Origin of the sequence: Microbacterium sp. SORGH_AS_1204 (assembly GCF_030818935.1) — a bacterium.
Lineage (GTDB): Bacteria > Actinomycetota > Actinomycetes > Actinomycetales > Microbacteriaceae > Microbacterium.
The window spans coordinates 626,705-737,934 of the sequence record NZ_JAUTBD010000001.1; the positions used below are offsets into that span (position 1 = coordinate 626,705).

The window sequence follows — 111,230 nt, forward strand, 5'->3', positions numbered from 1 at the left end:
GCGCTGCGCCGCCCCAGAGGAGCATCGCGAGTCCGAGCGCCACCATCCCGGTTCCGAGGCCGATGGTGACGGCCTCGGAACCGGGGCGGACGATCGCGCCCGCACCCAGGGCTGCGGCGATCAGGCCGGCCCCCCATGCGGACACGGAGGGCCACGACCGCGTGAAGGTCGCGGCGGTCACCTCACACCGCCGCGGTGCGCGGGATGCTGCGCTCGGTGCCGAGGCCGACACCCAGCAGCACGACGGCGCTGGCGAGGTGCAGGAAGTGGTCGGGCACGTTCAGCGCGAGGATGTTGGCCGGGGTGTCGACGAGGAAGAAGCCGACGATGCCGAGCAGAAGGTAGACCGCACCGACGGTGGTGTTGACGCCCTTGGCGGCACGAGCGTTCGCGAGACCGGCGACCAGCAGCGCTCCGCCGATCAAAAGGTGCGCGATGTTGTGCAGCGGGTTGACCTCGAAGATGCCTAGCAGCAGACCGCCGTCGGTGGCGATGAAACCGACACCGCCGGTGACGGCGAAGCCGAGCAGTCCGACGAGCAGGTAGACAGCGCCGAAGACGGTGGCCACGAGGCGATTGGGTGATGAGCTCATGATGAACCTCCCAGTGTGTTGGCAGCGACCGTCCGGCCGCCTTTCCACATCTTCGGAGGAATGCCGGAGATCGGATTGGGCTTTGCGCCATACCGGACGCATCCGGTAGAACCCCGGCCCGAGCCGGGTGTCAGGGCATCCGCGATCGCGCACGTCGACGCGCGGGCCCGGAAACGACAGAAGGCCCCCGAGTACTCTCCGAGGCCCTCCGCAACGAGACCGACGCTAGAGCGAGCCCCCTGCCCCACGGTGGGGCTTGCGCTTCAGCCGGCGTTCACCTACCCGGTCGCCGCGGGCACGGCTCGTCGTCAGGCCGCGCGGCCCCGCTCGGCTCTGCGTCGCGCGGCCGCCGCGCTGCGCTGAGCGCGCACCGCGTGCTCGCGGATGAGGCGGGCCGCGTCGGGCGACGCGGCCGCCGCGCTGATCGCGCGCGCCTCCGCGTCGAGGTGGCGGCGGAACTCCTGGGGATCGGCCCCGCGGAAGAGAGCACGGGATGCCGCCATGTGTCCCTGCGGGCGCGCCGCGAGCCGGGTCGCCAGCGTCTGCACCGCGTCGTCGAAATGCGCCGACGGCACGATCTCGTGCACGAGCCCGATATCGCGGGCGGAGTCGGCATCCAATCGCAGACCGACCGCGCTCATCGCCCGAGCGCGGGAGGCGCCGATGACTCTCGGCAAGAGGTATGACGCACCGCTGTCGGGGCTCAGCCCGATCGCCTCGTACGCCGTGAGGAAGAGAGCCCGCTCGGACGCGACGACGACGTCCGCGCAGAGCGCCAGGCCGAGTCCCCCTCCCGCGGCGACGCCGTCGACCGCAGCGATGATGACGGCGTCGAGATCGGCCAGGTCGGCGAGCGCGCCGTGGAAGGTGGTGGCCAGCTCGTAGACGAACGCGCCGATGTCGTCGGCCGCTGCCATGTCGACGACATCACCGCCCGTGCTGAAGCTGCCGCCCGCCCCCGTGACGACGACCACGCGCGAGCCGGCCGCCGCGATCGTCCCGACGGTCTCGGCCAGCGCGCGAGCAAGATCGAGCGTGATCGCGTTGCCGTCGTCGGGACGGTTCAGCGTCACTCGGGCGACACCATCGGTCATCGAAAGCTGAACGGGTCCGGTCATCGTCCTCGCCACTCGTCGGTGCGAACCCCGCGGGCGGCCCCTGCCTCCGCATCGCCGCTGCATCTTCTTCGGAGCCTACGCGGCGGGGGATTGGGGTCCCGTGCTCTTGACGCGCGGGGGTCGGTGACCCGTTCGTGAGGCTCTGCCACAATGACGCACATGCGCTTCGACACGACTCTGTCGCAGATGGGCAACAACACCGGCATCGAAGTGCCGCCCGAGGTGATCGACCAGCTCGGCGGGGGCAAGCGCGCGGCCGTGGTGGTCGACGTCAACGGTTACGTCTACGCCAGTACCGTCGGGGTGATGGGCGGGCGTTTCCTCATCCCCTTCTCGTCCGACAAGCGCGCCGCCACGGGGCTGTCGGGAGGGGATGCCATCACCGTCACCCTCACGCTTGACACGGCGCCGCGCACGGTCGAGGTCCCCGACGACCTGGCGGCGGCGTTGGCCGAGGCGGGCGTCCGTGCGTCGTTCGACACGTTGTCGCCGAGCGCCCGCAAGGCGCACGTGACCAGCGTCGAATCCGCCAAGGCCGCCGACACCCGCGCGCGCCGGATCGCCGCGGTCGTGGACAAAGTGTCCTGAGGGTCGTGCGCCGCGGGCGATAGCCTGGGACGGGAGGTTCCGTGGGGCGCACGAATGAGGCCATCGCCGAAGGGCTGTCCATCGCGACAGCGGCGGCTCGGCTCGCCGTGCGCAATCGCATCCTCGTCCAGACCATCGCGCGGGGTGCACAGTTCGACGGTGAGGTGTTCGCCGAGTACGCGCGCAAGACGCTCCACGCCCTCGCCGCAGAGCAGGATCAGGCGGCCGCGAGGGTGACGCATCAGCGCAAGCGCGCGTGGGGGCGTTTCTCCGACTCCTCGGGCACGCACGACTACCGCGACCGCGACACCCGCAACCTCCGCCGCCGTGCCAAGCAGTCGCGCGGGGTGGCGAAAGAGCTGCGCGCGTTCGCCGACGATCCCGAACGCGTGGCGAACCTGGTCGCCGATGCGCGGGTCGCCGCGTGGGGCGACGTCGAGGCCAACCTCCGTCAGCGTCTCGACGTCGAGGGCATGACGGCCGACGCCGACCCGGAGTACGCGCAGATGCGCAAGGCCCGCATGGACGCCTTGCGCATGGTCGACCTAGCCCGTCTCGCCTCGCAGGCGAAAAGACGGGCGAAAGAGAGGGCCGCCGCCGACGAGGCGGCGCCCGACCAGGCGACCTCCGACGGCGACAAGGCCGGCAAGAAGAAGAAGTCGGCCGCGCGCTGATCCGCCGTCTCGCCCGAGGCGCGGTAACCTCGGCGGCGAACGGAAGGGGAACGCCATGGCGGAGCGTCGATTCGGGCGGAAGGCGCGGGTGCCGCGTCCCGGTTACGCGCTGGTGTCGGTGAGCGCGCGCGACGCCAACGGTTTCGTGCACCACTACGACGAGATCGAGGCGCCCCTGGGCTCGCTCCGCGAATCGCTGGCGATCCTGCACCTGCATTCGTCGGAGATGGATGCCGCGCACCACGGCGACGAGGCGGCTTCGCGCTGAGCCGGACCGCCGGGTCGCCGGATACGAAAAAGCCCCGGCCGGAGTTTCCTCACGGCCGGGGCTTGTCACTGTCTCAACACAGTGTGCGCCCGAAGGGACTCGAACCCCTAACCTTCTGATCCGTAGTCAGATGCTCTATCCATTGAGCTACGGGCGCAGGACCTCCGCGCGATACGGCGCGCAGGCCGTGGTCAAGCATAGCCGGGACCCCGGAAGACGTCTAATCGGCCCCCCACGCGATGCATCCCGGGCGTGGCGCGGAGGTGTCTGTCCGGTGTCGGAACGGCGACGTACGCTGGCGGGATGAGCGCATACACCTCCGCGTTCGAGCTGTTCTCCATCGGGATCGGACCCTCGAGCTCCCACACCGTCGGCCCCATGAAGGCCGCTGTCGATTTCGTCACGAGGCTGCGGGGCGACGGCGCGCTCGACCGGGTGTCGTCCATCTCGTGCGCCCTCTACGGCTCGCTGGGCGCCACCGGCATCGGTCACGGCACCCCCGATGCCGTCGTCGCGGGCCTGCAGGGCCTCGACCCCGAGACGGTGGACCCGGATGCCGTGCGCCGGGCGTGGTCGGACTGGCCCGAGGGGCGGATGCTCGCGCTCGCCGGCTCGCACGAGATCCCGTTCGCGAAGGCCGACATCTCGCTCGAGCCCCGAACGCGCCTGCCCGGCCACCCCAACGCCATGACGCTCGTCGCGCGCGACGCCGACGGCGCGGTGATCGCCGACGACACGTACTACTCGATCGGCGGGGGCTTCATCCGTCGCGACGGCGAACCGCCGCGCGTGGCGACCGCGCCGATGCCGCTCGCCTTCGACGATGCGGCCACCCTCATCGCCCTCTGCGACGAGCGCGGCATCACGATCGCCGAGGCGGCGCGGCTCAACGAGGCCGCATTGCGCTCCGACGAAGAGATCGCCGCGGGGCTCGACCGCATCTGGGATGCCATGGCGGCCTGCGTGAACGCCGGACTCGAGAACGACGGCGTGCTCCCCGGCATCCTGAAGGTGAAGCGTCGGGCCGCTGTCATCCGCGGACAGCTGGATGCCATCGCGGCCGAGGGCCATCGCGAGCTGCCGGGGGAGTGGCTCGGTGCCTTCGCGCTCGCGGTGAACGAAGAGAACGCGGCGGGCGGGCGCGTGGTGACGGCGCCGACGAACGGGGCGGCGGGGATCCTGCCCGCCGTGGCCATGTACTGGTGGCGCTTCCTCGCCGATTCCGGACTCGGGGTGGGCAACGCGGTGACGCCGCACGGCGAGCTGGTCGGCAGTGCCCTGCTCGGATACGACGGTCACGCCGTCACGCGTACCGAGGTGTCGCAGTGGGATGACGACGACGTCGCCGAGGCGAACCGCCGACGCGGCATCCGGCGATTCCTGCTCACGGCGACGGCGCTCGGGTCACTCTTCAAGGCCAACGCGTCGATCTCGGGCGCCGAGGGCGGATGCCAGGCCGAGGTGGGATCGGCGTGCGCGATGGCGGCCGGCGGACTCACCGCCGTCATGGGAGGCACGAACCGGCAGATCGAGAACGCCGCCGAGATCGCGATGGAACACCACCTCGGGCTCACCTGCGACCCGGTCGGAGGGCTCGTGCAGATCCCCTGCATCGAGCGCAACGCGATCGCCGCGTCGACGGCCGTGACGGCGGCCCGGCTCGCCCTGCGCGGCGACGGCAGTCACTACGTGTCGTTGGATGCCGTGGTCGAGACGATGCGCCAGACCGGCATCGACATGTCGACGAAGTACAAGGAGACGAGCGAGGGCGGTCTCGCGGTCAACGTCATCGAGTGCTGAGGATGCCGTCGGCACCCATCTGCGCAAAGAAGGTCGGAATCGTCAGAACCTGCGGGCCCGGCAGCGACCAGGCGCGACAGCCGAACGATCGCCCGCGTCGGTGCGCAGTGGGTTCAGGCGCCGTCTCGGAGCTTCGCGGTGAGAGCGTGCAGCTGGGCGAGCTCGTCGTTGTCGAGGCGAGACATGCGCTGGGCGATCGAGCGCCCGTGCGAGGCGGCGATGCGGCGGAACACGACCGCACCGTTCTCGGTGGCGGTGACGAGCGAGCCGCGGCCGTCTTCGGGGTCGGCGCACTTGGTCAGCAGTCCGCGTGTGACCATGCGTTCGACCAGGCGCGAGACGCTCGGCTGGCTGATCAGCATGTTCCCGGTGACGTCGCGTAGGCGAGCGGTCATCCGCGGCGCCCGGGTGACGGTCAGGAGCACGTCGTACTCCGCCTGCGTCAGCTCCGTGCCCTCGAAGTCGCTGCGGATGTCTTCGAACACCTCGTGCTGCGCGCGGAAGAGGCTCTCCCAGGCCTGCACGGCGAGGCGTCGATCGGTCATCTCCTCAGCGTAGGGCCGACGGCGCTGGTTGCGCCGCGCTGTTCCGCCGCGCGGGGCGGGTGAGATAAGGGGTGCTTCGCGCCGGACAGAGTAAGGGCCGGTCGGAGAGGCTTCCGACCGGCCCTTGTCCCTGCACCAAGAGTGTCCTGCAATCACATGTCGGCAGCTGCCACAGCAAAACAACTACCGTGCGAGCACTCTATAACGGTGGGGTAACGGAAGGGAAGAGTCCGTCGTTACATTCTCGTGATGAATTTTCGCTCGGTCCTCTGCGGGTTCCGGCCCGCCGTACGGGTCACCGACCCCGCACGTGGTTCCACTGCGTGATGACCTCGGTTCCATGCTCGAACCCGAGCTCGCTGACCGCCGATGTGCCGAGTACGAAGTAGCGGCCACCCGCGGCGGTGAGGCCGAGCCACGTCCCGGCGAGGGCGCGCAGGAGATGCCCATGCGAGAACAGCAGAACCTGCTGTCCGGCGCGCACCCGCGGGCGCAGTTCGTCGAGCAGGGACTCGGCCCGCGCGGTCACGGCGGTGACGCTCTCGCCCGGGGTGTCACCCGCGGGCGTGCCGTCCCACACTGTCCACGGGTGGCCGAGGCGTTCGATGATCTCGGGGGTCGTGAGGCCCTCGAAGGCGCCGTAGTCCCACTCGACCAGTCGAGGTTCGGGCCGCGCGTCGGGGTAGCCCGCGCGCGCCGCGGTCTCGACGGCTCGCTGCAGGGGGCTGGTGAGCACGAGGTCGTAACGCCGCGTCGCCAGCAGCGTGCCGGCGAGCTCGGCTTTGTAGGCGCCCGTCTCGGTCAGGGGGATGTCGGTCAGGCCCGTGTGTCGCCCGCTCCGGCTCCACTCCGTCTCTCCGTGGCGCACCAGCACGATGCGACCGTCGGGTGCGGTGAGTTCGGCGTCCTTCACCCGTCCATCCTCGCCCCGTCATCTCGGCCGCGCCAGGTGGCGCCCGTGTCGACGTCGTCGCGCCGAGGCTTCGCATCACGGGTCGGTCCGGGTGTGTTGCCCACCCGCGCTCTCGCGGTCTGCGCGTCGAACGGCGCCTCGCACGCGAAAAGACGGGCCGGTCGGAGATTCCGACCGGCCCGATCCTGCACCAGAGTGTCCTGCAATCACATGCCGGTAGCTGCCACAGCACAACAACTACCGTGCATGCACTCTATAACGGTGAGGTAACGGAGGGGAAGAGGTCTCCGTGATCTTTCCGTTATTCATATGTTTCCCAGGGTCGGGGGCTCCGGCGACGGCGACGAGAGATCACCCGCTCGTCTGACCCAGGCTGCGACGTGGAGGATGTCGTAGGGGAATCGGGCGACAACGGACGCCAGCTCCGGCGACACGTGATGCACGAGCACCTGACTGCGGAAGCGACCCTCGTCGTCCCAGCCGATACCGAATGCGTAGGGCTCCGGCGCAGTCTCGATGGCCGCGCTCTCCGCCTCGTTCACCTGGTCGAGGGTCCACGTGCTCGGAACGACGTGCAGGTACGGCCCCAGCAGAGGCTCCAGGGCGTCCCGCACGGCAGCGACATCGACGGCGGACGCGAGCCCGAACCACCCCCGCGGTCCCCGCGCCGCCAAAAAAGCGACGAGAGCGTCGCCGCGGAGTGCGTCGCATGCCTTGAGCACGTCGCCGCGCAAGATCTCCGACCGCGTCGAAACGCCGCTCACCTCGGGAAAACTCATCTTGTCGAGTCGGGCATAGCTCGCGACGCCCCGGCCGCCCTCGGCGACGACCGCGTCCACGACGGCCTCACCCGTCCACACGCCACGAACGGTGACCATTCCGCTGGGCTGCGGGCCGGTGAGACCGGAGACCGGGAGGGCGAAGGCATCGGTCTCACCGAGCAGCTCGGCGTACAGGCCCTCTCCCCGTAGGAGGAGCCTGTGCGACGCCCCGTCTTCGACGAGGAGCCCCGCGGCGACGACCCGGTCGCCCACCACTACCGCTTGCTGCCTCGCATCGTGCATCAGTGCTCCCTCGCCCGCCGGCATCCCCGTCATCGGAGCATCAGCCTCGCACGACCTTTCCCGAGGCGCACGGGATGATTTCGCACACGGTGGGCGCCGCCGCTCTCGCACCCGGTACCGACTCGTGCTCGAAGCGTCGCCGACGCCTGGGAGGATGGATGCCGTGACCCCCGACATCCGCCTGGTCGCCGTCGATATGGACGGCACACTCCTCGACGGTGACGGCAACGTCCCCGAGCCGCTGTGGGAGATGCTCCCGCGGCTCGCGGAACGGGGAGTGTCCTTCGTCCCGGCCTCCGGGCGCCAGCTCGCGACCCTGCGCGCCACATTCGGCGAGGCCGCTGATGCCATGACCTTCATCGCCGAGAACGGCGCCTACGTCGTGCGGGCCGGGGTGGAGGTGGCATCCGATGCTCTCGACCCCGCGATCCTCGGCCGCGCGGTGCGGCACCTGCGGTCGCTGGGGGCGCAAGGGTACGACCTGGGCGTGGTGGTGTGCGGCAAGCGCTCCGCCTACATCGAGCGCACCGACGAGGCGTTCCGGCGCGAGGCATCGACGTATTACGCCGCGCTGGAGGCGGTCGACGATGTGCTCGCGGTCGACGACGACGTGCTGAAGATCGCCGTGTACGACTTCGCCGTCGCCGAAGAGAGCGTCGGGCGCGCGCTCGACGACATCGCCCGCACGCACCGCGTCGTGGTGTCGGGGCGGCACTGGGTCGACATCATGAATCCGGGCGTCGACAAGGGTGTGGCGCTGCGCCGTCTGCAGGACGCGCTCGGGGTCACCCCCGCCCAGACCGCGGCGTTCGGCGATTATCTGAACGACCTCGAGATGCTCGACGCGGCGCACTGGTCGTACGCAATGGCCAATGCGCACCCCGAGGTCGCCGCCCGCGCCCGCCATCGCGCGCCGTCGAACACCGAGCACGGTGTGCTGACCACGATCGAGGCGCTGCTGGCCGAGGCGCCGGCGCCGACCGCTTGACGTCCCGCGCCGTCGAGGACCGCCGCGAGATCGGCGTGCAGGCGCATGAACGCGGACACGACGCCGGATGTCGCAGGCATCGATTACTCTGACCAGCGTCGCCCGGATGCCTCGACGGCTCCGGGCTCGATCGTGATTGCGAGAACCCCCATGACTCGACCCGCTGCCTCGTCCGTCGACGGAGTTCCCGCCCCACGCACTCTTCGACGGGCGATGGATGCCAGACACCTCGTCATGATCGCGCTCGGCGGTGTGATCGGGTCGGGTCTGTTCCTCAGCTCGGGCTACACCATCCACCAAGCCGGGCCCCTGGGCGCGGTGCTCGCCTACCTGCTCGGCGCGTTCGTCGTTTGGCTGGTCATGGTGTGCCTCGGCGAGCTCGCCGTCGTCTACCCCGTCTCGGGCTCGATCCACATCTACGCCGCCCGCACGATGGGGCCCGCGACCGGCTTCGCGACGGCCTGGCTGTACTGGCTGTGCTGGGTGGTGGCGCTCGGGTCGGAGTTCACGGCATCCGGAATCCTCATGCAGAGGTGGTTCCCGGACGTCGAGGTGTGGGTGTGGTGCATCGTCTTCGCGGGCGTGCTGTTCACCCTGAACGCGATCTCCGCTCGCGTGTTCGGCGAGACGGAGTTCTGGTTCGCCCTCATCAAGGTCGTCGCGATCGTCGCTCTCATCGTGCTGGGGACGATGGCGATCTTCGGCCTCACGCCGCTGTCGCCCGAGCCGCACCAGGCGGTGGGGCTGAGCAACTTCGCCACGCCGGAGGGGCTCCTCCCGGCCGGTCTCGGGGGCGTGCTCATCACGTCGCTGGCGGTGTTCTACGCCTTCAGCGGCGCCGAACTCGTGGGTGTCGCGGCGGGCGAGACGAAGGACCCGAGCCGGAACATCCCCCGTGCCCTGCGCTCGACGGTGCTGCGGTTGCTGATCCTGTTCGTCGGGTCGATCATCGTGATCGCCGCCCTCCTGCCGTACGAGCAGGCGGGGCTCAGCTCCAGCCCGTTCGTCGACGTCTTCGAGTACGTGGGCGTGCCGTACGCCGCCGACGTCATGAACTTCGTCGTCATCACCGCCCTTCTCTCGGTGGGCAACAGCGGCCTGTACTCGTGCGCGCGCATGCTCTTCTCGCTGGCCGAGGAGGGGTACGCGCCCCGCGCCTTCACGAAGCTGACCCGCCGCGGCATCCCGATGCTCGCCCTGCTGGTCAGCCTCGCCGTCGGCCTCGTCTCGCTCGTCACGAGCGTCGTCGCCGCTGAGACGGTCTACATCGTGCTCGTCTCGATCGCCGGGTTCGCGGCCGTCGCCGTCTGGATGGCCATCGTCGCGGCCCAGTTCTTCCACCGGCGGCAGTTCCTGCGCAACGGCGGCGACCTGTCCACCCTCGCCTTCCGCACGCCGTTCTACCCGCTCGTGCCGATTCTGGCGTTCGTGCTGCTGACCGCGTCGATCGTCGCCATCGCGTTCGACCCGAACCAGGCGCCGGCGCTGTATTTCGGCATCCCGTTCGTGGGTCTCTGCTATCTCGTGTTCTGGGTGCTCTACGGGCGCAAGGGCATCACCCCCGCACGCCGCGACGAGGAGGCGCCCGTCGGCTGACGTCAGCCTCACTGTGCTCATGCACTCCAGTGGACGCTGCGCGCAGACTGATGCGCCTGCAAACGCAATCGTCGCCTTCGCGCTGCGGTCGGGTCACCATGATCCGCCAGGATGACCGACGGGGGAGCGCCATCGGGGCGCACGCATACGTCGGCCACGAGGACGCGGCCGAAGTGGGGGGAAACTATGGGGCACGTCAATCTGCCCGCGGCCGGATGGTACGCGGCACCGCACGCTCATGGTGAGCAGCGGTACTGGGATGGTGCAGCGTGGATCGAGCCGCAACAGACGGCGCAGTCGGTCTCGTTCATGATGCGAGCCATGAAGCGCCGGACCGGCGCGATCATGGCCGGTTCGGCTCTCGCGCTCGGTCTCCTCGTGGGCGGCGCATCGGCAGGTGCGGGAACGCAGGCCGAGCTGAACGCGCTCAAGGCCCATACGTCAGTGCTGGAGGCAGATATCGCGGCCGCGCAGGACCAGGTCGATGTATCGGCAGCCGATCTCGCATCGGCGACCGCCTCGAACGACGCGATGCTGAAGGAGCGCGATTCCGCGACGGCGCGGGTCACGGAACTCGAGGCGGCGGCGACGGCGGCTCGTACTGAGCTCGACGCCCGGGCCGCGACGATCGCAGACCTGCAGGGTAAGGTCGCCGCGCAGAGCGGAACGACGCCTGCGGCTGAGGCCGAGGCGCCGAAGTCGCCGACATCGGTCTCCTACAAGAACTGCACGGCTGCCCGCGAGGCGGGGGCGGCTCCCGTCCGCCGAGGTGACCCGGGTTACGGCTCCCATCTCGACCGCGACGGCGACGGAGTCGGCTGCGAGTAAGCCGGCTGTACGCCTGGGCGAATCGCCGCCTCAGCACCGTCCGTGGCGGTGACTGCGGGCCGCGGCCGCGCCGCAGTACGGTCTCCACGGGCGACGCCGACCCATACCGGGTCGGATGATCGTCCCGCGTGAGAGGTCGCTATGGGAACGACAGACACCCTCGTCGTGGGCGCGGGCGTGTCGGGCCTCGCCGCCGCCCGCCTCCTCACTCGCGCGGGGCACCGTGTAGTGGTGCTGGAGGCGCGAAACCGCGTCGGCGGACGGGTCTTCACCGACCGCACCGGCGGGCACATCACCGACCGCGGCGCCTCGTGGATCCACGGGATCACCGACAGCCCGGTCGCGGCGGCGGCACGGGCGTTCGGCATGCCGATGGTCGAGTTCACCGTCGGCGGATACCAGCCCGACAGTCGGCCGCTGGCCTACTTCGACGCGGAGGGGCGCCGGCTCGACGCGGCCGCGGTGGGCCAGTACGCCGACGACGTCCGCACGCTGAACCGCGCGCTGGTGGGGATCATCGCGGGCGCGCCGGCCGGCGCCACTTACGCCGATGTCGTCGCCCGGGCCCTGTCGATGCAGGACTGGGATGCCGAGCGGAAGGAGCGCGTGCGCGAGTACAACGACCGCCGCGCCCAGGAGCAGTACGGCATCGGTATGGGCGGCCTCGGTGCCCACGGCCTCGACGACGACACGGTCGACGGCGACGAGGTGGTCTTCCCGCACGGCTACGACGAGTTGGCGCAGCACCTCGCCGAGGGGCTGGACGTGCGTCTGGAGCATGTCGTGTCGACGGTGCGGTGGTCGGCCTCCGGCGTCGCGATCGAGACCGACCGGGGCGTCTTCGCGGCGGGCGAGGCGGTCGTCACGGTCCCCGTCGGCGTGCTGCACGGTGACGACTTCGTGATCGAGCCCGAGCTGCCCGCGCCGCATCGACGTGCCCTCGGCCTCCTGCGCATGAATGCGTTCGAGAAGGTCGTTCTGCGCTTCGCGAAGCGGTTCTGGGATGCCGGGGTCTACGGCATCCGTCAGCTCGGCGACGAAGGGGAGTGGTGGCACTCCTGGTACGACCTCGGGCGCCTGCACGACGAGCCGGCGCTGCTGACCTTCGCGGCCGGGCCCGCCGCCGTGGCCACCCGCACGTGGAGCGATGCCGAGATCGTGGCATCCACTCTCGCGCAGCTTCGCCGGCTCTACGGCGATGCGGTGCCCGAGCCCACCAGCGCGATCGTGACCCGCTGGCAGGACGACCCGTTCTCGCGCGGGTCGTACGCCTATATGCTGCCCGGCTCGGTCGGCGCCGACCACGACGTGCTCGCCGAACCCGTAGGCGGCGTGCTGCACCTGGGAGGCGAGGCGACATGGGGCGACGACCCGGCGACGGTGCCCGGCGCGATGCTCTCGGGGCACCGCGCCGCGCAGAACGTCCTGGGTCGTGAGATCCCGGTGAGCGACCTCTGGGCCTAAGTCATCGGGGTCCGGGACCGTGTCAGCGAGGGGTTGACCGTTGACTTACGCCGTGTGTTCGCGGCGGCGCGCTCGAAGCGGGCAGTCGGCGCGAGTCATGACGAGCGAGCGCACCTCGGCGAAGACGGATGCCGGGAGGCGTCACCGCGGCTCGGGGCCCGTCGCCACGGGCAGGTCGGGGTGGTTCGACCACTGGCTCCACGACCCGGGGAACACCCGCGGCTCGAAGCCGGCGAGGGTGAGAGCCACCGCCTGATGAGCCGCGGTGACGCCCGAACCGCAGTACACGCCGACCTGTGCTCCGTCTTCGGCCCCGAGCATCCGGAACCGCGACCGCAGCTCGTCGGGCGCACGGAACCGTCCGGCGCTGTCGACGTTGTCGGTCGTCGGGGCGCTGACCGCGCCCGGAACGTGCCCCGCGCGCGGGTCGATGGGTTCGGCCTCGCCGCGATAGCGCTCGCCGGCGCGGGCGTCGAGCAGCAGCGCTGCGTCGGCGAACGCGCTCACGGCGTCGAGCTCGAGCACCGGCAGCGACCCATAGGCGAGGGTGACGTTCCCCGGCGCGGGAGTCTCGGCATCCCCCGTCTCGAGCTCGTACCCCCCGTCGGTCCAGGCCCGTAGTGATCCGTCGAGCAGGCGCACGTCGGCGATACCGGCGTGACGCAAAAGCCACCAGGCGCGTGCGCTCGACATGTTCTTCAGGTCGTCGTAGACCACCACGGTGTCGCCCGCGTCGACGCCCCAGCGCCGCGCGGCGGCCTGCAGCGTCTCGATGGAGGGGACCGGATGCCGCCCGTCGGTCGGTGCGCCGTGCGCGGCGAGGTCGTGGTCGAGGTCGACGTACTGCGCGCCGGGGATGTGACCGGCGAGGTACTCGGGCCGCCCGTCGGGGCGATCGAGGCGCCAGCGCACGTCGAGCACGCGCACCGGGCCTCCGTCGGGGAAGGCCCCCGCGTCGAGGGCGGCGTGCAGCGCGGGTGCGGTCGTGAGGATCGAGGCCATGTGCCCAGTCTGGCCCTCCGTCGCGGCTGGCGGCGTCGCGTGTCTCGCCGTCGGCCATGCGCGCTGGCGCCCGGTCGTGCCGCGACGCGATCGGCGCGGTCTCGGTGGCCTTGCGCAGCCCGTGGGCGCGGTCGTCACGGCACGGCTCTGGGGGAGTCGGTCAGCGGTCGGGGTTGCTCGCCGCCCCGTCGAGCCAGAGCGTGTCGCTCTGGTCGCCGTGCGCACCGGCCTTGCCGACGTGCGCGTCGCTGATCTTCGGCCCTTTCGTGATCACGTGCACGAGCGCCATGCCGTGACCACGACCGAGGTCGTAATCGGTCTTCAGCCACTCGAGGATGGGCGTGGCCTTCGTGCTCGGGCCGAAGCCGCGTTCCTCGGCGAGGGCGAGGAACTGGCGCGGGGTCAGCCCCGTCTTGATTTCGATGTTGTCGAGGTATGACTGGAAGGACATGACCGGAGGCTAGCGCGCCCCTCCGACATCGGTCGCTGTTCCCTGCTCGGCGCCGCTGGCACGATCGGTCCACAGCGGCGACGAGTGCACCGGGGCGGCGATGTCGGAGTGCCGGGATACGGTCGGACGATGGCCGTCACACTGCACCGGGCGCCCGTCGCCGAGATCGACCCTCTCACCCTCTATCGCATCCTCTGGCTGCGGGTCACGGTCTTCGTCGTCGAGCAGCAAGCCGCGTACCCCGAGATCGACGGCCGCGACATCGAGCCCGGCGCCGAGCTCCTGTGGGCGAGCGAGGGCGACACCGTGCTGGCCACCCTGCGCGTCCTGAGAGAGCCGGGCAACACGCGCATCGGCCGCGTCGCCACCGCCCCCGACGCGCGAGGCCGCGGCATCGCCGCCGATCTGATGCGCGAGGCGATCCAAGTGCTGGATGCCGAGGCCCCCGGCATCCCGATCCTGCTCGACGCCCAGGCGCACCTCGCGAGCTGGTACGGGCGATTCGGGTTCGTGGTGTCGGGCGAGCCCTTCGCCGAGGACGGTATCCCGCACCTGCCGATGCGTCGCACGCGCCTGAGCACCGCGCGCCTCGTGTTGCGGGAGTGGACCCGCGACGACCGAGACCGCGCGTTCCTCTTCGACATGTACCGCCGGCCTGAGGTGCGTCGTTGGCTGGGCGACGGGCGCGTGATGACGGACGAGGCCGAGGTCGATGCGCTGCTGGATCGCTGGACCGGTCTGGCGGACGGCATCCTGGGAGTGCGGGCCGTCGAAACGGCCGACGGTGCGCCCCTCGGTTCGGTGCTGCTCAAGCGCATCCCGTGGTCGGCGAGCGTGTGTGACGGGCACCCCGACGACATCGAAATCGGCTGGCACTTCCACCCCGATGCCTGGGGCTCAGGCTACGCCACCGAGGCCGCGGCGGCCGTGCTCGCGCTCGCCCGGAAGCACGGCATCCATCGCATCGTCGCCGTCACGAACCCGGCGAACGCCGTGTCGGGGGCGGTCGCCGAGCGCATCGGGCTGCGCGCCGTAGGCGAGACGGGTGCGTACTACGACACGACGTGCGCGCTGTACGTGTCAGCCGACGGGGGTGGAGTCCCGGCTGTGCACGGCTGACCGATCGGTCGATCCCGACCTCGCGGCGCGCATGCCTTCCGCGGAGCGTGCAGGCCCGATGCGTCAACCCTGGTCGGCCGGCTGACGCGAGTCCCAGTCGGCACGGCTCGCGGTGATCGTCGCCCTGTGCTCCTCGGCCCAGTCGGCGAGTGCGCGCAACGGCACCGTCAGTGACTGGCCTGTCGCTGTGAGTGCGTACTCGACGCGTGGCGGCCGCATGTCGATGACCGTTCGCGTGATGAGCCCGTCGCGCTCCAAGCGTTGGAGGGTGAGCGTGAGCATTCGCTGCGAGATGCCCTCGATGTCTCGTTGAAGGGCGCGGAATCGGTACGGCTGTCGAGCGAGGGCCGCCACGACCAGGATCGACCATTTGTCCCCGACCCGCTCCAGGATGTCCTTGAGTGAGCACCTTTCGGCGGCGAATCGCGGCGCCGCGGTTACGGCGGTGTACCCATCGGTCATGAGAGTGCCTTCTGTCGTCATGGACTCGTGGTTACTACTCTGACGCTGGTTATTTCTAGTAACCGCGAGAGGACGCAACATGAGAATCGGCATTCTGGGCACGGGGCGGATGGGGCAGGCGCTGGCCGAACTGCTCCGCGGTGCCGGTCACGACCTCGTGCTCGGATCGCGCACGCCGGGTGAGGCGTCGTTCCCCACCGTCACGCTGGGGGAGGCGCTCACCCACGGGGAGGTCGTCCTCATCGCCTTGCCGCACGCCGCGATCGAATCGAACATCGCCCTGCTTTCGACGATCGCGCCGGGGACCGTCGTGATCGATCTCGCGAACGCGGTGCTGGTCGAAAACGGTCGGATCCGCTCAGCCCTGGAGCAACCGCACGGACGGTGGCTGGCTGACCTCCTCGCGCATGCAAGAGTGGCCCGCGCCTTCACGCATATCCACGACGAATTGCTCGTCAGTCGAGCGATGCGCCAGCCCCACACGTGGGCGATCGCGGTGGCTGCCGACGATGTCGAGGTCCTGACCATCGCCGAGACGCTGGTCCGGGACGCAGGGTACGTGCCCGTGCCGATCGGCGATCTCAATCGCTCGTCGGTTCTCGACCCGGGAGGTCCGCTGTTTCCCAACATGTACCTGCCCGGGGACATGCGGGATCTGCTTCGCCGCCACGGCGCGTGAGGTGGGCGTCGCACGGCAAAGCCCGTGTGGAGCTTCGGCCGGAGTGGCCCGCGTGGTGATCGCAGGCCCTGACGGCCCTAGTGCGGCGCGTGATACTCCGCGGTGCCGCGCTTCCAATACCCCTTCACGACCGTGGCGGCGGGATCGCTCGTCCACCGGTCAAGCAGCAGGGCGCGCCCGGCTCGAACGATCGACTGCTCCGCGGCGACGAAGCCGAAGACGCACCCGTCCGGTCGTTCCTCCACGTCGAGCGCATCGAGCCAGTCGGCGAGCTCCTCGCCGGCGGGGCGCTCGCCGCGGTGCAGCTGCACCACCTCGACGCCCGGGGGAGCGGCGACGGGCAGGTCGTGCGCCGCATCCGGAACTTCGATCGCGATCCGCCCGATCGCGTCGTCGTCCATCGCCGCGGCGAACCGGCGGATGGCCGGAACCGCGGTCTCATCTCCCGCCAGGAGCCACGCGTCGGGGCGCCCGACCAGCACCATCGATCCACGCGGACCGCCGACGCCGACGGGTGCACCCAGGGGAGCGGATGCCGCCCACTGGCTGCCGACACCGGCCCCGTGCAACGCGATGTCGATGTCGAGCCAGCCCGCTTCGGCATCCCAGCTCACCGGCGTGTACTCGCGGTTCGGGGCCTCGCGAAGGTCGTGACCGGGCTCCTTCGGGAAGAACACGCGGATGTGGTCGTCGGCGCCGGGGGAGTCGAAGCCCCGCAGCTCGTGGCCCTCGACGCGAAGGCGCACGTACGACGGTGTGAGGAATGTCCGCGCGGCGAGGGTGGCCGAGCGGAAGACCAGGTCGTGGCGGCGGGGTTCGAGATATGCGCCGAGGCGCGGGTTCGACAATGTCACGCAGGTAAGGCTAACCTCACAAACCGAGCGCCGTCATCCCCTGCGGCGGCTCGACTCACACACAGCACTGGAGAGATTCGCATGAGAACCCGCCTGATTCGTCCCCTCGCCGCCGCCTCGCTGGTGGCCGCCCTCGCCCTCACCGGATGCGCCGGCACCGCCGCCGCCCCCGCCGAGGAGCCCACCGCGGCGACGACCGTCACCGTCGAAGACAACCACGGCTCGATCGAGGTGCCCGTCGCTCCCGAGCGTGTCGTCGCGCTCGACAACACGACCTTCGAGACGCTCAGCGAGTGGGGCGTGAAGCTCGTCGCGGCCCCCAAGCCGCTCATGTACGACCTCTGGCCCTCGCTCTCGGGCGGCGATGAGGTGCTCGACGCGGGCCTGCACCGCGAGCCGAACATCGAGAACATCCTGGCCGCCGAGCCCGACCTCATCGTGGGCGGTTACCGCTTCCGCGAGCTCTACGACCAGCTGAAGGAGATCCAGCCGGCGACGATCGAGACGAGCCCGCGCGACGGCGAGGAGCACACGTCCGAGCTCAAGCGTCAGACGACGATCCTCGGCCAGGTGTTCGCCAAGAACGACGAGGCGGCGAAGCTGAACGCCGATCTGGATGCCGCCATCGCCGACGCCAAGGCCGCCTACGACCCCTCGCAGACGGTGATGGGCCTGATCACCTCGGGTGGCAAGATCGCCTACGCCGCCCCCGGCGAGGGACGTGGCGTGGGTGTGCTGTTCCCGACGCTGGGCCTGACCCCCGCTCTCGAGCGCGCGGCGGAGAACGCCTCGCACGGCGACGACATCAGCGTCGAGGCGATCGCCGCGGCGAACCCCGAGTGGCTCTTCGTGCTCGACCGCGACGCCATGTTCGGCGAAGACGGCTACGTCTCGGCCAAAGAGCTCGTCGAGAACGCCGAGGCGCTGAAGAACGTCCCCGCCGTGCAGAAGAACCAGATCGTCTACCTCGACGGCAGCTTCTACCTCGACGAGGGCATCCAGGCCTACACGAAGCTGTACCGCTCGGCCGCCGAGGCCTTCGCCTCCTGACCCCCACCCCGCCGCGCGCGCGTGAGGGGTCAGAAGATGTCGCTTGGGCCCGCCCCAGGCGACAGAAAGTGACCCCTCACGCGCGAGCGAGGCGGGGAGGGAGGGATGCCATGAGACAGACCGTCATGCGACCCCGGGTCGCGCTGCCCGCCGCGGGTGTCGTCGTCGCAGCGCTCGTCATCCTGTCGCTGTTCGTCGGCGCCTACGACCTGACCGCCGACGACTTCGGCGGCGAGATGTTCTTCATCTCGCGCGTGCCCCGCACCCTGGCGCTCGTGCTCGCCGGCTGCGCGATGGCCGTCTCCGGCCTCATCATGCAGCTGCTCACGCAGAACCGCTTCGTCGAGCCCTCGACCACCGGTACCTCCGAGTGGGCCGCCCTCGGTCTGCTCGTCACGGTCCTGCTCGTGCCCACGGCACCCCTGCCGGTGCGCATGATCGTGGCATCCGTCGCCGCCTTCGCCGGCACGATGGTGTTCATCGCGATCCTGCAGCGCATCTCGCTGCGTTCGTCGCTCGTCGTGCCGCTGATCGGCATCATGCTCGGCGCCGTCGTCTCGGCGTTCACCACCTACCTGGCCGTGTCCACGAACTCGCTGCAGATGCTCGGCACGTGGTTCATGGGCAGCTTCACCTCCATCGTCCGCGGACGCTACGAGGTGCTGTGGATCGTCGCGATCGTCGTGCTGCTGGTGTTCCTCTACGCCGACCGCCTCACCGTCGCCGGACTCGGCCGTGACATCGCCACGTCGGTCGGGCTCGACCACACGCGCGTCCTGCTCATCGGCACGGGACTCGTCGCCGTCGCGACGGGGGTCACGACGGTGGTCGTGGGCTTCCTGCCGTTCCTCGGGCTGGTCGTGCCGAATCTGGTGTCGATGTGGCGGGGCGACAACGCCCGCGCGAACCTGCCGTGGGTGTGTCTCGGGGGCGTGGCGATCGTCGTCGTCTGCGACATCGTCGGGCGGGTGATCCGGATGCCGTTCGAGGTCCCCGTCTCGATGATCCTCGGGGTCGTGGGTTCCGCCGTGTTCATCACCCTGCTGCTGAGGATGCGTGCCCGTGGCTGACACTCTGACCCGCTCCGCGCCGACTCTCGCGACCCGTCGTCCACGGATCGCGGTGCGCTTCGGCATCCTGGCCCTCATCGTCGTGGTCGCGGCCGTGGGCGTGCTGACCTGGAACGTGCCCGGCGAGCCCGGCTCGCGCGCGTTCTGGCTCGCGGTGAATCTGCGTGTGGTCAGCGTCGCGACGATCGCGCTCGTCGCGTGCTGTCAGGCCGTGGCGACGGTGCTGTTCCACACCGCGACGGCGAACCGCATCCTGACCCCGTCGATCATGGGCTTCGACGCGCTGTACGTCGTCATGCAGACGGCGCTGGTGTTCTTCTTCGGCAGCGCCGCGCTCTCGGCGACCGACGGCCTGCTCAAGGTCGCGGTGCAGAGCGTGCTGATGGTGGGGTTCGCGACCCTGCTGTACGGCTGGCTGTTCGCGGGGCGTCGCGGCAACCTGCACGTGATGCTGCTCGTGGGGGTCGTGCTGGGTGTGGGGTTCGGCTCGCTCTCCACCGTCATGCAACGCCTGCTCACCCCCAGCGACTTCGACATCCTGTCGGCACGCCTGTTCGGCAACCTCTCGAACTCGGATGCCGAGTACCTCCCCTGGGCGGCGCTCGTCGTCGTGGCGGTGCTCGTTCTCGTCTGGCGGGCCCGGCACCGGCTCGACGTGCTCGCGCTCGGTCGGGAGGCGTCCCTCAATCTGGGCCTGTCGTACCGGCGCGAGGTCATCGGCATGCTCGTGCTGGTCGCCGTGCTCATCTCGGTGTCGACCACCATGGTCGGACCGATGACGTTCTTCGGGTTCATCGTCGCGACCCTGGCGTATCAGCTCGCCGGGTCATCACAACACCGGATCGTGCTGCCGTTCGCCGTGCTGCTGGGAATGGCGACCCTCCTCGGCGGGTACTTCGTGCTGCGGCACATCTTCTACGCCGCCGGGATGCTCTCGATCATCATCGAGTTCGTCGGCGGCCTGTTCTTCCTCGTGTATCTGCTTCGAAAGGGCAGCCTGTGATCTCGCTCACCGACGTGACCATGAGCTACGGCGACCTCACGGTGCTCGGCCCCGTGACCCTCGACATCCCGGCCGGCGGCGTCACCGCGCTCGTCGGACCCAACGGCGCCGGGAAGTCCACTCTTCTCACGATCGTCGGGCGCCTGACCAGCGCGACCGGAGGGCGTGTCACCGTCGGCGGTCACGACGTGACGTCGACCCCCGGCCGGGCGCTGGCGAAGATCGTGTCGATCCTGCGCCAGGAGAACCACTTCGTCACGCGGCTCACGGTGCGCGAGCTCGTCGGATTCGGGCGTTTCCCGCATTCGCGGGGGCGCCTCAGCGCCGACGACCACGTGAAGATCGACGAGGCCATCGCCTTCCTCGACCTCACCGAGCTGTCGGGCCGCTACCTCGACCAGCTCTCGGGTGGCCAACGCCAGCGCGCCTACGTCGCGATGGTGCTCGCGCAGGACACCGACTACATCCTGCTCGACGAGCCGTTGAACAACCTCGACATGAAGCATGCCGTGGCGATGATGGGTCAACTGCGCCGCGCGGCCGACGAACTCGGCAAGACGATCGTCATCGTGGTGCACGACATCAACTTCGCCGCCGCCTACGCCGATCGCATCGTGGCGCTCTCGGAGGGACGGGTGGTGCACGTCGGTACCCCGGGTGAACTCATGACTCCCACCACGCTCGAGGAGGTGTTCGGCACGCCGGTCGAGGTGCGCCGTGACGGGCCCTACCCGCTGGCGGTGTACTACCGGTGAGCCTGCCGGAGCGTCAGAGGTGGATGCCGTTGTCCTCGTCGTTCACGCCGACGTTGCGGCCGCGGCTGGACTCGTACGCGATGAGCCAGCCCACCGAGACCGCCGCGGCGATGACGATGCCCAGCCACACGTTCTGCCACACCAGCCCGAACAGGATGCCGAGGCCGAACAGCAGCACGCTGCCCAAGACCCAGTACGTGCGTCCGCGCGGCCAACCGGTTCCCGTCTGCGTCATGCGCCCAGCCTAGGTCGCGCGACACGGCGAACACCGGACGCCACGGACGACGACCCACGAGAGAAGGAGGGGCCGATGGCCCGCACCAACGCCGCGCAGACGCGCGTGAAGCCCGACAAGAGCGAGCTGCTCATGCTTCACGTCGTGCGCCGACGGCGCCTGTCACCGTCGTTCGCGCGCGTGACGGTGGGCGGGCCCGACCTGGCGCGCTTCACCGCGATGGGCGGGGACCAATGGTTCCGGCTCTTCCTCCCCGTCGCCGAGGGCACGCTCGCCCGCCTCCCGAACCGCCTCGACACTCTCGCCTACATGCGGTACCTCGCGATCGCGAAGACCGAGCGCCCCGTGCTGCGCAACTACACCGTGGCCGCCTTCCGTGCCGGCGGCGAGAACGGTCCCGAGCTCGACGTCGATTTCGTTCTGCACGGATCCGCCGCCGACGGTACGGCGGGGCCGGCGGCGACCTGGGCGGAGACCTGCGAGCCCGGCGACACCGTCGCCATCCTCGACGAAGGCGTGCTCTTCACCCCGCCTGTGGACCGGCCCGGTCCCCTCGCTCTCGTCGCCGACGAGACCGCGCTGCCCGCTCTCGCCGGCATCCTGGCATCCCTTCCCCCCGACGCGACGGGAAACGCCTTCGTCGAGGTTCCGGATGCCGCCGATGTCCGCGTTCTGGAGGCCCCGGCCGGTATCGAGGTGCAGTGGGTGGTCCGGCCCGACCCGTACGCCACCCCGGGCTATGCCGTGCTGACCGCCGCGATCGAGGCCAGCGCGGCGAGCGTCGTGCCGGTATCGGCCTGGGTGGCGGGGGAGCAGTCGCTGGCCGCCGCGATGCGTCGGCATTGGGTGCGCATCGGCGTCGACAAACGGGCGATCTCGTTCACCGGATATTGGCGCGCGCCGCGGTCGCGCTGAACCCCGGCGATTCCGCTCCTTCCGCCGAGTCGGCGGTGGTCAGCGGTCGCGGTGGTCTTCGGGATGCAGGCGCGGGCCACGACGCGGCTCGAGCGCCGAACCCGCGTAGATGAGACGGATCACCCGCTGTCGATGCCCCGCGAACGGCTCGAGCAGCTCGAGCATGCCATCGTCGTCGGTGCGGTGACCGGTGAGGGCGAAACCCACCTGGTGCGCGAGGTGGTAGTCGCCGGTGCTCACGGCATCCGGATCACCGAACGCGCGGATACGTGTCTCGGCGCTCGTCCAGATGCCGACGCCGCGCACACTGATGAACACGCGATCGCGCGCCTCGCCGTCGGCGGCAGCGGTCGCGGCACGGACGATGGAGTCGCCACGACGCGCTGTCTCGACGATCGTGCGCGACTGGGGCGGCTCGAGCCCGGCCCGGTGCCACGCCCACGACGGCACGCGCCGCCAGCCTTCGATGTCGGGAGGGGCGAACATGGGGAGCGGGGTCGGTCCGGGGGCGCGCTCGCCGTACCAGGTGACGATGCTCCGCCAGGCCGAGAAGGCCTGCATGCTCGTGACCTTCTGCTCCATGATGGCGCTGATCAGAGCGTCGAAGACGAGGTCGGTGCGCCCGATCCGCAGGTCGGGATGCCGCCGGTGCCACTCGGCGACCGACGGATGCCGCGACGCGTCGAATCCGTCGGGGTCATCGCTGGCGCCGCACAGCGCGGGCAGCTGTTCGAGCGCCCAGGGCGCGCCCGGACCCCACGCTGCCGCGCGCACGCCGCCTCCGACGCGCTGGCGCAAGGCCAGGGTGGCCACCCCGAGGGGGGTGCGGCTGACCCGCCACACCACACCACCCGAGCCCAAGGGGCTGGCCGAGAAATAGGTGGGGTCGTTGCGGCCGTGCCGCTGGGCGGCCACGGCCCGCCCGACGTCGACGGGGCGCGACGGCTCGTACTCGGTCTCGAGGGGGCGTTCGACCGGTGCGGCGAGATAGCGCCGCGCGTGGTGCGTGCGAACCCCGGTCGACCTCATGCCGACACCCTACGTCGCACCGCCGACATCGCGGCATCCGGATCGGTCTGCGGTGGGCGTCGTCCGCTCAGAACCGGTCGGGCGACGGGGTGCCGTGGCCGTAGCGGATCGAGACGTCGGCGTGCCGGTCGAAGCGGTAGCCCACGCCCCGAACGGTGCGCACGATGTCTTCGTAGGCGCCGAGCTTCGCTCGCAGGCGCCGCACGTGCACGTCGATCGTGCGCTCGCCGGGAGCGTCGTCGTCGGTGGAGCCCTCCCACAGGGATGCCACGAGCTCGGTGCGCTCGATCGTGCGCCCCTCGCGCAGCACGAGGTACTGCAGCAGCTCGAACTCCTTGAAGGTGAAGGCCGCCGATTCGCCGTCGATGAGCACGCGCTTGCGCGAGATGTCGACGACGACGCCGCCGGCGGAGCGGTCCTCTTCGGCCGGCTCCTCCTTCGTGCGGGCCACGGCCGACGGCTCGTGCAGAGCGAGGCGCACGACGTCGACGTCTCGACCGCCCGCGCCGGCGGGGGCCAGGGCGACCGTGGCGTACGTCTCTGCGGCGGGGGCCAGCTCGCCGAGCGTGCGGCGGAGGGCCTCGACGAGGGTGCCGAGGCTGACGCCCGCGGCGGCGGCCTTCGCCTCGTCGATGCCGACGTAGAGCGCGAAACCGCGCGGGGCGGTCGATGCGGCGGGACGTGCGGGTGCGGCGGTCGGGGCCGGAGTGCTCGCGGGCGGCGCGGTCTGCGCCGAGGCGGACGCCGGGCGCAGGACGGTGGTGGGGCGGGAGGTGGCAGCGGTCACGGGACGATCGAGAACGGCGGAAAGCGACATGAGGAGAAGTCCTTGGGGGTGTGAACCCGGGCGTCGTCATGAGCGGGGTTCGACGGGAGGTGTGGGCCGGAGGGCCGGAGTGCGGTGCGGGTGTGCGCGTGATCGACGCGGACAGCCCGCGACCGGGGGACGACGTCGGCGTTCAGAAGCACGAGGGTCGTCCGGGCGAGGGTCGCGGTTAGCGGCACATTCGACAACACATGACAGCGCGGCCGGGCATCATCATGCCGGCAGTCCTGTTCGCCTCCCGGGCGGACAGAGAACGCGCGAAGTCAGTCATGGCGGCATTATTGCCCACCGAGTCCAACAACGTCAAATCATGACGACCGACCCCCGGCTGCGCACTGCGCGTGACCCGGCCCGGCGAACCTGCGCCATCGCCGTGCATTCTGCGTCATCCCCGCGCCGGTGTCCGTCGGCGGCGTACCCTCACGGCATGTCCGATCTGCACTTCGCCGACGACAAGACGGCATCCCGATTCACCCTCCACCGGGGCGACGACCTCGTCTCCGTCCTCGACTATCGCGACGACGGGCGCACGATCGCCCTCACCCGCGCCTTCACCATTCCGACGTATCGGGGCCACGGGTACGCCGCGATCGTGACGGAGGGCGCCGTCGATGCGATCGAGGCGGCGGGTGGGCGCGAGATCATCCCCGTCTGCTGGTACGTGGGTGAGTGGTTCGACGCTCATCCCGAGCGCGCCGGCCTGCTGCACCGACGCCCGGCGACCTGATCTACGCACGGCCCGGGCGGTCGTCAACCCCTGCTTCGCGCCACCCGGGCGGCAGCAAGCTTGAGATCTCGAAAGGGGGAGTCATGAACGACGACCGTGATCTGCCCGAAGGCGTCATCGACGCCGATCCGCCGGGCGGCTGGGAGAGTGGTGCCGTGGCAGACGGTGAGACCGCCGAGCGCAACGACCACGCGAAGGGATCGCCGCGGCTGAACGATGCGGAACCCTCGGACCCCATCGAAGGCGATGCCGCCAGCCAGGGCATCGACCCCGACCTGAGCACGGAGGACTGACATGACCGACGCAACCCGGACACCCGAGCCGAGCACCGGACCCGACGGAGGCGCCGACGCGGCCGATTCGGTCGGCGGTGCCGTGCACCGTGATCACAAACCGTCTCGTCCCGACGAGCAGTCGGCTCCGGCGATGGACACCCACCCCACCGACGACGAGGCACGTATCCAGGGCGTCATCGTCCAGACGCGTGCCGACGTCGGCGACAAGAGCGAGGAGCGCATCGCCGACGTTCTCCGCCAGCGTTTCTCCGACATCGGTCTCGACCTCGGCGACGACCGCATCCGCGCGCTCGCGGCCGAAGTCGCCGGCGGCTGACGACACCTGCCGAACGCCCCGCCCGCCTCGTGCGCAGCGGGGCGTTCGCACGTCGTCGAATCGCGGCCGACCGTCGCCTCGGCGGTGACCTCATGGCCGTCCGCGCGTTTGCTGCGAGCCGATGTCGGAGGTGCGACGTACCGTGTCTGCATGCGCATCCTGCACACCTCCGACTGGCACATCGGGCGCTCCTTCCACGGGCACTCCACTCTCGACGCCCTCAGCGGCGTGCTCGACGTGCTCGTCGGTCAGGTGCGTGAGTACGCCGTCGACGCGGTCATCGTGGCCGGTGACGTCTTCGACTCCGCGGCACCGTCGGCGGCCTGCTATCCGGTGCTCTCCCGCACGTTGGCTGCGCTCGCCGACGCCGGCGCCCACGTCGTCGTCACCAGCGGCAACCACGACTCCGCTGCGCGACTCGGCTTCCAATCGGCCCTGCTGCGCGAGGGCATCACGGTCGTCACCGATCCTTCCGGAGTCGGAACCCCCGTCACGCTGACCGACGAACACGGTCCCGTGCACGTCTACGGCATCCCCTACCTGGAGCCCGCGATCGTCCGCCACCTGTGGCAGGGGCGTCGAGCTGCGAAACCAGGCGCAGACCATGGCTCACGCGCTCGACCTCGTGCGCGCCGATCTCGCCGAGCGCGGTGGCCGGTCCCTCGTGGCGGCGCACTGCTTCGCCGCCGGCGTCGATGCGACGCCGGGTGTCGAGCGCGAGATCCGGCAGGGTGGTCTCGACGTGGTCCCGCTCGCCGCGTTCGACGGGCCCGATTATGTAGCGCTCGGCCACATCCACGGCCGGCAGCAGCTCTCCGAGCGCGTGCGGTACGCCGGTGCCCCCCTGCACTACAGCTTCGGTGAGGCGGGCAAGCCGCGCGGATCGTGGCTGGTCGACCTCGGCGCCGAAGGATTGTCGTCGGTCCGGTGGCTCGATCTGCCCGTTCCGCGTGCGCTCGTCACCGTGAAGGGCCGTCTCGACGACCTCCTCACCGACGACCGCTACGACGCCGAGACAGAACACTGGGTACGCGCCGAGTACACCGATCCCACTCCGCAGCCCGACCCGATGCGCCGACTGCAGGCTCGGTTCCCGTTCTGCGCGACCGTGGTGCATCAGCCCGCCGAGACCCGGCCCGACGACGGCGACGGCTACGCCCGTCGGGTACGCGCCGCTCGCGACGACGCCGAGATCATCGACGCCTTCCTCGCGCACGTCCGCGAGGGCGAGGGCGCCACGGCCGCCGAGCGCGACCTCATCCGCGACGTCCTCGACGCCCGCACCGTGGCGGAGGCCCGCGCATGAAGCTGCACCGGCTGGAGCTGGAGGGGTTCGGACCTTTCCTCGCCGCACAGCACGTCGACTTCGACGCCTTCGCGGACGACGGCATCTTCCTCATCACCGGTCGCACCGGCGCGGGCAAGTCCAGCGTGCTCGATGGCGTCTGCTACGCGCTTTTCGGCGGCGTGCCGCGCTATGACGGGGCAGAGCGTCGTCTGCGCAGCGATCACTGCGAGCCCGACGACCCCACGCGAGTGACGCTGGAGTTCAGCGCCGAGGGCGACCGCTGGCGCGTCACGCGATCGCCCGAATTCGAGCGTCCCAAGCGCCGCGGCGGCGGCACGACGAAAGAGCCGCACCGGGCCCTTCTCGAGGTACTCGCCCCCGAGGGGTGGACGGGCGTCGCTGCGCGGCCGGTCGACGTCGCGGCGAGACTCGACGAGATCCTGGGCCTCACGCAGCAGCAGTTCCTGCAGGTCATCCTGCTGGCGCAGAACCGCTTCGCCCGTTTCCTGCTCGCGAAGAACGACGAGCGACTCAGTCTGCTGCGCACGCTGTTCGGCACGCGTACGTTCGAGCAGTACGCCGCCGACCTCGACGAGCGTCGCAAGCGCGCGCAGGAGCGCCTCGCCGCCGAGGGCGTCGAAGTCTCCACGCTGCTCGACGAGGCCGAGCGTCTCGTCGACGAGCTTCACGACGAGGGCGGTTCCGGGGGCGCCGACGCAGCAGACGGCGGTGCGCGCAGCGTCGCCGAGCGTCTCGCTCGCGTCGTCCGGGCGGTCGAGCGCGCCGAGTACCGCGTCGACACCCTGATACGCGAGAACGCCGCGGTCGACGCCCGGCTCGACGCCGCCCTGGCCGCCGAGCGCGAGGCTCGATCGCTCGCCGATCGTCACAGAGAACGAGAGACGGCGCGCGCCGCACTCGCCGATCTGGAGGGCCGCTCCGAGTCCATCGCGTCCGCCCGTCGAGAGGCCGCGGCCGCCGCGGAGGCCGAAGCGCTGCGCCCGGCGCTCGACGCCAGCGCTACGGGGCACAAGACCGTCGCCGCCGCCGACGAGCGGCACGCAGCGGCCCTCGCCCGCGTCCGTGCGTGCGGCGAGGTCGAGGCGGAGGGCGATCTCGAACCCCGCGCCGACACGCTCACCGCCCTCCTCGCCCGGGGCGAATCCGCGCTCGAGGCCGAGTCGTCGCTCGCAGCCGTCGACCGCGAGGTGAGCATGCTGCGGGCGCGCGCGGACGGCATCGAGATCGAACGGCAGACGCTCACCGACGGCCGCGCCGAGGTTCCCGACATGCTCGCGGCCTTCGGAGACCGGCTGGCGCAGTTGTCGGGAGCCGATGCCCGCTGCCAGTCGGCGCTCGCTCATCGCGACGAGACCGCACGTCGTCTCGAGGCCGCCCGTGAAGCCGCGCGATTGCTCGACCGGCGTGACCAGGCCGACCTGGCGTCACTGGTGCGTGCCGACGAACTTCAGCGGGCGGTCGAGGCGTGGACGACCCTGCTGCGCAGACGCCTCGCCGGTGCCGCGGTCGAGCTCGCCCACGAGCTCGTCGACGGTGAGCCGTGCGCGGTCTGCGGCGCCCGCGAACACCCCCGCCCCGCCCGAGGAACCGACACCCCGGTGAGCGATGCCGACCTCGCGGCAGCGGAAGAACGCAAGAACGCCGCGGCCGAGAGTGACCGGCTCGCTTCCGACGCGGCGCGAGTCGCCCGCGACGCGCACGCGATGGCGGCGGCCCTCGCGGGCGGCGAAGACGTCGAACAACTCGAAACGCGTCTCGCCGCGGCCGAGACCACGCTCGCGAGCGCGAAGGCCGACATCGACGAGGCCGAGCGCGTCCGCATCGATCGCGACCGTGCCGCCGACCTCGACGCAGGCATCGCGCGCCGTCTCGGCGTGCTGACCGACGAACTCGCCGCCGCCCGTCAGGAGTTCGCCCTCGCTCAGCAGCGCGCAGACGCACTCCGCGCCGAGGTCGACGCCGCCCGCGGCGACTTCGAGACGGTCGCCGCCCGTCAGCGCGACCTGCGCGCGCGCCGCGGCGCGGTGCGCGAGCTCATCGCAGCGCAGACGGCTCTCACGAACGCGCTCGAGACCCGCCGCGCGGCGGATGACGCCCTCCACACGCTCATCGCCGGCAGCTCCTTCGCCGATCCCGACGCGGTCACCGCAGCCCTGCGTTCGGCGGCGGAGCGTCGCCGGTTCGACACGACGATCGCGGAGTACGACGCCGCCCTCGCCGCGACCCGGCAACGGCTGCTGGAGCTCGAACTGACACTCGTCGACGCGGGTGACGACCCCGTCGACGTCGCGCCCTTCGCGGTCGAGGTGACGGCGGCCCGCGAGGCCGTGCAGTCCACCGCGGCCGCACACGCCGCGGCACGCGCTCTGGCCGAACGCCTCCGCTCGCTCGCCCAGCGTGCCGACGCCGGCCACGCCGCGACCGCGGCACTCGCCGACGAGCACGCGGTCGTCGCCCGTCTGGCCGACACGGTCGCCGGCCGAGCCCCGAACACGCGCCGCATGACGCTCGAGACCTTCGTCCTCGCCGCCGAGCTCGAAGAGATCGTCACGCGGGCCAACGTGCGTCTCGAGCACATGTCCGCCGGGCGATACCGTCTGCAGCACACCGACGCCCTCGCCGCGCGGGGCGCGGCCAGCGGCCTCGGGCTCGAGATCATGGACGCCTTCACCGGGCAATGCCGGCCGCCGCAGTCGCTCTCGGGCGGCGAGACCTTCCTGACCTCCCTGGCGCTCGCGCTCGGACTCGCCGAGGTGGTGACCGCCCGAGCCGGTGGTCTCCGCCTCGACACGCTGTTCATCGACGAGGGCTTCGGTTCGCTCGACGACGACACCCTCGACCTGGCCATGCGCACCCTCGACGAGCTGCGTCAGGGTGGACGGACGGTCGGCGTCATCAGCCACGTGGCGTCGATGCGCGACCAGCTTCCCGCCCAGCTGCACGTGACGGCCACCCCCCGCGGCCCGAGCGTCATCCGGCAAGACATCGTCACCGCCGCCGGTTGAGGGTCGGCGCGGCGAGCCCGCATCTAGGCTTCTCGTATGCGCAAGAGCACTCTGTGGACCATCGTCGGTGTCGTCGTCGCCGTGATCATCGCCTGGGTGCTGGTCAACGTGTTGTTCTCGCTGATCGCCTTCGCGTTCCGCCTCGTCGCCGTGGCGGTCGTGGCGCTGATCGTGTTCTTCGTCCTCCGCGCGGTATTCGCCCGCCGGGAGATCGACTGATTCGCGTCCGGGTGCTGCTGCTGTTCGCCGTCGAGCGCAAGCCCGGATGCGGTGTCGGAGGTCCCGAGTAACGTCCGAGGCGATGCCTGATCAGCGCCCCACCCCCGAGTCCGCCACGCCCATCACGCAAGACATCGCCCTGTCGTCGCGGCATCGGTGGCGGGCGTATTGGGTGGCTGTCTCGGTGGCCGCGCTGACGATCCTCGACCTGACGAAGGTGAATGTCGCGTTGCCCTCGATCGAGGCGGCGCTGAACGCGGGGCCCACGGAGCTGCAGCTCGTCGTCTCGGGCTACATCCTCACCTTCGGCCTCGTACTGGTCCCCGCGGGGCGGCTGGGCGACCTCCGCTCCCGACGCGTGCTCTTCCTCGTGGGGCTGTCGCTGTTCCTCGTCACGAGCCTGGCCTGTGCGCTCGCCCCGAACACCACGGTTCTGTTGGTCTCTCGCCTCTTGCAGGGCGTCGCTGCCGGCATCCAGATGCCGCAGGTGCTCGGACTCGTGCAACAGCTGTTCCAAGGCAAGGAACGCGGACGAGCCTTCGGCCTGTTCGGCGCGACCATCGGCATCGCCACGGCGTTCGGACCCACCCTGGGTGGGCTCCTCATCGCGATCGGGGGAAGCACCGACGGGTGGCGGCTGATCTTCTGGATCAACATCCCCCTCGTCGGCGTCGTCATCGCACTCGCCGCCTGGCTCCTGCCCGACACCCGCACGAAGTCGCACCGCCGCCTCGATCTCGATCCGGTGGGGGTTCTGCTCTTCGCGCTGACGATCCTCGCGCTGATGTGGCCGTTCCTGTTCACCACGGGCAGCCCCGACGACGATCCGAACCGCTGGTGGTTGCTGGTGGCATCCGTGGTCTTCGCCGCGGCGTTCGTCTACTGGGAGCGGCGGTACGCCGAGCGGGGCCGGATGCCGCTGATGCCGTTCTCGATCTTCTCGCTCGCGTCGTATCGCAACGGCGTGCTCATCTCGACCGCGTACTTCTCGGCGATCCCGGCGATGTTCCTCCTCGGGACGCTGTTCCTCCAGGGCGGATTGGGTCTCGAACCGGTGTTCGCGGGCATGGTCACGATCGGGTTCGCGGTCGCGTCGGCCTGGAGCTCGTGGATCGGCGGCAACCTGGTCACCCGCCTCGGTCGTCCGCTCGTGGTGTGGGGGATCCTCGGCATGGTGGCCACCGCCGGGAGCCTCGTGCTGGTCGCAGTGTTCACGCCCCCCGAGTGGACGGCGTGGGCGATGGCCGGGGTCATGGCGTTCGGGGGGTTCGCGGGCGGGCTCGTCATCTCCCCGAACCAGACCCTGACCCTCGCCGATATTCCCGTGCGCAGCGGTGGCGTCGCCGGCTCCGTCGGTCAGCTGGGCCAGCGCATCGGCACGGCCGTCGGCACGGCGATCGCCCTGGCGCTGTTCTACGCGACGGTCTATCGCGAACAGGACACGGTCAATGACCAGGTGGTGCTGTACCACGATGCCTACGCGTCGGGCATGATCACCGTCGGCGTATTCCTGGGTCTCGCGCTCGTCGTCGGCGTCGCGGATCTAGCGAAGCGCGCCAAGACGGGCTCGCAGACGCCGTAGTCAGCGGATGCCGCAGAAGTGACCCTGCGAGCGGCGCGGCCCGCTTCGCCCTCTGCTGCAGGGACGGGCGGGGGTTTGGACGGCTGCGACCGTCGAATGTCGGGAGGTCGTCAGACCCCGTAGCGCGAGCGGATCTCCGCGCGCAGCTGGTGACTGCACCGTTCGACGACGACGTCCCACAGCTCGGTGGCGCCGTCCTGCGCGCGGTCCGAGACGGCGCGCAGGATGCGGATGGGAACGTCGAACTGCTGCGCGACCCAGATCAGGGCGTATGACTCCATGTCGACCAGTCGCGCGCCGAGCCCCCGAATGAGGGCGACGGTCTCGGCGTCGTCGACGAAGTGATCACCCGTGGCGATGATGAGACCGTCGTGTCCCGTGTCGACGCGAGGCGGGAGCGACACATGCTCGCCGAAGGTGCCGTCCAGGCCCTTCACGTCGTGCTGGATCGCACCGGCGATGTCGTAGATGCCCCCCTCGACGGCGTCATCGATCGCGCCGGCTGTGCCGACGACGACGATCTCGTCGTAGCGTCCGCCGCAGAGCGCACGAGTCAGCGCCGACGCCGCCGGAATCTTGCCCACCCCGGTGAGCAGACGTTCGAAGCCGGGGATGTCCGCCTCGAAGGCGGTGAGTTCGGACGCGTGGGCGGCGACGAGGAGCTTCACCCCTCCATTCTGACGGGTACGCGAGAGGGGTCGCTCCCGCTGCGCGGTCCGGGCCCCGCGCAGGCCCGGACCGCGCGCGTCAGTCCTGAGCCGGTTCCGACGCCGCGGAGAGACGGGCGAGCTCCTCCGGAGACAGCTCGAGCGAGGCGCTGGCGAGGAGGTCGGCGACCTGCTCGACCTTGGAGGCGCTGGCGATGGGTGCGACCACGGTCGGCTGCGCCCGCAGCCATGCGAGTGCCGTCGTGGCGATCGACGCGTCGTGCGTACGCCCGATCTCCTCGAGCGCCTCGATGAGGGCGAGGCCGGCGGGGGTGGCGAGCTTCGCGGCTCCCTCCGCGCGCGGCGAGTCTCCCGTGGCATCCGATGAACGGTACTTGCCGGTGAGGAATCCGCTCGCGAGTGCGTAATAGGGGACGAGCGACATGCCGTACTGCTGGGCGACCGGCACGATGTCACGCTCGACCTCGGTGCGGTGCACGAGGTTGTAGTGCGGCTGGATGGCGACCGGCAGATCGGCGCCCGACGCCTCGGCGAGCGAGATCCACTCGCGCACGCGCTCGGCGGTGTAGTTGGAGACGGCGACGTAGCGCACGAGGCCATCGCGCACGAGGTCGGCGAAGGCCGTCACGGTCTCTTCGAGCGGCGTCTCGGCGTCGTCGAAGTGGGCGTAGTAGAGGTTGATGGCATCGACGCCCAGTCGCTTCAGCGAGGCCTCGGCCGCTGCGCGCACATTCGTCGCGCCGAGTCCGCGGAAGTCGGGGTGCTGGCTGACCTTCGTCGCGACCACGACGTTATCGGGTCGACGGGAGGCGAGCCATTCGCCGATCAACGTCTCGCTCTCGCCGCCCGAGTTTCCGGGCGCCCATGCGCTGTACACGTCGGCGGTGTCGATGAAGTCGCCGCCGCCGTCGCGGAAGGCGTCCAATACCGCGAACGAGGTGTCGCGGTCCGCCGTCCAGCCGAACACGTTCCCGCCGAGCGAGAGGGGGAAGACGTCGAGGTCGCTGCGTCCGATGCGCGTCATGATGCCCTTTCGGAAGGGGTCGAAGCCCCTGGGACAACCACCGGCGCCGGCGGACATTCCCGCGACGCGCCGGATCAGCTCCCGCCGGAGAGGATGCCGATCAGCCCGCTGATCAGCAGCCAGAGCCCGATGCCCGCGCCGGCGATCCAGATGACGACCGTGCCGGGCGGGAACTTCTTCTTGCCGCCGTCGTCGCCGGGCCCGCTCACGAGCGCACCATCATCACGATCGAGACGATCAACACGGCGAGACCTCCGACGACGGCGATGGCGGCGATGATGGGGCCCCCGCCGGCGAAGAACGCCGTCACACCGAGGGCGAGGAACAGCGCTGCCACCACGATGCCGATGATCTGGTACACCCGGTACCGACGACCGTCCGTCAACGTCTTCTGCTCGGTCACACTGCCCCCTTCCGCCCCAGGCTATCGAATAGCCGCGCGCCTGCCTGGCTGTTCTGCCCAGACGACCCCCACGACCGCGGCGCGGCGTACCGTAGGCGCATGGCGCGCCCCGTTCCCGACCCCGTTCGTCCCGGCCAGGAATCCGTGTGGGATTACCCCCGCCCGCCACGCGTGGAGCGTGAGAACCGGCGGGTTCAGATCGACTTCGGCGGGACGCGCATCGTCGACACCGACGATGTCGTGCGGGTGCTGGAGACCAGTCACCCGCCCGTCTACTACGTGCCCATCGCCGCATTCGGTGACGCGCTGTCGCGGGGACAGGGGGCCTCGTTCTGCGAGTTCAAGGGCGCTGCACGCTATTTCGACGTCCGTGGTGGCGGGGGAGTGGTCGCCGAGCGCGCCGCGTGGAAGTATCCGAACCCCCTACCCGGGTACGAGATGCTGCACGATCGCGTGGCGGTGTACGCCGGTGCGATGGATGCCGTCATTCTGGGTGGCGAGACGGTGCAGCCGCAGCCCGGCGGCTTCTACGGGGGCTGGGTCACGGCAGAACTGGCGGGTCCGTTCGAGGGCGTCCCCGGCTCGATGGGCTGGTAGCCGACGCGGTTCAGTTGCCGAACGCCTGTGGGACCGCCGCGTGCAGCTCGGCGAGCCACACCCGCGCGTTGCCGTCCGAGGGTGCGCGCCAGTCGCCGCGCGGCGACAGCGACCCCGCCGGCGAGACCTTCGGTCCGTTGGGGATGGCCGTGCGCTTGAATTGCGCGAACCCGAAGAAGCGCTGCAGGAACACCTCGAGCCATTTCGCCACGGTGACGAGGTCGTACGAGGGCCGTTCGGCCTCGGGGTAGCCCGCGGGCCAGGCTCCGGCATCCGGATCCGACCAGGCATGGGCGGCGAGGAACGCGATCTTCGACGGGCGGAAGCCGAAGCGCAGTACGTGGTACAGCGTGAAGTCGTGCAGGTTGTAGGGCCCGATGCGGTCTTCGGTGGACTGCATGCGTCCGTCTTGACCGGCCGGCACGAGTTCGGGGCTGATCTCGGTGTCGAGCACCGCCTGCAGCACCTCGACGGTGTCGGCGCTGAGCTCGCCCGCCGAGATGACCCAGCGGATGACGTGCTGGATCAGCGTCTTGGGGATGCCCGGGTTCACCGAGTAGTGGCTCATCTGGTCGCCCACGCCGTAGGTCGACCAGCCGAGTGCGATCTCGGAGAGGTCGCCCGTGCCGACGACGATTCCGCCGTTCTTGTTGGCGAGGCGGAAGAGGTAATCGGTGCGCAGGCCTGCCTGCACGTTCTCGAACGTGACGTCGTGCACCGGTTCGCCGGCGGCGAAGGGGTGACCCATACGCGCGAGCATCTCGGATGCCGCGGGGCGGATGTCGATCTCCTCGATCGATGCCCCCACGGCCTGGGCGAGGGCGATCGCGTTGCGTTTGGTCTTGTCGCTCGTGGCGAAGCCGGGGAGCGTGTAGGTGAGGATGTCGCTGCGTGGTCGTCCCATGCGGTCCATGGCCCGGGCGATCACCAGCAGCGCGTGGGTCGAGTCGAGGCCCCCGCTGACTCCGAGCACCGGCCGGGGGTTGCCGATCGCCTCGAGACGCTGCACCAGCCCCGACACCTGGATGTTGAAGGCCTCGTAGCAGTCCTGGGCGAGACGTGCGGGGTCGTCGGGCACGAAGGGGAAGCGATCCAGCGCCCGTCGCAGGCCGATGTCGCCCGCGGGCGGGGCGAGCTCGAACGACACCGTGCGGAAGACGGGAGCCGTGGTCTTGCGGTTGTCGTCGAAGGTGCCCTGTCGGATGCGGTCCTGTCGCAGGCGGTCGAGGTCGACGTCGGCGACGCTGCGGCGGGGCCCGTCGGGGAAGCGCTCGGTCGTGGCGAGCAGCTGCCCTCCCTCGTAGATCATGGTCTGGCCGTCCCATGAGACGTCGTTCGTCGACTCGCCCTGGCCAGCGGCCGCGTACACGTACGCCGCGAGACACCTCAGCGACTGCGATTGCGACAGCAGGGTGCGATCGTCGGCGCGCCCGATGGTGATGGGACTGCCCGACAGGTTGGCCAGCACGGTCGCACCGGCCAGCGCGGCACCCGATGACGGTGGAATGGGCACCCACACGTCTTCGCAGACCTCGGCGTGGAGCGTCAGCCCCGGCACGTCGACGGCGTCGAACAGCAGATCGGGCCCGAAGGGCACGGTGTGGCCTGCCACCCGGATGTGCTGGCCCGTTTGATCGTCGCCGCGGGCGTACCAGCGGTGCTCGTAGAATTCGCGGTACGTCGGCAGGTAGGCCTTGGGGGCGACTCCGAGCACCCGCCCGCGGTGGATCACTACCGCGCAGTTGTAGAGGCGGTTGCCGTGCCGCAGCGGGGCACCCACGAGCAGCACGGGGAGAAGATCGACGGATGCCGCGACGAGGCCGGTGATGGCGACTTCGACCGCGTCGAGCAAAGGGTCTTGCATCACCAGGTCGTCGATTGCGTACCCGGTGAGACAGAGCTCGGGGAAGACGGCGACGGCGACGCCCTCGGCGTCGCACGCCCGCGCCGAGTCGAGGACGGCGGCGGCGTTGGAGGCGGGGTCGGCGACGGCGACGGGGATGGTGCACGCGGCGACGCGCGCGAAGCCGTGCCGGTACACGTTCTCGAACGGCAGGTCGGTGATCACGCTTCCAGTCTGGCAGGCCCCTCCGACACCGCGGTCGCCGCTTCGCGCCGAGCGACCCCCTGTGGACGCCGGCCCCGGCGATGTCGGAGGTCGCGGATAGCGTGGGAGGCATGCGGTACATCGAGCGCGACGCGCGAATCGTCTGGAGCGCCAGCGACCTGAAGGCCGCGGCCGAGTGCGAGTTCGCGTGGCTGCGCGCCATCGATGCGAAGCTCGGGCGCATCGCCGCCGTCGACGATCCAGAAGACGCCACGCTCGAGCGGGCGGCGCGCCTGGGCACCGCTCACGAGGTGCGCGTGCTCGACGCATATCGGGCGGCACTCGGCGCGGCGGTGCGCGAGATCCCTGCTGCGCGCTCCTCCGACGCTGAGGCGCTGTCCGAGGCCGTGCGTCTGACCGACGCCGCCCTCGCCGACCCCGCCGCCGAGGTCGTCTATCAAGCGGCGTTCGCCACCGACGAGTTCGTGGGCTTCGCCGATTTCCTCGTCCGTGAGCCCGTGGCGCGTGCCGACGGGGCGCGACCGTGGATCGTGCAAGACACCAAGCTCGCCCGCCGCGCCCGTGTCACCGCGGTCATGCAGTTGGCGGCATATGTCGATCAGCTCGACCGTCTGGCGGTTCCCCGCTCCGACGAGGTGCAGTTGCTGCTCGGCGACGGCACCACCAGCACGCACCGCGTCGACGATCTCCTCCCCGTCTTCGGGTTGCGCCGCGAGCGCCTGCGCGCCCTCATCGCCGATCGGCGCGTCGACCTCGGCGCCGGCGGAGCGGTGATCGGCTGGGGCGATGCCCGCGGCGACCTGGGCGTCGTCGCCTGCGGCCGATGCGCGACGTGCGAGCTCGAGGTCGTCGCCCATCGCGATCTGCTGCTCGTCGCCGGCATGCGGCCGGTGCAGCGCGACCGCCTGCGAGCGAGCGGCATCCTCACCATCGACGCGCTCGCGCAGGCGACGGCCGCCCCGGCCGCCATGAGCGCCGACACCTTCTCGTCGTTGCGCACGCAGGCGCGTCTGCAACTCGAGAGTCCCGCGGGCGTGCCGTCCGACGGTGCGCCGGAGCATGCCGCTCCTACGTTCGAGGTGGTCGCGCCGAAGTCGCTCGGGGTGCTGCCGCGTCCCGACCACGGCGACCTGTTCTTCGATTTCGAAGGCGACCCGCTCTACACCGAGGGCGTCGGCGAACACTGGGGCATCGACTACCTCTTCGGATGGGTCGACACCCGAGAGACCTACGGCGCGATCTGGGCTCACACCTTCGACGAAGAACGCGACGCCCTCGAGCGCTTCCTCGACATGGTGGCCCTCCGGCGTCGGCAGTACCCGGGCATGCACATTTACCACTACGCCCCCTACGAGCCGACGCATCTGCTGACGATGGCCGCTCGATACGGTGTGCGAGAGGCCGACGTCGACCGGCTGCTGCGCGACGGCGTGTTCGTCGACCTGTACCCGGTCGTGCGCCGGGCGTTGCGCGTGGGCTCACGGTCGTACTCGATCAAGAAGCTCGAGCCGCTGTACATGGGCGACGAGGTGCGCACGAGCGACGTGCAACGCGGCGACGACTCGATCGTGAAGTACGTCGAGGCGCGTGCCCTCGCCGCCGACGGTCATGCCGAGGCCGCGCAGTCCGTGCTCGACGACCTCGCCGATTACAACCGGTACGACTGCGTCTCCACCCGCCGTCTGCGCGATTGGCTCGTCGACCGTGCGCGGGAGTCGGGCGCCGTGCCCGCCCGCGGGGCCGAACCCGACGAACAGGCGTATGAGCCGTCTCCGCGGGCGACGGCCCTTCAGCGCTGGGCCGCAGACGCCGAGCCCGAGTCCCGCGACGCAACGGCCCTGCGACTCGCGGCCGCCGCGATCGACTACTACCCCCGCGAAGAGAAGACCTATTGGGCGACGCACTTCCTGCGGCTTCGCGAACCCGTGTCGGTGTGGGAAGAGACGCGTGATGTCGTGGTGGTCGACGCCGCCCGCTCCCGGGTCGTGACCGACTGGCACATCGCCGAGTCGGGCCGCGGTTCCGAGCGACGCCTGATCGAGCTGCGGGGCGAGCTCGCCCCCGGTACGCGCCTGAGCGTGGATGCCGATCCCTTCGCGATCTACGACCTCCCCGCCCCGTTCCCGCTCGACACCCGTCCCCGGTGGATCCACGGTGCGCGGCGGGTGAGCGTTCGCGAGGTGCTCGACGACGGCGCGATCGTCGAGGAGGTCGCGGCCGACGGCGTCACATGGGACGAGCTCCCTCTCGCCCTCACCCCGCCGGCGCCGCCGCGCGCGGGCAATCAGCAGAAGGCGATCGATGCGTGGGCCGACGCCGTGCTGGCGGCGGCGCCGACGATCCCGCAGGGGCCCGCGGCCGACATCTTGCGGCGCGTACCCCCGCGGACGCGCTCTGGGGCGCTCACGCCCATCGCCGCCGTCGCGGGTGATGGGCGCGCCGCCGCCGCGGGCGATGCCATGGCCGACGCAGGCACGGCGGGCACCGGTGAGTCCGGCGCCGAGACGACCGCGAGCGGCGTCGTCGGGGCGGCGGGTGTCGACGAGGTCACAGCGATCGCGCGCAGCGTCGCCGACCTCGATCACAGCTACCTGGCCGTGCAAGGCCCTCCCGGAACGGGCAAGACCTACGTCGGCTCGCACGTCATCGCGAAGCTCGTGGCCGAACGCGGCTACCGGATCGGCGTCGTCGCACAGTCTCACGCGACCATCGAGCACATGCTCGATCAGGTCATCGCGGCGGGCGTGCCGGCATCCCGGGTCGGCAAGGCGCCGAAAGACCCGAGCGCCCCGCACGCTTTCACCGTGCTCCCCAAGAACGGCGTCGCCGCCTTCACTGCCGAGAACGCCGCGCACGGATTCGTCGTGGGCGGCACCGCGTGGGACTTCAGTCACGAGGCGCGCGTCCCGCGCGGAAGCCTCGACCTCCTCGTGATCGACGAGGCGGGGCAGTTCTCGCTCGCCTCGACGATCGCCGTCTCACTCGCCGCTCAGCGGCTGCTGCTGCTGGGCGACCCGCAGCAGCTGCCCCAGGTGAGTCAGGGAACGCACCCCGAGCCGGTCGATACGTCGGCGCTGGGATGGATCATCGACGGCGCCGAGGTGATTCCGGCCGACCTCGGCTACTTCCTCGCCCGCACGCGCCGCATGCACCCGGCCGTCGCCGGACCCGTCTCGACGCTGTCGTACGAGGACCGCCTGGCGGCCCACCCGTCGACCGCGCTGCGCCGGCTCGACGGCATCGAGCCCGGCGTGCACGTCATACCGGTGCGCCACCACGGGAATTCGACCTGCTCCGTCGAAGAGGCCGCCGAGGTCGCCCGCCTGGTCGCCGACCTGGTGGGCCGCGAGTGGACCGGTGCCGAGGGCGGCACCGGCGACACGGCGACGGTGCAGCAGCCGCGTCCGCTCGCCCCAGAAGACATCATCGTCGTCACGCCCTACAACGGACAGCAGGTGGCGGTCGAAGAAGCCCTCGCCGCGGCGGGCTTCGCCGATGTGCCCGTCGGAACGGTCGATCGGTTCCAGGGGAGAGAGGCCGTGGTCGCCATCCTCACACTCGCCGCATCATCGGGCCGCGACGCACCGCGCGGCCTCGAGTTCCTGCTGCTGCGCAACCGCATCAACGTCGCGGTCTCGCGCGCCATGCAGGCGGCCTACGTCGTGTACTCCCCGGCTCTGCTCGACGATCTGCCGCGCACGCCTGAGGGGGTGGCGCGCCTGAGCGCGTTCGCCCGCCTGGTCGCGACGACCGACTGACCCTCAGCTCCACCACGACCGAGTCGACGGTCGCGCCGGTGGTATTCGCCGTCGCGGGCGTCTCGCGCCCCGAACGGCGGAACGCCCGCCGGATCGCGTCGGTCGTGTCCGCGCTGCGTGGCCGCCGTGTCGCTCCGCCGCCGGACGCGTCAGGCCGTGCCATACGGGCGGTCGCCCGCGTCAGGCCGTGCCGTACAGGCGGTCACCCGCGTCAGGTCGTGCCGTGCAGGCGGTCGCCCGCGTCAGGCCGTGCCGTACAGGCGGTCGCCCGCGTCGCCGAGGCCGGGCACGATGTACCCCTTCTCGTTGAGCCGCTCGTCGACGGCCCCCAGCACCAGGGTCACATCGTGGCCCTCGACCTGCTTCTCGATCGCGGCGACGCCCTCGGGCGCACCCAGCAGGCAGATCGCCGTGACATCCTGCGCCCCGCGGGCGAAGAGGAAGTTGATCGCCGCGCCGAGCGAGCCGCCGGTGGCGAGCATCGGGTCGAGCACGAAGCACTGGCGGTCGCTGAGGTCGTCGGGCAGGCGTTCGGCGTAGGTGGTGGGCTCGAACGTCTCTTCGTCGCGCACCATACCGAGGAAGCCGACCTCGGCGGTGGGCAGGAGCTTCACCATGCCCTCGAGCATGCCCAGCCCGGCGCGCAGGATCGGCACGACGATCGGGCGGGGCTCACTGATCTTCACGCCCTCGGTGGTGGTCACCGGCGTCTGGATCTCGATCGGCTCCACGCGGACGTTGCGCGTCGCCTCGTAGGCGAGCAGTGTCACGAGCTCTTCGGTGAGCTGGCGGAACACCGGCGACGACGTCTGCACATCGCGCAGCACCGTGAGTTTGTGGGTGATGAGGGGGTGGTCGGCGACGTGGACACGCATAGGCTCAAGGCTAACCGCTCAGCCCGGCCGACCCCGTCCTGATTTGGGAGCCCCGTGACGCCCACCGCTCGAGACCTCGCCGCGATGCACCGGGCGTTCGCGCTCGCCGACGAGGCTGCCGCCGAGGGCGATGTGCCCGTGGGGGCCGTCGTGGTGGACGCCGACGGTCGGATCGTGGGCGAGGGGCGAAACCTCCGCGAGGTCACGGGCGACCCCACGGCGCACGCCGAGGTCGTGGCGTTGCGCCAGGCGGCATCCCGGATCGGCTCCTGGCACCTCGCCGACTGCACGCTCGTCGTCACGCTCGAGCCGTGCGTCATGTGCGCCGGCGCGATCCTGCAGGCGCGCGTCCCCCGCGTGGTGTTCGGCTCGTGGGATGCCAAGGCGGGAGCCGCCGGGTCGATGTACGACGTGCTGCGCGACCGGCGTCTGCCGCATCGTGTCGAGGTCGTCGGAGGGGTGGAGGAGCAGCGCGCCGCGTCCCAGTTGCAGGCGTTCTTCGCAGAGCGTCGGGAGACAGCGCCTCAGCGAGGCAGCAGCGGCAGCACCTCGGCGCCGACCTGGTCGGCGTGATCGATGTCGCGCAGGTCCATGAGCTGGAAGTAGACGCGCTCGGCCCCGAGCGCACGCAGTCTCTCGACCTTCGCGGCGACCTCTTCGGGGGTGCCGATGATGTTCGCGCCGTTGTCGAACCGTTCCCGGGACTGCCCGATCGCGGCGGTGCGCCGAGCGATCTCGGCGTCGTCCGCGCCGACGATCGTGGGTAGCGCCACCGACAGCTTCAGCGTCGCGGGGTCGCGGTCGATGGACTCGCACGCCGCCCGGACCACGGCGAACTTCTCGGCCACGACGGCTTCCGACACGAAGCCGATGTTGAATTCGGTCGCATACCGCGCGGCGAGGGCGGGGGTGCGCTTCGGGCCGCCGCCCCCGACGATGACCGGGACGCGAGACTGCACGGGCCGGGGAAGCGCCGGCGCCTGCTCGAGGTGGTAGTGCTCGCCGCGGAACGTGAAGGTCTCGGCATCCGGGGTCGCCCACAGGCCGGTCACGACCTGCAGCTGCTCCTCGAGCAGGTCGAACCGCTTGGCCGGGAACGGGATGCCGTAGGCGGTGTGCTCGCGCTCGAACCAGCCGGTGCCCAGGCCCAATTCGACGCGGCCGGATGACATGGCGTCGACCTGGGCGACCTGGATGGCGAGGATGGCGGGCACGCGATAGGTCACCGACGACACCAGGGTGCCGAGACGGATGCGCGATGTCTCGCGAGCCAACCCCGCGAGGGTGGTCCAGGCGTCGGTCGGACCGGGCCGGGGGTCGCCGTCGCCCATCCGCAGGTAGTGATCGGAGCGGAAGAACCCGTCGAGACCGTGCCGCTCGGCCGACTGTGCGAACGCGAGTTGGTCGTCGTACGAGAACCCCTGCTGGGGCTCGGTGAACAGGCAGTACTCCACGAAGGGCCTCCGGGTGAGAAGGGGCGGACGCGTCAGTCGGCGGAGCGCAGGATGATCGCCTCGGTGGGCGGGGCGGGGTCGGCCGGACGCCCGACGTACCCGATGTGGGTGAGCAGGGCGCGGCGGAACTGCGCGGGACGCTCGAGGTGCACCGAGTGCCCGGCCCCGTCGACCGCGACCTCCGTGACCTCGCCGCCCCTCTCGGAGTAGGCCGCGAGCACGTCGCGCGTCTGCGACACCATCGGCTGGGCGGGGGCGATGTCGGCGCCCGGCCAGTCGGGGACGACACCGAGCGAGCCGAGGTGGTTCAGGTCGGAGAACGAGGTGTCGGAGATGACGGCATCCGCGGTCCCGTGGATCCACAGGATCGGAGGCTTGACGGCGAGATCGACGATCGCCGACACGTCGAAGTACTTCGGCGAGAGGGTGTTCAGCACGCCCGTCGTCCCGGGGGCGAAGCCGGGCCACGTCGTTGTCGCGACCGCGTCGCCGGGGTAGTTGCCGCCCGCCGTCGAGGTCGACAGCATCGCCTCGACCCATGCGTCCTCGTGCTCGCTGGTGTATCCGGGGGCGACGTAGCTGGAGCGGAACACCGACCGCGGCGAGGTGGGGGCCTCGGCGGTGGTGTCGTGGTCGGTGAGCCGCTGCACGAAGTCGTCGTTGGCGATGCCCGCGCCGGTACCGGCGGCGTCGTCGTGCAGACGCGACCCGTCGCGGCGGGTGCCGCCGAAGCCGTAGGGCGACACGGGCGCCTGCAGCGTCAGGGAACGCACCGGGTGCTCGAGGGCGTACTGCATCACGACTGCGCCGCCCAGCGACCAGCCGACGAGGTGCGCCTCGTCGATGTCGAGAGCCCGGAGCGTCGCGAACAGGTCGTCGCTGAAGTCGCGCACTCCGCGGGTGGCGTCGATGGGCGTGTGCTCGGTGCGCCCGAATCCGCGCAGGTCGACGGCGACCACACGGAGTTCGCTGGGCAGATCCTGCATGATCTCCTGCCAGAACACCGATGACGAGACGTTGCCGTGCACGAAGACGACGGTGTGCTCGGCGGCCGTGGCGGGGTCGTCGCCGACGCGTTCGAGCACGTTCACGCCGAGTCGGTCGGTCTCGACCAGGCGTGCAGTGATGCCGTCGAAGAGTGTCATCGCAGGTCCTCCGTGTCGCTCGCAGGTGCGCCGATACGCCGCTTTCCGACTCTAACGCGCCCCCCTATCGGCCGCATTCAGGCTTGCCCCGCCGGGCGCCGGACCCTTTCGCCGGTCGAGCACCGGGGCGATGTCGGGGGCGCTTCGTAGACTGGGGGCATGACGGATGCCACCACCTCGCTGCCCCCGATCGCGATCCTCGGCGCCGGCTCCATGGGGGGTGCCATCCTCCGGGGGCTCGTCGCCGCGGGGCTGACCGGTGGCGGTGTCACCGCGACGAACCGTTCGCGGGCGAAGGCCGAGGAGCTCGCCGAACTCGACGGCGTCACGAGCGTCGCGCTCGAAGAGCACCCGTCCGGCAACGCCGACGCCGTGGCATCCGCCGACATCGTGCTCGTCGGCGTCAAGCCCGCGATGGTGCCCGACCTGCTCGCAGAGATCGCGCCGCACCTGCGTCCCGGTGCGGTCGTCGTGAGTCTCGCCGCCGGGGTCACCCTCGACACGTTCGCCCGCCACCTCGGCGACGGGGTGGCGACGCTGCGCTCCATGCCCAACACCCCCTCTCTCGTCGGCAAGGGGGTCACGGGACTCGCCGCGGGCCCCGCGGCCTCAGACGACGACGTGGCCGTCGTGCGGGCCCTCTTCGAGACGGTCAGTGCGGTGGTCGAGGTGCCCGAGGCGCAGATCGACGCGCTCTCGACCATCTCGGGCTCGGGCCCGGCCTACGTCTTCCTGCTGGTCGAAGAGTTCACCAGAGCAGCCGTCCGCATGGGCTTCGACGACGACCAGGCGCGCCTTCTGGCGGAGCAGACCTTCATCGGCGCGACGAGCCTGCTGGCCGCCTCCGACGTCGATCCGGCGGAGTTGCGCCGCCGTGTAACGAGCCCCAAGGGCACCACCGAACGCGCGGTCGCCGTGCTGCAGGAGGCGAAGCTCGACGACACCTTCACCGCCGCCGCCGAAGCCGCGCTCGTGCGCGCGAAGGAACTGGCCGCCGGGGGCTGAGCGTGCGACTGCGCTTCTCGGGTCCGATCTGGTTCTGGCGGGGTCCCTCGCCGTTCCACTTCGTGACCGTGCCCCCCGCAGAGGCGCAGCAGATCGCCGAGATCGCTCCCCTCGTCACCTACGGGTGGGGCATGATCCCGGCATCCGTCGCCATCGGCGGCACGACCGTGACGACCTCGCTCTGGCCGAAGGACGGCGGCTACATCGTGCCGGTGAAGAAGGCGCTGCAAGATGCCGAGGGTCTCGCCGTCGACGACGTGGTCGAGGTGCCGCTCGACATCGACGCCTGACGTCGTCGGGTCAGCGGTCGAGGGCCGCGAAGCGCTCGATGTCGGAGTTCGTCCCCGAGACGATGATGAGATCGTGGTTGGTGACGACCGTGTCGGCTTCCGCGTACCGGAACGGCCGGCCCGGGCTCTTCACTCCCACGACGGTGACGTTGTACTTCGAGCGCACGCCCGACTCATTGAGCCCGACACCGCGCACGAGCTTGGGCGGGTACATCTTGGCGAGGACGAAGTCGTCGTCGAAGCGGATGAAGTCGAGCATCCGACCGCTCACGAGATGCGCGACGCGCTCTCCGGCCTCGGCCTCGGGGTAGATGACGTGGTTGGCGCCCACGCGGGCGAGGATCTTGCCGTGCGACTGCGAGACCGCCTTCGCCCAGATCTGCGGCACCTTCAGGTCGACGAGGTTCGCGGTGATGAGCACCGACGCCTCGATGAGGGAGCCCACGGCGACGACGGCGACCTGGAAGTCCTGCGCGCCGATCTGACGCAGAGCATCGATGTTGCGGGCGTCGGCCTGAACGGCGTGCGTCACCCGCTCCGACCACTTCTGAACGAGCTCCAGGTTCCCGTCGACGGCGAGCACGTCGCGGTCGAGCCGGTCGAGTTCTCCGGCGCAGGCGGCGCCGAAGCGACCGAGTCCGATCACCAGGACGGGCGCGTCGCTGCGAATCCGTTCAACCAACGATCGGCCTTTCAACGGGCAGCGCGTACAGCTGCGAGCGGGATGCCGCAGCGACCGCCGCGGCGAGAGTCACAGTACCAATGCGCCCCATGAACATCGTGGCCGCCATGACGTAGACCGCGGGGTCGGGGAGTTCGGCCGTCAGGCCGGTCGACAGCCCCACCGTGGCGAAGCCCGAGATGACGTCGAAGAGCACGTACTCGATGGGGGCGTCGGTGATGCGGCTGATGGTGACCGTCGAGATGGCGACGATCGTCGCCCCCCACGCCACGACCGACAAGGCGACCCTCTGCACGTCGCTCGGGATGCGCCGGCCGAACGCCTGGACGGACGGGCGTCCCTTGGCCTCGGAGAAGACGGCCAGCGCCAGGACGGCGAGCGTGGTGACCTTGATGCCGCCCGCGGTGGATGCCGAGCCCCCGCCGACGAACATCAGCATCGACCCGACGATCAGGGTCGCGCCGTTGAGGTCGCCGATGTCGATGACGCTGAAGCCACCGGAGCGCGTCATCGCGGAGAGGAAGAACGCCTGGAACGTGGTGTCCCATGCATCCATGCTCCCGAATGTGAGGGGGTTGTCGTATTCCAGCAGCAGGATGAACCCCGCTCCGAGGACGAACAGGACCACCGTGGTGATGAGCGTGAGCTTGGTGTGCAGCGACCAGAGACGGAAGCGCCAGTGATGGCGCCACAGGGTGAAGATGACGGGGAAGCCGATCGAGCCGAGGAATACGCCCATCATCAGCACCGTCAACAGAAAATAGTCCTGGGCGAACGGGGTCAGCCCGTCGGCGTTCGGGATGAAGCCGGTGTTCGTGAAGGCCATCGCGGCGTAGTACGGCGCCTCCCAGAGTGCGACGAGGGGGTCGATCCCACCGATCACGAGTGAAGGATAGATCAGGACCGTCAGCCCGGCTTCGATCACGAGCGTCGACAGGGCCACCGTGCGAAGCAGTTGGCCGACCTCGCCGAGCCGGACGGTCTGGCCCTCGTTGACGGGCCCGCCGTGGGCGCGGAGCGGATTGCTGTCGCCCGCGGCGATGAGCTTCGCGCGGAGGCCGAGGCGCTTGGAGATGATGAGACCGAGGATGGATGCCAGAGTGAGCACGCCCAGGGCGCCGACGTTCACGCCGATGTAGGTGATCGCGTGGCCGAGCGGCGACCAGTGCGAGTACATGTCGACCGTCGACAAGCCGGTCACGCAGATCGTCGAGACCGCGGTGAACAGCGCATCGGCCAACGGCGTCACCCGCCCGTCGGCGGCCGCGGCGGGCAGTGAGAACAGCGCGGTGAACAGCAGGATGAGCGCGGCGAAGACGAGGACGGCGAAACGCGCGGGAGAAGCGGTCGTCAGATTGCGCAGACGATCCCATGCCTGGAACGCGATGCGTCGCAGCCGCACCCTCAGTCGCACCTCGTTCGGCGTCGCCGCCATGCGCCGCTCCCTTCGGTGCCCGAACCCGAATCATGGTACTCGGGCCGGGGCTTGGCTAATCTGATGCCATGGCGGACATCTTCGACGTGATCGCTGACGGGACGCGTCGCGACATCCTGCAGCTGCTCCTCGATCGGGCGACCGGCGGCGAACGCGGCACGAGCGTGTCGCAGATCGTCGCGGCTCTCGGCGTCAGTCAACCCACGGTGTCGAAGCACCTCAAGGTGCTCCGCGAAGCCGAATTGGTCACGGTGCGCGAAATGGGTCAGCACCGCTACTACAGCCTCACCGTCGCGCCCCTCGACGAGGTCGACGACTGGCTCGTCCCCTTCTTCTCGATCGACGAAGAGAACGAGCCGGCGCTTCCGGAGTCCGCCGTGCACGCGGCGGAGGTCGTGGGCCGGGCCGCGGCGTCGGTCAAGCACTCGTTCTCGACGGCGTTCCGCAAGCTCCCCGGTCGGTGATCCGCGCCGCGTGCGGCATCCGGAATGCACATACGTCGCAGCCGGCCCACCGGTTTACAGCCGTCACAGCCAGACCCTAGAGTGTGCTCAGCATCACAGGGTGAGTCCACCCGGAACGAGGGGTGAACGATGGCCGAGCTGCCGGATGTGCGGTTCTTGACGGTCGCCGAGGTCGCCGATCTCATGCGCGTGTCGAAGATGACCGTGTACCGGCTGGTGCACGCCGGTGAACTGCCCGCCGTCCGTTTCGGACGCAGCTATCGGGTGCCGGAGTCGGCGGTCGCCGAGGTCGTGCAGCGACCGGTGTCCGACGTCGGCTAGACTGATCCGAGGCTTTTTTCCGAACGCCTAGTGTTCCCGGGCGCCGACATCGGCACCCAGACCCCGACTTAGTGAGGTTTTCCGTGGGTTCTGTCATCAAGAAGCGCCGTAAGCGCATGGCGAAGAAGAAGCACCGCAAGCTGCTTCGCAAGACTCGTCACCAGCGCCGCAACAAGAAGTAAGCGGCCACCACACCGAGCGCCTGTCCGATGCGACGGGCGCTTCGTGTATCCACCGCGCGCCGACCGAGTCGGCATCCCGTTCGTCCGCCCGCCGCTTCCGGAGGCACGCATGCAGTCCATCACCGTCCACGATCTGCACGCGGGACGCGAGCGTCCCCTCATCGACGTGCGCGAAGAGCACGAGTTCGCCGCGGGGCACGTACCCGGCGCGGTGAATCTGCCCATGTCCACACTGGGCGAGCGCCTCGACGAACTCCCCGCCGAGCCGTTCGACGTGATCTGCCAGATCGGCGGCCGCTCAGCGCGCGTCACGGAGGCTCTCGCGGCGCGCGGTCACGATGTGACGAACGTCGAGGGTGGAACGGGTGAATGGGTCGCGGCGGGGTACGCCGTTGAGTCCTGAGGTGGCCGGCGCCTCCTAGGATGGAGGCGTGACCACCCTCACGCTGATCGGCAAGCCGGACTGCCACCTGTGCGACGTCGCCGAGCAGATCGTCGAGACCGTCATCGCTGATCTTCCCGCTCGGGTGGCCGATCGCGTCGACGTCGAGCACGCCTCGATCGCCGACGATGCGACGTTGCACGCCGTGTGGTGGGAGAAGATCCCGGTCGTGCTGGTCGACGGCGAGTTGCACGCGCACTGGCGCGTGTCGGCCGACCGCCTCCGTGCCGCCCTGATCGCGGCCGATTCCCAAGGAGCCCCCGCGTGAGCATTCGACACATCGTCCTGTGGAAGTTGGCGGCCGACGAGGCCGACACGCGTGCCCTGCACGCCGAGCAGATCGCCGAGAAGCTCCTCGCCCTCAAGGGCCTCATCGCCGAGATCGATCACATCGAGGTGGGCCGCAACGTCGTCAGCCCCCAGTCGAACTGGGATGTCGCGCTGGTGAGCGAGTTCGCCGACACCGCAGCGCTCGAGCGGTATCAGGTGCATCCGGCGCACCAGGAGGTCGCGGCGTTCGTGCGTTCCGTGGTCGCCGAGCGTTCCTGCGTCGACTACCCCTTCTGACCGTCTTCGTCCTGCGGGCGCCCGCGCGGCTAACGGTCCCCGCGGTGTGAGTGCCGCCGGCCGGCCATTCGACCGGGTCGGTTCCGTTCGCGCGAACCGCGGAGAATGTGGCTGATCGAGCTGAGGGCGCGCGAGCGTCCGTCGTCGGCGTCCCCTCTTCGCGCTCGCGTCGGGGCTGCGGCGGTCGCTCGCCGGGGAGGGGATCGCAGAAACGCGCCGCTGTCTGCCTCTTTATGAGAACGGTTATCACTATCGATAGGCTCGCCGACGGCCACCCCGAGCCGACCCCTCTCCAGAAAGATGCACATGCGTCCACAGTCCCGTCGTCGTCCGACGACACCCCTCGTCGCGCTGGTCGTCGCCGCGCTGGCGACGACCACCGCGTGCGGTTCCCCGCCCCTCGCAGAACAGCCGACGACAGAGGCACGGCGCATCCTCGCCGCGACCGCGCCCGCCTGGGCGGCGGGCGCGGCCGACACCGCGCACGACGCACAACTCACGGCATCCGTGCTCCTCGCCGAATCGGCGGGTTCCGCCGAGGTCGCAGACGTCCGCGATTGGCTCGCGCAGAACGGCCTCACCGTCACGGGCGAGCGAGCGAGCATCCACGCGCTGACCTTCACCGGCCGTACGTCGACGATCGCGCGGGTGTTCGACACCTCTTTCGGTGAAACCTTCATCGGCGGTCGCGCCGCCGTGGCGCCGACACGCGACCTGTCCGTCCCCGCGGGCCTCACGGTGGTCGAAAGCGTGGCAGGTCTCGTCGACACCGAGGCGATGCGTCCGACCACGGCCGCAGCGCCCGAGCGCACCGACGACTGTGCCGAGTACTGGGGACAGACGCTCTCGGCGTCCTGGCCCGCATCCGTCGCCGTCGAGCACCGCTCCAACGCTCTGTGCGGTTACGGTCCCGCGCAGCTGCGCGCCGTGCACGAACTGCCGAGCGACGCCACCGGGGCGGGGGCGACGGTCGCGATCGTCGGCGTCTTCGACGATGATCGGGTCGCCGCGAACACCGACACGTACTTCACCGGTCAGGGCCTGCCGGCGCTGCGTGCCGGGCAGTACACCCACGAGCCGCCCGCAGCGCCCGACACGACCCGCTGCGGCGGGCCGTCGGCGTGGACCGTGGAACAGCACCTCGACGTCCAGGCGGTCCACGCCGTCGCACCCGACGCCGACATCGTCTATTGGGGCGCGAACGACTGCCTCGCCTCGACGCTCTACCTGCGCGTGCTGGATGCCGTCGAGGCCCCCGTCCGCCCGAGCGTCGTCTCCCTCTCGTTCGGCGGTCCCGAAGACCTCGACACCGACGCCGACCGCACGCTTCTGAACCGCGTTCTCGTCGAGGCCGCATCGCGTGGCGTCTCGGTCTTCGCCTCGAGCGGCAACGACGGGGATTACTCCCTCGCCGGCGACCACCACGACGAGACCGACGTGGCCACTCCCGCGTCGAGCCCGTACATCACGGCCGTCGGGGGCGCCAGCATCGGCCTCGACGCCGGCGATCGTGTCGAGGTCGAGGCGGGCTGGGAAGTGCAGACCCGCTTCGCCCAGAACGGCGGGATCATCCCGCCGGGGTTCCTCTACGGCGCCGGTGGCGGCGAATCGGTCTTCTCGCCGCGTCCGAGCTGGCAGAGCGCGCGGATCGCGCACGCGGGCACCGGACGTCTCGTGCCCGATGTGGCTTCGCTCGCCGACCCCAACACGGGGTTCACGATCGCCGTTCCCCGTGGCGACACGCTCGCCTACGAAGCCCACGGCGGGACGAGCCTCGCCACGCCCATGGTCGCCTCGGTGGTGGCCATCGCCAAGGCGCGCACGGGGGTGCAGGTCGGCCTGGCGGCGCCGTACCTGTACGACCTCGCCGGGTCCTCCGCATTCCGCGACGTCGTTCCGGCATCCGCCGGCACGTGGTACCGCCGTGCGGCCAGCACCGGTCAGCTCTGGCTCGAGACGCTGTACCTGTGGGACACCCGTCCGCAATCCCTTCAGTCCGCCCCCGGGTGGGACCCCGTCACCGGCATCGGCATCCCTCGCGGTGCCGACTTCCTCGACCGATTCGGAGCAGAACGATGACCCGCGGCGCCCGCCCCCGATTTCCCTCCGTCCGCGCCGCCGCCGCCGTGCTCATCGCCGCTGCCCTGATGGGAACGGGAATGGCGCCGGCCGTCGGCGCGTCCACCGTCGCTCGGACCTCGGCGTTCGGCATCCAGATGCTCGACGCCGACGGGGGAACCCTGCAGGCTCCCGCGCCCCTGAGCGAATGGTCGAGCGGCGGCACCGTCGAGAACTCGTTGGCATCCACCTCCGACGTCCTCAGGCTCAACACGACGCAGACGCAGGGGCTCACGAGCCGCGCGGCCTCCGACGGCGCCCAGGCGACGATCGCCGGCGGCACGTTCCAGCTGCGCGAGCGCGTACCGGTGGCTTTCACCGGCCTGCGTGCCACGTGCGCCACCGACGGCAGCACGTCCATCGCCTTCGACACGCTCACCGTCGATGGCAAAGACGTGCTCGACACGGGCAAGCTGGCGGCGGGGTACACCGTGTCGCTCCCGACGTCGCCCACGTGGGGGTCGACCCGCCTCATCATCGGCGAACGGGTCGTCGACCGCGGACGCGTCCAGGTGACGGCGTTGCGCATCGAGGGCGAGGCCGGATGGTCGGAGATCTGGCGGGTGCGCCTCGGGGTCGCCGCGTGCACGCCGACGACCGCCGTCGCCCCCTCCCTCGTCTCGGGCGTCACGGTGACCGCACCGGGCGGCGGTGTCCTGGTTCCCGGCGCCCCGCACGTGGATGCCGAGGGCGCGGTGCAGGCGCAGAACGTACGAAGCGCCGGGTCGGCGTCATCGGCGACCGACGTGGCGGTGGCGCACGCCGCCGACGGTTCGAGCTCCGTCTCGATCGGAACGTTCCGGCAGGTGCCCGACACCTCATCGGTGGGGGAGTACATGTGGTCGGCACTGCGGGTGTACGGCCTGACCCTCGACGTGGCCGCCGACGGCACCTCCCGCGTGGCGTTCCGCGACACGGGATCGGCCGTGTTCGTCAACGGCGTCTGGATCAACACCGGAACCGACCTGTACACGGGCCTCGACCCCAACGGTGCGCAACGGGTGCGCGTGCACTTCAACGAGCGGGTGCCGCAGGCCGACGGCAGCGTGCTCATCACGGCCCTGCGCTACGAGGACCTCACCGGCACCTACCCCGCGGTGAGCCTCGGCACCGTGCGCTGGAGTCCCGGCACCACGCCCGAGCCCACGCCGCAGCCCACCCCCTCGCCGTCGGCGACGCTCCCGCCGCGGTACGCGTTCGCGGTGGATGCCGTGGGCCCGTCGGCGATCGCTCCGGCGTTCGTCGCCGACCGCGGCGTGACCGGCGCGACCGTCTCGTCGGAGGCCCGTGTCTCGGGTGCGAACGTGACCGACGGATACGCCGGTCAGGTCGCGGTGGCCGGCATCGAGACGTCGAGTTCCGTGACCCGGTCCTCCGTCGTGCTCGACGCGGTCACGCTGTACCCCGGCACCGCGCTCGCCGTCTCCCTGACGGACGTCCGGTTGACCGTGACCCCGGACGGCGCCACCGTGACCACGGGCGGAGGCACGGTCGCCGGGCAGACGATCGCGGCGGGCGCCATCGCCCCCGGCACCCGCATCACGGTGCCCGGGCGCAGCGCCGTGTTCACGCTGAACGCGCAGGCGACCACCGGCGATGCCCAGACGATCGTGGCGCTCGACCTCGACGATCGGCGGGGACTCGGCGCGCACGTGCGCGTCGGCGTCGTCACGGCCGATGCGCCCGCCCCCGCACCTCAGCCGACGCCCGAACCGACGCGTCCACCCGAGCCGCGCCCGACGGGCAGCTCGGACGGGAGCGGTCTGGTGCCCGGCCCCATCGGCAAGGATGACGTTCGTCCCGCCGCCGCCGCTGCCTCGCGCCTCGCGACGACCGGCAGCGACACGTCCGCTGCCGCAGCGCTAGCGGTCGCGGGATGCCTGATCGTCGTGGCAGGCGGTGCGGCGACCGTCGTCGCCCGGATGCGTCGGCGCCGAGAGGCCTGAGCGCATGGGGGTCCCGGTTCGCCGGGACCCCCTCCGCGTCACGCGCGAGCGAGGACGTTCGCCGGCACCGGCGCGAGGGCGATGCGCACGCGCGCCTCGTCGTTCAGGCGTCGGTCTGCGGCGTGCTCGAGAAGGACGCGCCGACCGTCACCCGTGACCACCGTCGAACGCCGCACGCTGCCCAGGAACGTCGTCTGTTCGACGACGGCGTCGATGCCCGGTGCGTCCGCGCCGACGAGGACGACGTGCTCCGGGCGCACGACCACCTCGCAGTGACCGTCATGGGCGGCGTGGGCGAGGGGGAGGCGCTGGCCCCACACCTCCACGACGGTTCCTTCGACGATCCCCGGTACGGTGCTCACCGGTCCGAGGACCTCCGCGACAGCGGCGTTCTCGACCCGTCCGTAGACCTCGGCGGGGGACCCCCGGTCGACGATCCTGCCGCCGTCCATGACCACGAGTTCGTCGGCGACCGCGGCGGCTTCCGCCGTGTCCCGCGTCGCCCACAGCGTCGTCACGCCGCGCTCGCGTAGTTCTCTCGCGAGGCGATCGCGCGTCTGCGTCCGCGCCGCGGTGTGCAGGGCCGCCAGGGCGTCGTCGAGCGCGACCGCGCGTGGACGGCGCGCCAACGCCCGGGCCAGCGCCCAGCGCTGGCGGTTCCCCTGAGCGAGTCGGGAGACGACGGCATCCGGCGACTCCAGGCCGACGAGGGCGCAGAGGCGAGCCGCCTCGTCGACGGCATCCATGACTTCCGCATTCCGGGCCGCCGCCGTCACCGATGCCTGCACGCGGGCGAACCGGGCAGCCGGCACGCGGTCACCCACCTGGCAGACACGAGGTGCTGCGGCCCCGATTCGTCCGTCGATGCTGACGGTTCCGGTGTCGGCGCGTTCTGCACCCGTCACCACCCTCAGCAGCGTCGAGGCGCCGCATCCCGACGGCCCGACGATCGCCACGATCGTGCCCGGTTCGACGTCGAGATCGATGTCGTGCAGCACTCGTGAGCCGGCGCGATGACGGCCCACCCCCTGCAACACGATGGGCCATCCGCGCGGGCGCGGCTCGCGCGCGGATGCCGGGGGATCCACGGGCGTGACGGCGACCATGCCCCGACGCTAGACCTCGTCGATGACGCACGAACGCCCGGGGAGTGAACCCCGGGCGTCGTTCGCTCGAATCCTGCGCGACCGCGAACGCGGCCACGACGGCGCAGCGGGCGCGCCGCGGGCGAGGCCCGCGCGCCGCTTACGGTGCGAGGCGGGTGGGTCCGCGGAAGAGGTAGGTCACTTCGCGGATCGAGGACTCGCCCAGCAGCAGCATGAGCACGCGCGCCAAGCCCATGCCGAACCCGCCGTGCGGCGGGGCGCCGAAGCGGAAGAAGTCCAGGTAGAAGTCGAGGTGCTCGGGGTCGAGACCCTTCTCTTTCGCCTGCTCGATCAGCACGTCGACGCGGTGCTCGCGCTGGGCGCCGGTGGTGATCTCGACACCGTTGAACAGCAGGTCGTACGACTTGGTCAGCCCGGTCTCTTCGTCGCGCATGTGGTAGAACGCGCGGATCTCGGGGTGGTAGTCGGTGATGAACACGAACTGGTGCCCGAACGTCTCGGCGACGTGCGCGGCGATCTGACGCTCGCCCTCGGGGTCGAGGTCGCCGTCGGTGCGCGGGATGTCGTATCCGCGTGCCGCGACGATCTCGCGCGCCTCGGCGAGCGGGATGCGCGGGAAGGGAAGGGCGGGCACCTGCACCTCGACGCCGAACAGCTCCTGGATCTCGGCGCCGTGCTTGTCGGCGACGGCCTGGAACGCCGTCTGCAGCAGCTCCTCCTGCATGCGGGCGACGTCTTCGTGCGAGTCGATCCAGCTGATCTCGGCGTCGATCGAGGTGAACTCGGTCGCGTGACGGCTGGTGAACGAGGGGTCGGCGCGGAAGGCGGGCGCGATCTCGAAGATCTTGCCGAAGCCGGCGACCTGGGCCATCTGCTTGAAGAACTGCGGGCTCTGCGCGAGGTAGGCCGTCTTGTCTTCGAAGTAGGGCACCTCGAACAGTTCGGCGTTGCTCTCGGAGGGGGATGCCATGAGCTTGGGGGAGTGCACCTCGATGTAGTCGCGCTCCACCCAGTACGTGCGCATCGCGTGCTCGAGCGTCGTCTGCACGCGGAAGATCAGGTTGTTGCGGCGCTGACGCAGGTCGATGAACCGATAGTCCATGCGCTTGTCGGGGCTGCTGTCGGCGGCGATCGGCGTCTCGGGGTTCGCCGCGGCGGCGATGACGAGCTCGCCCACTTTGATCTCGACGCCTCCGAGCTTGACGCGCTCGTCGTGCTTGAGCTCGCCGCGCACGGTCAGGAACGTACCGGTGGCGAGCCCGCCGATCGTCTCGGTCAGCGCGAGGGCGGCGGCATCCTGGTCCGTCGCCTCTTCGGAGGGGCGGGTCGCCGGGTTCACGAGCTGTACGGCGCCGGTCTCGTCGCGGAGGACGACGAACTGCACCTTCTTCTGATCGCGCACGGTTTCGACCCATCCCGACACCTCGACGGCGCCGGCGGGGAGGGATTTCAGCTGGTTGACCAGGACGCGTTCGCTCACGATCGACCATCCTACGTGCGCGGGTCGCGCGGTACCCCGGCTCGCCGTCACCGGCACCGTGGCATCCGATCATTACGGCGGCCCCGGCGGCCCCGGCGGCCCCGGCGGCCCGGCGGCCCGTCGGTCCCGGCGTCCCGGCGGCCTGGCGGCCTGGCGGCCCGGGCGGGACGCACACGGGGCAGCGCGCGCTCGGGGGCAACCCCCAGGAACCTCGCACGCACCGGGCCTAGCCTGGAACGGGCGTCCGATCGGGCGGCCGATCACCGAGCGCGCGAAGGCACCCGATGACCGACACCACCCTCACCCTCACTCCCGTGCGATCGAGCTCCGGCTCCGGGGAGGGGCAGTCGTGGCTGACGTCGCTGGCCGACTGGACCGTCTCGCTCATGGAGATCATCGGTCCCGTCGGCGCCGGTGTCGCCATCGCGCTCGAGAACCTCTTCCCGCCGCTGCCCAGCGAGGTCGTGCTGCCGATGGCGGGGCTGACCGCGAGCCGCGGATCGTTCACGTTGTTCGAGGCGTTGCTGTGGACGACGATCGGTTCGGTCGTCGGCGCGTTCATGCTCTACGGTCTCGGTCGCTGGCTGGGGGCCGCGCGCCTGCGCGCCTTCGCCGCGAAGATGCCGCTGCTGCACCCCGAAGACGTCGACCGCACGGTGGCCTGGTTCGAGCGCCACGGCGGCAAGGCCGTGTTCTTCGGACGCATGATCCCGATCTTCCGCAGCCTCATCTCGATTCCCGCGGGTGTTTCGAAGATGCCGATGTGGCGCTTCGGCCTGCTCACCGGCGCCGGCAGCCTCATCTGGAACACCATTTTCGTGCTGTCGGGCTACCTGCTGGGCGAGAACTGGCACATCGTCGAGGAGTACGCCTCGATCCTGCAGTACGTGGTGATCGCCGCGGTCGCAATCGGGGTGGCGCTGTTCCTCTACAACCGCATCCGATCGCTGCTGGCCGCGCGGAAAGACGCCTGACCCGAGCGGGTATCTCTACGTCGAGGCAACCGACATCCGGACTCAGTCAGACCACAGACCCCGCGCCTAGACTGGGATCGTGCCCGCCGATCGCCTCCATCTCGTGCGCCACGGAGAGGTCCACAACCCCCGTCGCGTGCTCTACGGTCGGCTCCCCGGATTCGGCCTGAGCGTCGACGGTCGTCAGATGGCCCGTCAGGCCGCCGAGTACGTGCAGGGTCTCGACCGGCCGGTCGGCGCGCTCGTCGTCTCGCCGCTGCAGCGCACGCGCGAGTCGTCGGAGCCCTTCACCGAGCTGTTCGGCGTCGAGGCGTACATCGACGACCGCGTCATCGAGCCCACCAACGTCTTCGAGGGTCGGCGCATGAAGCAGGCGCTCGCGAACCCCCTCAACTGGCGTCATCTCAGTCGCCCGGCCGTGCCGAGCTGGGGCGAGCCGTACGAGCGCATCGTAGCGCGGATGACGGATGCCATGACCGACGCCTGGGAGCGCGTGCCTGCCGGCGACGTCGTCGTCGTCTCCCACCAGCTCCCCATCTGGGTGACCCACCTCGCCCTCTCCCGCCAACCCACCCGCCACGACCCCCGCAAGCGCCGCTGCGCGCTGTCGAGCGTGACGAGCTTCGAACGGCGAGACGGCGCCGACGGCTCGACGCGCTGGGTCGAGGTGGCGTACGCCGAGCCGGCCAGTACCGCCGGAGCCGTCGACGTAGGAGCCGTGTGATGCGCCGAATCCTCACCGCCGCGGGGTCCGTCCTCGCCGCGGCCGCCCTCGTCGTGGGCCTGTCCGCGTGCTCGGAAGACCCGCTCGCCGCGCAGTACCGAGCCGGAGACAACAAGGGGTACATCGCCGCCAACGGGATGCCGTGGCAGGAGATCCCCGAGACCGATCGGGGCGAGCCCGTCGACTTCGCGGGCACGCTCGACAGCGGTGCCGCGGTGTCGAGCGCGGACTACACCGGCACCGTGCTCGTCGTGAACTTCTGGTACGCGACGTGCGGGCCGTGCATCATCGAGGCTCCGCGTCTCGAGCAGGCCTACCAGAGCTTCCAAGGCCAGGATGTCGCCTTCCTCGGCGTCAACACGTACGACCAGCCGTCCACAGCGCAGTCGTTCGCACGCGATCATGGTGTGTCCTACCCGAGTGCGATGGCCGTGAACGACGCCGAACTCAAGCTGGCGTTCAATGAGAAGACTCCGCTGAACGCCACACCCACGACGCTCGTGCTCGACAAGCAGGGCCGGGTGGCTGCCCGCATCATCGGCGAACTGTCCGAAGCGTCGATCCTCGAGTCCATGGTGCGCACCGTGCTCGCGGAGGACGCGTGAATCCGGGCGCTCTCGTCTTCGACGGGGCGCTGTGGGTGGCGATCCCCGTCGCCCTGGTCGCCGGCCTCATCTCCTTCCTCTCGCCCTGCGTGCTGCCCCTCGTACCGGGCTACCTCGGCTACATCGGCGGGGCGGTCGCGCCGCGCGGGGGCTCGGCATCCGCCCCCGGACGCGGGCGGCTGCTCGGGGGGACCCTGCTTTTCATCGCCGGCTTCACGGTGGTGTTCATGGCCGTCAACGCGCTCGGGGGCACGGCCGGAGCCTTCTTCATCCGCTACGGCGACGTGATCACGCGCGTGCTCGGCGTCGTCATCATCCTCATGGGCCTGGTGTTCATCGGGTTGTTCGGCATCGCGCAGCGCTCCGTGCGGCTGCAGGCCAAAGGCAACCTCGGCCTGGTGGGCGCGCCGCTGCTGGGCATCGCTCTCGGCATCGGCTGGACGCCCTGCATCGGACCCACGCTCGCGGCGATCATCTCGGTGTCGTACAACCTCGGCGACCCCGGTCGCGCTGCGGTGCTGGGGCTGGCGTATTCGCTGGGGCTCGGCATCCCGTTCCTGCTGCTCGCACTCGGCTTCGGATGGGCGACGCGCTCGGTCGCATTCATCCGGCGGCACATCCGGGTGGTCAACATCGTGGGCGGACTGCTGCTCGTCGTGCTCGGTCTGGCGATGGTGACCGGCGTCTGGGGCGCCTGGATGTCGTCGCTGCAGGGGGTGATGGGCGGTGTCCAACTCCCCCTCTGACGGCGTGCTGCGCCCCTCCGACCACGCGGACTCGTCTGCGGCATCCGAGCCCGACGACATCACGCAGCCGCGCCTCGGGGTCATCGGCTGGGCGCGCTGGGGCTGGCGTCAGCTCACCTCGATGCGCACCGCCCTCGTGCTGCTGCTGCTGCTCGCGATCGCCGCGGTCCCCGGCTCGCTCGTGCCGCAGCGCAGCGCCGATCCCAACGGCGTGACGCAGTACTTCACCGACAACCCCGACCTTGCGCCGGTGCTCGACAAGCTCAGCCTGTTCGACGTGTACACGTCGCCGTGGTTCTCGGCGATCTATCTACTGCTGTTCATCTCGCTGATCGGGTGCGTGCTGCCCCGCACGAAGCACCACTGGAAGGCCCTGCGCTCGCAGCCCCCGCGCACGCCCGCGCGCCTCTCGCGCCTCGACGACCACCGCACCCGCACGATCGCGGTGGCCGGCGATGCGGATGCCACGGCGGCGGCCGCCATCGACACGGCCGCGGCGCAGCTGCGCAAGAGCGGTTACCGCGTCGCCCGCTACGACGCGCGGGGCAGCTACTCGGTATCGGCGGAGCGCGGGTACCTGCGAGAGACGGGCAACCTCGTGTTCCACGCCGCCCTCGTCGGTGTGCTCATCGCGGTGGGCGTGGGTGGCGGCTTCACCTACACCGGCCAGCGCGTGCTCGTCGAGGGCCAGGCGTTCGCCAACAGCCTGCTCGACTACTCCTCGTTCAACCCCGGCCGCTTCGTCAACGGCGACACCCTCTCGCCCTACTCGATGACGCTCGACCAGTTCGACGTGACGTACGTGCCGCCGGGCCAGCCCGGCTCCGGCCAGGCCGGTGACTTCGTCGCGCACGTGACGACCCAGGCGCCGGGCGCCGACCCGCGGGACGGCGAGGTGCGCGTCAACCACCCGCTCGACGTGCAGGGCGACCGCGTGTACCTGCTCGGCAACGGCTACGCCCCGACCGTGACGATCCGAGACGCCGACGGGCGCGAGGTGTTCCACGACTCGGTCGCGTTCCTGCCGCAGGATGCCAACATGACCTCGCTCGGGGTCATCAAGGTGGCCGACGGGTTGCCGCAACAGCTCGGGCTGCTCGGGTTCTTCTACCCGACGATGGACGTGCTGCCCTCGGGCGCCCTCACCTCGACCTATGGCGATCTCGAGTACCCCGTGCTGACGCTGCGCGTCTACGAGGGCGACCTGGGCATCGACGACGGGACGCCCCGCTCCGTGTACACCCTCGACCCGTCGGGCATGACGCAGATCGCGGGCGGCGACAGCGGCAACCCGGCGATCCAGCTCATGCCGGGCGAGACCGAGGACCTCCCCAACGGCCTCGGCACGATCACGTTCGAGAACGAGGCGCCGGCGGGGGCCTCGGGCTACGACGGATCGGTCAAGCGGTTCGCATCTCTGTCCATCCATCGCGACCTCGCGGGTCCGTGGGTGCTCGCCTTCGCCCTGCTCGCCCTGTTCGGTCTGCTCGCCGCGCTCTTCGTGCCCCGCCGCCGCATGTGGGTGAAGGCGACGCCCGCCGCCGACGGGGTGCGCGTGGAGTACGCCGGTCTCGCGCGTGGGGAGGATCCGACTCTCGCGGCCGCGGTCGATCAGCTCGCCGAGAAGCACGGCGCCGCTCTTCCCGCCTCGAGCCGTCCCCACACCTCCGATCCCGACGCGGACGCCGGAGCCACCTCGAACCCCGAAAAGTAGACTGAGACCATGCCCGGAACCGACCCGCTTCTCCTCGACGAGATCTCCCTCCTCCTGGTGTGGACGGCGGTCGCCATTTACGTGCTGGCGTTCATCGCGTACGCCATCGACTTGGCACGCCGCTCCGACCTCGCGCTCAAGGCGAAAGACGAAGTCGTCTCACGCGAGCTCGTCACGGCGGGCGGCGGGGGAGTGATCTCGGCCGGCACCGGGTCTTCGGCATCCGTCGCGTCGAAGCCGCGGTATCTGTGGGCCCGCCTGGGTACGGTGCTGACGGCCCTCGGGTTCGTGTTCCACCTGGTCGCGACCGTGCTGCGCGGCATCGCGGCCGAGCGCGTGCCGTGGTCGAACATGTACGAGTTCGCCCTCACCGGCTTGCTGTTGATCGTCGCCGTCTACCTCGCGGTGCTGACGCGATACGACCTGCGCTTCCTCGGCTCGCTCATGACCGGACTCGCTGTGCTGCTGCTGGGCGGGGCGACCCTCGCCTTCCACGTCGAGGTGGTTCCGCTGGCCGACCCGCTGAAGTCGGTGTGGCTCGTCGTGCACGTGTTCGTCGCGAGTCTCGCGACGGCGCTGTTCGCTCTGGCTTTCGGCCTGTCGGTGGTGCAACTCATCCAGGCGCGCCGTGAGCGCAAGCTCGCCGAGGCACCGGCGGATGCCGAACCGAAGCGCAGCTTCCTGCGCACGGTGCCGAACGCCGATGCGCTGGAGTCGCTCGCGTACCGCTTCGCCATCGTCGGCTTCATCTTCTGGACCTTCACCCTCATCGCCGGATCCATCTGGGCGAACGACGCGTGGGGTCGCTTCTGGGGCTTCGACACCAAGGAAGTCTGGACCTTCGTCATCTGGGTGCTGTACGCCGGATACATCCACGCCCGCGCGACCCGCGGGTGGCGCGGCACCCGCTCGGCATGGCTGTCGATCATCGGCTTCACCGCCGTGCTGTTCAACTTCACCATCGTCAACGTGTTCTTCAAGGGCCTGCACGCGTACTCGGGTCTCACGACGTAAGGTCTGTCGCCGGGCGCTGTCGCTTGGCTGTCAGGGCCCGTCCGGCGCTGCCGGGCGGGCCCTCTGTAGTCGACGCCCCGCGCGTCGCACGAGCGGGTGCCGGACGCGGAGCACTCACGAGGCTTCCGCCGACGTGCAGGACACGGTCGGCCTCGGGGAGCGCATGTCCTGTCCGGGCCCGTGCGCCCTGCGCCGGTGCGTGTGACCTGCGCCGGTGCGTTCGGATCCTGCGCCGGTGCGTTCAGGTCCTGCGCCGGTGCGTTCGGGTCCTGCGCCGGTGCGTTCGGGTCCTGCGCCGGTGCGTTCGGATCCTGCGCCTCGCAGGAGCCGGGTTCCCCGGCTAGCCGCGTTGGTCAGGCGGTCACGGCGGCGGCGCGGGGGGAGGTCGTGCGGCGGCGGACGACGACCAGCGTCGTGACGATCAGCGAGAGCGCGCCCCAGACGACGAAGCCGGTCACGCCCGCCGCAACCCCGCCGGAGGACGACAAGGCACCGAGCATCGCGTCATAGACCGGAGCGGTGGGCAGGAGGGCTGCGGCATCGGCCAGGGCCGGTGGCACTGTCGAGACGATCGTCGCACCCAGCGCGAGCGCTCCGATCACGGCGGCCACCCAGCGTCCGGCGCCTCCGAAGACGGCGACCAGCGCCTGGTGCACAGCGGCGAACGCGATGCCCGCGGCGATCGAGATCAGAGCGAACAGTGCCCAGTCGCTCCAGTCGTAGCGCGATGCCATCTGCACCACGGCCGCGACGAGCAGGCCCTGCGCCGCGCCGATGGCGGCCGCGGGCGCGAAGCCGCGGAGGGCCACGAGGGCGGACGGGCGGCGGCTGGTCAGGGCGCGCGCCGACACCGCCTGGAACGCGACGAACGAGGCGAGGCCGCCGAACCAGAGCACCGCCATGGCGAGCAGCGGAACGGCGGCGAGGCCGAAGAGGGAGTCGCTCGCGCCCGTGGCCGAGACAGGGTCGGCCACCACGTCGGCGAGAGCGGTCGCCTCCGCCTCGGTGTAAGTCGGCAACTGGGAGACGGCGGTGTCGAGGCCGCCCGCGAGCGAGGAGGTACCGGATGCCACCTGCCCCACGCCATCGGCGAGTTGGGCCGCGCCGCCCTGGGCGTCCTGGGCGCCGGTGGCGAGTCCCTCTGCGCCGCTCGCCGCCGTCTGCGCGCCGGTGGCGAGCTGAGAAGCGCCGCCCGCCGCCCCCGCCGCGCCGGCCGCGAGCTGCGACGCCCCGTCACGCGTCTGCCCGAGACCACCCGCCACTTGCGAGGCACCCGAACCCAGTGCCTGGGCGCCGCCGCTCAGCTGACGGGCACCATCGCGCAGACCGGTGGCCCCGGTGGCCAGCCCGTCGATGCCCCCGGCGATCGTGTTGAGACCACTCTCTGCATCGCGAGCCCCGGTGGCCAGGCCCGCCGCGCCATCGGCCAGCTGTGCGTTCGCATCGGCGATGCTGCGGACCCCGGCCGGCAGTTGGGCGGCTTGCCCCGCGACCCGGCCGATGTCGTCGACGGTCTTCCGCGCCCCCGGCAGATCGGCGTTCACACGATCCGACGCGGCCCGCAACTGAGCGCAGAGGTCGGGCGTCGTCGTCTGATCGCAGGAGTCGGCGAGGCGCTGAAGGTCCGCGGCGGCGGTGCCGAGTGAGGCACTGACCTGGGGAGCCGCGGCGGCCACGTCGTTCGCCGCCTGTTCGAAGCCGGGCGGAATGGCATCTGCGATCTGACCGATCTGCTCGGACAGCTGCCGGTTGCCGTCGGCGATCGCATCTGCGCCAGTGGCGAGCTGTCCGACGCCGGTGGCGGCCTCGCGCGTGCCCCCGGCCAGTTGAGACGCGCCCCCGGACAGCTGCCCGGCGCCCTCGGCCAGGCCGTCGATACCGCCGGCGAGCTGGGTGGCCCCGCCCGCGAGCTGGTCGGCGCCTGTGGCGAGTTGTCCGACACCATTCGACAGGGCACCCGCACCGGTGGCGAGCTGTCCGACGCCGCCCGCGAGCTGGTCGGCGCCTGTGGCCAGCTGTTCAACCCCACCGGAGAGTTCCCCGGCTCCCTCGGAGAGCTGTCCGAGGCCGTCGCTCAAGCCGGTCGCGCCCGAGGCCGCCTGTGTTGCGCCGTCGGCGAGCTGACGGGCACCGCCCGCGGCCTGACCCAGCTGATCGCTCAGCGACGTGAATCCGAGGAAGACGTTCTCGAGGTACTGGGACGACAGCTCGCTGCCGTAGACGCTGGACGCGGTGGACGCCAGCTGTGCGGTGATCGCGCCGTCGACGACGCGCGCGTCGGGGGCCGTCTGGACATCGATCGTCGCCTTCTGGGGCGTCTCACCGGGGCGGGTCGAGAGAGAGGCGGCCGTGAAGTTCTCGGGGATGGTCACGACGGCGGTGTAGGTGCCGTCGGCGAGGCCGGCTGCGGCGTCTTCGTCGTTGGAGATGACCCAGTCGATGTTGCTCGGCTGGTCGGCTGCTCCCTCGACGAGCCCGCCGGTCAGCTGACGACCGAGCGGGACCGTCTGCCCGTTGAGCTCGACGGGCTCGTCGTCGTTGACGATGGCGGCGGTGATGTTGTCGAGCCGCTCGGTGGGGTTGTACAGCGCTGCGACGAGGATGCCACCGATCACCGCCGGTAGGAGCAGGACACCCACGAGCGTGAGCCAGGTGACGGGACGGCGCGAGCGGGAGCGCTCGACGGGGAGAGTCATGCGAACACCTCGGAGAGATCGGCGAAGCTTTCGGGTTCGGGCTGGTGTCGACGCGGCGTGGTCAGCGGGAGCGACTGCACGTCAGGGCGCATCGCCTCGGAGAGCAGAGCGAGCGCGCGACGCTCGTCGCGGGCCGAGACGATGAGTGTGAACGGCGACGGCGCATCGCCTGGGCGTTCGTGCACGTCGTCGGCCGCGCGGCGCAGCATCGCGGCGAGGTCGTCACGGGCGTCGTCGTCGAGGCGGTCCACGTCGGTGATCACGGCGATGCGCGCGCCCCCGACGGCGTCGGCCACCGCGCGTCGGGCGTCGGCCGGGTCGTCGAGCAACGCGACGCCGACGCGCGAGCGCACGACTCCCGCCCGCTCGGGCAGGAGCAGACCGTCGACCCGAAGATTTCCGTCGATGCGCGACAGGCGCCCCGACAGCGCGAGGAGCAGCGCGCGGGTGGTGCGGCTCTCGCCCGTTACCAGCAGCGTTCCGCCGTAGCCGAGGCGCAGCGAGATGTCGGCGAACACCGGGGGCTCGGCATCCGAGGACCCGGGACTACTCAGACCGTCGGCCGCGACGGCCACCGCGGGTTCTCCCGGCCACCCGGCGAGGCGCACCTCGCGTTCGACGGCCTCGCCCTCGACGTCGAGCTTGGGCAGCTGGCGGTCGAGCCAGCGCGGCATCCACCACGCCGAGGCGCCCAGCAGGGCGAGGACGGCGGGTACCAGCGTCATGCGCACGAGGAACGCGTCGACCGCGACGCCGACGGCCAGCCCCAGGGCGATGGGTTTGAGGCTCGAGTCGCCCTCTGGAACGAAGGCGACGAAGACGGCGAACATGATGACCGCGGCCGCGACGACCACGCGAGCGGATGCGGCGAAGCCGCTGCGGACGGCACCGAGCGCCACCTCGCCGGGCGTGCGGTCTTCGCGGTCGGCGTGCACGAAGTCTTCGCGCATCCGCGAGACGAGGAACACCTGGTAGTCCATGGCCAGGCCGAACAGCACACCCATGACCACGATGGGCATGAAGCTGATGATGGGCCCCACCTTCGCCACGTGCAGGGCGTCTGCGAACCAGCCCCATTCGAACACCGCGGCCACGACGCCGAAAGAGGCGGCGACCGACAGCAAGTAACCCCCGGCGGCGGTGAGCGGCACCCAGATCGAGCGGAACACGACCATGAGCAGCACGAGCGACAGCCCGACGACGAACAGGCCGAAGGGCAGCAGCGCCGCCCCGAGCTGGTCGGAGATGTCGATGGTCACCGCGGTGTAGCCGGTGACGAGCAGCCGCACGCCGAACTCATCGAACAGACGGTCTTCTTGCGCGCGCAGCTCGCGGACGAGGTCGGCCGTGCGCGGGTCATCGGGAGCGGTCTCGGGAACGATCTGCACGATGCCGGTGTCGGCCGTCTCGTTCGGCGTCGCCAGGGCCACCTCGGCCACGCCGGGGATCTTGGCGATCTCGTCGCCGATGTCGGTCATGAGCGTCAGCGGATCGTTCGAGGTGACGATCGTGCCGGTCATGATGAGCGGACCGTTCGCTCCGGGACCGAAGTATTCATCGGTCAGTTCGTAGGCGACGCGCGCCTCGTCGCCCTCGGGCAGCTGCCCGGCGTTGGGAAGCGTCAGCGCGAGCGATGCGGCGGGGATCGCGGTCGTGCCCAGGAGCGCGATCACCGCGACGGTGGTGACCACGGGGTGTCGGGTCACCAGGCCCACCCACCGCTTGGCAGGGCCGCTGCGCTCGTCGTGTGCCGCCGAGTGGGCGACCTTCTCTTCGCGCTCTCGGGCGGCCTCGGTGACGGCGTCGGCGTCTTCGTGCGCCGGCATGCCGCGGCGGCGGCGCGACGAGCGCGGTCGCTTGTGCCCCCACCCCACCACGCGGTGACCTGCGAAGCCGAGCAACGCCGGGGTGAGTGTCAGGCCGACGCACACGGCGATCGCGACGGCGACGGAGGCGGCGATGCCCATCGTGGTGAGGAACGGGATGCCGGCGAAGCCGAGGCCGATGAGCGCGATCAACACCGTGATACCGGCGAAGACCACCGCCGATCCTGCCGTACCGACTGCGCGTGCGGTGGACTCCTCGGGGTCCATCCCGGCTCTGGTCTGGTCTTGATGTCGCGACACGATGAAGAGGGCGTAGTCGATGCCCACCGCCAGGCCGAGCATCACCGCCAGCAGCGGCGTCGTGGCCGATACCGTCGCGAAACCCGTCGCGATGAAGATCAACCCGATCGAAAGTGCGACACCGAGGATCGCGGTCGCCAACGGCATGCCCGCCACCAGGAAGGAGCGGAACGTCACCATCAGCACGAGCGCGGCGATCAAGACGCCGAGCGCCTCGGTGAGGGAGACGCCGGGGATCTCGGTGGCGAAGAGTTGGCCGCCGAGCACGGCCTGCGATCCTGTCGGCAGCGCTGCTTTGAGCGCGGTCGCCGCCTCGCGCAGGCCGTCTTCGGTGGCCTGCGGCACCGCCGTCGCCTCGCCCGAGAACTGGACGCGCACGATCGCGGCCCGGTCGTCATCGGAGACGCCGCCGGCGATGCGCGCGTCGTACGGATCGGTGACGGCCTCGACGAAGTCGAGCGCCCCGATGTCGGCGGTGGTCGTGCCGATGGCGTCTCTATACGCCTGATCGCGCACGCTCGTGCCGTCGGCCGCGACCACGATGATCTCAGCGCTCGCGCCGCTGACCTGGGGGAATGTGCGTTCCAGCATCTCGAGGCCGGCCTGCGACTCCGTGCCGGGGATGGTGAAGGTGTTGTCGGTGCCCTTCGCGAACAGCGCCACTCCACCGCCGGCGAGGACGACGATGAGCAGCCAGGCGGTCAGCACCCGCCACGGGTGGCGGAACGACCAGCGGCCCAGGCTGTACAGGAATGTCGACACGGCGGCTCCCACGATCGGTGAACGAGTCGATACATCACCGTATCGGATACATCAATGTATCGTAGTGCGGGAGGGGATGAACGAACCTGGATCCATCCCGTGAAAAGGAGGTCGCGCATGACCGACACCGCAGCCGCTCCGTCGCGTCGGCGCGAGAACACGCGCACGCGCCTGATGGACGCAGCCGCCGAGATGTTCGCCGAGGTCGGCATCGATGCTGCTTCCGTCGAGGCGGTCTGCGAGCGCGCCGGTTTCACCCGCGGTGCGTTCTACTCGAACTTCGCCTCAAAAGAGGAACTTTTCCTCGCCCTGTGCGCGCGGTCGGCCGAGACCACGATCGCCGCGGTGCGCGACCGGGTCACCTCCATCGAAGACCGCGGCCTCGACAGCGCCGGCGACGTGATGCAGCTGGTGCAGGAGGTGCTCGAGGCGACCGGGGAGGATCGGCTCGACGTGCTCCTCGGTGCCGAGACGCGTCTGCAGGCCCTCCGCAACCCGGGTTTCGCCGAGGCGTACCTCGCCCTGAACCAGGGACTGGGCGAGAGCGTCACGCAGCTCGTGCGCGACATCGCCGACGCGCGGGGTTTGTCGCTGCGCGTGCCCGCCGACGTGGCGACCGAACTGCTGCTCTCAGTGTGGGTCTCCACCTCCGAGACGGCGCTGCTCACCCGTCAAGCGCCGGCGGAGTCCCGCTCAGGGCTCGCCGAGCGGTTGTCGCAGGTGGTCGGGCTCATCCTCGAGTGATCGCCGCCGCGCACGGCACCCCGGTGTGACCGAGACGACAGCTCATCCGGCCCTGCGCTCCAGCAGCGCGTGACAGCGTCGCAGTCGCTCGAGCCACCACTCGCGGCGAGCGTCATCGGCGCTCACTCGATCGATCTCGGCGGACGACGGCCGAGGACGATCGCATGTCAGCACGCCCTGGTGCGCGATCAGGGGGGATGCCACGACGTCGGTCGTGAACAACGACGCGGTGCCCAGCCCGCAGTCGTAGTCGAGGTCGGGCAGCGCCGCCGCCAGCGTCGCCCCCATCGCCAGCCCGATCGAGGTGTCGAGGGCGCTGGAGACCACCGCGGGCAGCCCCGCCTGCGCCACGATGTCGAGCGCGGCGTGCACGCCACCGAGGGGCTGCGCCTTGATCACCAGGAGGTCGGCCGCTCCCGCGCGGGCGACCCGCAGGGGGTCGGCGGCCTTGCGAACGCTCTCGTCGGCGGCGACGGGGATGTCGAGGTAGGCGATCCGCTCGCGCAGCTGGGCGAGCTCGTCGATCTCGGCGCACGGCTGCTCGACGTACTCCAGGTCGAACTCCGCGAGGGCGTGCACGGCCCGTTCCGCCTCGTCGAGGTTCCACCCGGCGTTGGCGTCGACGCGCACGCGCCCCTCGGGGCCCACCGCCTCGCGGACCGCCCGCACCCGGGCGACATCGTCGGCGAGCGTCTGCCCCGCCTCGGCCACCTTCACCTTGACCGTGCGGCATCCGTCGTACCGAGCCAGGATGCGAGGGACATCGGATGCCGCGGCGGCGGGCATCGTGGCGTTGACCGCGACGGTCTCGCGCAGCGCCGGCGGTGCGGGGTTCCATCCGAAGTCGAGGGAGCCGGCGAGCCACGTCGCCGCTTCGGCGTCGTCGTACTCGACGAACGGGGAGAACTCCGTCCAGCCCTGCGGCCCCTCGAACACGACGGCCTCGCGCGTTGTGACGCCGCGGAAGCGCACAGCCAGGGGGAGGGCGACGACCCGCGCCGTGGAGAGGACGTCGGCGAGCGGGGGGAGGGGTGCGGTGCTCATCTGCCCATCCTGGCCCCGGTGTCGGGGGCCCGGAATAGGCTTGCCGCATGCTCTTCGACACCCCCGTGCGGCTCGGCGTCCAGATCCAGCCGCAGCACGTGCAGTACTTCGACATCCGTGACGCCGTCTTCCGTCTCGAAGAGATGGGTGTCGACATCCTGTTCAACTGGGATCACTTCTTCCCCCTGTACGGCGACCCCGACGGTGAGCACTTCGAGTCGTGGACGATGCTGGCGGCGTGGGCCGAGCAGACCGAGCGCGTCGAGTTCGGGGCGCTGGTCAACTGCAACAGCTATCGCGGCGCCGATCTGCAGGCCGACATGGCCCGCACGATCGATCACATCAGCAAGAAGGGCGGCGACACCGGCCGCTTCATCTTCGGTACCGGGTCGGGCTGGTTCCAGCGCGACTACGACGAGTACGGCTACGACTTCGGTACCGCAGGATCCCGTCTCACTGCGCTCGCGGCCGATCTCGACCGCATCGTCGAACGCTGGGGAAAACTCAACCCCGCGCCCACCCGCAAGATCCCCGTCATGATCGGCGGCAAAGGCGAGCAGAAGACCCTCCGCATCGTCGCGCGTCACGCCGACATCTGGCACAGTTTCGTCGCCCCCGACGAGCTGCCCCACAAGCTCGGCGTCATCGAGAGATGGGCCGAGACCGAGGGGCGCGACCTCTCGGGCCTGATCGTCTCGAACGAGCTCAAAGACCGCGACGAAGACGTCGCCGATGTTCTCTTCGACGCCGGCACGCGTCTGTTTACGCTCGGTTTCTCGGGTCCCGACTGGGACTACGCGCTCATCGAGCGCTGGCTGACCTGGCGCGACGGCAAGAACTCCTGAAGCGGGCCGGCGTCGCGACCGTCAAGGGACGGGTTCGGGGTGGCGCGGGTCGGATCGACCCGCTCCCTCCGCCGCCCGACGTGAACCGCTCGGCCTCACCCCGATAGCGGTTCGTGCGTGCCTGACGCAACGCCGACCGACCCGCGCGGCACGGCGACGCGCGGAGGGCCCGACACCTCGACCGCGTTCTAGGCTGATTGGGTGACCGTCTCCGAGTTGTTCGACCCCGCGGAGTGGACCCCGGCGCCCGGCGCCGCGGACTACACCGACATCACCGCGCACGTCACCCACGACGGGCGCATCGCCCGCATCGCGTTCGACCGCCCGGAGGTGCGCAACGCCTTCCGACCGCACACGGTCGATGAGCTCTACCGCGCTCTCGACATCGCCCGCCAGGACCACCGCATCGGTGTCGTCCTCCTCACCGGCAACGGACCCAGCCCGAAGGACGGCGGGTGGGCCTTCTGCTCCGGCGGCGACCAGCGCATTCGCGGGCGCGACGGCTACAAGTACTCGCACGACGAGTCCGCGGTGCACGATCTGGGCCGCGCGGGGCGCCTGCACATCCTCGAGGTGCAGCGGCTCATCCGCTTCATGCCGAAGGTCGTCATCGCCGTGGTCCCCGGGTGGGCCGCGGGCGGGGGACATTCGCTGAACGTTGTCTGCGACCTGTCCATCGCGAGCGCCGAGCACGGCCGTTTCAAGCAGACGGATGCCGATGTCGGCTCGTTCGACGCCGGGTACGGTTCGGCGTACTTCGCGCGGCAGATCGGGCAGAAGTTCGCCCGCGAGATCTTCTTCCTGGCCGAGGAGTACTCCGCCGAGCGTGCGTACGAGATGGGCGCCGTCAACCGCGTCGTGCCGCACGCCGACCTGGAGCGCGAGGCCCTCGCGATGGCCCGCACCATCCTCACGAAGTCGCCCACGGCGATCCGCATGCTGAAGTACGCCTTCAACGCCGTCGATGATGGTCTCGTCGGTCAGCAGCTCTTCGCCGGCGAAGCCACGCGCCTCGCGTACGGCACCGACGAGGCCGCCGAGGGCCGCGACTCGTTCCTCGAGAAACGCGACCCCGACTGGTCGGGCGTGCCGTGGCACTTCTGAGCGGCCTCAGCGCGTGAGGCTCGCGCCCGCGGCATCCGGTGATCCGCGCGACGTCGTGCGGGCGCTGCGGGCGGCCGTCCTCGGCGCGGGTCCGGCGGTGGCCCTGGGCGGAGCCGATCTGCCCGACGAGGCGCCCCCGGGAACAGCCGTCGTGGTGACCACCTCGGGATCGACCGGCGTGCCGAAATCCGTCGTGCTCAGCCGCAACGCGCTCATCAGCAGCGCCTACGCCACGGCCGCGCGCCTCGGCGAGGGCGCCTGGCTGCTCGCCGTCCCCGCCGCCTACGTCGCGGGCGTCCAGGTCATCGTGCGGGCTCTCCTCGCCGACCGCGAACCGGCGATCGTCGCCGGCCCCTTCCGTCCCGAGCCGTTCGCCGCGGCCGCTCTCGGCATGGCATCCCATGTCGACGGCGTGCGCGTGCCGAGCTTCACCTCGCTCGTCCCCGCGCAGCTGCAGAGACTTCTGGATGCCGCCGAGCACGACGCCGACGTCGCCCGCGCGCTGCGCTCGTTCGAGGCCATCCTGATCGGTGGCCAGGCGCTCGCGCCGGCGGTACGCGAGCGCGCGGAGGCGGCCGGCGCCCGTGTCGTGCGCACCTACGGCTCGAGCGAGACCAGCGGCGGGTGCGTGTACGACGGCGTGCCACTCGACGGCGTGAGCGTGCGCCTGGTCGACGGCGAGGTGCAATTGTCGGGCCCGACGCTCGCCGAGGGGTACCTCGGCGACCCTGCGCGCACGGCATCCGTGTTCCCCGTCGACGCCGACGGCACGCGCTGGTACTGCACGGGCGACGGGGGCGAGATCGTCGACGGCGTGCTGCACGTGACCGGGCGTCTCGACAACGTGATCGTCTCGGGTGGCGTAAACGTGTCGCTCGACCGTGTCGAGGCCGCCGTCCGTGGCGTCCCGGGTCTGGCGTCCGCCGTGGTGGTGCCGATTCCGGATGCCGCGTGGGGCCAGGGATCCGCCGTGGTGGTGCCCGGGCTCGCCGCCGCCGACGAGCCGACCGTGCTCACCGCAGTGCGTGAGGCCGTCGCCCGGGCGGTGGGTGCCCCCGCGCGTCCGGCACGAGTGGTGGCCGTCGACGAGCTGCCCACCCTTGCCTCGGGCAAGCCCGACCGGGCGGCGCTGCGCGACACGCTCGCGCAGAACCCGCGGGCATAGGATGACCCTCCGTGGCAGCACCCTCTCGTAAGCGTTCGACCCCGGCCAAGAAGCGTCGCCCCGGCGGCAACCCACAGAAGCCGAAGGGCGGTGCGCCGAAGGCCGTCGCCCCGGCGACCGCGCGCGACTGGATCGCCGCGGCGCGCTTGCGGACTCTGCCCCTGGCGATCACTCCGGTGCTCATCGGCACGGGCGCGGCGACACTCGTCGACGACCAGCTCCACTGGGTGATCGCGCTCGCGTGCCTCGCCGTGGCGTTCGCCCTGCAGATCGGCGTCAACTACGCCAACGACTACTCCGACGGCATTCGCGGCACCGACGACGTGCGGGTCGGACCCGGACGCCTGACCGGCGGTAAGAAGGCGAAGCCGCGCACGGTTCTCATCGTCGCGCTGGCGTTCTTCGCGCTCGCGGCGGTCATCGGTCTCGCCCTCGTCATCCGCACGGGGCAGTGGTGGCTTCTGCTGGTCGGAGCCCTGTGCATCGTCGCCGCCTGGTTCTACACCGGCGGCAAGCGCCCGTACGGCTACAACGCCATGGGCGAGCTGTTCGTCTTCGTCTTCTTCGGGCTGGTGGCCACCCTCGGTACGACCTGGTTGCAGGTGCAGTCGCTGCCGCAGGAGGCGTGGTTCGGTGCGGTCGCCGCGGGCCTGCTCGCGTGCGCGGTGCTGCTCGCCAACAACCTGCGCGACATCGACCAGGACCGCCTCGCCGGCAAGCGCACGCTGTCGGTGCTGATCGGCCGCCCGGCGACGAAGGTGCTCTTCACCCTCTTCGTGCTCGTGCCGTTCGCGATCGCGGTCTTGCTCGCCATGGTCTACCCGATCGCCTGGCTCACCCTGCTGGCCCTGCTCGGTGGCCTCTCGGCGATTCTCATCGTGTGGACGGCTCGCACCCCGCGCGAGCTCATCACGGCGCTGCAGGTGACGAGCTTCACCTCGGTCGCGTACGGCGCTCTGCTGTTCTGGGCGCTCGCCGGCTGAGCGGGCGGCCGTCGTCCCGGTGACCGGCCCCTCGCGAGGACCCCGTCAGCGCGCGTCGGGGTCGGCGTCGCGCCGTGGTCCGTCGAGCGCCGCGTCTTCGGCCTGCGCATCGGCCTCGGCGCCCGTGCGGCGGCCCGCGGCGGTGCGCTCGGCCCGACGCGCGGCGAGGCCCCCCGTGACGTTCTCGAGCGGCCGACGCAGGAACAGCAGCGACAGGCTGAAGCCGATGAGAGCCGCGAAGATCGCCGCGAGCCACGGCAGCTCCTGGAACACGGGGAACAGCAGCAGGATGCCGAGCGGCACGAGGAACGCGAGGAGTCGCAGCACCGTGTAGACGAGGGCCGAACGAGCGCGCATCACCCCAGTCTACGACCGCCGCCGCCGCTCGACCCGTGGGTCGTTCGACGGTGGGAGACCGGATGCCTCCTCCGGGCCGTCGCCCAGCCGACGCACGTAGAATCGCTCCATGGCACGGTTGCTTCTCATCCTGGCGCTCGTGGCGACCGTCTTCTGGGTCTACACGATCGTGGACTGCGCCGTGCAGCCTCCCTCCCGACACCGGGGGGTGAGCAAGGGGGCCTGGATGGCGATCGTCATCCTTCTGCCCGTGCTCGGTGGCATCCTCTGGTTCGTCATCGGCCGCGGCCGTGCGGGCGGCAAGCCGGTCGTGCGCCGCGCGCCCGACGACGACCCCGAATTCCTCGGACGCATGACCGCCTCGGCACGCGCCGAGCAGGACGAGCGGATCCGCCGTCTCGAGGAGGAGCTCGCGCAGCTCGACTCCGAGGCCGACGACCCGCACCCGCCGAAGAAGCCGACCGACCCCGACACTCCTCCGGGCAAGGGCGACGACGACACCCGCGGTCAGCGCGGCGCCGTCGGCTGAGCCGTCGTGGCCACGCCGAACGACCGCTCGGTCGCGCCCGCGACCGGTGCCGCGCCGACGCCCGCGGCGGACATCGTCTCGACGCCGGCGACGGCGGACGGCGTCACGTCCGCCCCCTTGACCGGTGGCGCGCCCGCACCCGCGGCAGACGCCGACACGACGCTCGAGGCGGCGACCGACCCCGGCGAACGGGAGGGAGCCCCGGCGACCGACGCGGCCGCCGCCCTGCTCGCCGGTCTCGTGTCGCGGGGGGTGCGTCACGTCGTGGTCAGCCCGGGCTCGCGCTCCCAGGCGCTCGCGCTCGTCGCCGCCGAACTGGAGCGCGCGGGTCTCATCCATCTGCACGTACGCATCGATGAGCGGGTGGCGGGGTTCACCGCCCTCGGCATCGGCCGAGAGACCGGCACACCGGCGGTCGTCGTGTGCACCTCCGGCACCGCCGTCGCCAACCTGCTTCCGGCGGCGCTGGAGGCGCACCACGCGGGAGTGCCGCTGCTGCTCGTCACCGCCGACAGGCCGGCGGAGCTCCGCGGCGTCGGCGCGAACCAGACCACCCGCCAGCCGGGGCTGTTCCGTTCGGCCGTGCGCTTCGAAGCCGACCTGGCCGTTCCCGAGGTGCTCGATGCCGACGGCACCGGTGAGCAGACCACCGCTCTCGACGCCCTGGCCGCCGAGGCTTTGGCCGCCTCGCTCGGCGAGGGCCTGCGTGCCGCAGGCCCGGTCCACCTGAACGTGCCGTTGCGCGAGCCCCTCGCCGGCGCCATGCCGACGTGGCTCGCCGAGCGAGCGGCATCCGGTGCCGTCGAGGTACTCGCGGACACGACGGACGACGCCTCGGGCGCCCTCTACCAGGGGGGCGGAGGAATCGGGGTCGCCGACGTCGCCCCCGACGCTGAGGCCGCTCACCGCATCGACACCGGCCCGCCCACGATCGTCGTCGCGGGAGCGGATGCCGGACCCGCGGCCGAGCAGTTCGCCCACGCGGGCGGGTTCCCCCTCGTCGCCGAGATCGTCAGCGGCGCGCGCTTCGGCCGCCAGATCGTGCACGGGTACCGTGCGCTGCTGCGCGATCCCGCGCTGGGCGGGCGCATCGACCGCGTCGTCGTCTTCGGTCGGCCGACGCTGAGCCGTGAGGTCGCGCTGCTGCTCGCGCGTGACGACGTCGAGGTCATCGCCGTGCGCGGGCCGGGCGAGCCCCTCAACCTCAACGGTGCGACGCTGGCGGTCGACGCCGTGCGCGTGTCGGGCGACGCGGACCGCTCGTGGCTGGGGGAGTGGATGCGCGCCTCGCGCGACGCGGCGATCGACCTGTCGCCGCCCGCCCCCGACGCCGACGGTCTGGCATCCGCGATTCCCCACGAGCGCCTCGGCGCCATCAATACCGAGGTCGAGGTCATGCGCACGCCGCTCGATCGCGCGGCTCTCGCCGATGCGCTCTGGCGCGCGACCTGGCCCCATGATCGTCTCGTCTTCGGCTCGTCGCGACTGGTGCGCGTGGCCGATGAGGTGCTCGGCGGCAAGAAGGTCGCCGTGCATTCCAACCGCGGACTCGCGGGCATCGACGGCACGATCGCCACCGCGACGGGGATCGCGCTGGCGAGCCAGGTCGACGACCGCCCGGGCGTCACGCGACTGCTGTTGGGCGACCTGGCGTTCCTTCATGACGTGGGTGCGCTGCTGCTGCCCCCCGGCGAGACCGAGCCGCGGCTGCAGGTCGTCGTCGGCAACGACGGCGGTGGCACGATCTTCGACGGACTCGAAGTCGCCGGGGTGGCCGGTGCCGATGCCATGGCGCGGGTGCAGTACACCCCCCATACCGCGCGTCTCGAGCAGCTGGCCCTCGCCTTCGGCTGGGAGTACCACCGCTGCACAACGCGCGTCGCCCTCGACCAGGTGCTCACCGCGCCCACCGGCGGGCGGCAGCTCATCGAGGTGCCCCTTCCGCGCTGAGTCGCGCGCGTCAACGGCTTTCGACGAATCCGGATGCCGCGGCATCATGCCGGAATGAGCACGAGCAGCCGCTGGTCCACGCCCGCCGCCGACGCCCTGCGCGTCGAGACGGGTTTCCGCCTCGCCGACATCGACCCGCGGTCGACCCCCGGGTACGACGGAGACAAAGACGCCGGCAAGACCGACCTCGATGCCGGCCGCGAGCCGCTGGAGAACCTGCAGGAGCGTCTCTTCGCCCAGAGCGTCGCCGGGACCGCTACCGGCTCGGTGTTGCTCGTGCTGCAGGCGATGGACACCGCCGGAAAGGGCGGCATCGTGCGGCACGTGGTCGGGGCCGTCGACCCGCAGGGGGTCGAGCTCGCCTCGTTCAAGAAGCCGACCGCCGAGGAGCTCTCGCACGACTTCCTCTGGCGCATCGAGAAACGGCTGCCGGATGCCGGGCGCATCGGCGTCTTCGACCGCTCCCACTACGAAGACGTGCTCATCGGCCGCGTGCGCTCCCTCGCCCCGGCCGCCGAGATCGAACGGCGGTACGGCGCGATCGTCGGTTTCGAGGCGCAGGCGGCCGAGATGGGCATCCGCGTCGTCAAGGTCATGCTGCACATCTCGAAGGACGAGCAGCGCGCCCGCCTCGCCGAGCGCCTCGAACGCCCCGACAAGCACTGGAAGTACAACCCGGGCGACGTCGACGAGCGCGAATTGTGGGACGACTACATGCAGGCGTATCAGGTTGCGATCGAACGGACGTCGACGCCGGTCGCGCCGTGGTACGTCGTTCCCGCCGATCGCAAGTGGTACGCCCGCCTCGCGGTGCAGCAGCTGCTCATCGACGCGCTGACGGGCATCGACCCGCAGTGGCCCGCGGCCGACTACGACGTCGAGGAGGAGAAGCGCCGCCTCGCGGCATCCTGACCCGAATCGTGCCGCGGCACCGCGCTACGCCAGGGCTTCGACGATCGGTCGGAACTTCACACGGGTCTCGAGCAGCTCCGACTCCGGAACGCTGTCGGCGACGATCCCCGCCCCCGCGTAGGCCGTGATCGGGGCCGTCGGCGACGACGGGGCGGAACGGTCGATCTGCGCGCAGCGGAGCGCGATGGCCCATTCGCCGTCGCCCGAGGCGCTCGTCCAGCCCACGGCGCCGGCGTAGCGGCCGCGGTCGAACGGCTCGAGGCGACGGATGACGTCGATCGCCGCCGGCGTCGGGGTCCCGGCCACCGCAGCCGTCGGGTGCAGCACCGACAGCAGGTCGAGCGACGACGCGTCTTCGCTGAGCACGCCCTCGACGTCGGTCGCGAGGTGCCAGACGTTGGGGAGCTTGAGGGTGAAGGGCTGGTCCTCCGCCGCCAGCGACGAGGTGTGCGGGCGCAGGGCCTTCAGCACGCTCTGCACCGCGAAGCGGTGCTCGTCCTGGTCCTTCTGGCTCCGGGCGAGACCGATGGATGCCGCGACATCGGCGTCGGCGTCGCCTCCGCGGGCGACCGTGCCGGCGAGCACCCGCGCGGTCACCGTGCCGCCCGACACCGTCACCAGCGTCTCGGGACTCGCGCCGATCAGGCCATCGACGGCGAACACCCAGCAGTCGGGATAGCCCTCGAGCAGCGACCGCACCAGGCGGCGCAGGTCGGAGCCCGCGGGGACGGTGCCGACGATGTCGCGGGCGAGCACGACCTTGGCCACCTCGCGGGCGCCGATGGCCTCGATGGCCTGGCGGACGGCATCCTGATACTTCTCGGCCGTCTGCTGCCCGGGGCCCAGTGTCGCCGACCAGTGCGGGCCGAAGGGGGAGCGCGGGGGGAGCTCGGGCTCGGCCTCGTCGGGGGTGTCGTCGAAGGCCAGCCGCGTCACCCACGCCCGCCCGCCGTGGCGGCCGACGATCATCCCGGGCACGCGCAGGACGTTCTCGCGCGCTGACCGCGGGTCGAAGACGAACGACCCGAAGGCCACCAGGCCGGTGCCCGGCAGCTGCACGGGGTCGTCGACTTCGGCGGCGGCGGCGATCGCACGCCAGCGCTCCGAGATCGTGGCGTCGCCGGGGCGTTCGCCGAGGTAGCGGAGCGTGAGCAGGTCTCCGAAGGCGGCGAGCGACTCGCCCCGACGGCTCCAGAACAGCGGGTCGTACGGCGTCGTGTAGGCGAGCACGTCGTCCATCGGGGGCAACTCGCGCGTGATCACGCGCAGGCGCGGCACGACGTCATCCGCGGGTTCGGTCACGTCATTCAGCGTAGACCTGCGGTCGACGGGCGGGTCGCGGGGCGGCCGTGGGGCGGGTCGCGGAGCCCTGCCCGGGCGCGCGATTTAGACTCCGGAGCATGGATCCCCGCCCCGCCCCCGGCACCCGCCTGCTGTTCGAGTGGCGCAAGTGGGACGGTTCCCCCCACTGGGTGCAGGACAGCGTCTACCTCGGCTCCGACGAGTGGGGCGAGTGGTTCGGCCAGCAGATCGGTTGGCGCAGCGCCCGCCCGGGCGCCGAGTTCGTGTGCCGCCAGCCCAACGTCACGCTGGTTCCCGCCAGCGGCGACTGGGCCTTCACCCACAACGCCGCCCCGCACCCGGTCGCGGTCTACATCGACCTCGCGTGGGACGTGCGGTGGCACGACGACGGCGTGCCCCGCGGCATCGACATGGACCTCGACGTGGTGCGCCGCACCGACGGCCGCGGCACGTGGATCGACGATCGCGACGAGTGGGACGATCACCGCGTGCGCTACGGCTATCCCCTCGACATCGTCGAGCACCTGGATGCCACCGCCTCCGACCTCGAGCGACGCGTGCGCGCCCGAGAGGCGCCGTTCTCGGAGGCCATCACCGGTCCGTGGCTCGAACGGCTCGCCGCGCTGGCGGCACCCGACGACCAGGCCCCGCGGGCCTGACCCGTCGGCCGCGCTCGCAACCCCGGCGACCGCCCCGTCGCCCCCGCCTAGACTCGACGGGTGAGCAGCGACCCCAACCGCGCCGACCTCGGCAAAGACCCGCAGCGCGTCAGTGGCATGTTCGACCAGGTCGCGGCCGCCTACGACCGCACCAACTCGGTGCTCAGCCTCGGCAACGACCGTTTGTGGCGCGTCGCGACCCTGCGTGCCGTGGCGCCGAAGAAGGGCGAGCGCATCCTCGACCTCGCCGCCGGCACCGGCACCTCGTCGATGGCGTTCGTGCCCAGCGGTGCGCACGTGGTCGCCGCCGACTTCTCGCGCGGCATGATCGCCGAGGGGCGTCGTCGCCACGGCGATGTGCCGAATCTGGAGTTCGTGCAGGCGGATGCCACCGACCTCCCCTTCGCCGACGGCGAGTTCGACGCGGTGACGATGTCGTTCGGCCTCCGCAATGTCAACGATCCGCGACGCGCGCTCCGCGAACTGCGCCGTGTGACCCGCCCCGGGGGACGCATCGTCGTGTGCGAGTTCTCGCACCCGCCGTCCCCTGCGTTCAACGGTCTCTACCGCTTCTACAACGACCGGGTGCTTCCCCTCGTCGCCAAGGCCGTCAGCAGCAACGCGGAGGCCTACGACTATCTCAACGAGTCCATCCGCGATTGGCCCGACCAGCCGACGCTGGCCCGCTGGATGCGCGATTCCGGCTGGGAAGACGTCGCCTATCGCAACCTGTCGTTCGGCATCGTGGCGCTGCATCGCGGCATCCGTCCCGCGGAGTGATCGCGGCTTCTCCCCGCGGGTGGGGCGCTGTCAACCGTCGAGATACCCGCGGCTGCCCTCGAGCGCGCCAGGCTAGGCTGACAACGTGACCCCGAGACCGCCCGCGGCCGGCTCCCGCCTGTCCGGCAAACTGGGCCTGAGCGACCGCATCTTCGCAGGCCTCCGTTCGCGCACCCTTCTCTCCACGGTGGAGGCCGGGCTCGCTCTCGTCGAGACCGAGCTCGAGGGCGAGGTTCGCAGCGCCGACAAGCTCGCCGACGTCACCGCCCGCTACCTGTACGAGGCGGGCGGCAAGCGCGTGCGGCCGATGCTGGCGATCCTCACCGCTCAGCTCGGCCAGGGCACGACCCGCGAGGTCGTCGAAGTCGCCACCGCGCTCGAGCTGACGCACCTCGGATCGCTGTACCACGACGACGTCATGGACGGCGCCGACAAGCGCCGCGGCGTGCCGAGCGCGCAGACGGTGTGGGGCAACAACATCGCCATCCTCACCGGAGACCTGCTCTTCGCCCGCGCCAGTCAGCTCATGGCGCGTCGCGGTGAGCGCGCGATCCAGCTCCAGGCCGACACCTTCGAGCGTCTGGTACTCGGTCAGATGCACGAGACCGTCGGGCCGCAAGAGGGCGACGAGCCCGTCGATTTCTACCTGAAGGTGCTGGCCGACAAGACCGGCTCGCTCATCGCGGCGGCCGCGCAGTCGGGCGTCATCTACTCGGGCGCGCCCGAGGAGTACGAGCAGCCGATGGTCGTCTTCGGCGAGAAGGCGGGCGTCGCCTTTCAACTGCTCGACGACGTCATCGACCTCTCGCCCGATCCCTCCGAGACCGGCAAGGTCCCCGGGACCGACCTGCGCGCGGGCGTGCCCACCATGCCGTACCTGCTGCTCGGTCACCGCTCCGACGCGGCATCCGCCGACCTCCGTGCCCGCATCGACGAGGGGCAGGAGCGTATCGCCGAGGGCGCCGACCCCTCGATCCTCGACGACGCCCTCGCGGAACTGCGCGATCACGAGACCACGCACGAGACCCTCGCTCTCGCGCACCGGTGGTCGCAAGAGGCGATCGACGCCCTTGCGCCGCTCCCCGACGGCGCTGTGCGCGAGGCGCTGACGCGCTTCGCCCGCGCCGTGGCCGACCGCTCGGCCTGACCACATTTCCACCCCCCGATCACGATCGAGAGGACCCCATGACGAAGCTGCGCCTCGCCATCGTCGGAGCCGGCCCCGCCGGCATCTACGCCGCCGACATCCTGCTGAAGGCCGAGCGTCAGTTCGACGTGTCGATCGACCTGTTCGAGCAGCTGCCCGCGCCGTACGGCCTGGTGCGCTACGGCGTCGCCCCCGACCACCCGCGCATCAAGGGCGTCGTGACGGCGTTGCGCGAGGTGCTCGACCGCGGCGACATCCGCCTCTTCGGCAACGTGCGCTTCGGCGAGGACATCACCCTCGACGACCTCAAGCAGCACTACAACGCGGTGATCTTCTCGACGGGCGCGATCCGCGACGCCGACCTCGACATCCCCGGCATCGACGCGCACGGATCCTACGGTGCGGCCGACTTCGTGAGCTGGTTCGACGGTCACCCCGACGTGCCGCGCGAGTGGCCGCTCGAGGCCGAGTCGGTCGCCGTCATCGGCAACGGCAACGTCGCCCTCGACATCACGCGCATGCTCGCCAAGCACGCCGACGACCTGCTTCCCACCGAGGTGCCCGACAACGTGTATCAGGGGCTGAAGGCCTCGCCCGTCACCGACGTGCACGTCTTCGGTCGCCGTGGTCCCGCGCAGGTGAAGTTCACCCCGCTGGAGCTTCGCGAACTCGGCGAGCTGCGCGATGTCGACATGGTCGTCTACGACGAGGACTTCGACTACGACGAGGCCTCGAAGGCCGCGATCGAGACCAACAAGCAGGTCAAGGTCATCGACCGGGTGCTGCAGCAGTGGCGCACCCGCCCGGGCGTGAACAACGCCGGGGGAGAGGCGTCCCGCCGCCTGCACCTGCACTTCTGGGCGAAGCCGGTCGAGGTCGTCAAGGACGCCGACGGCCGCGTCGCCGCGTTCCGGTACGAGCGCACGCGGCCCGATGCCGCGGGCGGTGTCGTCGGCACCGGAGAGATCCGCGAGGTGCCGATCCAGGCGATCTACCGCGCGGTCGGATACTTCGGCTCGCCGCTGAAAGACGTGCCCTTCGACGAGCGCCACGGCGTCATCCCGAACCACGAGGGTCAGGTCATCTCGGCCGACTCGAACTCGCGCGTGCCCGGCGTCTACGCCACCGGGTGGATCAAGCGCGGTCCCGTGGGCCTCATCGGACACACCAAGTCGGATGCCATGGAGACCGTCCGCCACGTCATCAACGACCAGGGCGAGTGGTGGCGTCCGGCGCACCCCGAAGAGGAGGCGATCCCGGCTCTGCTCGCGGAGCGCGGCGTCCGCTGGACCGACCTCGACGGCTGGCACCGCCTCGACGAGCACGAGATCGCCCTCGGCGCCCCGCACGAGCGCGCGCGCATCAAGGTCGTTCCGCGCGAGGAGATGATCCGGGTCTCGCGCGGCGAGTAGAAGCTCCTTCGAACCGCCCCGTCTCCGGATGGGGCGGTTCGGTTCTTCACAAGCGTCGACGCCAGAGACGACGCGCGGATAGGATTTCCGGATGCCGGAAGCTCCCCCCGCGAATCCATTCCTGGGGTCGTGGCGGTGGCTCGGCTATCAGGCGAATCGCTTCGAATCCGTGGCGCTGGTGTCTTCCGGGTTGCTCCTGGCGGGGGGCGGTCTCGTGGGCACCAACGCCCTCGGCATCGGTATTCCGATGCTCGTCGTGGGGACCGTTGTGCCGGCGGCCGCAACAGCATGGAAGCGTCGCGAGGAGGCGGATGAAGAAACCTCGGATGCTCGCGCTGTGCTCCTCGAGCAGTCCCTTCGTCCTCTTCTCGAGCTCGCTGCGACCACGACTTCCCAACCTCGGGCGGAGCGGCTGCGGACGGCGAGATCGGCTGCCGAGCGCGTCGTCATCGAGCTGGCGAACGCCTTCGGCGATGTCCCCGGGGTGAGAGTCGTCGTTTTCCGAGTGACCGACGATGGTTCCGCGATGGAACCCGGTCAGCCCGCCGGCAGGCAGGATCGACCGCGAGCCTTTGCGCGAGGGACCCCGCGTGGCGAGAAGGCATTCGAGGTGCTTCAGGGTTCGCGGCCGTTCGTGCGCGTCCCCGATCTGGCCGATGCGGATCCCGCCGAGTGGCAGGGCACGGGCAACGGGTATCAGACCTTCATCTCCGCCCCGATCCGCTCATCGGAGGACGGCCTCGGATTGCTGACGGTCGATGCGCCGGTCGCCGACTCCCTCGAAGAACGACACGGAGCGACCCTCGCTCTCTTCGCAGCAGCGCTCGGGGTGTTGTTCGCGGAAGCCGTGCGCGGCGGGGGTGGGGCGAGTTAAGGTAGTGATGACGCGAGGAACGGAGAGTCGGCGATGGGCAAAGTGAAGCTTGCGTCACCGCAGCCGAATTACCTCGAGCGGCCGGTGACGGACCCGGAGCAGGCGATGAATCGGGCACGCGAAGTCGTGCGAGAAAGTCGACGTGGCCGGGCACGGTTTCTCATCTCGACTTCTGCAGTTTCCGCGCGCTGAGGTTCGAGCTTCCTCGCAGATCCGGCGAGGCAGTCCTCGTTCTTGCGGAGCGTTCGCGCTGGCCGGGCGCCGAAAGTGGGTCCCAGCTCCCTGCGTGTAGCGCTCCGTCCGACCGTTGCCGAGGGCGTCGTCCTCACCCGGTAGGGCCGATGCGTTCATCTGGTGTGATCTCGCGCGCGCGCCTATCAGGCACCTCACGCGGCGGCAAGCCTCGCGACCCGATCCGGACGCCGTCGGCAGGATGGATGCCACGATGCCGGGCTCCGACGCCCGCACACCGAGGCGAGGGGGCCGGATGCGAACGGTGAGACGGATCGTGGCCGGAGCATCGGCCCTCGCCCTTGCGGGCACGCTCGGCGCCTGCTCCGCGGGCGATGGGGTGCCGACGCTCACGTGGTACATCAACCCCGACGACGGCGGTCAGGCCGAGATCGCGGCATCCTGTACAGAAGCCGCTGATGGGGCCTACCGCATCGAGACGTCGCTGCTTCCCCGGGACGCGGCGTCGCAGCGCGAACAGCTCGCCCGGCGCCTCGCCGCGAGCGACCGCTCGCTCGACATCATGAGCCTCGACCCGCCGTTCATCCCCGAGCTCGCAGAGCCCGGATTCCTCGCCCCGGTGCCCGACGACCTGCAGAACACCGACGGAGTCGTGCAGGGCGCGGTGCAATCGGCCAGCTGGAACGGCGAGCTCGTCACCGTGCCCTTCTGGGCCAACACGCAGTTGCTCTGGTACCGCAAGTCGGTCGCCGAGGCGGCAGGGCTCGACATGACGCAGCCGGTCACCTGGGACCAGATCATGCAGGCCGCCGAAGACCAGGGCAAGCAGCTGGGCGTGCAGGGCGCGCTCGCGGAGTCGATGACCGTGTGGATCAACGCGCTCGTGGCATCCGGTGGCGGACAGATCCTGGAGAACCCCGACGCGAAGCCCGACGAGATGCAGTTGGGGCTCGAATCCGACGCCGGTGAGAAAGCCGCGGAGATCATCGGGCGCATCGGGTCGTCGGGCCTGGGCGGACCGGGTCTTCCCACCGCCGACGAGAACGCGAGCATGAACCTCTTCCAGGGCGACAACGGTTCGTTCATGGTCAACTGGCCGTTCGTCTACCCGGCCATGCAGGGCGCGGCGCCCGAGGTCATCGACGACCTCGGCTGGGCGGTGTACCCCCGCGTGGATGCCGGCACCCCGGCCGCTCCGCCCGTCGGCGGCATCAACCTCGGCGTCGGCGCGTACAGCGAGAACATCGATCTCGCCTGGCAGGCGGTGGCCTGCATCGTCAGCCCCGAGAACCAGGCGCAGTACTTCGTCACGAACGGCAACCCGCCCTCCAACCTCGCGGCGTACGACGACGCCGAGGTGACCGAGAAGTTCCCGATGGCGCCGACCATCGCGGAGTCGCTGCAGTTGGGCGCTCCGCGTCCGCAGACGCCGTACTACAACGAGATCTCGATCGGACTGCAGCGCACGTGGCATCCGCCGACCGCCGTGAATCCCGACACCACGCCGCAGTCCTCGACCGACTTCATCCTCGCGGTGCTCAGAGGGGAGCGTCTGCTGTGACCGCCGAAATCGCCGCCACCGGAAAGCTGCGAGCCGACCGGCAACGTCCGGATGCCGAGACGAAACCGAAGAAGCGCCGCTCCGACCGTGCCCGCGCCGAGGCCCGCCTCGGATGGATGCTCGCCGGCCCGGCCTTCGGCATCATGCTGCTGGTCACGCTGTACCCGATCGTGCAGGCGCTGTGGGACTCGCTGTTCAGCCTGCGCCTCACCGCCCCCGACGACCGCGAATTCATCTGGTTCCGCAATTACCAGGTGATCCTCGGCGACCCGGCGTTCTGGCAGTCGATGGGGGTGACGCTGTTCATCACCGTGGTGACGGTGTTGCTCGAGCTCATCATCGGCTTCGGCTTCGCCCTCGTGATGCACCGGGCGATCAAGAAGCTTCGCGGCTTCGCCCGCACGGCGATCCTCGTGCCGTACGGCATCATCACGGTGGTCTCGGCCTTCGCGTTCTTCTACGCCTTCGACATCAACTCGGGCGGCTACGTCAACAACTGGCTGGCGTGGATCCCCGGGTTCGATGAGAACCTCAACTGGTTCGCCTCCCAGAGCACGTCGCTGACCGTGATCATCCTCAGCGAGGTGTGGAAGACCACACCGTTCATCTCGCTGCTGCTGCTGTCAGGGCTCGCGCAGGTGCCCGGCGACCTGGAGGAGGCGGCGAAAGTCGACGGAGCGACGGGCTGGGAGGTGCTGCGCCGGGTCATCCTGCCGAACATGAAGGCCGCGATCATGGTCGCCGTGCTCTTCCGCACCCTCGAGGCGTTCCGCATCTTCGACAACATCTTCATCATGACCGCGGGCGCCAACGACACCGAAGCGCTGTCGCTGCTGGCGTACAACACCTCGATCGGGCGGCTCGAGATCGGTCTCGGCTCGGCCATCTCGGTGCTGCTGTTCCTGAGCGTCCTGGTCATCGCGGGCATCTTCATCAAGGGATTCAGAGTCGACCTGTCGGCGGGGAGGAACGGCTGATGGACCGCGACACGATGTCGGCCCCCGGCCTCCGGCGCGAAGGGATGTGCGGCTGATGCGCGCGATGACCTGGCCCCAGCGGATCATGTGGATCGTGATCATCGCGGCCGTGCTGGTGTGGTCGCTCTTCCCGGTGTTCTCGATCCTCATGACGTCGTTCAAGACGCCGGCGGGGTTGTTCTCGGGCACGCTTCTGCCGCAGGAGTGGACGCTCGACAACTACGCCACGATCCTCGCGCCGGGCGGCAGCGCGCAAGACCTGTTCCTCCCGGCCCTGCGCAACTCGATCGGCATCTCGCTCATCGCGACGTTCATCGCCGTCGTGCTGGCGACCCTCTGCGCGTACGCGATCGCCCGGCTCGATTTCCCCGGCAAGCGGATCATCCTCACCACGGCGCTCGCCGTGTCGGTCTTCCCGATCGTGTCGATCGTCACGCCGCTGTTCAACCTGTGGCGGGTCGTCGGGCTCTACGACACCTGGCTCGGGCTGATCATCCCGTACCTGTCGCTCACGCTTCCCATCTCGATCTGGACGCTCGCGGCGTTCTTCCGCCAGATCCCGTGGGAGCTCGAGCAGGCCGCGCAGGTCGACGGGGCGACGCCGTTCGAGGCGTTCCGCAAGACGGTCGTCCCGCTCGCCGCTCCCGGCGTCTTCACCACCGCGATCATCGCGTTCTTCATCGCGTGGAACGACTTCGTCTACGGCATCTCGCTGACGTCGACGGATGCCGCACGCCCGGTGCCCGCGGCCCTGTCGTTCTTCACCGGCGCCTCGCAGTTCGAGGAGCCCACCGGCGCCATCTCGGCCGCCGCCATCGTGGTGACGATCCCCATCGTCATCGTCGTCGTCATCTTCCAGCGTCGGATCGTCTCGGGTCTGACCCAGGGCGCGGTCAAGGGATAGAGGGTCTTCCCATGGCATCCATCGCTCGCACCAGAACCGCCTCGAGCGGCGTCGAAGACTGAAGGAGAGAGCTCATGGCATCCATCACTCTGAACAGGATCGTCAAGACCTACGACGACGGCTTCACCGCCGTGAAGGGCGTCGACCTCGACATCGCCGACGGCGAGTTCGTCATCCTCGTCGGGCCCTCGGGCTGCGGCAAGTCGACGCTGCTGCGCATGATCGTGGGGCTCGAAGACATCTCGGACGGCGAGCTGAAGATCGCCGAGGAGGTGGTCAACGACAAGGCGCCGAAAGACCGCAACCTCGCGATGGTGTTCCAGAACTACGCGCTGTACCCGCACCTCACCGTGTACGAGAACATCGCCTTCCCGATGCGGCTGAAGTCGAGCGACCTCGACGACAAAGAGATCGACGAGCGCGTCCGGCGGGCGTCGAAGCTGCTCGAGCTCGACGAGCACCTGGAGCGCAAGCCCGCCAACCTCTCGGGCGGTCAGCGCCAGCGTGTGGCGATGGGGCGGGCGATCGTGCGCAACGCCAGCGCGTTCCTCTTCGACGAGCCGCTGTCGAATCTCGACGCCAAGCTCCGCGGTCAGATGCGCACCGAGATCGCGCGCCTGCAGCGTTCGCTCGGGATCACCACCGTGTACGTCACGCACGATCAGACCGAGGCCATGACCCTCGGCGACCGGGTCGCGGTCCTCCGCCGCGGCGAGCTGCAGCAGGTGGCGAGCCCGCGCGGGCTGTACGACCAGCCGGTCAACCTCTTCGTCGCCGGCTTCATCGGCTCGCCGCCCATGAACTTCCTCAGCGGAACCGTCGACGGCGATGTGCTGCGCCTGCCGATCGCCGATGTGCCGCTCGACGACAGGCTCCGCACGGCCGTCGAGGGGCGCGACCTCGTGATCGTGGGCGTGCGTCCCGACGCGTTCGAAGACGCCGACTCCACCGAGCGCGACCTGTCCGGCGGCATCACGGCCGAGCTCGACATCGAGATGACCGAGTGGCTCGGCGAGGTGCTCTACGCCTACGTGCCGTACGAGACCGACGCAACGGTGAAGGACAAGCTTTCGGAGCTCGACCGCGACCTCGACGGCGAGAGCCTGCGCACCGAGCTCGTCGTGGCGCTGGATGCCATGAGCTCGATCCGCGCCGGGGATGCCGCACGCCTGTGGTTCTCGCCGGACTCCCTGCACCTGTTCGACCCCGAGACCGGCGTGAACCTCACGCGCGACGAGGCGAAGGCCGAGAAGCTCGAGGAGGACGCCCGGGCCGCGCGCAAGCGCGCGCTGGAGCGGGCGAAGGAGCGCGCGGCGCGCGAGGACCAGCGCGCCTGAATACGTCGCCGTAGGCTGTGGCGATGGGGGAGTGGCATCCGGACATCCTCGGCGAGGGGTTCGAGCAGCTGACGCTGCCGCTGGGCGAGGATGCCGAGGGGGAGGTCGTCGCAACGCTCGTGCGGTCGCGGCCGCACCCCGGCGCGCGCCTGTTCGGAGAGCTGCGCGACACCGACGTGCTGTACGTGCACGGCTGGTCGGATTACTTCTTCCAGTCCGATCTGGCGCGCTTCTTCACCGATCGCGGCGCCCGCTTCTTCGCCCTGGACCTGCGCAAGTACGGTCGGAGCCTGCGTCCCGGCCAGTCCCCGGGCTACGTCGCCGTGCTCGACGTGTACGACGCCGATATCGCGGCGGCTCTGGATGCCATGGGCACCGCGCGCGCTGGGCATCGGCTGCTCCTCCTCGGCCACAGCACCGGCGGTCTGACCCTGACGCTCTGGGCGTCGCGGCATCCCGGAGTCGCCGACGCCCTCGTTCTGAACAGCCCGTGGCTCGAGCTCCAGCTCGAACCACTCGGACGCCAGGCTCTCACGCCGCTCGTGAACGCCCGCGCGCGGCTCGAACCTCTCGGCAGGCATCCGGCGGTCGACCTGGGCTTCTACACACGTGCCCAGAGGGAGGTGGGAACCCTGCCAGACAGCCCCGAGGGATGGCGTCCCGCCCAGGGCTTCCCGACGCATCCCGGCTGGCTGGCCGCCGTGATCGCGGGCCATGCGCGGGTGGCATCCGGGCTCGATGTCGGGTGCCCGGCGCTCGTGCTGCTGTCGGCGCGGTCGACGGTCGCGTTGACGTGGAACGACGCGATGCGAGCGAGCGACTCGGTACTCGTCGTGGACGATATCGCCCGCGCGGCAACACGCATCGCCCGCACCGTGACGATCTCGCGCATCGAGGGGGCGCTCCACGACGTGTTCCTGTCAGCGGAGGCTGCTCGGGATGCCGCGTACGCGGCGCTCGAGGACGGGATGCGCGCGCTGGGCTGAGGCGTCGCGATCCCTCGACGGAAGGCCCCGCGAGGGAGCCCACCGTCGAGGGTGCGGGATCAGTCGGCGCGGTCGGCCGCGGCGAACTTCTCGGACAGCTCGTCTTCGTCGGCCGCCTCGGCGGTGACGCTCTTGCTGCCGGCGTACACGTCGCGGTCGATCTCGTCGGTGCCGTTGGCGACGAGCAGGGCGACCATGGTGTCGCCGTTGACGTTCAGGAACGTGCGGAAGATGCCGGTGAACCAGTCGACGGCGATGAGGAGGCCGACAGCTTCCAGCGGCAGCCCGAGCGAGGTGGCGAGGAAGGTCGCGGCGACGGCGAAGCCGCCGGGCACGGTGATCGTGCCCATGTTGAGCATGATCGCCAGGGCCATGCCGAGGATGATCTGGCCGGGGGTGAGCTCGACGCGAGAAGCCTGCGCGAGGAAGAGGATGACGATCGTGTAGTTGAGCACGGCGCCGTACGAGCCCATGGTCAGACCCACCGACAGGGTGAAGTTGGCCACGCGCTGACTGATGCCGACCTTCTCGACCGCGTTCTTCAGCACGGTCGGGTACGTCACCGCGGAGCTGGTCGTGGTGACCGCGATGACGGTCTGCTCGGCGAGCTTGCCGGGGAGGGCGGCGGGGTTCAGGCGCGTGCGTATCGTGACGACGAGCACGAAGAGCGCCGTGACGATGAGGACCCCCACCAGCGTCGAGCCCAGGTACGACAGAGCGGTGGTGACGACGGCGAAGCCCACGTCTCCCGCGAGGGCGGCGAGCAGGCAGAACACGCCGATGGGCGCGATGCGCATGACGAGACGGATCATGCCGAGGATGATCTGCTGCAGCTGGTCGAGCAGGGTCACGACGAGGGTGTTGCCGGTCGCCCGCACGTAGCCGTTCAGAGCCAGGCCGAACAGCAGCGAGAACACGATGATGGGCAGCATCGTCGCCGTCGACATCGCGTTGAAGATGTTGGTCGAGACGAAGCCGAGGATGGTCTCCTGCCAGCTCGCGGGCTTCGCCGACTCCTGCACCGCCGGGTCGACCGCGCCCGAGTAGTCGATGCCGGCGCCGGGCTGGATCAGCGTCGCGAGACCCCATCCGACGAGCGCGGCGATCACCGAGAAGCCGATCATCCACGCGAAGGTCCGGCCGGCGAGCCGTCCCATTCCCGACCCCGTCATCGAGCCCGTCGCGACGATCACCGACGCCATCACGAGCGGAACGATCGCCATCTGGATCAGCCGGATGAACAGGTCGCCGATGAACTTGATGTTGGCGGCCCATTCCCCGGTGATCAGACCGAAGACAATCCCCAGCACCGCGGCGAGCGCGATGAGGGTGGCCGGATGCCGGAGCACCTTCCAGGTCGTCCCGATGGTGCGGGAGGAACCCGTCGTTCCGGTGGTGGTCATGGTCGGCCCTCGTCTCGATCAACGTTCTCGGTCTGTCCAATTGTGAAAGGGAGTCGTTTCATCTCGCGTTCTCGGCTGTTTCGGGCCCGTTACGGTCTGACCAATTTCATTCGGGCTGGTGCGATCGCCTGGGAGGATGTGGGGGGAGGAAGAGATGACGGATGGCCAGGCGCTCGCGCCCCTGCAGCGCGGCGGCGGATCCCTGCGCGACGAGATCGTCGCCCGTTTGCGCGCGCTCATCGTCACGGGGGTGCTCAAGCCGGGCGATCGCCTCGCCACGGAGCGAGACCTCGCCGCCCAGCTGGCGGTGTCGCGTTCGGCGGTGCGCGAGGCGCTGCTGCGCCTGGAGTCGGCGGGATTGGTCGAACGGCGTCAGGGGAGCGGCACCCGTGTCAGCGGGCGGATCCCGGTGTCGGCGGTCCTCGCGACGCTCGAGGGCGACGACGATGGAACCGTTGCGGCGTCCGCGGAGTTCCGCACCGTCGTCGAGCCGCAGATCGCACGCCTGGCGGCATCGCGCATCGACGAGGAGCAGATCGCCGCGCTGGCCGCCCTGCTCGCCGAGTCCGACCAGGTGCGCGACGTCGAGCACTCCGTGCGGTTGGACGTCGCCTTCCATGTGGCCATCGCCGCGGCCACGCGCAACCCTCTGCTGACCTCGCTCAGCGAACTCACCGTGTCGTGGACCGTGGAGGCGCGCGTGTCGTCCCACCTCGACGAGGAGGGGCGCCGCCTGTCGCACGACGGTCATGCGCGCCTGCTGCGTGCGCTCAGAGCCGGCGACCCCGACGGTGCCGAGGCCGCGATGCGGGTGCACCTGGACGAGATCGCCGACCTGGTGGAGCGCGCCCGCGCCTGAGTCGGTGGTCGCGGGCTACGGCGGACTCGGCCCACGTGCCGCACCCGTGCCCGGGCGCACGAAAAGGGCCCGATCCGAGGACCGGGCCCTGCTCGCGCGACCTCAGCCGCCGATGAGACTCATCATCAACCGGATGGACAGCGCCACCACCGCGATCAGGCCGATCGCGCCGGCGACGTTCTGCCACCAGCGGTTGCGCAGGGACCCCATGAGCTTCCTGTTGTTGGCCATCACGATGATCAGCGCCGCGAGGATCGGCGCGAACAGCACGGTCAGAGCCTGCGCGATGACGATCAGTTGCACGGGCGAGGCGCCGGCGAAGGCGATCGTGACGCCGAGGCCGAAGGCCAGGATGAAGGCGCTGCCGAGTCGCGCCGCCAGCGTCTCGGCCGAGGCGCCGCGCCCGATGGCATCCGAGAGCATCGTGCCACCCGCGATGCAGTTGGGGATCATCGATGAGAAGGCCGCCCCGAAGAAGCCCAGGGCGAAGATCCACGCGCCCACCGGCCCCGCGACCGGCTCGAAGATGCGCGCCAGGCCGGTGAACGCACCGGGAGTGTCTGCGCCGGTCTGCCCGAGGACGGATGCCGCGACCACGATCACCAATGCCGTCATGATGCCCGGGGCGACGATGCCGGGGATCGTGTCGACGATCGTGATGTCGCGGTACTCGTCTTCGTGGCGCTCACGCGCCTTGGTGCCGTAGGAGGCGAAGAAGGCCGCGTTGATCGAGAAGTTCGTGCCCACGAGGCCGATGATGAGCAGCCAGGCCCCGCCGGGGATGGCGGGGATGAGGCCTGCGCCCGCGGCCGCCCAGTCGGGGTTCGACGCGAAGGCCGAGGCGATGAAGCAGAACGCCATGAGCGCCACGATGACGATGAGGATCTTCTCCACGACGCCGTAGATCTTCTTCAGCAGCAGGATCGTGCCGACCAGCACGGTGCAGATCACGGTCCACATCACGGGGGAGGTGCCGGGGATGAGCATCGACAGCCCGACTCCCGAGCCGACCGCGTTGCCCACCGAGAAGCACAGGGTGATGAGGAAGACGCCGATCCCGGCGACCACGCCCGCCCAGGTGCCGAGGCTGTCCTTGATCGAGGAGATGAGCGAGACGGGTGTGCGGATGCCGAGGCGCACGCTCATGTCGGTGAGGAAGATCATCAGGATCGTCGACACGATGATCACCCAGATGAGGGTGTAGCCGTAGAGGGCTCCGGCGTTCATCGCGGTGGTGAGGTTGCCGGGGCCGAACTGCCAGGCGCCCGCGACGAAGGCGGGACCGATCAGGGCGAGGCGCCGCCAGAACGTGCGCCGCGTGCGGTGGGAATCGACGATGCTGCGCACCGTCTCGGTCGAGATGCGGCCGTGGCCGGTGCCGGGGGTCGCGGGGGGTCGTTGGGTGGTGCGGTCGCTCATGGTCGTTCCTTCCGTCGTCGTTGACGCGATGGGTACATGAGGGGCGGCCGGGGTGTCGGCCGCCCCGCGCGGGTCACGCCGGGACGACCACGCTGCCGAGCTCGGCCGACGCGAAGGCGGCGGCGATCTCGGCGTCGGCTCCGGCCGGAAGGGGCAGCAGGGGCTCACGCACGGTGGCGTGATCCAGGATGCCACGGTTCACCAGGCCCCACTTGAGGGCGACGGTGCCCTCCATGTGGGAACCGCGGTGGTACACCGCCTTGGTCACCGGCAGCAGTCTCTCGTGGATGGCGTGGGCCGCGGCGTAGTCGCGCGCCTTCCCGGCCTCGATGAGGTCGACGAGCAGTTCGGGCGCGATGTTGCCGTAGCCGACGAGCAGGCCGTCGACGTCGAACATCGTCGGGAGGAGGTACTCGTCGTGACACGACAGCACCTGCAGCTCGGGGTAGGCGGCGCGCAGGGCCGGGATCTCGGTGTACCACCGGCGCATGTTGCGCACGCCGTTCTTGGTGTGGTTCACGCCCTCTTGCCCGGCGATCTCGAGCTGGGTGTCGAGATCGTACGAGGCCTTGGTGTTGTCGGGGTACTGGAAGAGGATCTCCTCCAGGCCCGACTCCTCCCAGATGGCGCGGTAGCGGGTCTGCGGGGCGCCGGGCTGGAACCCGAAGCGCAGCCAGCCGTGCGAGGGGTAGACCAGAGCGCCCTTCGCGCCGGCGGCCGCGGCATCCTTCGCCTCGAGGGCGGCGGTGATGTTCCCCTCTTTGGTGATGCCCGCGATGATCGGCAGGCGGTCGTCGACGGAGTCGCGGAACGCACGGATGACGTCGAGCTGCTCCTTCTCGGTGAGGAACGTGCCCTCACCGGCGTGCCCGAGCACGACCAGGCTCTTGACGCCGTCGATCGAGCCGAGCCACGAGCCCAGGCGCTGGATGGCGTCGTAGTCGACGTCGCCGTCGGGGGTGAACGGGGTAACGGGGGCGGGGTTCAGGCCACGGAGGTCGAGGACCATCGTCGTCTCCTTCTCTTCGTCGAGCGTCCTCTGGATGAGAACGTTTGCAGGAACGATTGCAAGTGTGCGCGCCCGCGCGTGCCGCTGTCAAGGATCCGGGTGAAATCGTTCCCGGGAAGGTTTCTTCGGCGGCCGATAGGCTGGATGCGAAGGAGGTGTCATGGTCGACATCGCGGTGGGCGAACGGCACGTCGTCACGCTCAAAGACGTGGCCTCGGCGTCGGGGGTCAGTATCTCGACCGTCAGCCGTGTGCTCGACGATCGCACCCCGCCCTCGTCGTCCGCGACGGCGAAGCGCGTGCGGGCCGTCGCCGATGAGCTCGGCTACCGGCGAAACGTCTCGGCCTCCAGTCTGCGTCGAGGCGCGACCGCCACTCTCGGCGTCCTCGTGCCGCGACTGACGGATGCCGTGATGGCGCTCATGTTCGAGGCGGTCGAGCGCGCGTCTCGTCGGCGGGGCTACTTCGCCGTCGTCGCGACCTGCGGAGACGATTCCGACGAGGAGCGTCGGGCCACCGAGACGCTGCTCGACCGCGGCGTCGACGGGCTGGTGCTCGCCACCGCGCGCCTGGACGATGCCCTTCCCGCGTCGTTGCGCGACCGCGGCATCCCGCACGTCCTCGCCCTGCGCACCGACGACGTCAGCCCCTCGGTGCTCGGCGATGACGAGACCGGGGGCTACCTCGCCGTGCGTCACCTGCTCGATCTGGGGCACCGTGACATCGCCGTCTTGACCGGACCGTGGTTCACCTCGAGCGGTCGCGACCGCCGCGCCGGCGCCGAGCGCGCCCTGCGCGAAGCCAGCGTCGACCTGCCCGCAGAGAGGGTGCTGGCCGTGGGGTACGGTCTCGACCACGGCATCGAGGCCGGGCGTCGTCTGCTGGGCTCGGCGGATCGGCCCACCGCGGTGTTCGCCGCCAACGACAACCTGGCCGTCGGCGTCTCCACCGTCGCGCAGTCGCTCGGGCTGGAGGCGGGGCGCGATCTGTCGATCGTCGGGTACAACGACATCCCGCTCGTCTCTCGGCTGCCCGTGCCCCTCACCTCGGTGCGCACGCATTTCGACCGCGTCGCCGAGGTCGCCCTCGACCTGCTGCTCGCCGACGGCTCCGCGCCCCGCATCGAGCGGGTCATGCCGACGTTGATCCCGCGCTCGTCGACGGCTTCGCCTGCTCGGTGACGGCGCTCGCCGAGGCGCGAGGGCTAGCGTTGAATCCGATCGAAGGAGCACCATGACCCCCACCGCTGCGTCCGCCACCGAGCGCTATCGGGCCGCGCGTGACGAACTCCTCGCCGCGCGCACCGACCCCGACCGGGCGGCGGCGTTCACCTGGCCGAGCTTCGAGGGGCCGTTCAACTGGGCGATCGACTGGTTCGACCCCCTGGCCCGCGGCAACGACGCTCCCGCGCTGATCGTGGTCGACGACGACGGCACCCACCACCAGCGCACCTTCGACGAGCTCGCGCGCCGCTCCGACCAGGTCGCCGCGTGGTTGGCATCCCGAGACGTCCGCCGTGGTGAGACGGTGCTGCTGATGCTGAACAACCAGGTCGAGCTGTGGGAGGCGATGCTCGCCATCATGAAGCTCGGCGGAGTCATCGCCCCGACCACCACCGCGCTCGGCACGACCGACCTGGGCGACCGCATCGAGCGGGCCGAGATCCGTCACGTCATCGTCGGGGCAGCGGATGCCGACAAATTCGAGGATCTCCCCGAAGGCCTTGGCCGCTTCGTCGTGGGCGGCGAGTACCCCGGATGGGCGACGTACGACGACGCCTTCGGGGTGGATGCCGAGCCCGCCCGGCATCCGGGAACCACCGCCGACGACCGCCTGCTGCTCTACTTCACCTCGGGCACCACGTCGAAGCCGAAGCTCGTCGAGCACACGCACGCGTCGTATCCCGTCGGCCACCTCAGCACGATGTACTGGCTGGGCCTGCAGCCCGGCGACGTGCACCTCGCCATCAGCTCACCCGGGTGGGCCAAGCACGCGTGGAGCCTCTTCTTCGCGCCGTGGATCGCGGGGGCGACCGTGCTCGCACTTAACTACTCGCGATTCTCGGCCGAGAGGCTGCTGTCCGAGCTCGAGGCCGACCGTGTCACGACCTTCTGCGCGCCGCCGACGGTGTGGCGCATGCTGATCCAGGCCGACCTCGCCGGCCGACGCGGGGCGCTGCGCGAGGTCGTATCGGCGGGGGAGCCGCTGAACCCCGAGGTCATCGCGTCGGTCAAGCGCGCGTGGGGCCTCGACATCCGCGACGGATACGGGCAGACCGAGATGACCGCGGTCGTCGCCAACACCCCCGGCGCCGACCTCGTGCCGGGCTCGATGGGACGGCCTCTGCCGGGCTGCCCGGTCGTGCTCGTGGATCCCCTCACGGGGCAGCGCGCCGACGAGGGTGAGATCTGCCTCGACCTCGCCGATCGTCCGCTGAATCTCATGACCGGCTACGTCGGTGACCCTGAGCGCAACGCCGAGGCCTTCGCCGACGGACTGTTCCACACCGGCGATGTCGCCCGCCGCGACGAGACCGGGAGCATCACGTACATCGGGCGTACCGACGACGTCTTCAAGGCGTCGGATTACAAGATCAGTCCGTTCGAGCTCGAGAGCGTGCTCATCGAGCACCCGGCCGTGGTGGAGGCGGCGGTCGTACCCGCTCCCGACGAGCTGCGGCTCGCCGTGCCGAAGGCCTACGTCGTGCTGGCGAACGGACGCGAGGCGGGGGAGGAGGTCGCGCTCGACATCCTGCGCTTCGCGCGCGAGCGGTTGGCGCCGTTCCAGCGGGTTCGTCGGGTGGAGTTCTTCGAGCTGCCCAAGACCATCTCGGGCAAGATCCGCCGCGTCGAGCTCCGCCAGCGCGAAGAGGCCGTCGCCCGGGGCGAGGTCGAGTGCGTCGAGTGGACGGATGCGGCCCTACGGGGCTGACCTCGTCGGACACCCCGACCGGCCGGCGTTGCGCCCACGGATGCCACTCGACGGGGCTCGCGACGTCGGCAACCCCCTCGCCAGTCGGGGGCGGACGTGTGAGCATCGACGCATGGACCACGAGAAGAAGCAGCCGTTCGAGAATCCCACCGTCGACGACGAGAGCGACGCGCCCTTCCTGCAGGAGGAGCGCGCGATCGGCCGGGAGACCGAGCGCGAGATCGATCAGCTCATCAACGGCATCGAGGGCTGACCGGCCCGGCGTCAGACCGGTTCGGTCGTGCGGATGAGTCCGCAGGTCACGCACGACCACGCGACGAGGAAGCGCTCATCGTCGAGGATCTCGAAGCGCAGCGGGTCGCCGCAGGTCGGGCACGTCCGCGGGCCGAGCGAGCCCGTCATCGCGCGAACGTGACGTGCACGACGCCGCTCTCCGCCACCTCCGAGGTGACGGTGTAACGGGAGTCGAGACCGCGCAGGTCGTCCCACAGGCGGCCGCCGCGACCAAGGATCACGGGTCGGACGGCGACGTGGAGGCGGTCGACGAGGTCTGCCGCGAGCGCTGCGCGCACCGTCGACAGCCCGCCGCCCACCCGCACGTCGGCGCCGCCGGCCAGGCTCTGGGCCCGGGCCACGGCATCCGTGATGCTCTCCGAGGAGAACTCGAATCGCGTGCCGTTGCCGAAGGTGATCGGCTCGCGCGGACGGTGGGTCAGCACGACCACGGGAACGCGGAACGGCGGCTCGTCGCCCCACCACCCACGCCAGTCGGGATCGTCGGGGAAGGAATGCAGGCCGAACATCGCCGCGCCCATGACCTCGGCGCCGATGCCGTCGAAGTAGGCGGCGGCGTAGTGATCGTCGACGCCGGTCGTGCCGGCCCCGGAGGTGTCGCCGAAGACGCGTTCGCGGAACGTCTTCGTCGCCATATAGTCGGCGACGAGGCGACCCCAGTCCTCGCCCATCGGATTCTCGGGCGAGGGATCGGCGGGCATCGCCACACCGTCGAGAGAGATGTTCAGATCGACACGGACGGCCACGGCATCCCTCCCGCGAACGGGATCAGCGGTAGTTGGTGAACTGCAGGTCGACGTCGAGGTCGGCGGCCTTGAGCAGGCGCTGCACCTCCTGCAGGTCGTCGCGCGACTTCGACTGCACGCGCAGCTCGTCGCCCTGGATCTGCGACTTCACGCCCTTGGGGCCCTCGTCGCGGATGATCTTGCCGATCTTCTTCGCATTCTCTTGCGAGATGCCCTCCTTCAGCGTGGAGGTGATGCGGTACTCCTTGCCGCTGGCGACGGGCTCGCCGCTCTCGAGGCTCTTGAGCGAGATGCCGCGCTTGATGAGCTTGGTCTGGAACACGTCGAGCACGGCGTTGGCGCGCTCCTCGGAGTTCGCCTTGATGACGATCGACTCGCCGCTCCACGCGATGGAGGCGTCGGTGCCCTTGAAGTCGTAGCGCTGCTCCACCTCTTTGTGGGCCTGGTTGAGCGCGTTGTCGGCTTCCTGCCGGTCGATCTTGGACACGATGTCGAACGAAGAATCAGCCATGCAACGATTCTATTCGCGAGGCCCCGGCGCGCAGCCCCTTCACGGGCGGGTCAGTGTTCGGGCCACCCGCCCTTCGGTGTCCTGTCGTCGTCGCGGCGCAGCATTCCGGTCCAGGATGCCGACCTCTCGCCGGTGCGACCCGGCACCTGGCCGGGGCCGGCGCCCGTGAAGGTGAACCCGCACTTCTGCGCCGTGCGCAGCGACGCGGCGTTTCCGATCACGCATTCCCATCGCACGGCGTCGAGGTCGGTGCGGGCGAACACCGCGTCGACGACAGCGGTGAGCGCTTCGGGCATGACGCCGCGCCCGCGGTGCGCACCCCCCAGCCAGAAGCCCACCATGCCGATGCCCAGCCGCACGCCGATGACACCGAGCAGGGGAGCGCCCCCGCCCTCGCGGATCGCCCACGTCCACTCGCGATCCTCGGCCCACCCCGACGGCGCGTAGTGGTCGACGAAGGACACGGCATCCGCTCTCTCGTACGGCCACGGGATCGTCAGGAACTTCTCGAAGACCGGGTCGGTGCAGTGTCGGGCGAGGTCGTCGACATCCGTCGCGGTGGGCTGGTCGAGGACCAGCCGCGGGGTGTGCAAGACGAAGGGCTCCACCGCCGCAGCCTACCCAGACGCTCGTAGACTCGGATGCCATGCGAGCACTCACCGAAGACCAGGTCCGGGACGCGTTCGTCAACGCCACGCCCGACGAGCTGCGCGTCCTCGCCCTGCACCATGACTTCGTCTTGGCCGACTGGGACCATCTCGACTTCCTCGCGTGGCGCGACCCGCGCACTCGCGGCCGCGGCTACATCATCACCGAACACCAGGGAGAGCCGATCGGTGTCGTGCTGCGCGCGGCCGAGGGCCAGTCCCGGGCCCGCTCGGCGATGTGCAATCTGTGCCACACGATGCAGCCGGGCGATCAGGTGTCGCTGTTCACCGCGCGCAAGGCGGGGGAGGCCGGGGAGCACGGCGACACCGTGGGCACCTACATCTGCGCCGACATGTCGTGCCACGAGACGGTGCGTCTGGCGGCACCGCTCGCCCCCAGCGAGATCCGTGCGAGCGTGGATCGCAAGATCGACGGCACGAAGCGACGCACCGAAGAGTTTGTCGCGCGCGTCGTGGATGCCGCCGAGGTGCGCCGCTGAGCACACGTGCCGACGTCGCCGCCGTCGTGGTTCGACGCAGCCCCGCGGGGATAGTAGAGTGGTCTATCGCGCCTCTGGTCGACTGAAAAAGCCGGGCGGGTGCGCACTCTGGCGAGTTACCCAAGCGGCCAAAGGGATCTGACTGTAAATCAGACTGCATTGCATTCGGGGGTTCGAATCCCTCACTCGCCACCAGGATCGAAAGCCCCGTCACCAGCGCACAGCCGCTCGGCGCCGGGGCTTCGTCGTTCACCCGGCGCGCTCGTCGGTGCCGATGCGGGAGATCGACCCCACCGCGCGGCATCCCACCTCGCCCGTGGGTGGATGCCGTTGCGCTGGACGCCCGCGAGACCAGGAGGGCCCCGACGGTGATCGCTCACCATCGGGGCCGGAACGCGAAGCGAGTGTCAGCGGCTGAGCCCCCATGCGGTCTTCCCACGGACCACTCGCCGTGCGATGACGACGCTCACCGGCTGACACGTGTGCTTCTGCATCGGCCCCCCGATGTGTTCCCTTCGAGAGGCGGTGACGCCTCGCGTGTCCGACCGTAACCGGGTCGTTCGGTTCTTCGAGGTGGCCGTGATGGAGGGGCACACCGCGTCCACCCCCGCTTCCTCGCCGTCACGACGGGAATCGAGGGCCCTCTCGTCGTGCTCGCCGCGGTCGAACGGGTCATGGAGGAAATCGTCCGATCAGACGATCTCCTCGCCGAGGGTGTCGCGACACCCCGTGCCGATGGCGGGCTCGGCCCGTCGGGCGAGATCGGCCGCTGCCACGTTGGCCTAGCGTGAACGGCATGCATTCGATCGAGTCGGCCGGCGGCGCCTCGCGCACACGGGGGACCACGTCGCTCGCCGCCGGGTCCGTCCGCGAGGACGAGGCGGTTCCCGCCCTCCTCCACCGCGCGACCGACGCGCGGGTGGACACGGTGCTGCGCTCGCCGGTCGCTGCGGCGGTGCTCTTCGTCGCGACGGTGATCCCGGTGTGCAGCGATCCCCTCGTGACGTTGATCACCGGTCGGGGCGAGTGGACGCTGCAGCTGCCGCCCGTGGTGTTCATGGCGCTCGTGATCCTCGCCTGTCTCGTACAGGCGCTCGCGGTGAGCCGATTGGCCACTCGCCCGGAGCTCGCGGTGCTCGCCTCGCTCGGGTGCTACCTGGCCGCCGCGGTCGCGTTGAACGTTCCGACGTGGGCGACGCCGATGCACCTGGTCGTCGCCGTGGCGATGTTCGCGCTCGGCAGTGCCCGCCCCGCGGCGCTCGTTGCGATCTGGGCCGTCGGCACGGTCACCGCCGCGATCGCCGTGCTCGTCGTGTGGGCGCATCTCCAGGGAGTGCCGACGGTGCTGATCGCGAGCTTCGTGCTGACGGAGGGCGGTGGGTTGGCCACGATCGCGTGGGCCGCGGCCGGCTTGGGCGTGCTGTGGGCGGCGCACGCGCGGCGTACGCGCCGCGCGGATGCGCGGGCATTGCAGATCGAACGTGCGCAGCAGGCGGCGATCGACGCGTCGCGCGACAACGAGCGGGGACGCATCGCTCAGGAACTCCACGACGTCGCGGGTCAGCACCTCGCCGGACTCGTCTCGCTCTGCGACGCGTCGATCGAGCTCGCGCCCGCGCACCCCGCGCGAGCGCTCGAACTCATCGAAGAAGTGCGGGCCGAAGGCCGTTACGCCGCGGCGAGTCTGTACGGGGCCCTCGGAGACCTGCGCGCCGTGGACACCGGGGCGCACAGCCCCACCCCCGACCTTCGCCGTCTCGAAGAACTGGTCGGCTTCTGGCAGGAGCGGGGCGCCGAGGTGAGCCTCGCGTTCACCGGATCGCCGTCGACCCCGCCCACCGTCGTGTCGGCGATCGCCTATCAGGCGGTGAGAGAGGCGCTCTCGAACGCGGCGAAGCACGCGCCGGGTGCGCCCGTGCGAGTATCGGTCGCCGTTCGCGCAGAAGAGGTCGAGGCGCGGGTCGTCAACGGCCCTGCCCGCCGCGATCGCGACGACGAAGCCGAACTCGGACTCGGATGGGGACTCCAGAGCCTCGCCGACAAGCTCGCGCTCGTCGATGGCCGACTGCAGACCTCGGACGACGGTGCCGGCGGGTGGGAACTGCGCGTGACCATCCCGTTCGCCGCCCAGACGGGCGAGCCCGGATGACGCCGTCGGACGCCATCCGCGTGCTCATCGCCGACGACAACCGGCCGTTCCGGCGAGGTGTGCGCCTTCGGCTGGAGAACGCGACGGACATCACCGTGGTGGGGGAGGCCGGAAGCGGCGGTGACGCCGTCACGGTGGCCGTCGCCGAACGCGCCGACATCGTCTTGATGGATCTCGAGATGCCGGGGATGAACGGCATCGATGCGACGCGCGCGATCATCCGGGAGACGGGCGGTGCCACCCGCGTCGTGGTCCTCACCAGCCACGGCGAGCAGAACCTCGTGCTCCGGGCACTGGCGGAGGGCGCGAGCGGATACCTGCTGAAGACGCACGACTCCGCGCAGCTCGTCGAAGCCGTCCGCGCGGCACACGCCGGAGCGGCCCTCGTGTCGACCCGGGTCGCGGCACCCGTTATCCAAGAACTCGCTCATCTGCGCGTCTCGGACGGCGACCGCGCACGGGTGCGCGCACTCAGTCCGTCGGAGACACGGGTCGTCGCGCTTTTGAGCCAGGGAATCACCTCCAATGAGGCGCTCGCCGCAGAGCTGCAGGTGTCGATCAACACCGTGCGCTCCCACATCCAGTCCGCTCTACGGAAGGTCGAGGTCGCCGACCGGACCCAGCTCGCGCTCTGGGGCGCGCGGATGCGCGCTCACTTCACGGCCCGGGGCGACGGACGGGTCTGATCGACGTCGCTCACCGTGCCCTCGCCGCCCCATATGACGACATCAGCCGAGAACCCCGGCCGCACGAGTCCGAGCCGGTCGTCCAGGCCCAGTGCTCGCGCGGGCGTCAGGGTCAGCGCCTCGACGGCGGCCGCGAGAGGGATGCCGAGGGCTCTCGCGTTCGCCAGGGCCTCGTCTTGCGTGAGGGTGGACCCCGCGAGCGTGTCCGAGCCGTCGACGAGCGCGCGGCCGCCCTCCACGCGGACGTTCAGGTCGCCGAGCAGGTAGAGGCCGTCATCGGCGCCGGCGGCGGCCATGGCATCCGTGATCAAGGCGATGCGACCCGGAGCCAGCGTGAACAGGGCCGCGGCGAGACGCGGGTCGACGTGCAGGCCGTCGAGGATGAGCTCGAGCACGACGTCGCCGGCGTCGACCGCCGCGAGCACGGGACCTGGGGCGCGGTGGTGCAGCCCGGGCATCGCGTTGAAGGCGTGGGTGAGCAGCGTCGCGCCCGCGGCGAAGGCGGCAGCGGCCTCGTCGTACGTGGCGTCGGTGTGACCGACGGCGACGGCGACGCCCGCGCTGCGGAACATGTCGATCGCGTCGAGCGCGCCCGTCCGCTGGGGGTCGAGCGTGACTTGACGGAGCGTCCCCTCGGCCGCGTCGAGCAGCCGCTGCACGACCTCGGGCGTGGGGTCGATGAGGTGCCGCGGATCGTGTGCGCCGCAACGGTCGACGGCGAGGAACGGTCCCTCGAGGTGGCTGCCGAGTACCCGGCGGTCGGTGCGCGCGAGTGCCGCGATGGCGGCGAGTTGCGTCTCGAGCACGTCGACGGGGGCGGCGACGAGACTCGCGACTGCGTGGGTCGTGCCGTGCGCGGCGTGCAGGTCGGCGGCCGCGCGGATGCCGTCGACACCGTCTTCGTGCCGGTGTCCGCCGCCGCCGTGCCGGTGCAGGTCGATGAAGCCGGGGGTGAGCGTGCCACCGGCCCCGTCGATGCGCTCGGCATCTCCCGGAGGAGGCGCCCCGGTCCCGATCGCGAGGATGCGCTCGCTGTCGGTGAGCACCCACGAGCCGGGGCGCTCACCGTCGGCGTCCACGACCGTGACGTCATGGAACAGCCGACGTCGAGCCGTCATCTCTGCCACGCCGGGCGGTGGGCGAAGACGAAGTCGTAGTAGTCGCGCAGCGTCAGGCGGGCGGCAGCGGCCTCGTCGACGAGCACCGTGGCGTCGGGGTGCATCTGCAGGATGCTGCCCGGGCACATGCTCGTCAGGGGGCCTTCGACCGCGGCCGCCACGGCATCCGCCTTGCCCGCCCCGAAGGCGACGAGCAGCACGGAACGGGCGTCCATGATCGTGCCGAGACCCTGCGTCACGCAGTGCAGCGGCACGTCGTCGAGGCTCGGGAAGAAGCGGGCGTTGTCGCGCCGCGTCTCGGGGGTGAGGGTCTTGATGCGGGTGCGAGACGCGAACGACGAGGTCGGTTCGTTGAAGCCGATGTGGCCGGTCGACCCGATGCCGAGGATCTGCAGGTCGACACCGCCCGCATCGACGATGGCGCGCTCGTACGCCGCGGCCGCGGCCTCGATGTCGTCGGCGAGCCCGTCGGGCACGTGCACGCGCGCCGGATCGAGGCCCAGGAGCTCGGTCACCTCCCGATCGATGACCGCGTGGTAGCTCTCGGGATGCTCCGTCGGAAGCCCCACGTACTCATCGAGGGCGAAGGCCGTGAGCCGGCGCACCGCCGGCGAAGCGCGACGCTCGAGCGACTCGTACACCGGCAGGGGGGAGGAACCCGTGGCGACGCCGAGCACCTTCAGCGTGCCGGCTTCGGCGCGGTCGGCGATGAGGTCGCCGGCGTAGGTCCCGACGGCATCCGCATCGGGGAGGACGATCACCTGCATATGCGTTCTCCTCGCTCAGAGCGTCACGGCGACGGTGCGGCCGGTGCGGGCGGACTCTTGCGCGGCCAGCACGATCCCGAGCGTCCGCAGGCCCACGGCGATGTCGGGCTGCGGCTGCTCGCCGGAGCGCACCGTGGCGAGGAACGTGCGCAGCAGTTCACGGTCGAAGTCGGGCCCGTAGGGCAGCTCGACCGGTGCTCCGGTGGCCGACGCCAGCCCCGTCACGCGCGGCCCGAAGAAGTCGACCTCGGCGGTACCGCCGGTGCCGGCGACGACGATGCGCACGCCGCCCCAGGTCGGCGCGGTGTCGGGTCGGCTCCACGAGCAGTCGATCGCGGCGATGACGCCGTTGTCGTAGGTGATGGTCACCAGCCCCGAGGTCTCGGCGCGGGCGCGATCGGCGTGGAGCGTCGCGTTGGCGACGGCCGTGACCGACACAGGGGTCGCGCCCATGAGTCCGTCGAGCAGGTCGGCGATGTGCACCACGTGGTCGACAAGGGCGCCGCCGCCCGAGAGGGCGGGGTCGGTGAACCACGACCGCTCGCGGGGGAGCTTGCCGTTGTTGCTCCCGCGCACGGCGACGAGCTGACCGAGGGAACCCTTGTCGTAGGTGGCCTTGAGCGTGGCGAAGGTGCTGGCAAAGCGCACGGGGAACGCCACCATGAGCATGACGCCGGCCTCGTCGACGGCCTTCTTCATGGCCAGGCCGTCTTCGCGAGAGGTGGCGAGCGGCTTCTCGCACAGGATGTGAGCGCCGGCGGCGGCGGCCTTCTCGACCAGCTCGCGGTGGCGGGCGTTCTCGCTCGTGACGATCACGGCATCCGGCTTCCACGCCAGCAGCTCGTCGTACGTGTCGACGTAGTCGACGCCGAGCTCGGCGGCGAAAGCCGCCCCTCGCAGCTCGCCCTCGACGTACGGGCCGGGATCGCTCGCGCGCACGTCGACGTCGGGGGTCGCCAGCAGCAGCTGCACGTAGCTGTGCGCGTGCGTGTGCGCGAACGACATCACGGCCACGCGCAGCGGTCGGGTGGAGTCGATGACGGTCATGGCGTCACCATCCCTTCGCGGTGAGGTCGACGGGCTGCCCCGTCTCGAGGGACTCGAGCGCCGCGGCGGCGATGGCCACAGCGGCCGCGCCGTCGGCGGCCGTCACGCGCGGGGTCTCGCCGTCGGCGAAGGCGCGCAGGAAGTCCTGCAGTTCGAGGTAGTAGGGATCTTCGGCCGGGTCGGTGTCGGGAACGGCCTCGCCGCCGACGGTGGACACCGCCAGGTCGGTGAGGACGTTGCGCTGCGCCGCAGACGAGTGCTCGAGCGTGCCACCGGTGCCCGAGACCGAGAACTCGGTCGTGAAGGCCAGGTGCTCGGGGCCCCAGAGGCCCGCGATGTGGCTGATCGCTCCGCTCGCGTGCGTGAGCAGCACGTGCGCGGCCTCGACGGGGGCCGTCGCGTCGCCGGCACGGCTCGACACGGCCGAGACGGTGACCACCTCACCGGCCACCCAGCGCGCGATGTCGAGGTCGTGGATCATCTGGTCCATGATGATGCCGCCCGACAGCGCCCGGTCGGCGAACCAGGGGGTGCGGGTGGGGTAGGCGCCGGAGCGCGAGAAGCGCAGCACCGCGAGCTCGCCGAGCTGGCCCGCGTCCACCGCGCGCTTGAGCTGCACGTACTCGGGGAACCAGCGCACCACGTGGGCGGGGTAGAGCTGACGACCGGCGTCGGCCGCCTTCTGCAGCAGCTCGCTCGCCTGCTCCGGGGTGCGGGTGAGGGGCTTCTCGGAGATGACGTGCTTGCCCGCCTCCAACGCCCGCGACACCACGTCGAAGTGCGTGACCGTGGGAGTGACGACGTCGACGATGTCGACCCGGTCGAGAAGCTCGTCGAGGGTCTCGACGGCCGTGCCGCCGTGGGCGGCGACCAGCTCGGCAGCGCCCTCCTGCGAGTACACGTAGACCTCGGCGCCCAGGGCGAGCAGGTGCGGCAGGTGGTTCAGGCTGATGCCACCTGCGCCGATCAGGCCGATACGGAGCGGCTGATGAGACATGGGAACCTCACTGGTGATGGGAGTCGACGGGACGGGGGACGGGGGACTCGGCGGGCGCGAGCAGGCGCAGCGACGACAGGGCGGATGCCGCTGTCACGGCGAACCGCGAGGTGACCGGGCGGTCATCGGCGAGCAAGCCCGCGCCGATGAGACCGGAGTGGGAGCCCAGCGCCGACTGCACGAGCAGGGGGGTGGGGCGCCACCCGAGCCTGGCGTCGATGGCGGCGCGCAGAGGCTCGATCAGCGGGGCCCCCGCACGCGAGAGCCCACCGCCGATCACGATGCGCGCCGGATCGAGCACGGCGCTGAGCGAGCTGAGGCCGACGGCGAGCGCGTCGATCAGATCGTTCCAGACGGATGCCGCGACGGGATCGTCGGCAAGCGACCGCACGAGTTCAGGGGTGGTCGTCGCGCCGGTGCCACCCTGCGCACGGTAGCGGCGGAGCACGCTGGATGCGCTGGCGTAGGCCTCGATGCATCCCCGCTGACCGCAGCCGCACAGCTCGCGCCCAGGGCCCACGGGCATGTGGCCGAATTCGCCCGCGCCGCCGGTCGCCCCGTGGACGAGGGCGCCGGAGGTGACCACGGCCGCGGCCACGCCGGTGCCGATGGGCACGAAGATGAACTCGCGGTACACCCCCGCCTCATCGATGTGCGCGGCACGCTCGGCAATCGCCCCGGCCCGCGCGTCGTGTTCGAGGCGCACGGGCAGGCCGAAATCGTCGACGAGGGCGGGGACGAGGTCGAGATCCGTCCAGCCCAGGTTCGCGGCGTAGACGACGCTGCCGCGCACGGCATCCACGAGGCCCGGCGAAGCGACGCCGATACCCGTCGCGCGCACGCCGCGGGCCTCGATGTGGGAGGCGAGTCGGGCGACGACCGCACGGACGCTGCCGAGCGCATCGCGGTCGGCGGCGAACGTGGCGACGGTGCCGTGGGCGATCACCGATCCGTCTTCCGAGAAGGCGGCGCCCTTGACGGTCGTTCCCCCCACGTCGACGGCGATGCGTGCGGTGGGAGAGGAACCGGACTCGAGGGTCACGCCGGTTGCGCCGTCTGTGCGGATTGCGCGTCGATGCGCGCGAGTTCGTCGATCCTCGCCGGGGCGAGGGCTTCTTCGAGGGCGAGTTTGACGGCGCCACGCAGGCCCGCCGAGGCGGGATCGTCGGCGGCGCTCACGTCGAGATCGTGCGCGGCGATGGGCAGGCAGCGGTTGAACAGTTCGGCACGGATGGCGGCCACCAACGGTGCGGAGGTCGACATCGTGCCGCCGAGCACGACACGTCGCGGGTTGAAGAAGTTGACGACGGATGCCAGGACCGTGCCGATCCGCGTGCCCGCTTCCCGAAGCGCGGCGACGACGACGGGATCGGCGGTACGGCCGAGGTGGATCACGTCCTCGACCGTGGCGACGGCGTAGCCGGCCGCGGCGAGCTTGGCCGCGATGGCGCCGCCGCTCGCCACCGACTCGAGGCAGTCGTCGAGTCCGCACACGCACGAGATGGCAGGCTCGCCCCCGGCGGAGGTGTGGCTGATCTCGCCCGCGGCACCGTTGAAACCGCGCTGCAGTCGGCCCTCGGTGATGATGCCGCTACCGATGCGCATCCCCAGCACCACCGCGAGCAGGTGGTCGCCGCCTGCCGGGGTGGCCTCTGCCAGAGCGACGAGGTTGGCGTCGTTCTCGACCAGCACGGGGGCGTCGGTGAAGCCGGCGAAGAGGGAGGGCAGGCTGACGTTGTGCCACGACGGCATGAACGACGGGAACACCACGCGTCCACTGGGGTACTCGATCGGGGCGGGAAGACTGACGGCAACGCCGCGAAGGGCGGAGGTCTCGACGGAGGCGGCTTCCGACGCCTCCACGATGCGTCGCCACATCGACGCGACGACGGCCCCGGGCTCTTGATCGTCGACCCCGGGATGCGTGGTCTGGGTGAAGATGCGGCCGTCGAGGTCGGCGAGCGCGACGTCGAGATGGTTCGCTCCGAAGTCGATGGCCGCGACCCAGCCCGCGTCACGTGAGACATGCAGGCGCTTCGCGCGGCGTCCTCCCCGCGACTCCTGTTCGCCGTCTTCGGAGACCAGCCCCAGGCGCTGCAGGGCTTCGACACGGATGCCGACGGTCGACGGAGACAGCCCGGTGTGGCGCGCGAGCGCCGAGCGCGACGTCGCCTGGTCCGACCGGATCAGTCGGAAGACATCGCCTACGGAGCCGGGGGCGTAGTCGGCATCGCGGAGGGCGGCAGCGTGGGTGGGCATGCCCTCACTCTATACATCGCTTGTCGCAGAAATCGAACAAAGTGGCCCAAATTCCGAATTACTTCATACCGACACCGACAAGAAATGTGCGCGAAACACGCGAACCATACCTTCAACCGAACCGACGCACGACGACGCACACCGATGCGATACCCGCCGTCGCGGTCGGACCCCCCTGCTGAAGGAGCTGATGATGCGCCACCTCGCCACCCGCACCCGCCCGACGATCGGGCACACCGGCGGTGTGCTGTGACGACGACCGTCCCCGCCCCGGAGCGGCCGCGCACGATGGGCAGCACCCGCGGCGGCGGCGACAGCCGTCGCAGCGAGGAGGTCCGCCGCCGTCGCTCGATGCATGAGAAGGAGGGGCGCGCCGGCTACGCGCTCATCGCCCCCACGACCATCCTGCTGTCGGTCTTCTACCTCTACCCGCTGCTGCAGACGGTGGTCTACAGCTTCACCGACTGGAACCCGGGCAATCCCGGTAACACCCAGTTCGTCGGGTTCGCCAATTTCGCCGGTCTCTTCGCCGAGAACAGCACCTTCCCCCGCGCCCTCGGTAACACGGCTCTCATCGCCGCCATCGTCGTCCCCGGGTCGATGGCACTCGGACTCGTCTTCGCGGCGCTCCTGGACGGCCCCTTCCGGGGCCGATCGTTCTATCGCACGATGATCTTCGCCCCGCACATCGCCCCGACGGTGGGAAGCGCGCTCATCTTCTCGTACCTGCTGACGCCGCTCGGCGGACTGGTGAACCAGGCGTTGAAGCCGTTCGGCATCAATCCCGTGCCGTTCCTCACCACCGAGCCGTGGGCGATCATCTCGGTCATCGTCTTCATCATCTGGCAGCAGGTCGGCTACACGATGATCATCTTCTCGGCGGCGCTGTCGACCATTCCCCCCAGCTACCACGAGGCCGCGAAGCTCGACGGCGCGGGTGTCCTCCGCCGGTTCTTCTCGATCTCGCTGCCGCTGGTGGCACCGACCAGCGGGTTCCTCGTCATCACCGGTCTCATCAGCACCCTGCAGATCTTCACGCAGGTGTTCGTCCTCACCGCCGGCGGGCCGCTCGGCTCGACCAAGACCGTCATCTACTGGGTCTACGAGCAGGGCTTCCAGTTCTTCAACGGCGGCGCCGCCACCGCGGCCTCGGTGCTTCTGCTGGTCATCGGCATCACCGTCACGGTGCTGCAGCTGCGCTTCCTCGCCCGTCGCGACACCATCGAGATGCTCTGAAAGGCCCTGCCATGACCCTGTCTCTCGAGCGCCCCCGCACCGCGGCCCCGGCCCGCCGCCGCAAGCCCCTCTCCGCCTCCGTTCCCGGCATCCTGCGCCACGCAGTCCTCATCGTGGCCACGGTGCTGTTTTTCGGCCCGTTCGTCTGGATGGTGCTGGTCAGCTTCAAATCGGCGCAGGAGGCGCTGGCCGTACCGCCGACGTTCCTGCCGACCGAATGGCACGTCGACAACTACACACGCCTGTTCGAGATCGCACCGTTCGGGCGCTTCTACCTCAACACCGTCGTCGTCGCCGTGCTGTCCACGCTCGGTCAGGTCGTGACCAGCCTCATGGCCGGCTATGCCTTCGCGCGGCTGAAGTTCCGCGGTAGCAACGTGATCTTCGTCATCCTGCTCGGGGCCCTCATGGTGCCGTTCGAGGTCGTGTTCACGCCGCTGATCTCGCTGCTGTCGTCGCTGGGCTGGCTCAACAGCTACCAGGGCCTCATCGTGCCGAACATCCCCTCGATCTTGGGCGTGTTCCTGTTCCGGCAGTTCTTCTCGAACTTCCCCTCCGAGATCGAAGACGCCACCCGCATCGACGGGGCCACCGTGTGGCAGCGCTTCCGCCTCATCATGGCTCCGATGGCGACGCCCATGATCGGCTCGTTCGCGATCCTGTCGTTCGTCTACAACTGGAACAACTTCTTCTTCCAGTTCATCGCGGTCAACCGGACGGAATTCTTCACCGTCCAGATCGGTCTCACGCTCCTGCAGTCGCAGGAGGGCGCCTCGAACTTCAACCTCCTCATGGCAGGTTCCACGCTCGCCGTCATCCCGGTGCTGATCGTGTTCCTGCTGTTCCAGAACCAGATCGTCAAAGCGATCTCCGGCGGTCTGCGCTGACCCGCGCCATCCGCATCCCTCACCCGAACCCACCCGCTGCACCACCTGCTCTCAGCGCACTTAGGAGAAGAAATGATCAAGGCACCTCTCGCCCGTCGGGGGCTCGCCGTCGGCGCGGTCGTCGTCACCGCTGCCGTCACGCTCGCCGGCTGCTCCGGCGGCTCGGTCACCGGTAACGCCGGCTCGGCCGACGGCAAGACCACCATCACGATGTGGAACCAGGCCACGGGCGACGCCGCCACCAAGCTCGCCGAGTTGGTCGAGGAGTTCAACCAGTCGCAGGACACCTACGAGGTCACGTCGCAGTTCATCGCCGCCGAGGGCTTCACCGCCCGCCTCGTGCAGGCCCTGAACAGCAACCAGGCTCCGAACCTCGTGCTCGGTGACTCCAACCCGTCGTCGCTCGGCGAGGCCATCGACACCGGCAAGATCGTCGCCCTCGACGACAAGCTCGGAACCGGCGACTACGCCCTCGCCGCCGACGACATCCCCGCCGGCATGCTCGCCTCGGGCGTCTTCGACGGAACCACCTACGCCCTGCCGACCGACGGTGGCGACTACGCCGTCATCTACAACAAGCAGAAGTTCGCCGAAGCGGGCATCACCTCGACCCCCACCACCTGGGCGGAGCTGGCGGCGGATGCCAAGAAGCTCACGAAGGACGGGACTTATGGCGTCTACCTGCCGATCGGCAGCAACGAGTGGCCGGTCTTCACCTGGCAGTCGATGCTGTGGAGCGCAGGCGGCGAGTTCCTCAACGAGGACAACACCCAGGTCGAGTTCGACTCGGCCGAGGGCGTCACGGCGCTGAAGACCTGGACCGACATGATCGACGCGGGCGTCGCGTACCCCTCGACCGCCGCGGACAGCAACCAGAACCAGGGATGGCCGGCGTTCAACGCCGGGCAGTTCGCGATGTTCATCGGCGGCGCGTACAACCTGAAGTCGGTCCAGGAGGGGATCGGAGCCGACAACGTCGGCGTCTTCACGTTCCCGCAGATCCAGACGCCGGCGATGAACACGGGCACCGACGTGTCGTACCTCACGGACGGAACCGATGAGCAAGAGGCCGGTTCCTACGCCTTCCTGTCGTGGTTCATGCAGCCCGACCAGCAGGCTCAGTGGGACATCGCGTCCGGCTTCCTGCCGACCAACCTCAAGACCCAGGACTCCGACGCGTGGAAGGCTCACGTTGCCGACAACCCGCTCCTCGAGGTGTTCGTCGACCAGCTCGAGTACGCCAAGTCGCGTCCGTCGATCAGCTCGTA

General features: G+C 70.4%; 112 protein-coding genes, 2 tRNA genes and 2 pseudogenes (2 of these 116 running past the window's edge). 72 read left to right on the forward strand and 44 right to left on the reverse strand.

Annotated features, from left to right (window positions below; genetic code table 11):
* From QE410_RS02820 to QE410_RS02830, 3 genes are all read right to left on the reverse strand, one after another.
* Positions 1 to 181: the 5' portion of a hypothetical protein gene (locus tag QE410_RS02820; protein WP_307327533.1), read on the reverse strand. It extends 350 nt beyond the left edge of the window; 181 of the gene's 531 nt are visible here — the first part of the coding sequence; its start codon is at positions 179 to 181; its stop codon lies beyond the left edge, outside the window.
* A gap of 1 nt (position 182) precedes the next feature.
* The gene (locus QE410_RS02825; RefSeq protein ID WP_243500310.1) at positions 183 to 593 is read right to left on the reverse strand and encodes a DUF4383 domain-containing protein; all 411 of its coding nucleotides are present in this window, start codon (positions 591 to 593) and stop codon (positions 183 to 185) included.
* 308 nt (positions 594 to 901) lie between these two features.
* Positions 902 to 1,711: an enoyl-CoA hydratase/isomerase family protein gene (locus QE410_RS02830; RefSeq protein ID WP_307327540.1), complete on the reverse strand. Its 810-nt coding sequence runs from the start codon at positions 1,709 to 1,711 to the stop codon at positions 902 to 904.
* Positions 1,712 to 1,870: 159 nt separating this feature from the next.
* Here QE410_RS02830 and QE410_RS02835 point away from each other — a divergent pair, with 159 nt between their 5' ends.
* Genes QE410_RS02835 through QE410_RS02845 form a run of 3 tightly spaced genes read left to right on the forward strand, consistent with a single transcriptional unit; the run spans position 1,871 to position 3,241 of the window.
* The gene (locus tag QE410_RS02835; RefSeq protein WP_307327543.1) at positions 1,871 to 2,299 is read left to right on the forward strand and encodes a YdeI/OmpD-associated family protein; all 429 of its coding nucleotides are present in this window, start codon (positions 1,871 to 1,873) and stop codon (positions 2,297 to 2,299) included.
* 41 nt (positions 2,300 to 2,340) lie between these two features.
* Positions 2,341 to 2,973 carry an asparagine synthase gene (locus tag QE410_RS02840; RefSeq protein ID WP_307327547.1) on the forward strand — a complete coding sequence of 211 codons (633 nt, stop codon included), beginning with the start codon at positions 2,341 to 2,343 and terminating at the stop codon, positions 2,971 to 2,973.
* 55 nt (positions 2,974 to 3,028) lie between these two features.
* Entirely contained in the window at positions 3,029 to 3,241 is a 213-nt protein-coding gene (locus QE410_RS02845) for a hypothetical protein (RefSeq protein WP_307327550.1), read from the forward strand.
* Positions 3,242 to 3,325: 84 nt separating this feature from the next.
* On the opposite strand, the gene QE410_RS02850 is transcribed toward QE410_RS02845, so the two are convergent.
* Positions 3,326 to 3,398 (reverse strand) — tRNA-Arg (locus QE410_RS02850).
* Positions 3,399 to 3,544: 146 nt separating this feature from the next.
* Here QE410_RS02850 and QE410_RS02855 point away from each other — a divergent pair.
* Complete coding sequence (locus QE410_RS02855; RefSeq protein WP_307327553.1) at positions 3,545 to 5,041, forward strand: L-serine ammonia-lyase, iron-sulfur-dependent, subunit alpha; 1,497 nt, start codon at positions 3,545 to 3,547, stop codon at positions 5,039 to 5,041.
* 113 nt (positions 5,042 to 5,154) lie between these two features.
* Here QE410_RS02855 and QE410_RS02860 read toward each other — a convergent pair whose 3' ends face one another.
* The 3 genes from QE410_RS02860 to QE410_RS02870 all read right to left on the reverse strand — a co-directional run bounded on the left by QE410_RS02860 (position 5,155) and on the right by QE410_RS02870 (position 7,563).
* Positions 5,155 to 5,586: a MarR family winged helix-turn-helix transcriptional regulator gene (locus QE410_RS02860; RefSeq protein ID WP_307327556.1), complete on the reverse strand. Its 432-nt coding sequence runs from the start codon at positions 5,584 to 5,586 to the stop codon at positions 5,155 to 5,157.
* 295 nt (positions 5,587 to 5,881) lie between these two features.
* On the reverse strand, positions 5,882 to 6,499 hold the full coding sequence (locus QE410_RS02865; protein ID WP_307327559.1) for a histidine phosphatase family protein: 618 nt from the start codon (positions 6,497 to 6,499) through the stop codon (positions 5,882 to 5,884).
* 305 nt (positions 6,500 to 6,804) lie between these two features.
* Positions 6,805 to 7,563 carry a hypothetical protein gene (locus QE410_RS02870; protein ID WP_307327562.1) on the reverse strand — a complete coding sequence of 253 codons (759 nt, stop codon included), beginning with the start codon at positions 7,561 to 7,563 and terminating at the stop codon, positions 6,805 to 6,807.
* A gap of 154 nt (positions 7,564 to 7,717) precedes the next feature.
* Here QE410_RS02870 and QE410_RS02875 point away from each other — a divergent pair, with 154 nt between their 5' ends.
* From QE410_RS02875 to QE410_RS02890, 5 genes and pseudogenes are all read left to right on the forward strand, one after another.
* Positions 7,718 to 8,551, forward strand: a complete 834-nt coding sequence (locus QE410_RS02875; protein WP_307327565.1) for a Cof-type HAD-IIB family hydrolase — start codon at positions 7,718 to 7,720, stop codon at positions 8,549 to 8,551.
* Between the two features lie 150 nt (positions 8,552 to 8,701).
* A complete protein-coding gene (locus QE410_RS02880; RefSeq protein WP_307327568.1) occupies positions 8,702 to 10,147 on the forward strand; it encodes an amino acid permease in 1,446 nt (481 codons plus the stop codon).
* 186 nt (positions 10,148 to 10,333) lie between these two features.
* Positions 10,334 to 10,432 (forward strand): annotated as a pseudogene (locus QE410_RS17075) (DUF2510 domain-containing protein); the annotation flags it as partial.
* A 36-nt stretch (positions 10,433 to 10,468) separates the two neighbouring features.
* A complete protein-coding gene (locus QE410_RS02885) occupies positions 10,469 to 10,975 on the forward strand; it encodes an excalibur calcium-binding domain-containing protein (protein WP_307327571.1) in 507 nt (168 codons plus the stop codon).
* A gap of 141 nt (positions 10,976 to 11,116) precedes the next feature.
* Complete coding sequence (locus QE410_RS02890) at positions 11,117 to 12,439, forward strand: NAD(P)/FAD-dependent oxidoreductase (protein ID WP_307327574.1); 1,323 nt, start codon at positions 11,117 to 11,119, stop codon at positions 12,437 to 12,439.
* Positions 12,440 to 12,580: 141 nt separating this feature from the next.
* On the opposite strand, the gene QE410_RS02895 is transcribed toward QE410_RS02890, so the two are convergent.
* Complete coding sequence (locus QE410_RS02895) at positions 12,581 to 13,441, reverse strand: sulfurtransferase (protein WP_307327576.1); 861 nt, start codon at positions 13,439 to 13,441, stop codon at positions 12,581 to 12,583.
* A gap of 160 nt (positions 13,442 to 13,601) precedes the next feature.
* Positions 13,602 to 13,892 (reverse strand): DUF4287 domain-containing protein, encoded by a 291-nt coding sequence (locus tag QE410_RS02900; protein ID WP_307327579.1) that lies wholly within the window; start codon positions 13,890 to 13,892, stop codon positions 13,602 to 13,604.
* A 129-nt stretch (positions 13,893 to 14,021) separates the two neighbouring features.
* Here QE410_RS02900 and QE410_RS02905 point away from each other — a divergent pair, with 129 nt between their 5' ends.
* A complete protein-coding gene (locus tag QE410_RS02905; protein ID WP_307327582.1) occupies positions 14,022 to 15,011 on the forward strand; it encodes a GNAT family N-acetyltransferase in 990 nt (329 codons plus the stop codon).
* Positions 15,012 to 15,074: 63 nt separating this feature from the next.
* Here QE410_RS02905 and QE410_RS02910 read toward each other — a convergent pair whose 3' ends face one another.
* Positions 15,075 to 15,473, reverse strand: a complete 399-nt coding sequence (locus QE410_RS02910) for a helix-turn-helix domain-containing protein (protein WP_307327585.1) — start codon at positions 15,471 to 15,473, stop codon at positions 15,075 to 15,077.
* Positions 15,474 to 15,552: 79 nt separating this feature from the next.
* On the opposite strand from QE410_RS02910, the gene QE410_RS02915 reads away from it, so the two are divergent.
* A complete protein-coding gene (locus QE410_RS02915) occupies positions 15,553 to 16,152 on the forward strand; it encodes an NADPH-dependent F420 reductase (RefSeq protein WP_307327587.1) in 600 nt (199 codons plus the stop codon).
* Between the two features lie 77 nt (positions 16,153 to 16,229).
* Here the strand turns inward: QE410_RS02915 and QE410_RS02920 are convergent, their stop codons facing one another.
* Positions 16,230 to 17,006 carry a siderophore-interacting protein gene (locus QE410_RS02920; protein WP_307327590.1) on the reverse strand — a complete coding sequence of 259 codons (777 nt, stop codon included), beginning with the start codon at positions 17,004 to 17,006 and terminating at the stop codon, positions 16,230 to 16,232.
* An 81-nt stretch (positions 17,007 to 17,087) separates the two neighbouring features.
* On the opposite strand from QE410_RS02920, the gene QE410_RS02925 reads away from it, so the two are divergent.
* The 4 genes from QE410_RS02925 to QE410_RS02940 all read left to right on the forward strand — a co-directional run bounded on the left by QE410_RS02925 (position 17,088) and on the right by QE410_RS02940 (position 20,884).
* The gene (locus QE410_RS02925) at positions 17,088 to 18,056 is read left to right on the forward strand and encodes a siderophore ABC transporter substrate-binding protein (RefSeq protein ID WP_307327593.1); all 969 of its coding nucleotides are present in this window, start codon (positions 17,088 to 17,090) and stop codon (positions 18,054 to 18,056) included.
* 110 nt (positions 18,057 to 18,166) lie between these two features.
* A complete protein-coding gene (locus tag QE410_RS02930; protein WP_307327596.1) occupies positions 18,167 to 19,126 on the forward strand; it encodes an ABC transporter permease in 960 nt (319 codons plus the stop codon).
* On the forward strand, positions 19,119 to 20,129 hold the full coding sequence (locus tag QE410_RS02935) for an iron chelate uptake ABC transporter family permease subunit (RefSeq protein ID WP_307327599.1): 1,011 nt from the start codon (positions 19,119 to 19,121) through the stop codon (positions 20,127 to 20,129). Before QE410_RS02930 ends, QE410_RS02935 begins: the two co-directional genes overlap by 8 nt.
* Positions 20,126 to 20,884, forward strand: a complete 759-nt coding sequence (locus QE410_RS02940) for an ABC transporter ATP-binding protein (RefSeq protein ID WP_307327602.1) — start codon at positions 20,126 to 20,128, stop codon at positions 20,882 to 20,884. Before QE410_RS02935 ends, QE410_RS02940 begins: the two co-directional genes overlap by 4 nt.
* 13 nt (positions 20,885 to 20,897) lie before the next feature.
* Here the strand turns inward: QE410_RS02940 and QE410_RS02945 are convergent, their stop codons facing one another.
* Positions 20,898 to 21,119, reverse strand: a complete 222-nt coding sequence (locus QE410_RS02945; RefSeq protein WP_307327605.1) for a hypothetical protein — start codon at positions 21,117 to 21,119, stop codon at positions 20,898 to 20,900.
* Positions 21,120 to 21,194: 75 nt separating this feature from the next.
* Between QE410_RS02945 and QE410_RS02950 the strand changes: the two genes are divergently transcribed.
* Positions 21,195 to 22,034: a siderophore-interacting protein gene (locus tag QE410_RS02950; RefSeq protein WP_307327608.1), complete on the forward strand. Its 840-nt coding sequence runs from the start codon at positions 21,195 to 21,197 to the stop codon at positions 22,032 to 22,034.
* A 39-nt stretch (positions 22,035 to 22,073) separates the two neighbouring features.
* On the opposite strand, the gene QE410_RS02955 is transcribed toward QE410_RS02950, so the two are convergent.
* Complete coding sequence (locus QE410_RS02955; RefSeq protein ID WP_307327611.1) at positions 22,074 to 23,063, reverse strand: DNA-3-methyladenine glycosylase; 990 nt, start codon at positions 23,061 to 23,063, stop codon at positions 22,074 to 22,076.
* A 67-nt stretch (positions 23,064 to 23,130) separates the two neighbouring features.
* Positions 23,131 to 23,880, reverse strand: coding sequence for a winged helix-turn-helix domain-containing protein (locus QE410_RS02960; RefSeq protein WP_307327614.1), 750 nt, complete (start codon positions 23,878 to 23,880; stop codon positions 23,131 to 23,133).
* A 436-nt stretch (positions 23,881 to 24,316) separates the two neighbouring features.
* On the opposite strand from QE410_RS02960, the gene QE410_RS02965 reads away from it, so the two are divergent.
* The 8 genes and pseudogenes from QE410_RS02965 to QE410_RS03000 all read left to right on the forward strand — a co-directional run bounded on the left by QE410_RS02965 (position 24,317) and on the right by QE410_RS03000 (position 31,343).
* Positions 24,317 to 24,616, forward strand: a complete 300-nt coding sequence (locus tag QE410_RS02965) for a GNAT family N-acetyltransferase (RefSeq protein ID WP_307327617.1) — start codon at positions 24,317 to 24,319, stop codon at positions 24,614 to 24,616.
* A gap of 83 nt (positions 24,617 to 24,699) precedes the next feature.
* Complete coding sequence (locus tag QE410_RS02970; RefSeq protein ID WP_307327619.1) at positions 24,700 to 24,909, forward strand: hypothetical protein; 210 nt, start codon at positions 24,700 to 24,702, stop codon at positions 24,907 to 24,909.
* Position 24,910: 1 nt separating this feature from the next.
* Entirely contained in the window at positions 24,911 to 25,228 is a 318-nt protein-coding gene (locus QE410_RS02975; RefSeq protein WP_307327621.1) for a hypothetical protein, read from the forward strand.
* Positions 25,229 to 25,378: 150 nt separating this feature from the next.
* Positions 25,379 to 25,672, forward strand: a pseudogene (locus QE410_RS02980) (exonuclease SbcCD subunit D); the annotation flags it as partial.
* 160 nt (positions 25,673 to 25,832) lie between these two features.
* Complete coding sequence (locus tag QE410_RS02985) at positions 25,833 to 26,534, forward strand: exonuclease SbcCD subunit D C-terminal domain-containing protein (RefSeq protein WP_307327625.1); 702 nt, start codon at positions 25,833 to 25,835, stop codon at positions 26,532 to 26,534.
* On the forward strand, positions 26,531 to 29,542 hold the full coding sequence (locus QE410_RS02990; protein ID WP_307327628.1) for an SMC family ATPase: 3,012 nt from the start codon (positions 26,531 to 26,533) through the stop codon (positions 29,540 to 29,542). The genes QE410_RS02985 and QE410_RS02990 overlap by 4 nt, the downstream gene beginning before the upstream one ends.
* A gap of 36 nt (positions 29,543 to 29,578) precedes the next feature.
* A complete protein-coding gene (locus QE410_RS02995; protein WP_307327631.1) occupies positions 29,579 to 29,761 on the forward strand; it encodes a hypothetical protein in 183 nt (60 codons plus the stop codon).
* Between the two features lie 82 nt (positions 29,762 to 29,843).
* Entirely contained in the window at positions 29,844 to 31,343 is a 1,500-nt protein-coding gene (locus QE410_RS03000) for an MFS transporter (protein WP_307327633.1), read from the forward strand.
* Between the two features lie 110 nt (positions 31,344 to 31,453).
* On the opposite strand, the gene QE410_RS03005 is transcribed toward QE410_RS03000, so the two are convergent.
* From QE410_RS03005 to QE410_RS03020, 4 genes are all read right to left on the reverse strand, one after another.
* A complete protein-coding gene (locus QE410_RS03005; protein WP_307327637.1) occupies positions 31,454 to 32,011 on the reverse strand; it encodes a nucleoside phosphorylase in 558 nt (185 codons plus the stop codon).
* A 79-nt stretch (positions 32,012 to 32,090) separates the two neighbouring features.
* Entirely contained in the window at positions 32,091 to 33,035 is a 945-nt protein-coding gene (locus tag QE410_RS03010; protein ID WP_307327640.1) for an aldo/keto reductase, read from the reverse strand.
* Positions 33,036 to 33,109: 74 nt separating this feature from the next.
* Positions 33,110 to 33,244, reverse strand: coding sequence for a hypothetical protein (locus QE410_RS03015; protein WP_307327644.1), 135 nt, complete (start codon positions 33,242 to 33,244; stop codon positions 33,110 to 33,112).
* Positions 33,241 to 33,438, reverse strand: coding sequence for a hypothetical protein (locus QE410_RS03020; protein ID WP_307327646.1), 198 nt, complete (start codon positions 33,436 to 33,438; stop codon positions 33,241 to 33,243). The genes QE410_RS03015 and QE410_RS03020 overlap by 4 nt, the downstream gene beginning before the upstream one ends.
* 99 nt (positions 33,439 to 33,537) lie before the next feature.
* Here QE410_RS03020 and QE410_RS03025 point away from each other — a divergent pair, with 99 nt between their 5' ends.
* Positions 33,538 to 34,035, forward strand: a complete 498-nt coding sequence (locus tag QE410_RS03025) for a DUF427 domain-containing protein (RefSeq protein WP_307327649.1) — start codon at positions 33,538 to 33,540, stop codon at positions 34,033 to 34,035.
* Between the two features lie 10 nt (positions 34,036 to 34,045).
* On the opposite strand, the gene QE410_RS03030 is transcribed toward QE410_RS03025, so the two are convergent.
* Positions 34,046 to 36,103 carry an NAD(+) synthase gene (locus QE410_RS03030; RefSeq protein WP_307327653.1) on the reverse strand — a complete coding sequence of 686 codons (2,058 nt, stop codon included), beginning with the start codon at positions 36,101 to 36,103 and terminating at the stop codon, positions 34,046 to 34,048.
* Between the two features lie 110 nt (positions 36,104 to 36,213).
* On the opposite strand from QE410_RS03030, the gene QE410_RS03035 reads away from it, so the two are divergent.
* A complete protein-coding gene (locus tag QE410_RS03035; protein ID WP_307327656.1) occupies positions 36,214 to 39,861 on the forward strand; it encodes a bifunctional RecB family nuclease/DEAD/DEAH box helicase in 3,648 nt (1,215 codons plus the stop codon).
* Positions 39,862 to 40,103: 242 nt separating this feature from the next.
* On the opposite strand, the gene upp is transcribed toward QE410_RS03035, so the two are convergent.
* The gene (upp, locus tag QE410_RS03040; protein WP_058233337.1) at positions 40,104 to 40,736 is read right to left on the reverse strand and encodes a uracil phosphoribosyltransferase; all 633 of its coding nucleotides are present in this window, start codon (positions 40,734 to 40,736) and stop codon (positions 40,104 to 40,106) included.
* An 84-nt stretch (positions 40,737 to 40,820) separates the two neighbouring features.
* On the opposite strand from upp, the gene tadA reads away from it, so the two are divergent.
* Entirely contained in the window at positions 40,821 to 41,309 is a 489-nt protein-coding gene (gene tadA, locus QE410_RS03045; protein WP_307334319.1) for a tRNA adenosine(34) deaminase TadA, read from the forward strand.
* Here the strand turns inward: tadA and QE410_RS03050 are convergent.
* A complete protein-coding gene (locus QE410_RS03050) occupies positions 41,261 to 42,190 on the reverse strand; it encodes an LLM class F420-dependent oxidoreductase (RefSeq protein WP_307327660.1) in 930 nt (309 codons plus the stop codon). The two genes, tadA and QE410_RS03050, sit on opposite strands and share 49 nt — an antisense overlap.
* Before the next feature lie 32 nt (positions 42,191 to 42,222).
* Positions 42,223 to 43,335 (reverse strand): alpha/beta hydrolase, encoded by a 1,113-nt coding sequence (locus tag QE410_RS03055; RefSeq protein ID WP_307327663.1) that lies wholly within the window; start codon positions 43,333 to 43,335, stop codon positions 42,223 to 42,225.
* A gap of 159 nt (positions 43,336 to 43,494) precedes the next feature.
* Here QE410_RS03055 and proC point away from each other — a divergent pair, with 159 nt between their 5' ends.
* Together proC and QE410_RS03065 are read left to right on the forward strand one after the other, a co-directional pair.
* Positions 43,495 to 44,340 carry a pyrroline-5-carboxylate reductase gene (gene proC, locus QE410_RS03060; protein ID WP_307327666.1) on the forward strand — a complete coding sequence of 282 codons (846 nt, stop codon included), beginning with the start codon at positions 43,495 to 43,497 and terminating at the stop codon, positions 44,338 to 44,340.
* 2 nt (positions 44,341 to 44,342) lie between these two features.
* On the forward strand, positions 44,343 to 44,630 hold the full coding sequence (locus QE410_RS03065; protein ID WP_307327669.1) for a DUF1905 domain-containing protein: 288 nt from the start codon (positions 44,343 to 44,345) through the stop codon (positions 44,628 to 44,630).
* 10 nt (positions 44,631 to 44,640) lie between these two features.
* Here QE410_RS03065 and QE410_RS03070 read toward each other — a convergent pair whose 3' ends face one another.
* Together QE410_RS03070 and QE410_RS03075 are read right to left on the reverse strand one after the other, a co-directional pair.
* The gene (locus QE410_RS03070; protein ID WP_307327671.1) at positions 44,641 to 45,312 is read right to left on the reverse strand and encodes a TrkA family potassium uptake protein; all 672 of its coding nucleotides are present in this window, start codon (positions 45,310 to 45,312) and stop codon (positions 44,641 to 44,643) included.
* On the reverse strand, positions 45,305 to 46,747 hold the full coding sequence (locus QE410_RS03075) for a TrkH family potassium uptake protein (RefSeq protein ID WP_307327674.1): 1,443 nt from the start codon (positions 46,745 to 46,747) through the stop codon (positions 45,305 to 45,307). The genes QE410_RS03070 and QE410_RS03075 overlap by 8 nt, the downstream gene beginning before the upstream one ends.
* 68 nt (positions 46,748 to 46,815) lie before the next feature.
* On the opposite strand from QE410_RS03075, the gene QE410_RS03080 reads away from it, so the two are divergent.
* The 8 genes from QE410_RS03080 (at position 46,816) to QE410_RS03115 (ending at position 52,787) form a co-directional block, all read left to right on the forward strand.
* On the forward strand, positions 46,816 to 47,211 hold the full coding sequence (locus QE410_RS03080; protein ID WP_307327678.1) for a helix-turn-helix transcriptional regulator: 396 nt from the start codon (positions 46,816 to 46,818) through the stop codon (positions 47,209 to 47,211).
* Between the two features lie 129 nt (positions 47,212 to 47,340).
* Entirely contained in the window at positions 47,341 to 47,532 is a 192-nt protein-coding gene (locus QE410_RS03085) for a helix-turn-helix domain-containing protein (protein ID WP_183420654.1), read from the forward strand.
* 83 nt (positions 47,533 to 47,615) lie between these two features.
* Positions 47,616 to 47,714 (forward strand): 30S ribosomal protein bS22, encoded by a 99-nt coding sequence (locus QE410_RS03090; protein WP_003792170.1) that lies wholly within the window; start codon positions 47,616 to 47,618, stop codon positions 47,712 to 47,714.
* A 109-nt stretch (positions 47,715 to 47,823) separates the two neighbouring features.
* On the forward strand, positions 47,824 to 48,117 hold the full coding sequence (locus tag QE410_RS03095) for a rhodanese-like domain-containing protein (RefSeq protein ID WP_307327684.1): 294 nt from the start codon (positions 47,824 to 47,826) through the stop codon (positions 48,115 to 48,117).
* Positions 48,118 to 48,145: 28 nt separating this feature from the next.
* On the forward strand, positions 48,146 to 48,424 hold the full coding sequence (locus QE410_RS03100; RefSeq protein WP_307327687.1) for a glutaredoxin family protein: 279 nt from the start codon (positions 48,146 to 48,148) through the stop codon (positions 48,422 to 48,424).
* Positions 48,421 to 48,723 carry a Dabb family protein gene (locus QE410_RS03105; protein WP_307327690.1) on the forward strand — a complete coding sequence of 101 codons (303 nt, stop codon included), beginning with the start codon at positions 48,421 to 48,423 and terminating at the stop codon, positions 48,721 to 48,723. Before QE410_RS03100 ends, QE410_RS03105 begins: the two co-directional genes overlap by 4 nt.
* 306 nt (positions 48,724 to 49,029) lie before the next feature.
* Complete coding sequence (locus QE410_RS03110) at positions 49,030 to 50,802, forward strand: S8 family serine peptidase (RefSeq protein ID WP_307327692.1); 1,773 nt, start codon at positions 49,030 to 49,032, stop codon at positions 50,800 to 50,802.
* Positions 50,799 to 52,787 carry a hypothetical protein gene (locus QE410_RS03115; RefSeq protein WP_307327695.1) on the forward strand — a complete coding sequence of 663 codons (1,989 nt, stop codon included), beginning with the start codon at positions 50,799 to 50,801 and terminating at the stop codon, positions 52,785 to 52,787. Before QE410_RS03110 ends, QE410_RS03115 begins: the two co-directional genes overlap by 4 nt.
* 38 nt (positions 52,788 to 52,825) lie before the next feature.
* Here QE410_RS03115 and QE410_RS03120 read toward each other — a convergent pair whose 3' ends face one another.
* Complete coding sequence (locus QE410_RS03120) at positions 52,826 to 53,893, reverse strand: ATP-binding cassette domain-containing protein (RefSeq protein WP_307327698.1); 1,068 nt, start codon at positions 53,891 to 53,893, stop codon at positions 52,826 to 52,828.
* A 139-nt stretch (positions 53,894 to 54,032) separates the two neighbouring features.
* Entirely contained in the window at positions 54,033 to 55,373 is a 1,341-nt protein-coding gene (gene aspS, locus QE410_RS03125) for an aspartate--tRNA(Asn) ligase (RefSeq protein WP_307327701.1), read from the reverse strand.
* Positions 55,374 to 55,657: 284 nt separating this feature from the next.
* Here aspS and QE410_RS03130 point away from each other — a divergent pair, with 284 nt between their 5' ends.
* From QE410_RS03130 to ccsB, 6 genes are all read left to right on the forward strand, one after another.
* Entirely contained in the window at positions 55,658 to 56,347 is a 690-nt protein-coding gene (locus tag QE410_RS03130; RefSeq protein ID WP_307327704.1) for a DedA family protein, read from the forward strand.
* A gap of 79 nt (positions 56,348 to 56,426) precedes the next feature.
* Positions 56,427 to 57,071: a histidine phosphatase family protein gene (locus tag QE410_RS03135; protein ID WP_307327707.1), complete on the forward strand. Its 645-nt coding sequence runs from the start codon at positions 56,427 to 56,429 to the stop codon at positions 57,069 to 57,071.
* Positions 57,071 to 57,676 carry a TlpA disulfide reductase family protein gene (locus QE410_RS03140; RefSeq protein WP_307327710.1) on the forward strand — a complete coding sequence of 202 codons (606 nt, stop codon included), beginning with the start codon at positions 57,071 to 57,073 and terminating at the stop codon, positions 57,674 to 57,676. The genes QE410_RS03135 and QE410_RS03140 overlap by 1 nt, the downstream gene beginning before the upstream one ends.
* Positions 57,673 to 58,422, forward strand: a complete 750-nt coding sequence (locus tag QE410_RS03145) for a cytochrome c biogenesis CcdA family protein (protein ID WP_307327713.1) — start codon at positions 57,673 to 57,675, stop codon at positions 58,420 to 58,422. Before QE410_RS03140 ends, QE410_RS03145 begins: the two co-directional genes overlap by 4 nt.
* Positions 58,403 to 60,136 (forward strand): cytochrome c biogenesis protein ResB, encoded by a 1,734-nt coding sequence (locus tag QE410_RS03150; RefSeq protein ID WP_307327716.1) that lies wholly within the window; start codon positions 58,403 to 58,405, stop codon positions 60,134 to 60,136. The genes QE410_RS03145 and QE410_RS03150 overlap by 20 nt, the downstream gene beginning before the upstream one ends.
* A 9-nt stretch (positions 60,137 to 60,145) precedes the next feature.
* Positions 60,146 to 61,150 carry a c-type cytochrome biogenesis protein CcsB gene (gene ccsB, locus QE410_RS03155; protein WP_307327719.1) on the forward strand — a complete coding sequence of 335 codons (1,005 nt, stop codon included), beginning with the start codon at positions 60,146 to 60,148 and terminating at the stop codon, positions 61,148 to 61,150.
* Between the two features lie 353 nt (positions 61,151 to 61,503).
* On the opposite strand, the gene QE410_RS03160 is transcribed toward ccsB, so the two are convergent.
* Together QE410_RS03160 and QE410_RS03165 are read right to left on the reverse strand one after the other, a co-directional pair.
* Positions 61,504 to 63,846: a YhgE/Pip domain-containing protein gene (locus QE410_RS03160; protein ID WP_307327722.1), complete on the reverse strand. Its 2,343-nt coding sequence runs from the start codon at positions 63,844 to 63,846 to the stop codon at positions 61,504 to 61,506.
* Positions 63,843 to 66,734: an MMPL family transporter gene (locus tag QE410_RS03165; RefSeq protein WP_307327725.1), complete on the reverse strand. Its 2,892-nt coding sequence runs from the start codon at positions 66,732 to 66,734 to the stop codon at positions 63,843 to 63,845. The genes QE410_RS03160 and QE410_RS03165 overlap by 4 nt, the downstream gene beginning before the upstream one ends.
* Before the next feature lie 117 nt (positions 66,735 to 66,851).
* Between QE410_RS03165 and QE410_RS03170 the strand changes: the two genes are divergently transcribed.
* Positions 66,852 to 67,478, forward strand: a complete 627-nt coding sequence (locus QE410_RS03170) for a TetR/AcrR family transcriptional regulator (protein WP_307327728.1) — start codon at positions 66,852 to 66,854, stop codon at positions 67,476 to 67,478.
* Positions 67,479 to 67,520: 42 nt separating this feature from the next.
* On the opposite strand, the gene QE410_RS03175 is transcribed toward QE410_RS03170, so the two are convergent.
* Positions 67,521 to 68,522 carry an o-succinylbenzoate synthase gene (locus QE410_RS03175; RefSeq protein ID WP_307327731.1) on the reverse strand — a complete coding sequence of 334 codons (1,002 nt, stop codon included), beginning with the start codon at positions 68,520 to 68,522 and terminating at the stop codon, positions 67,521 to 67,523.
* A gap of 47 nt (positions 68,523 to 68,569) precedes the next feature.
* Here QE410_RS03175 and QE410_RS03180 point away from each other — a divergent pair, with 47 nt between their 5' ends.
* From QE410_RS03180 to QE410_RS03195, 4 genes are all read left to right on the forward strand, one after another.
* Positions 68,570 to 69,367 (forward strand): LLM class F420-dependent oxidoreductase, encoded by a 798-nt coding sequence (locus tag QE410_RS03180; RefSeq protein ID WP_307327734.1) that lies wholly within the window; start codon positions 68,570 to 68,572, stop codon positions 69,365 to 69,367.
* Positions 69,368 to 69,568: 201 nt separating this feature from the next.
* The gene (locus QE410_RS03185; RefSeq protein WP_307327736.1) at positions 69,569 to 70,471 is read left to right on the forward strand and encodes a 1,4-dihydroxy-2-naphthoyl-CoA synthase; all 903 of its coding nucleotides are present in this window, start codon (positions 69,569 to 69,571) and stop codon (positions 70,469 to 70,471) included.
* 13 nt (positions 70,472 to 70,484) lie between these two features.
* Positions 70,485 to 71,636, forward strand: a complete 1,152-nt coding sequence (locus tag QE410_RS03190) for an AMP-binding protein (protein ID WP_307327738.1) — start codon at positions 70,485 to 70,487, stop codon at positions 71,634 to 71,636.
* 11 nt (positions 71,637 to 71,647) lie between these two features.
* The gene (locus tag QE410_RS03195; RefSeq protein ID WP_307327741.1) at positions 71,648 to 72,619 is read left to right on the forward strand and encodes a 1,4-dihydroxy-2-naphthoate polyprenyltransferase; all 972 of its coding nucleotides are present in this window, start codon (positions 71,648 to 71,650) and stop codon (positions 72,617 to 72,619) included.
* Positions 72,620 to 72,664: 45 nt separating this feature from the next.
* Here QE410_RS03195 and QE410_RS03200 read toward each other — a convergent pair whose 3' ends face one another.
* Positions 72,665 to 72,976: a DUF4229 domain-containing protein gene (locus tag QE410_RS03200; RefSeq protein ID WP_307327744.1), complete on the reverse strand. Its 312-nt coding sequence runs from the start codon at positions 72,974 to 72,976 to the stop codon at positions 72,665 to 72,667.
* Positions 72,977 to 73,085: 109 nt separating this feature from the next.
* Between QE410_RS03200 and QE410_RS03205 the strand changes: the two genes are divergently transcribed.
* The 3 genes from QE410_RS03205 (at position 73,086) to QE410_RS03215 (ending at position 76,367) form a co-directional block, all read left to right on the forward strand.
* Complete coding sequence (locus QE410_RS03205; protein WP_307327747.1) at positions 73,086 to 73,505, forward strand: PLD nuclease N-terminal domain-containing protein; 420 nt, start codon at positions 73,086 to 73,088, stop codon at positions 73,503 to 73,505.
* A 225-nt stretch (positions 73,506 to 73,730) separates the two neighbouring features.
* Positions 73,731 to 75,455 (forward strand): 2-succinyl-5-enolpyruvyl-6-hydroxy-3-cyclohexene-1-carboxylic-acid synthase, encoded by a 1,725-nt coding sequence (gene menD, locus QE410_RS03210; RefSeq protein WP_307334321.1) that lies wholly within the window; start codon positions 73,731 to 73,733, stop codon positions 75,453 to 75,455.
* A gap of 54 nt (positions 75,456 to 75,509) precedes the next feature.
* Complete coding sequence (locus tag QE410_RS03215; protein WP_307327750.1) at positions 75,510 to 76,367, forward strand: polyphosphate kinase 2 family protein; 858 nt, start codon at positions 75,510 to 75,512, stop codon at positions 76,365 to 76,367.
* A gap of 24 nt (positions 76,368 to 76,391) precedes the next feature.
* Here QE410_RS03215 and QE410_RS03220 read toward each other — a convergent pair whose 3' ends face one another.
* Complete coding sequence (locus QE410_RS03220; RefSeq protein WP_307334324.1) at positions 76,392 to 77,606, reverse strand: isochorismate synthase MenF; 1,215 nt, start codon at positions 77,604 to 77,606, stop codon at positions 76,392 to 76,394.
* A 161-nt stretch (positions 77,607 to 77,767) separates the two neighbouring features.
* On the opposite strand from QE410_RS03220, the gene QE410_RS03225 reads away from it, so the two are divergent.
* The 10 genes from QE410_RS03225 (at position 77,768) to QE410_RS03270 (ending at position 88,498) form a co-directional block, all read left to right on the forward strand.
* Positions 77,768 to 78,328 (forward strand): DUF402 domain-containing protein, encoded by a 561-nt coding sequence (locus QE410_RS03225; RefSeq protein WP_307327753.1) that lies wholly within the window; start codon positions 77,768 to 77,770, stop codon positions 78,326 to 78,328.
* Positions 78,329 to 78,388: 60 nt separating this feature from the next.
* Entirely contained in the window at positions 78,389 to 79,108 is a 720-nt protein-coding gene (locus QE410_RS03230) for a demethylmenaquinone methyltransferase (protein ID WP_307327757.1), read from the forward strand.
* Positions 79,109 to 79,193: 85 nt separating this feature from the next.
* Positions 79,194 to 80,255: a polyprenyl synthetase family protein gene (locus QE410_RS03235; protein WP_307327760.1), complete on the forward strand. Its 1,062-nt coding sequence runs from the start codon at positions 79,194 to 79,196 to the stop codon at positions 80,253 to 80,255.
* 38 nt (positions 80,256 to 80,293) lie between these two features.
* Entirely contained in the window at positions 80,294 to 81,667 is a 1,374-nt protein-coding gene (locus QE410_RS03240; protein ID WP_307327763.1) for an FAD-dependent oxidoreductase, read from the forward strand.
* A 91-nt stretch (positions 81,668 to 81,758) separates the two neighbouring features.
* Positions 81,759 to 82,541: a hypothetical protein gene (locus tag QE410_RS03245; protein WP_307327765.1), complete on the forward strand. Its 783-nt coding sequence runs from the start codon at positions 81,759 to 81,761 to the stop codon at positions 82,539 to 82,541.
* A 487-nt stretch (positions 82,542 to 83,028) separates the two neighbouring features.
* Positions 83,029 to 84,294: an extracellular solute-binding protein gene (locus tag QE410_RS03250; RefSeq protein ID WP_307327768.1), complete on the forward strand. Its 1,266-nt coding sequence runs from the start codon at positions 83,029 to 83,031 to the stop codon at positions 84,292 to 84,294.
* 26 nt (positions 84,295 to 84,320) lie between these two features.
* Positions 84,321 to 85,271 (forward strand): carbohydrate ABC transporter permease, encoded by a 951-nt coding sequence (locus QE410_RS03255; RefSeq protein ID WP_307334327.1) that lies wholly within the window; start codon positions 84,321 to 84,323, stop codon positions 85,269 to 85,271.
* A gap of 55 nt (positions 85,272 to 85,326) precedes the next feature.
* The gene (locus QE410_RS03260; RefSeq protein ID WP_058233299.1) at positions 85,327 to 86,175 is read left to right on the forward strand and encodes a carbohydrate ABC transporter permease; all 849 of its coding nucleotides are present in this window, start codon (positions 85,327 to 85,329) and stop codon (positions 86,173 to 86,175) included.
* Between the two features lie 74 nt (positions 86,176 to 86,249).
* The gene (locus QE410_RS03265; protein ID WP_307327772.1) at positions 86,250 to 87,512 is read left to right on the forward strand and encodes an ABC transporter ATP-binding protein; all 1,263 of its coding nucleotides are present in this window, start codon (positions 86,250 to 86,252) and stop codon (positions 87,510 to 87,512) included.
* A 23-nt stretch (positions 87,513 to 87,535) separates the two neighbouring features.
* Positions 87,536 to 88,498 carry an alpha/beta hydrolase gene (locus tag QE410_RS03270; RefSeq protein WP_307327775.1) on the forward strand — a complete coding sequence of 321 codons (963 nt, stop codon included), beginning with the start codon at positions 87,536 to 87,538 and terminating at the stop codon, positions 88,496 to 88,498.
* Positions 88,499 to 88,557: 59 nt separating this feature from the next.
* Here QE410_RS03270 and QE410_RS03275 read toward each other — a convergent pair whose 3' ends face one another.
* Entirely contained in the window at positions 88,558 to 89,901 is a 1,344-nt protein-coding gene (locus QE410_RS03275; protein WP_307327778.1) for a dicarboxylate/amino acid:cation symporter, read from the reverse strand.
* Positions 89,902 to 90,055: 154 nt separating this feature from the next.
* Here QE410_RS03275 and QE410_RS03280 point away from each other — a divergent pair, with 154 nt between their 5' ends.
* The gene (locus QE410_RS03280) at positions 90,056 to 90,760 is read left to right on the forward strand and encodes a FadR/GntR family transcriptional regulator (protein ID WP_307327781.1); all 705 of its coding nucleotides are present in this window, start codon (positions 90,056 to 90,058) and stop codon (positions 90,758 to 90,760) included.
* A 102-nt stretch (positions 90,761 to 90,862) separates the two neighbouring features.
* On the opposite strand, the gene QE410_RS03285 is transcribed toward QE410_RS03280, so the two are convergent.
* Together QE410_RS03285 and QE410_RS03290 are read right to left on the reverse strand one after the other, a co-directional pair.
* A complete protein-coding gene (locus tag QE410_RS03285) occupies positions 90,863 to 92,179 on the reverse strand; it encodes an Nramp family divalent metal transporter (RefSeq protein ID WP_307327784.1) in 1,317 nt (438 codons plus the stop codon).
* A 73-nt stretch (positions 92,180 to 92,252) separates the two neighbouring features.
* Complete coding sequence (locus QE410_RS03290; protein ID WP_307327786.1) at positions 92,253 to 93,188, reverse strand: dihydrodipicolinate synthase family protein; 936 nt, start codon at positions 93,186 to 93,188, stop codon at positions 92,253 to 92,255.
* A 160-nt stretch (positions 93,189 to 93,348) separates the two neighbouring features.
* Between QE410_RS03290 and QE410_RS03295 the strand changes: the two genes are divergently transcribed.
* The 3 genes from QE410_RS03295 to QE410_RS03305 all read left to right on the forward strand — a co-directional run bounded on the left by QE410_RS03295 (position 93,349) and on the right by QE410_RS03305 (position 96,371).
* The gene (locus QE410_RS03295; protein WP_307327789.1) at positions 93,349 to 94,368 is read left to right on the forward strand and encodes a LacI family DNA-binding transcriptional regulator; all 1,020 of its coding nucleotides are present in this window, start codon (positions 93,349 to 93,351) and stop codon (positions 94,366 to 94,368) included.
* A gap of 52 nt (positions 94,369 to 94,420) precedes the next feature.
* Complete coding sequence (locus QE410_RS03300) at positions 94,421 to 96,118, forward strand: AMP-binding protein (protein WP_307327792.1); 1,698 nt, start codon at positions 94,421 to 94,423, stop codon at positions 96,116 to 96,118.
* A gap of 112 nt (positions 96,119 to 96,230) precedes the next feature.
* A complete protein-coding gene (locus tag QE410_RS03305) occupies positions 96,231 to 96,371 on the forward strand; it encodes a hypothetical protein (protein WP_307327794.1) in 141 nt (46 codons plus the stop codon).
* Between the two features lie 11 nt (positions 96,372 to 96,382).
* Here QE410_RS03305 and QE410_RS03310 read toward each other — a convergent pair whose 3' ends face one another.
* From QE410_RS03310 to QE410_RS03325, 4 genes are read right to left on the reverse strand one after another with little or no spacing between them, the layout of a single operon-like run.
* Positions 96,383 to 96,520, reverse strand: a complete 138-nt coding sequence (locus tag QE410_RS03310; protein WP_307327796.1) for a hypothetical protein — start codon at positions 96,518 to 96,520, stop codon at positions 96,383 to 96,385.
* Complete coding sequence (locus tag QE410_RS03315) at positions 96,517 to 97,158, reverse strand: dihydrofolate reductase family protein (RefSeq protein WP_307327799.1); 642 nt, start codon at positions 97,156 to 97,158, stop codon at positions 96,517 to 96,519. The genes QE410_RS03310 and QE410_RS03315 overlap by 4 nt, the downstream gene beginning before the upstream one ends.
* 22 nt (positions 97,159 to 97,180) lie before the next feature.
* A complete protein-coding gene (locus QE410_RS03320) occupies positions 97,181 to 97,669 on the reverse strand; it encodes a YajQ family cyclic di-GMP-binding protein (RefSeq protein WP_058233291.1) in 489 nt (162 codons plus the stop codon).
* 50 nt (positions 97,670 to 97,719) lie between these two features.
* Complete coding sequence (locus tag QE410_RS03325; protein WP_307327804.1) at positions 97,720 to 98,277, reverse strand: GNAT family N-acetyltransferase; 558 nt, start codon at positions 98,275 to 98,277, stop codon at positions 97,720 to 97,722.
* A 38-nt stretch (positions 98,278 to 98,315) separates the two neighbouring features.
* Between QE410_RS03325 and QE410_RS03330 the strand changes: the two genes are divergently transcribed.
* The 4 genes from QE410_RS03330 (at position 98,316) to QE410_RS03345 (ending at position 101,651) form a co-directional block, all read left to right on the forward strand.
* Positions 98,316 to 98,816: an FBP domain-containing protein gene (locus QE410_RS03330; RefSeq protein WP_307327807.1), complete on the forward strand. Its 501-nt coding sequence runs from the start codon at positions 98,316 to 98,318 to the stop codon at positions 98,814 to 98,816.
* A gap of 110 nt (positions 98,817 to 98,926) precedes the next feature.
* A tRNA-Tyr gene (locus QE410_RS03335) sits at positions 98,927 to 99,011 on the forward strand.
* 601 nt (positions 99,012 to 99,612) lie between these two features.
* Positions 99,613 to 100,965 (forward strand): sensor histidine kinase, encoded by a 1,353-nt coding sequence (locus tag QE410_RS03340; RefSeq protein ID WP_307327810.1) that lies wholly within the window; start codon positions 99,613 to 99,615, stop codon positions 100,963 to 100,965.
* Complete coding sequence (locus QE410_RS03345; protein ID WP_307327813.1) at positions 100,962 to 101,651, forward strand: response regulator transcription factor; 690 nt, start codon at positions 100,962 to 100,964, stop codon at positions 101,649 to 101,651. The genes QE410_RS03340 and QE410_RS03345 overlap by 4 nt, the downstream gene beginning before the upstream one ends.
* Here QE410_RS03345 and nagA read toward each other — a convergent pair.
* From nagA to QE410_RS03375, 6 genes are read right to left on the reverse strand one after another with little or no spacing between them, the layout of a single operon-like run.
* Positions 101,618 to 102,769: an N-acetylglucosamine-6-phosphate deacetylase gene (nagA, locus tag QE410_RS03350; RefSeq protein WP_307327816.1), complete on the reverse strand. Its 1,152-nt coding sequence runs from the start codon at positions 102,767 to 102,769 to the stop codon at positions 101,618 to 101,620. The genes QE410_RS03345 and nagA overlap by 34 nt on opposite strands.
* Positions 102,766 to 103,536 carry a glucosamine-6-phosphate deaminase gene (locus tag QE410_RS03355; protein ID WP_307327819.1) on the reverse strand — a complete coding sequence of 257 codons (771 nt, stop codon included), beginning with the start codon at positions 103,534 to 103,536 and terminating at the stop codon, positions 102,766 to 102,768. Before QE410_RS03355 ends, nagA begins: the two co-directional genes overlap by 4 nt.
* Positions 103,537 to 103,551: 15 nt before the next feature.
* The gene (locus QE410_RS03360; RefSeq protein ID WP_307327822.1) at positions 103,552 to 104,583 is read right to left on the reverse strand and encodes a Gfo/Idh/MocA family protein; all 1,032 of its coding nucleotides are present in this window, start codon (positions 104,581 to 104,583) and stop codon (positions 103,552 to 103,554) included.
* A gap of 4 nt (positions 104,584 to 104,587) precedes the next feature.
* Positions 104,588 to 105,580 (reverse strand): Gfo/Idh/MocA family protein, encoded by a 993-nt coding sequence (locus QE410_RS03365; RefSeq protein ID WP_307327824.1) that lies wholly within the window; start codon positions 105,578 to 105,580, stop codon positions 104,588 to 104,590.
* Positions 105,581 to 105,587: 7 nt separating this feature from the next.
* The gene (locus QE410_RS03370) at positions 105,588 to 106,622 is read right to left on the reverse strand and encodes an ROK family protein (RefSeq protein WP_307327827.1); all 1,035 of its coding nucleotides are present in this window, start codon (positions 106,620 to 106,622) and stop codon (positions 105,588 to 105,590) included.
* Positions 106,619 to 107,839, reverse strand: a complete 1,221-nt coding sequence (locus QE410_RS03375) for an ROK family transcriptional regulator (protein ID WP_307327830.1) — start codon at positions 107,837 to 107,839, stop codon at positions 106,619 to 106,621. The genes QE410_RS03370 and QE410_RS03375 overlap by 4 nt, the downstream gene beginning before the upstream one ends.
* Positions 107,840 to 108,088: 249 nt before the next feature.
* Between QE410_RS03375 and QE410_RS03380 the strand changes: the two genes are divergently transcribed.
* The 3 genes from QE410_RS03380 to QE410_RS03390 all read left to right on the forward strand — a co-directional run.
* Positions 108,089 to 109,075, forward strand: coding sequence for a carbohydrate ABC transporter permease (locus QE410_RS03380; RefSeq protein WP_307327833.1), 987 nt, complete (start codon positions 108,089 to 108,091; stop codon positions 109,073 to 109,075).
* 11 nt (positions 109,076 to 109,086) lie between these two features.
* Positions 109,087 to 109,962 (forward strand): carbohydrate ABC transporter permease, encoded by an 876-nt coding sequence (locus QE410_RS03385; protein ID WP_307327836.1) that lies wholly within the window; start codon positions 109,087 to 109,089, stop codon positions 109,960 to 109,962.
* Between the two features lie 72 nt (positions 109,963 to 110,034).
* On the forward strand, positions 110,035 to 111,230 hold the 5' portion of the coding sequence (locus QE410_RS03390) for an ABC transporter substrate-binding protein (protein ID WP_307327840.1). It continues 118 nt past the right edge of the window; the window shows 1,196 of its 1,314 coding nt (coding positions 1–1,196); its start codon is at positions 110,035 to 110,037; its stop codon lies off the right edge, out of view.

Excerpts from the sequence above, each read along its gene's own strand:
- QE410_RS03305 (WP_307327794.1), top strand. The coding sequence starts at position 96,231 with ATGGACCACGAGAAGAAGCAGCCGTTCGAGAATCCCACCGTCGACGAC.
- QE410_RS02965 (WP_307327617.1), top strand. The coding sequence starts at position 24,317 with ATGTCCGATCTGCACTTCGCCGACGACAAGACGGCATCCCGATTCACC.
- QE410_RS03250 (WP_307327768.1), top strand. The coding sequence starts at position 83,029 with ATGCGAACGGTGAGACGGATCGTGGCCGGAGCATCGGCCCTCGCCCTT.
- QE410_RS02890 (WP_307327574.1), top strand. The coding sequence starts at position 11,117 with ATGGGAACGACAGACACCCTCGTCGTGGGCGCGGGCGTGTCGGGCCTC.
- QE410_RS02905 (WP_307327582.1), top strand. The coding sequence starts at position 14,022 with ATGGCCGTCACACTGCACCGGGCGCCCGTCGCCGAGATCGACCCTCTC.
- QE410_RS03180 (WP_307327734.1), top strand. The coding sequence starts at position 68,570 with ATGCTCTTCGACACCCCCGTGCGGCTCGGCGTCCAGATCCAGCCGCAG.
- QE410_RS03385 (WP_307327836.1), top strand. The coding sequence starts at position 109,087 with ATGACCCTGTCTCTCGAGCGCCCCCGCACCGCGGCCCCGGCCCGCCGC.
- QE410_RS02955 (WP_307327611.1), bottom strand. The coding sequence starts at position 23,063 with ATGAGGTCGACCGGGGTTCGCACGCACCACGCGCGGCGCTATCTCGCC.
- QE410_RS03290 (WP_307327786.1), bottom strand. The coding sequence starts at position 93,188 with ATGGTCCTCGACCTCCGTGGCCTGAACCCCGCCCCCGTTACCCCGTTC.
- QE410_RS03320 (WP_058233291.1), bottom strand. The coding sequence starts at position 97,669 with ATGGCTGATTCTTCGTTCGACATCGTGTCCAAGATCGACCGGCAGGAA.
- QE410_RS02895 (WP_307327576.1), bottom strand. The coding sequence starts at position 13,441 with ATGGCCTCGATCCTCACGACCGCACCCGCGCTGCACGCCGCCCTCGAC.
- QE410_RS03240 (WP_307327763.1), top strand. The coding sequence starts at position 80,294 with ATGACGAAGCTGCGCCTCGCCATCGTCGGAGCCGGCCCCGCCGGCATC.
- QE410_RS02870 (WP_307327562.1), bottom strand. The coding sequence starts at position 7,563 with ATGCACGATGCGAGGCAGCAAGCGGTAGTGGTGGGCGACCGGGTCGTC.
- QE410_RS02835 (WP_307327543.1), top strand. The coding sequence starts at position 1,871 with ATGCGCTTCGACACGACTCTGTCGCAGATGGGCAACAACACCGGCATC.
- upp (WP_058233337.1), bottom strand. The coding sequence starts at position 40,736 with ATGCGTGTCCACGTCGCCGACCACCCCCTCATCACCCACAAACTCACG.
- QE410_RS02830 (WP_307327540.1), bottom strand. The coding sequence starts at position 1,711 with ATGACCGGACCCGTTCAGCTTTCGATGACCGATGGTGTCGCCCGAGTG.
- QE410_RS03265 (WP_307327772.1), top strand. The coding sequence starts at position 86,250 with ATGGCATCCATCACTCTGAACAGGATCGTCAAGACCTACGACGACGGC.
- QE410_RS03200 (WP_307327744.1), bottom strand. The coding sequence starts at position 72,976 with ATGCGCGCTCGTTCGGCCCTCGTCTACACGGTGCTGCGACTCCTCGCG.
- QE410_RS02970 (WP_307327619.1), top strand. The coding sequence starts at position 24,700 with ATGAACGACGACCGTGATCTGCCCGAAGGCGTCATCGACGCCGATCCG.
- QE410_RS02950 (WP_307327608.1), top strand. The coding sequence starts at position 21,195 with ATGGCCCGCACCAACGCCGCGCAGACGCGCGTGAAGCCCGACAAGAGC.
- QE410_RS02855 (WP_307327553.1), top strand. The coding sequence starts at position 3,545 with ATGAGCGCATACACCTCCGCGTTCGAGCTGTTCTCCATCGGGATCGGA.
- QE410_RS03115 (WP_307327695.1), top strand. The coding sequence starts at position 50,799 with ATGACCCGCGGCGCCCGCCCCCGATTTCCCTCCGTCCGCGCCGCCGCC.
- QE410_RS03160 (WP_307327722.1), bottom strand. The coding sequence starts at position 63,846 with ATGACTCTCCCCGTCGAGCGCTCCCGCTCGCGCCGTCCCGTCACCTGG.
- QE410_RS03025 (WP_307327649.1), top strand. The coding sequence starts at position 33,538 with ATGGCGCGCCCCGTTCCCGACCCCGTTCGTCCCGGCCAGGAATCCGTG.
- QE410_RS03285 (WP_307327784.1), bottom strand. The coding sequence starts at position 92,179 with ATGAGCGACCGCACCACCCAACGACCCCCCGCGACCCCCGGCACCGGC.
- QE410_RS03215 (WP_307327750.1), top strand. The coding sequence starts at position 75,510 with ATGAGCACGAGCAGCCGCTGGTCCACGCCCGCCGCCGACGCCCTGCGC.
- QE410_RS03340 (WP_307327810.1), top strand. The coding sequence starts at position 99,613 with ATGCATTCGATCGAGTCGGCCGGCGGCGCCTCGCGCACACGGGGGACC.
- QE410_RS03175 (WP_307327731.1), bottom strand. The coding sequence starts at position 68,522 with ATGAGCACCGCACCCCTCCCCCCGCTCGCCGACGTCCTCTCCACGGCG.
- QE410_RS02990 (WP_307327628.1), top strand. The coding sequence starts at position 26,531 with ATGAAGCTGCACCGGCTGGAGCTGGAGGGGTTCGGACCTTTCCTCGCC.
- QE410_RS03130 (WP_307327704.1), top strand. The coding sequence starts at position 55,658 with ATGACCGACACCACCCTCACCCTCACTCCCGTGCGATCGAGCTCCGGC.
- QE410_RS03275 (WP_307327778.1), bottom strand. The coding sequence starts at position 89,901 with ATGACCACCACCGGAACGACGGGTTCCTCCCGCACCATCGGGACGACC.
- QE410_RS03075 (WP_307327674.1), bottom strand. The coding sequence starts at position 46,747 with ATGGCGGCGACGCCGAACGAGGTGCGACTGAGGGTGCGGCTGCGACGC.
- QE410_RS03140 (WP_307327710.1), top strand. The coding sequence starts at position 57,071 with ATGCGCCGAATCCTCACCGCCGCGGGGTCCGTCCTCGCCGCGGCCGCC.
- QE410_RS03365 (WP_307327824.1), bottom strand. The coding sequence starts at position 105,580 with ATGTCTCATCAGCCGCTCCGTATCGGCCTGATCGGCGCAGGTGGCATC.
- QE410_RS02885 (WP_307327571.1), top strand. The coding sequence starts at position 10,469 with ATGAAGCGCCGGACCGGCGCGATCATGGCCGGTTCGGCTCTCGCGCTC.
- QE410_RS03245 (WP_307327765.1), top strand. The coding sequence starts at position 81,759 with ATGCCGGAAGCTCCCCCCGCGAATCCATTCCTGGGGTCGTGGCGGTGG.
- QE410_RS02910 (WP_307327585.1), bottom strand. The coding sequence starts at position 15,473 with ATGACCGATGGGTACACCGCCGTAACCGCGGCGCCGCGATTCGCCGCC.
- QE410_RS03205 (WP_307327747.1), top strand. The coding sequence starts at position 73,086 with ATGGCACGGTTGCTTCTCATCCTGGCGCTCGTGGCGACCGTCTTCTGG.
- QE410_RS03080 (WP_307327678.1), top strand. The coding sequence starts at position 46,816 with ATGGCGGACATCTTCGACGTGATCGCTGACGGGACGCGTCGCGACATC.
- QE410_RS03055 (WP_307327663.1), bottom strand. The coding sequence starts at position 43,335 with ATGACACTCTTCGACGGCATCACTGCACGCCTGGTCGAGACCGACCGA.
- QE410_RS03000 (WP_307327633.1), top strand. The coding sequence starts at position 29,844 with ATGCCTGATCAGCGCCCCACCCCCGAGTCCGCCACGCCCATCACGCAA.
- QE410_RS03095 (WP_307327684.1), top strand. The coding sequence starts at position 47,824 with ATGCAGTCCATCACCGTCCACGATCTGCACGCGGGACGCGAGCGTCCC.
- QE410_RS03330 (WP_307327807.1), top strand. The coding sequence starts at position 98,316 with ATGCGAGCACTCACCGAAGACCAGGTCCGGGACGCGTTCGTCAACGCC.
- QE410_RS02930 (WP_307327596.1), top strand. The coding sequence starts at position 18,167 with ATGAGACAGACCGTCATGCGACCCCGGGTCGCGCTGCCCGCCGCGGGT.
- QE410_RS02900 (WP_307327579.1), bottom strand. The coding sequence starts at position 13,892 with ATGTCCTTCCAGTCATACCTCGACAACATCGAAATCAAGACGGGGCTG.
- QE410_RS02945 (WP_307327605.1), bottom strand. The coding sequence starts at position 21,119 with ATGACGCAGACGGGAACCGGTTGGCCGCGCGGACGCACGTACTGGGTC.
- QE410_RS03300 (WP_307327792.1), top strand. The coding sequence starts at position 94,421 with ATGACCCCCACCGCTGCGTCCGCCACCGAGCGCTATCGGGCCGCGCGT.
- QE410_RS03220 (WP_307334324.1), bottom strand. The coding sequence starts at position 77,606 with ATGGACGACGTGCTCGCCTACACGACGCCGTACGACCCGCTGTTCTGG.
- QE410_RS03010 (WP_307327640.1), bottom strand. The coding sequence starts at position 33,035 with ATGACGCGCATCGGACGCAGCGACCTCGACGTCTTCCCCCTCTCGCTC.
- QE410_RS03295 (WP_307327789.1), top strand. The coding sequence starts at position 93,349 with ATGGTCGACATCGCGGTGGGCGAACGGCACGTCGTCACGCTCAAAGAC.
- QE410_RS03035 (WP_307327656.1), top strand. The coding sequence starts at position 36,214 with ATGCGGTACATCGAGCGCGACGCGCGAATCGTCTGGAGCGCCAGCGAC.
- QE410_RS03280 (WP_307327781.1), top strand. The coding sequence starts at position 90,056 with ATGACGGATGGCCAGGCGCTCGCGCCCCTGCAGCGCGGCGGCGGATCC.
- QE410_RS02825 (WP_243500310.1), bottom strand. The coding sequence starts at position 593 with ATGAGCTCATCACCCAATCGCCTCGTGGCCACCGTCTTCGGCGCTGTC.
- QE410_RS02845 (WP_307327550.1), top strand. The coding sequence starts at position 3,029 with ATGGCGGAGCGTCGATTCGGGCGGAAGGCGCGGGTGCCGCGTCCCGGT.
- QE410_RS03360 (WP_307327822.1), bottom strand. The coding sequence starts at position 104,583 with ATGACCGTCATCGACTCCACCCGACCGCTGCGCGTGGCCGTGATGTCG.
- QE410_RS03085 (WP_183420654.1), top strand. The coding sequence starts at position 47,341 with ATGGCCGAGCTGCCGGATGTGCGGTTCTTGACGGTCGCCGAGGTCGCC.
- QE410_RS02860 (WP_307327556.1), bottom strand. The coding sequence starts at position 5,586 with ATGACCGATCGACGCCTCGCCGTGCAGGCCTGGGAGAGCCTCTTCCGC.
- QE410_RS03375 (WP_307327830.1), bottom strand. The coding sequence starts at position 107,839 with ATGCCCACCCACGCTGCCGCCCTCCGCGATGCCGACTACGCCCCCGGC.
- QE410_RS02960 (WP_307327614.1), bottom strand. The coding sequence starts at position 23,880 with ATGTCGCTTTCCGCCGTTCTCGATCGTCCCGTGACCGCTGCCACCTCC.
- QE410_RS03170 (WP_307327728.1), top strand. The coding sequence starts at position 66,852 with ATGACCGACACCGCAGCCGCTCCGTCGCGTCGGCGCGAGAACACGCGC.
- QE410_RS03110 (WP_307327692.1), top strand. The coding sequence starts at position 49,030 with ATGCGTCCACAGTCCCGTCGTCGTCCGACGACACCCCTCGTCGCGCTG.
- QE410_RS03310 (WP_307327796.1), bottom strand. The coding sequence starts at position 96,520 with ATGACGGGCTCGCTCGGCCCGCGGACGTGCCCGACCTGCGGCGACCCG.
- tadA (WP_307334319.1), top strand. The coding sequence starts at position 40,821 with ATGCACCGGGCGTTCGCGCTCGCCGACGAGGCTGCCGCCGAGGGCGAT.
- QE410_RS02915 (WP_307327587.1), top strand. The coding sequence starts at position 15,553 with ATGAGAATCGGCATTCTGGGCACGGGGCGGATGGGGCAGGCGCTGGCC.
- proC (WP_307327666.1), top strand. The coding sequence starts at position 43,495 with ATGACGGATGCCACCACCTCGCTGCCCCCGATCGCGATCCTCGGCGCC.
- QE410_RS03270 (WP_307327775.1), top strand. The coding sequence starts at position 87,536 with ATGGGGGAGTGGCATCCGGACATCCTCGGCGAGGGGTTCGAGCAGCTG.
- QE410_RS02985 (WP_307327625.1), top strand. The coding sequence starts at position 25,833 with ATGGCTCACGCGCTCGACCTCGTGCGCGCCGATCTCGCCGAGCGCGGT.
- QE410_RS02880 (WP_307327568.1), top strand. The coding sequence starts at position 8,702 with ATGACTCGACCCGCTGCCTCGTCCGTCGACGGAGTTCCCGCCCCACGC.
- QE410_RS03355 (WP_307327819.1), bottom strand. The coding sequence starts at position 103,536 with ATGCAGGTGATCGTCCTCCCCGATGCGGATGCCGTCGGGACCTACGCC.
- QE410_RS03260 (WP_058233299.1), top strand. The coding sequence starts at position 85,327 with ATGCGCGCGATGACCTGGCCCCAGCGGATCATGTGGATCGTGATCATC.
- QE410_RS03225 (WP_307327753.1), top strand. The coding sequence starts at position 77,768 with ATGGATCCCCGCCCCGCCCCCGGCACCCGCCTGCTGTTCGAGTGGCGC.
- nagA (WP_307327816.1), bottom strand. The coding sequence starts at position 102,769 with ATGACGGCTCGACGTCGGCTGTTCCATGACGTCACGGTCGTGGACGCC.
- QE410_RS02875 (WP_307327565.1), top strand. The coding sequence starts at position 7,718 with ATGGATGCCGTGACCCCCGACATCCGCCTGGTCGCCGTCGATATGGAC.
- QE410_RS02995 (WP_307327631.1), top strand. The coding sequence starts at position 29,579 with ATGCGCAAGAGCACTCTGTGGACCATCGTCGGTGTCGTCGTCGCCGTG.
- QE410_RS02975 (WP_307327621.1), top strand. The coding sequence starts at position 24,911 with ATGACCGACGCAACCCGGACACCCGAGCCGAGCACCGGACCCGACGGA.
- ccsB (WP_307327719.1), top strand. The coding sequence starts at position 60,146 with ATGCCCGGAACCGACCCGCTTCTCCTCGACGAGATCTCCCTCCTCCTG.
- QE410_RS03345 (WP_307327813.1), top strand. The coding sequence starts at position 100,962 with ATGACGCCGTCGGACGCCATCCGCGTGCTCATCGCCGACGACAACCGG.
- QE410_RS02925 (WP_307327593.1), top strand. The coding sequence starts at position 17,088 with ATGAGAACCCGCCTGATTCGTCCCCTCGCCGCCGCCTCGCTGGTGGCC.
- QE410_RS03120 (WP_307327698.1), bottom strand. The coding sequence starts at position 53,893 with ATGGTCGCCGTCACGCCCGTGGATCCCCCGGCATCCGCGCGCGAGCCG.